The 113251-nt window shown below is 33.3% G+C and carries 123 protein-coding genes, 8 tRNA genes, 2 rRNA genes, 10 pseudogenes and 1 other annotated feature (2 of these 144 only partly in view); of the genes and pseudogenes, 123 read left to right on the top strand and 20 right to left on the bottom strand.

Annotation, left to right across the window (positions count from 1 at the left end; translation table 11 throughout):
• The 11 genes from D9842_RS09005 to D9842_RS08955 form a co-directional block, all read left to right on the top strand.
• Nucleotides 1–257: ribosomal RNA gene (locus D9842_RS09005) — 23S ribosomal RNA — on the top strand (it extends 2695 nt beyond the left edge of the window).
• A 207-nt stretch (nucleotides 258–464) separates the two neighbouring features.
• Nucleotides 465–580: ribosomal RNA gene (rrf, locus tag D9842_RS09000) — 5S ribosomal RNA — on the top strand.
• A 32-nt stretch (nucleotides 581–612) separates the two neighbouring features.
• Nucleotides 613–687, top strand: a tRNA-Glu gene (locus tag D9842_RS08995).
• Between the two features lie 63 nt (nucleotides 688–750).
• Nucleotides 751–826: transfer RNA gene (locus tag D9842_RS08990), tRNA-Val, on the top strand.
• A gap of 99 nt (nucleotides 827–925) precedes the next feature.
• A tRNA-Ser gene (locus tag D9842_RS08985) sits at nucleotides 926–1018 on the top strand.
• Nucleotides 1019–1038: 20 nt separating this feature from the next.
• Nucleotides 1039–1115 (top strand) — tRNA-Met (locus D9842_RS08980).
• Between the two features lie 143 nt (nucleotides 1116–1258).
• A tRNA-Asp gene (locus D9842_RS08975) sits at nucleotides 1259–1335 on the top strand.
• Nucleotides 1336–1360: 25 nt separating this feature from the next.
• Nucleotides 1361–1434: transfer RNA gene (locus D9842_RS08970), tRNA-Gly, on the top strand.
• Nucleotides 1435–1440: 6 nt separating this feature from the next.
• A tRNA-Ile gene (locus tag D9842_RS08965) sits at nucleotides 1441–1517 on the top strand.
• Nucleotides 1518–1536: 19 nt separating this feature from the next.
• Nucleotides 1537–1611 (top strand) — tRNA-Asn (locus D9842_RS08960).
• Nucleotides 1612–1910: 299 nt separating this feature from the next.
• The gene (locus D9842_RS08955) at nucleotides 1911–2471 is read left to right on the top strand and encodes a DUF4256 domain-containing protein (protein WP_121662233.1); all 561 of its coding nucleotides are present in this window, start codon (nucleotides 1911–1913) and stop codon (nucleotides 2469–2471) included.
• A gap of 185 nt (nucleotides 2472–2656) precedes the next feature.
• Here the strand turns inward: D9842_RS08955 and D9842_RS08950 are convergent.
• A pseudogene (locus D9842_RS08950) lies at nucleotides 2657–3798 on the bottom strand (IS110 family transposase).
• Between the two features lie 428 nt (nucleotides 3799–4226).
• On the opposite strand from D9842_RS08950, the gene D9842_RS08945 reads away from it, so the two are divergent.
• Nucleotides 4227–7964: an alpha-L-arabinofuranosidase C-terminal domain-containing protein gene (locus D9842_RS08945; RefSeq protein WP_121662232.1), complete on the top strand. Its 3738-nt coding sequence runs from the start codon at nucleotides 4227–4229 to the stop codon at nucleotides 7962–7964.
• Between the two features lie 86 nt (nucleotides 7965–8050).
• Here D9842_RS08945 and D9842_RS08940 read toward each other — a convergent pair whose 3' ends face one another.
• Nucleotides 8051–9595 (bottom strand): DHA2 family efflux MFS transporter permease subunit, encoded by a 1545-nt coding sequence (locus tag D9842_RS08940; protein WP_121662231.1) that lies wholly within the window; start codon nucleotides 9593–9595, stop codon nucleotides 8051–8053.
• Nucleotides 9596–9772: 177 nt separating this feature from the next.
• On the opposite strand from D9842_RS08940, the gene D9842_RS08935 reads away from it, so the two are divergent.
• The 5 genes from D9842_RS08935 (at nucleotide 9773) to D9842_RS08915 (ending at nucleotide 15884) form a co-directional block, all read left to right on the top strand.
• Entirely contained in the window at nucleotides 9773–10645 is an 873-nt protein-coding gene (locus D9842_RS08935) for a TetR/AcrR family transcriptional regulator (RefSeq protein ID WP_121662230.1), read from the top strand.
• A 184-nt stretch (nucleotides 10646–10829) separates the two neighbouring features.
• Complete coding sequence (locus D9842_RS08930) at nucleotides 10830–11141, top strand: ArsR/SmtB family transcription factor (RefSeq protein WP_257536059.1); 312 nt, start codon at nucleotides 10830–10832, stop codon at nucleotides 11139–11141.
• Nucleotides 11142–11153: 12 nt separating this feature from the next.
• Nucleotides 11154–13655 carry a heavy metal translocating P-type ATPase gene (locus D9842_RS08925; RefSeq protein ID WP_121662229.1) on the top strand — a complete coding sequence of 834 codons (2502 nt, stop codon included), beginning with the start codon at nucleotides 11154–11156 and terminating at the stop codon, nucleotides 13653–13655.
• A 216-nt stretch (nucleotides 13656–13871) separates the two neighbouring features.
• Nucleotides 13872–15155: an IS110 family RNA-guided transposase gene (locus D9842_RS08920; RefSeq protein ID WP_121662104.1), complete on the top strand. Its 1284-nt coding sequence runs from the start codon at nucleotides 13872–13874 to the stop codon at nucleotides 15153–15155.
• 402 nt (nucleotides 15156–15557) lie between these two features.
• The gene (locus D9842_RS08915; RefSeq protein WP_121662228.1) at nucleotides 15558–15884 is read left to right on the top strand and encodes a YnfA family protein; all 327 of its coding nucleotides are present in this window, start codon (nucleotides 15558–15560) and stop codon (nucleotides 15882–15884) included.
• A 134-nt stretch (nucleotides 15885–16018) separates the two neighbouring features.
• On the opposite strand, the gene D9842_RS08910 is transcribed toward D9842_RS08915, so the two are convergent.
• Entirely contained in the window at nucleotides 16019–16741 is a 723-nt protein-coding gene (locus D9842_RS08910; protein ID WP_121662227.1) for a ZIP family metal transporter, read from the bottom strand.
• Nucleotides 16742–17101: 360 nt separating this feature from the next.
• Here D9842_RS08910 and D9842_RS08905 point away from each other — a divergent pair, with 360 nt between their 5' ends.
• The 4 genes from D9842_RS08905 (at nucleotide 17102) to D9842_RS08890 (ending at nucleotide 19499) form a co-directional block, all read left to right on the top strand.
• The gene (locus D9842_RS08905) at nucleotides 17102–17698 is read left to right on the top strand and encodes a hypothetical protein (protein WP_445159125.1); all 597 of its coding nucleotides are present in this window, start codon (nucleotides 17102–17104) and stop codon (nucleotides 17696–17698) included.
• Between the two features lie 23 nt (nucleotides 17699–17721).
• The gene (locus D9842_RS08900; RefSeq protein WP_121662226.1) at nucleotides 17722–17979 is read left to right on the top strand and encodes a spore coat protein; all 258 of its coding nucleotides are present in this window, start codon (nucleotides 17722–17724) and stop codon (nucleotides 17977–17979) included.
• A 164-nt stretch (nucleotides 17980–18143) separates the two neighbouring features.
• Entirely contained in the window at nucleotides 18144–18593 is a 450-nt protein-coding gene (locus D9842_RS08895) for a MarR family winged helix-turn-helix transcriptional regulator (protein ID WP_121662225.1), read from the top strand.
• A 15-nt stretch (nucleotides 18594–18608) separates the two neighbouring features.
• Entirely contained in the window at nucleotides 18609–19499 is an 891-nt protein-coding gene (locus D9842_RS08890; RefSeq protein WP_121662224.1) for a GNAT family N-acetyltransferase, read from the top strand.
• An 84-nt stretch (nucleotides 19500–19583) separates the two neighbouring features.
• Here the strand turns inward: D9842_RS08890 and D9842_RS08885 are convergent.
• Nucleotides 19584–20374 (bottom strand): annotated as a pseudogene (locus tag D9842_RS08885) (SDR family oxidoreductase).
• A gap of 273 nt (nucleotides 20375–20647) precedes the next feature.
• Here D9842_RS08885 and D9842_RS08880 point away from each other — a divergent pair.
• The 10 genes from D9842_RS08880 to D9842_RS26310 all read left to right on the top strand — a co-directional run bounded on the left by D9842_RS08880 (nucleotide 20648) and on the right by D9842_RS26310 (nucleotide 27480).
• Nucleotides 20648–21340, top strand: coding sequence for a response regulator transcription factor (locus tag D9842_RS08880; RefSeq protein WP_121662223.1), 693 nt, complete (start codon nucleotides 20648–20650; stop codon nucleotides 21338–21340).
• A 136-nt stretch (nucleotides 21341–21476) separates the two neighbouring features.
• Entirely contained in the window at nucleotides 21477–22400 is a 924-nt protein-coding gene (locus tag D9842_RS08875; protein ID WP_121662222.1) for an ABC transporter ATP-binding protein, read from the top strand.
• Entirely contained in the window at nucleotides 22393–23142 is a 750-nt protein-coding gene (locus tag D9842_RS08870; RefSeq protein WP_121662221.1) for an ABC transporter permease, read from the top strand. The genes D9842_RS08875 and D9842_RS08870 overlap by 8 nt, the downstream gene beginning before the upstream one ends.
• Nucleotides 23143–23165: 23 nt before the next feature.
• Nucleotides 23166–24065, top strand: coding sequence for a sensor histidine kinase (locus tag D9842_RS08865; RefSeq protein ID WP_121662220.1), 900 nt, complete (start codon nucleotides 23166–23168; stop codon nucleotides 24063–24065).
• A 109-nt stretch (nucleotides 24066–24174) separates the two neighbouring features.
• Nucleotides 24175–24882 (top strand): DNA alkylation repair protein, encoded by a 708-nt coding sequence (locus D9842_RS08860; RefSeq protein ID WP_121662219.1) that lies wholly within the window; start codon nucleotides 24175–24177, stop codon nucleotides 24880–24882.
• Nucleotides 24883–25166: 284 nt separating this feature from the next.
• Complete coding sequence (locus tag D9842_RS08855) at nucleotides 25167–25649, top strand: DUF2975 domain-containing protein (protein WP_121662218.1); 483 nt, start codon at nucleotides 25167–25169, stop codon at nucleotides 25647–25649.
• 10 nt (nucleotides 25650–25659) lie between these two features.
• Nucleotides 25660–25878, top strand: a complete 219-nt coding sequence (locus tag D9842_RS08850; RefSeq protein ID WP_121662217.1) for a helix-turn-helix domain-containing protein — start codon at nucleotides 25660–25662, stop codon at nucleotides 25876–25878.
• Nucleotides 25879–25910: 32 nt separating this feature from the next.
• Nucleotides 25911–26714 carry a DUF817 domain-containing protein gene (locus tag D9842_RS08845; protein ID WP_121662216.1) on the top strand — a complete coding sequence of 268 codons (804 nt, stop codon included), beginning with the start codon at nucleotides 25911–25913 and terminating at the stop codon, nucleotides 26712–26714.
• A 149-nt stretch (nucleotides 26715–26863) separates the two neighbouring features.
• Nucleotides 26864–27355: a hypothetical protein gene (locus tag D9842_RS08840; RefSeq protein ID WP_121662215.1), complete on the top strand. Its 492-nt coding sequence runs from the start codon at nucleotides 26864–26866 to the stop codon at nucleotides 27353–27355.
• The gene (locus D9842_RS26310; RefSeq protein WP_257536022.1) at nucleotides 27352–27480 is read left to right on the top strand and encodes a hypothetical protein; all 129 of its coding nucleotides are present in this window, start codon (nucleotides 27352–27354) and stop codon (nucleotides 27478–27480) included. The genes D9842_RS08840 and D9842_RS26310 overlap by 4 nt, the downstream gene beginning before the upstream one ends.
• 70 nt (nucleotides 27481–27550) lie before the next feature.
• Here the strand turns inward: D9842_RS26310 and D9842_RS08835 are convergent, their stop codons facing one another.
• The gene (locus D9842_RS08835) at nucleotides 27551–28549 is read right to left on the bottom strand and encodes a hypothetical protein (protein ID WP_180320422.1); all 999 of its coding nucleotides are present in this window, start codon (nucleotides 28547–28549) and stop codon (nucleotides 27551–27553) included.
• Nucleotides 28550–28842: 293 nt separating this feature from the next.
• On the opposite strand from D9842_RS08835, the gene D9842_RS08830 reads away from it, so the two are divergent.
• Nucleotides 28843–29241 (top strand): VOC family protein, encoded by a 399-nt coding sequence (locus D9842_RS08830; protein ID WP_121664999.1) that lies wholly within the window; start codon nucleotides 28843–28845, stop codon nucleotides 29239–29241.
• A gap of 74 nt (nucleotides 29242–29315) precedes the next feature.
• On the opposite strand, the gene D9842_RS08825 is transcribed toward D9842_RS08830, so the two are convergent.
• From D9842_RS08825 to D9842_RS08815, 3 genes are all read right to left on the bottom strand, one after another.
• On the bottom strand, nucleotides 29316–30248 hold the full coding sequence (locus D9842_RS08825) for an alpha/beta fold hydrolase (protein ID WP_121662214.1): 933 nt from the start codon (nucleotides 30246–30248) through the stop codon (nucleotides 29316–29318).
• 355 nt (nucleotides 30249–30603) lie between these two features.
• Nucleotides 30604–32400, bottom strand: a complete 1797-nt coding sequence (locus D9842_RS08820) for a BlaR1 family beta-lactam sensor/signal transducer (RefSeq protein ID WP_121662213.1) — start codon at nucleotides 32398–32400, stop codon at nucleotides 30604–30606.
• A gap of 1 nt (nucleotide 32401) precedes the next feature.
• Nucleotides 32402–32788 carry a BlaI/MecI/CopY family transcriptional regulator gene (locus tag D9842_RS08815; protein ID WP_121662212.1) on the bottom strand — a complete coding sequence of 129 codons (387 nt, stop codon included), beginning with the start codon at nucleotides 32786–32788 and terminating at the stop codon, nucleotides 32402–32404.
• 152 nt (nucleotides 32789–32940) lie between these two features.
• Here D9842_RS08815 and D9842_RS08810 point away from each other — a divergent pair, with 152 nt between their 5' ends.
• Both D9842_RS08810 and D9842_RS08805 read left to right on the top strand, forming a co-directional pair.
• A complete protein-coding gene (locus D9842_RS08810; RefSeq protein ID WP_121662211.1) occupies nucleotides 32941–34995 on the top strand; it encodes a peptidoglycan D,D-transpeptidase FtsI family protein in 2055 nt (684 codons plus the stop codon).
• 193 nt (nucleotides 34996–35188) lie between these two features.
• On the top strand, nucleotides 35189–37195 hold the full coding sequence (locus D9842_RS08805; RefSeq protein WP_121662210.1) for a penicillin-binding transpeptidase domain-containing protein: 2007 nt from the start codon (nucleotides 35189–35191) through the stop codon (nucleotides 37193–37195).
• Nucleotides 37196–37313: 118 nt separating this feature from the next.
• On the opposite strand, the gene D9842_RS08800 is transcribed toward D9842_RS08805, so the two are convergent.
• On the bottom strand, nucleotides 37314–38318 hold the full coding sequence (locus D9842_RS08800; RefSeq protein ID WP_121662209.1) for an AraC family transcriptional regulator: 1005 nt from the start codon (nucleotides 38316–38318) through the stop codon (nucleotides 37314–37316).
• A gap of 213 nt (nucleotides 38319–38531) precedes the next feature.
• On the opposite strand from D9842_RS08800, the gene D9842_RS08795 reads away from it, so the two are divergent.
• The 28 genes and pseudogenes from D9842_RS08795 to D9842_RS08670 all read left to right on the top strand — a co-directional run bounded on the left by D9842_RS08795 (nucleotide 38532) and on the right by D9842_RS08670 (nucleotide 56034).
• Complete coding sequence (locus D9842_RS08795; RefSeq protein ID WP_121662208.1) at nucleotides 38532–39812, top strand: glycoside hydrolase family 1 protein; 1281 nt, start codon at nucleotides 38532–38534, stop codon at nucleotides 39810–39812.
• 296 nt (nucleotides 39813–40108) lie between these two features.
• Entirely contained in the window at nucleotides 40109–40393 is a 285-nt protein-coding gene (locus D9842_RS08790; RefSeq protein ID WP_121662207.1) for a DNA-binding protein, read from the top strand.
• Nucleotides 40394–40822: 429 nt separating this feature from the next.
• Nucleotides 40823–41641: a MerR family transcriptional regulator gene (locus D9842_RS08785; RefSeq protein ID WP_121662206.1), complete on the top strand. Its 819-nt coding sequence runs from the start codon at nucleotides 40823–40825 to the stop codon at nucleotides 41639–41641.
• A gap of 63 nt (nucleotides 41642–41704) precedes the next feature.
• The gene (locus D9842_RS08780) at nucleotides 41705–42388 is read left to right on the top strand and encodes a DUF554 domain-containing protein (protein WP_121662205.1); all 684 of its coding nucleotides are present in this window, start codon (nucleotides 41705–41707) and stop codon (nucleotides 42386–42388) included.
• Between the two features lie 272 nt (nucleotides 42389–42660).
• Nucleotides 42661–43038 carry a hypothetical protein gene (locus D9842_RS08775; protein ID WP_121662204.1) on the top strand — a complete coding sequence of 126 codons (378 nt, stop codon included), beginning with the start codon at nucleotides 42661–42663 and terminating at the stop codon, nucleotides 43036–43038.
• Nucleotides 43039–43199: 161 nt separating this feature from the next.
• Nucleotides 43200–43499, top strand: coding sequence for a hypothetical protein (locus D9842_RS08770; protein WP_257536021.1), 300 nt, complete (start codon nucleotides 43200–43202; stop codon nucleotides 43497–43499).
• A gap of 249 nt (nucleotides 43500–43748) precedes the next feature.
• The gene (locus tag D9842_RS08765; protein ID WP_121662203.1) at nucleotides 43749–44267 is read left to right on the top strand and encodes an RNA polymerase sigma factor; all 519 of its coding nucleotides are present in this window, start codon (nucleotides 43749–43751) and stop codon (nucleotides 44265–44267) included.
• Nucleotides 44251–45306, top strand: coding sequence for a hypothetical protein (locus D9842_RS08760; protein WP_121662202.1), 1056 nt, complete (start codon nucleotides 44251–44253; stop codon nucleotides 45304–45306). Before D9842_RS08765 ends, D9842_RS08760 begins: the two co-directional genes overlap by 17 nt.
• Nucleotides 45307–45609: 303 nt before the next feature.
• Nucleotides 45610–46248 (top strand): VanZ family protein, encoded by a 639-nt coding sequence (locus tag D9842_RS08755; RefSeq protein ID WP_121662201.1) that lies wholly within the window; start codon nucleotides 45610–45612, stop codon nucleotides 46246–46248.
• Between the two features lie 198 nt (nucleotides 46249–46446).
• Nucleotides 46447–46878, top strand: a complete 432-nt coding sequence (locus tag D9842_RS08750) for a GNAT family N-acetyltransferase (protein WP_121662200.1) — start codon at nucleotides 46447–46449, stop codon at nucleotides 46876–46878.
• Between the two features lie 171 nt (nucleotides 46879–47049).
• Complete coding sequence (locus tag D9842_RS08745; RefSeq protein WP_121662199.1) at nucleotides 47050–47283, top strand: hypothetical protein; 234 nt, start codon at nucleotides 47050–47052, stop codon at nucleotides 47281–47283.
• Between the two features lie 8 nt (nucleotides 47284–47291).
• Entirely contained in the window at nucleotides 47292–47489 is a 198-nt protein-coding gene (locus D9842_RS08740) for a hypothetical protein (RefSeq protein ID WP_121662198.1), read from the top strand.
• A gap of 323 nt (nucleotides 47490–47812) precedes the next feature.
• On the top strand, nucleotides 47813–48796 hold the full coding sequence (locus D9842_RS08735; protein ID WP_121662197.1) for a ketoacyl-ACP synthase III: 984 nt from the start codon (nucleotides 47813–47815) through the stop codon (nucleotides 48794–48796).
• Between the two features lie 23 nt (nucleotides 48797–48819).
• Nucleotides 48820–49401 (top strand): lysophospholipid acyltransferase family protein, encoded by a 582-nt coding sequence (locus tag D9842_RS08730; RefSeq protein ID WP_121662196.1) that lies wholly within the window; start codon nucleotides 48820–48822, stop codon nucleotides 49399–49401.
• 52 nt (nucleotides 49402–49453) lie between these two features.
• Nucleotides 49454–49924: a pantetheine-phosphate adenylyltransferase gene (gene coaD / locus D9842_RS08725; protein WP_121662195.1), complete on the top strand. Its 471-nt coding sequence runs from the start codon at nucleotides 49454–49456 to the stop codon at nucleotides 49922–49924.
• A 166-nt stretch (nucleotides 49925–50090) separates the two neighbouring features.
• Nucleotides 50091–50663 (top strand): glycerol-3-phosphate 1-O-acyltransferase PlsY, encoded by a 573-nt coding sequence (plsY, locus tag D9842_RS08720; RefSeq protein WP_121662194.1) that lies wholly within the window; start codon nucleotides 50091–50093, stop codon nucleotides 50661–50663.
• A gap of 191 nt (nucleotides 50664–50854) precedes the next feature.
• Nucleotides 50855–51013: a hypothetical protein gene (locus tag D9842_RS25810; RefSeq protein ID WP_162987371.1), complete on the top strand. Its 159-nt coding sequence runs from the start codon at nucleotides 50855–50857 to the stop codon at nucleotides 51011–51013.
• Nucleotides 51014–51129: 116 nt separating this feature from the next.
• Nucleotides 51130–51390 (top strand): hypothetical protein, encoded by a 261-nt coding sequence (locus D9842_RS08715; protein WP_121662193.1) that lies wholly within the window; start codon nucleotides 51130–51132, stop codon nucleotides 51388–51390.
• 208 nt (nucleotides 51391–51598) lie between these two features.
• Nucleotides 51599–51742 (top strand): hypothetical protein, encoded by a 144-nt coding sequence (locus tag D9842_RS25805; protein WP_162987370.1) that lies wholly within the window; start codon nucleotides 51599–51601, stop codon nucleotides 51740–51742.
• Between the two features lie 218 nt (nucleotides 51743–51960).
• The gene (locus D9842_RS08710; RefSeq protein ID WP_121662192.1) at nucleotides 51961–52659 is read left to right on the top strand and encodes a Crp/Fnr family transcriptional regulator; all 699 of its coding nucleotides are present in this window, start codon (nucleotides 51961–51963) and stop codon (nucleotides 52657–52659) included.
• A gap of 12 nt (nucleotides 52660–52671) precedes the next feature.
• Nucleotides 52672–53100 carry a DMT family transporter gene (locus D9842_RS08705; RefSeq protein WP_121662191.1) on the top strand — a complete coding sequence of 143 codons (429 nt, stop codon included), beginning with the start codon at nucleotides 52672–52674 and terminating at the stop codon, nucleotides 53098–53100.
• Between the two features lie 66 nt (nucleotides 53101–53166).
• The gene (locus D9842_RS08700; protein WP_121662190.1) at nucleotides 53167–53472 is read left to right on the top strand and encodes an NIPSNAP family protein; all 306 of its coding nucleotides are present in this window, start codon (nucleotides 53167–53169) and stop codon (nucleotides 53470–53472) included.
• Between the two features lie 192 nt (nucleotides 53473–53664).
• A pseudogene (locus tag D9842_RS08695) lies at nucleotides 53665–53859 on the top strand (DUF6366 family protein).
• A gap of 208 nt (nucleotides 53860–54067) precedes the next feature.
• The gene (locus tag D9842_RS08685) at nucleotides 54068–54532 is read left to right on the top strand and encodes a hypothetical protein (protein WP_162987369.1); all 465 of its coding nucleotides are present in this window, start codon (nucleotides 54068–54070) and stop codon (nucleotides 54530–54532) included.
• A 310-nt stretch (nucleotides 54533–54842) separates the two neighbouring features.
• Nucleotides 54843–55172 (top strand): annotated as a pseudogene (locus D9842_RS08680) (YaiI/YqxD family protein); the annotation flags it as partial.
• A complete protein-coding gene (locus D9842_RS26670) occupies nucleotides 55138–55290 on the top strand; it encodes a DUF188 domain-containing protein (RefSeq protein ID WP_373995100.1) in 153 nt (50 codons plus the stop codon). The pseudogene D9842_RS08680 and the gene D9842_RS26670, both read left to right, overlap by 35 nt.
• A 42-nt stretch (nucleotides 55291–55332) precedes the next feature.
• Nucleotides 55333–55524, top strand: a complete 192-nt coding sequence (locus D9842_RS08675; protein WP_121662187.1) for a hypothetical protein — start codon at nucleotides 55333–55335, stop codon at nucleotides 55522–55524.
• Between the two features lie 231 nt (nucleotides 55525–55755).
• On the top strand, nucleotides 55756–56034 hold the full coding sequence (locus tag D9842_RS08670) for a hypothetical protein (RefSeq protein ID WP_121662186.1): 279 nt from the start codon (nucleotides 55756–55758) through the stop codon (nucleotides 56032–56034).
• A 237-nt stretch (nucleotides 56035–56271) separates the two neighbouring features.
• On the opposite strand, the gene D9842_RS08665 is transcribed toward D9842_RS08670, so the two are convergent.
• Complete coding sequence (locus D9842_RS08665; RefSeq protein WP_121662185.1) at nucleotides 56272–56688, bottom strand: hypothetical protein; 417 nt, start codon at nucleotides 56686–56688, stop codon at nucleotides 56272–56274.
• 337 nt (nucleotides 56689–57025) lie between these two features.
• Here D9842_RS08665 and D9842_RS08660 point away from each other — a divergent pair, with 337 nt between their 5' ends.
• The gene (locus tag D9842_RS08660; RefSeq protein WP_121662184.1) at nucleotides 57026–57694 is read left to right on the top strand and encodes a Pr6Pr family membrane protein; all 669 of its coding nucleotides are present in this window, start codon (nucleotides 57026–57028) and stop codon (nucleotides 57692–57694) included.
• Nucleotides 57695–58255: 561 nt separating this feature from the next.
• On the opposite strand, the gene D9842_RS08655 is transcribed toward D9842_RS08660, so the two are convergent.
• Together D9842_RS08655 and D9842_RS08650 are read right to left on the bottom strand one after the other, a co-directional pair.
• The gene (locus tag D9842_RS08655) at nucleotides 58256–58888 is read right to left on the bottom strand and encodes a type 1 glutamine amidotransferase family protein (RefSeq protein ID WP_121662183.1); all 633 of its coding nucleotides are present in this window, start codon (nucleotides 58886–58888) and stop codon (nucleotides 58256–58258) included.
• Between the two features lie 74 nt (nucleotides 58889–58962).
• Nucleotides 58963–59925: a helix-turn-helix transcriptional regulator gene (locus D9842_RS08650; protein ID WP_121662182.1), complete on the bottom strand. Its 963-nt coding sequence runs from the start codon at nucleotides 59923–59925 to the stop codon at nucleotides 58963–58965.
• Between the two features lie 296 nt (nucleotides 59926–60221).
• Between D9842_RS08650 and D9842_RS08645 the strand changes: the two genes are divergently transcribed.
• The 11 genes from D9842_RS08645 to D9842_RS08590 all read left to right on the top strand — a co-directional run bounded on the left by D9842_RS08645 (nucleotide 60222) and on the right by D9842_RS08590 (nucleotide 68552).
• Nucleotides 60222–60515 carry a hypothetical protein gene (locus D9842_RS08645; RefSeq protein WP_121662181.1) on the top strand — a complete coding sequence of 98 codons (294 nt, stop codon included), beginning with the start codon at nucleotides 60222–60224 and terminating at the stop codon, nucleotides 60513–60515.
• A 106-nt stretch (nucleotides 60516–60621) separates the two neighbouring features.
• Nucleotides 60622–61050, top strand: coding sequence for a hypothetical protein (locus D9842_RS08640; protein ID WP_257536019.1), 429 nt, complete (start codon nucleotides 60622–60624; stop codon nucleotides 61048–61050).
• Between the two features lie 415 nt (nucleotides 61051–61465).
• The gene (locus D9842_RS08630) at nucleotides 61466–61858 is read left to right on the top strand and encodes a tautomerase family protein (RefSeq protein WP_121662179.1); all 393 of its coding nucleotides are present in this window, start codon (nucleotides 61466–61468) and stop codon (nucleotides 61856–61858) included.
• A 250-nt stretch (nucleotides 61859–62108) separates the two neighbouring features.
• On the top strand, nucleotides 62109–62288 hold the full coding sequence (locus tag D9842_RS08625) for a DUF3934 family protein (protein WP_121662178.1): 180 nt from the start codon (nucleotides 62109–62111) through the stop codon (nucleotides 62286–62288).
• 245 nt (nucleotides 62289–62533) lie between these two features.
• Nucleotides 62534–62778: a binding site (T-box leader), on the top strand.
• 131 nt (nucleotides 62779–62909) lie between these two features.
• Entirely contained in the window at nucleotides 62910–64163 is a 1254-nt protein-coding gene (locus D9842_RS08620; protein ID WP_373995122.1) for an MFS transporter, read from the top strand.
• A gap of 199 nt (nucleotides 64164–64362) precedes the next feature.
• A complete protein-coding gene (locus D9842_RS08615; protein ID WP_121662176.1) occupies nucleotides 64363–64785 on the top strand; it encodes a hypothetical protein in 423 nt (140 codons plus the stop codon).
• A 170-nt stretch (nucleotides 64786–64955) separates the two neighbouring features.
• Nucleotides 64956–65510, top strand: coding sequence for a GNAT family N-acetyltransferase (locus tag D9842_RS08610; RefSeq protein WP_121662175.1), 555 nt, complete (start codon nucleotides 64956–64958; stop codon nucleotides 65508–65510).
• Nucleotides 65511–65599: 89 nt separating this feature from the next.
• A complete protein-coding gene (locus D9842_RS08605; RefSeq protein WP_121662174.1) occupies nucleotides 65600–66097 on the top strand; it encodes a hypothetical protein in 498 nt (165 codons plus the stop codon).
• A gap of 242 nt (nucleotides 66098–66339) precedes the next feature.
• Nucleotides 66340–67122, top strand: coding sequence for a class I SAM-dependent methyltransferase (locus D9842_RS08600; RefSeq protein WP_121662173.1), 783 nt, complete (start codon nucleotides 66340–66342; stop codon nucleotides 67120–67122).
• Nucleotides 67123–67272: 150 nt separating this feature from the next.
• A complete protein-coding gene (locus D9842_RS08595; protein ID WP_121662172.1) occupies nucleotides 67273–67833 on the top strand; it encodes a hypothetical protein in 561 nt (186 codons plus the stop codon).
• 413 nt (nucleotides 67834–68246) lie between these two features.
• A complete protein-coding gene (locus D9842_RS08590; protein WP_121662171.1) occupies nucleotides 68247–68552 on the top strand; it encodes a putative quinol monooxygenase in 306 nt (101 codons plus the stop codon).
• A 417-nt stretch (nucleotides 68553–68969) separates the two neighbouring features.
• On the opposite strand, the pseudogene D9842_RS08585 reads toward D9842_RS08590, so the two are convergent.
• The 3 genes and pseudogenes from D9842_RS08585 to D9842_RS08575 form a co-directional block, all read right to left on the bottom strand.
• Nucleotides 68970–69104, bottom strand: a pseudogene (locus D9842_RS08585) (EVE domain-containing protein); the annotation flags it as partial.
• A 5-nt stretch (nucleotides 69105–69109) separates the two neighbouring features.
• Nucleotides 69110–69505 (bottom strand): rhodanese-like domain-containing protein, encoded by a 396-nt coding sequence (locus tag D9842_RS08580; protein WP_121664997.1) that lies wholly within the window; start codon nucleotides 69503–69505, stop codon nucleotides 69110–69112.
• A 19-nt stretch (nucleotides 69506–69524) separates the two neighbouring features.
• Nucleotides 69525–69944: a MarR family winged helix-turn-helix transcriptional regulator gene (locus D9842_RS08575; protein ID WP_121662170.1), complete on the bottom strand. Its 420-nt coding sequence runs from the start codon at nucleotides 69942–69944 to the stop codon at nucleotides 69525–69527.
• A 367-nt stretch (nucleotides 69945–70311) separates the two neighbouring features.
• On the opposite strand from D9842_RS08575, the gene D9842_RS08570 reads away from it, so the two are divergent.
• The 18 genes and pseudogenes from D9842_RS08570 to D9842_RS08480 all read left to right on the top strand — a co-directional run bounded on the left by D9842_RS08570 (nucleotide 70312) and on the right by D9842_RS08480 (nucleotide 90217).
• The gene (locus tag D9842_RS08570) at nucleotides 70312–71595 is read left to right on the top strand and encodes an IS110 family RNA-guided transposase (RefSeq protein WP_121662104.1); all 1284 of its coding nucleotides are present in this window, start codon (nucleotides 70312–70314) and stop codon (nucleotides 71593–71595) included.
• A gap of 613 nt (nucleotides 71596–72208) precedes the next feature.
• Nucleotides 72209–73117, top strand: coding sequence for a DUF2268 domain-containing putative Zn-dependent protease (locus D9842_RS08565; protein WP_121662169.1), 909 nt, complete (start codon nucleotides 72209–72211; stop codon nucleotides 73115–73117).
• 702 nt (nucleotides 73118–73819) lie between these two features.
• The gene (locus D9842_RS08555) at nucleotides 73820–74554 is read left to right on the top strand and encodes an urease accessory protein UreH domain-containing protein (RefSeq protein ID WP_121662167.1); all 735 of its coding nucleotides are present in this window, start codon (nucleotides 73820–73822) and stop codon (nucleotides 74552–74554) included.
• A gap of 26 nt (nucleotides 74555–74580) precedes the next feature.
• Nucleotides 74581–75468: a cytochrome c oxidase assembly protein gene (locus D9842_RS08550; protein ID WP_121662166.1), complete on the top strand. Its 888-nt coding sequence runs from the start codon at nucleotides 74581–74583 to the stop codon at nucleotides 75466–75468.
• A 4-nt stretch (nucleotides 75469–75472) separates the two neighbouring features.
• Nucleotides 75473–76183 carry a response regulator transcription factor gene (locus D9842_RS08545; RefSeq protein ID WP_306821515.1) on the top strand — a complete coding sequence of 237 codons (711 nt, stop codon included), beginning with the start codon at nucleotides 75473–75475 and terminating at the stop codon, nucleotides 76181–76183.
• The gene (locus tag D9842_RS08540) at nucleotides 76180–77583 is read left to right on the top strand and encodes a sensor histidine kinase (protein ID WP_121662164.1); all 1404 of its coding nucleotides are present in this window, start codon (nucleotides 76180–76182) and stop codon (nucleotides 77581–77583) included. The genes D9842_RS08545 and D9842_RS08540 overlap by 4 nt, the downstream gene beginning before the upstream one ends.
• On the top strand, nucleotides 77580–77777 hold the full coding sequence (locus D9842_RS08535) for a hypothetical protein (protein WP_121662163.1): 198 nt from the start codon (nucleotides 77580–77582) through the stop codon (nucleotides 77775–77777). The genes D9842_RS08540 and D9842_RS08535 overlap by 4 nt, the downstream gene beginning before the upstream one ends.
• A gap of 3 nt (nucleotides 77778–77780) precedes the next feature.
• The gene (locus D9842_RS08530; RefSeq protein ID WP_121662162.1) at nucleotides 77781–79040 is read left to right on the top strand and encodes a F510_1955 family glycosylhydrolase; all 1260 of its coding nucleotides are present in this window, start codon (nucleotides 77781–77783) and stop codon (nucleotides 79038–79040) included.
• Between the two features lie 119 nt (nucleotides 79041–79159).
• The gene (locus D9842_RS08525) at nucleotides 79160–79717 is read left to right on the top strand and encodes a hypothetical protein (RefSeq protein ID WP_121662161.1); all 558 of its coding nucleotides are present in this window, start codon (nucleotides 79160–79162) and stop codon (nucleotides 79715–79717) included.
• Nucleotides 79718–79931: 214 nt separating this feature from the next.
• Nucleotides 79932–80165 carry a hypothetical protein gene (locus D9842_RS08520; protein ID WP_232273378.1) on the top strand — a complete coding sequence of 78 codons (234 nt, stop codon included), beginning with the start codon at nucleotides 79932–79934 and terminating at the stop codon, nucleotides 80163–80165.
• A gap of 45 nt (nucleotides 80166–80210) precedes the next feature.
• Nucleotides 80211–80468, top strand: a complete 258-nt coding sequence (locus D9842_RS08515; protein WP_121662159.1) for a DUF2933 domain-containing protein — start codon at nucleotides 80211–80213, stop codon at nucleotides 80466–80468.
• A 143-nt stretch (nucleotides 80469–80611) separates the two neighbouring features.
• Nucleotides 80612–82513 (top strand): copper resistance CopC/CopD family protein, encoded by a 1902-nt coding sequence (locus D9842_RS08510; RefSeq protein WP_121662158.1) that lies wholly within the window; start codon nucleotides 80612–80614, stop codon nucleotides 82511–82513.
• 1179 nt (nucleotides 82514–83692) lie between these two features.
• Nucleotides 83693–84397 carry a hypothetical protein gene (locus D9842_RS08505; protein WP_121662157.1) on the top strand — a complete coding sequence of 235 codons (705 nt, stop codon included), beginning with the start codon at nucleotides 83693–83695 and terminating at the stop codon, nucleotides 84395–84397.
• Between the two features lie 149 nt (nucleotides 84398–84546).
• Nucleotides 84547–84729 (top strand): annotated as a pseudogene (locus D9842_RS26540) (class I SAM-dependent methyltransferase); the annotation flags it as partial.
• Between the two features lie 316 nt (nucleotides 84730–85045).
• Complete coding sequence (locus D9842_RS08495) at nucleotides 85046–85759, top strand: alpha/beta fold hydrolase (RefSeq protein WP_121662156.1); 714 nt, start codon at nucleotides 85046–85048, stop codon at nucleotides 85757–85759.
• A gap of 206 nt (nucleotides 85760–85965) precedes the next feature.
• Entirely contained in the window at nucleotides 85966–86655 is a 690-nt protein-coding gene (locus tag D9842_RS08490; protein WP_121662155.1) for a helix-turn-helix domain-containing protein, read from the top strand.
• A 94-nt stretch (nucleotides 86656–86749) separates the two neighbouring features.
• Complete coding sequence (locus tag D9842_RS08485; protein ID WP_121662154.1) at nucleotides 86750–87643, top strand: EamA family transporter; 894 nt, start codon at nucleotides 86750–86752, stop codon at nucleotides 87641–87643.
• A gap of 465 nt (nucleotides 87644–88108) precedes the next feature.
• Entirely contained in the window at nucleotides 88109–90217 is a 2109-nt protein-coding gene (locus D9842_RS08480) for a penicillin-binding protein (RefSeq protein WP_162987368.1), read from the top strand.
• A gap of 803 nt (nucleotides 90218–91020) precedes the next feature.
• On the opposite strand, the gene D9842_RS08470 is transcribed toward D9842_RS08480, so the two are convergent.
• The 3 genes from D9842_RS08470 to D9842_RS08460 all read right to left on the bottom strand — a co-directional run bounded on the left by D9842_RS08470 (nucleotide 91021) and on the right by D9842_RS08460 (nucleotide 92860).
• Complete coding sequence (locus D9842_RS08470; RefSeq protein WP_121662151.1) at nucleotides 91021–91584, bottom strand: CBO0543 family protein; 564 nt, start codon at nucleotides 91582–91584, stop codon at nucleotides 91021–91023.
• A gap of 498 nt (nucleotides 91585–92082) precedes the next feature.
• The gene (locus D9842_RS08465) at nucleotides 92083–92526 is read right to left on the bottom strand and encodes an Hsp20/alpha crystallin family protein (protein ID WP_121662150.1); all 444 of its coding nucleotides are present in this window, start codon (nucleotides 92524–92526) and stop codon (nucleotides 92083–92085) included.
• A gap of 112 nt (nucleotides 92527–92638) precedes the next feature.
• Nucleotides 92639–92860 (bottom strand): spore germination protein, encoded by a 222-nt coding sequence (locus D9842_RS08460; RefSeq protein WP_121662149.1) that lies wholly within the window; start codon nucleotides 92858–92860, stop codon nucleotides 92639–92641.
• 1161 nt (nucleotides 92861–94021) lie between these two features.
• Here D9842_RS08460 and D9842_RS26305 point away from each other — a divergent pair.
• From D9842_RS26305 to D9842_RS08450, 3 genes and pseudogenes are all read left to right on the top strand, one after another.
• Nucleotides 94022–94465, top strand: a pseudogene (locus D9842_RS26305) (peptidoglycan recognition protein family protein); the annotation flags it as partial.
• Entirely contained in the window at nucleotides 94454–95008 is a 555-nt protein-coding gene (locus tag D9842_RS26300; RefSeq protein ID WP_257536058.1) for a peptidoglycan-binding domain-containing protein, read from the top strand. The pseudogene D9842_RS26305 and the gene D9842_RS26300, both read left to right, overlap by 12 nt.
• Nucleotides 95009–95071: 63 nt before the next feature.
• Nucleotides 95072–95251 (top strand): hypothetical protein, encoded by a 180-nt coding sequence (locus D9842_RS08450; protein ID WP_121662148.1) that lies wholly within the window; start codon nucleotides 95072–95074, stop codon nucleotides 95249–95251.
• A gap of 263 nt (nucleotides 95252–95514) precedes the next feature.
• Here D9842_RS08450 and D9842_RS08445 read toward each other — a convergent pair whose 3' ends face one another.
• On the bottom strand, nucleotides 95515–95955 hold the full coding sequence (locus D9842_RS08445) for a cell wall hydrolase (RefSeq protein ID WP_121662147.1): 441 nt from the start codon (nucleotides 95953–95955) through the stop codon (nucleotides 95515–95517).
• 561 nt (nucleotides 95956–96516) lie between these two features.
• On the opposite strand from D9842_RS08445, the gene D9842_RS26295 reads away from it, so the two are divergent.
• The 15 genes and pseudogenes from D9842_RS26295 (at nucleotide 96517) to D9842_RS08375 (ending at nucleotide 104231) form a co-directional block, all read left to right on the top strand.
• Complete coding sequence (locus tag D9842_RS26295) at nucleotides 96517–96765, top strand: YIEGIA domain-containing protein (protein WP_257536018.1); 249 nt, start codon at nucleotides 96517–96519, stop codon at nucleotides 96763–96765.
• Between the two features lie 37 nt (nucleotides 96766–96802).
• Entirely contained in the window at nucleotides 96803–97435 is a 633-nt protein-coding gene (locus D9842_RS08435; RefSeq protein ID WP_373995099.1) for a YIEGIA domain-containing protein, read from the top strand.
• Nucleotides 97436–97437: 2 nt separating this feature from the next.
• Nucleotides 97438–97644: a capping complex subunit for YIEGIA gene (locus D9842_RS08430; protein ID WP_121662145.1), complete on the top strand. Its 207-nt coding sequence runs from the start codon at nucleotides 97438–97440 to the stop codon at nucleotides 97642–97644.
• 140 nt (nucleotides 97645–97784) lie between these two features.
• The gene (locus D9842_RS08425) at nucleotides 97785–97991 is read left to right on the top strand and encodes a DUF1657 domain-containing protein (protein WP_121662144.1); all 207 of its coding nucleotides are present in this window, start codon (nucleotides 97785–97787) and stop codon (nucleotides 97989–97991) included.
• Nucleotides 97992–98033: 42 nt separating this feature from the next.
• Nucleotides 98034–98768, top strand: a complete 735-nt coding sequence (locus tag D9842_RS08420) for a YetF domain-containing protein (protein WP_121662143.1) — start codon at nucleotides 98034–98036, stop codon at nucleotides 98766–98768.
• A 64-nt stretch (nucleotides 98769–98832) separates the two neighbouring features.
• The gene (locus D9842_RS08415; protein ID WP_121662142.1) at nucleotides 98833–98946 is read left to right on the top strand and encodes a YjcZ family sporulation protein; all 114 of its coding nucleotides are present in this window, start codon (nucleotides 98833–98835) and stop codon (nucleotides 98944–98946) included.
• A gap of 275 nt (nucleotides 98947–99221) precedes the next feature.
• Nucleotides 99222–99557: a PASTA domain-containing protein gene (locus D9842_RS08410; protein ID WP_121662141.1), complete on the top strand. Its 336-nt coding sequence runs from the start codon at nucleotides 99222–99224 to the stop codon at nucleotides 99555–99557.
• Nucleotides 99558–99803: 246 nt separating this feature from the next.
• Complete coding sequence (locus tag D9842_RS26535; protein ID WP_306821514.1) at nucleotides 99804–100031, top strand: RidA family protein; 228 nt, start codon at nucleotides 99804–99806, stop codon at nucleotides 100029–100031.
• Between the two features lie 17 nt (nucleotides 100032–100048).
• Nucleotides 100049–100267: a RidA family protein gene (locus D9842_RS26530; protein ID WP_306821513.1), complete on the top strand. Its 219-nt coding sequence runs from the start codon at nucleotides 100049–100051 to the stop codon at nucleotides 100265–100267.
• 34 nt (nucleotides 100268–100301) lie between these two features.
• A pseudogene (locus D9842_RS26660) lies at nucleotides 100302–100442 on the top strand (DUF3221 domain-containing protein); the annotation flags it as partial.
• Nucleotides 100443–100764: 322 nt separating this feature from the next.
• Complete coding sequence (locus tag D9842_RS08395; RefSeq protein WP_121662139.1) at nucleotides 100765–101358, top strand: kinase; 594 nt, start codon at nucleotides 100765–100767, stop codon at nucleotides 101356–101358.
• Between the two features lie 228 nt (nucleotides 101359–101586).
• Nucleotides 101587–102405 carry a sugar nucleotide-binding protein gene (locus D9842_RS08390; RefSeq protein WP_121662138.1) on the top strand — a complete coding sequence of 273 codons (819 nt, stop codon included), beginning with the start codon at nucleotides 101587–101589 and terminating at the stop codon, nucleotides 102403–102405.
• Between the two features lie 16 nt (nucleotides 102406–102421).
• Nucleotides 102422–102511: pseudogene (locus D9842_RS26655) on the top strand (class I SAM-dependent methyltransferase); the annotation flags it as partial.
• A gap of 74 nt (nucleotides 102512–102585) precedes the next feature.
• On the top strand, nucleotides 102586–103065 hold the full coding sequence (locus D9842_RS08380) for a GNAT family N-acetyltransferase (protein WP_121662137.1): 480 nt from the start codon (nucleotides 102586–102588) through the stop codon (nucleotides 103063–103065).
• Between the two features lie 689 nt (nucleotides 103066–103754).
• Nucleotides 103755–104231, top strand: a complete 477-nt coding sequence (locus D9842_RS08375) for a hypothetical protein (RefSeq protein WP_121662136.1) — start codon at nucleotides 103755–103757, stop codon at nucleotides 104229–104231.
• A gap of 490 nt (nucleotides 104232–104721) precedes the next feature.
• On the opposite strand, the gene D9842_RS25795 is transcribed toward D9842_RS08375, so the two are convergent.
• Complete coding sequence (locus tag D9842_RS25795) at nucleotides 104722–104874, bottom strand: hypothetical protein (RefSeq protein ID WP_162987367.1); 153 nt, start codon at nucleotides 104872–104874, stop codon at nucleotides 104722–104724.
• A gap of 309 nt (nucleotides 104875–105183) precedes the next feature.
• On the opposite strand from D9842_RS25795, the gene D9842_RS08370 reads away from it, so the two are divergent.
• The 13 genes and pseudogenes from D9842_RS08370 to D9842_RS08305 all read left to right on the top strand — a co-directional run.
• Complete coding sequence (locus D9842_RS08370; protein WP_121662135.1) at nucleotides 105184–105675, top strand: GyrI-like domain-containing protein; 492 nt, start codon at nucleotides 105184–105186, stop codon at nucleotides 105673–105675.
• Between the two features lie 173 nt (nucleotides 105676–105848).
• Nucleotides 105849–106280 (top strand): GNAT family N-acetyltransferase, encoded by a 432-nt coding sequence (locus D9842_RS08365; RefSeq protein WP_121664995.1) that lies wholly within the window; start codon nucleotides 105849–105851, stop codon nucleotides 106278–106280.
• Between the two features lie 217 nt (nucleotides 106281–106497).
• Nucleotides 106498–106986, top strand: a complete 489-nt coding sequence (locus D9842_RS08360; RefSeq protein WP_121662134.1) for a DUF3888 domain-containing protein — start codon at nucleotides 106498–106500, stop codon at nucleotides 106984–106986.
• Between the two features lie 204 nt (nucleotides 106987–107190).
• Entirely contained in the window at nucleotides 107191–107490 is a 300-nt protein-coding gene (locus D9842_RS08355) for a DUF4306 domain-containing protein (protein WP_162987366.1), read from the top strand.
• A 749-nt stretch (nucleotides 107491–108239) separates the two neighbouring features.
• Nucleotides 108240–108377, top strand: coding sequence for a hypothetical protein (locus D9842_RS25790; RefSeq protein ID WP_162987365.1), 138 nt, complete (start codon nucleotides 108240–108242; stop codon nucleotides 108375–108377).
• A gap of 72 nt (nucleotides 108378–108449) precedes the next feature.
• Complete coding sequence (locus D9842_RS08345) at nucleotides 108450–109025, top strand: histidine phosphatase family protein (protein ID WP_121662131.1); 576 nt, start codon at nucleotides 108450–108452, stop codon at nucleotides 109023–109025.
• A gap of 155 nt (nucleotides 109026–109180) precedes the next feature.
• Nucleotides 109181–109642, top strand: coding sequence for an NUDIX hydrolase (locus D9842_RS08340; protein WP_257536016.1), 462 nt, complete (start codon nucleotides 109181–109183; stop codon nucleotides 109640–109642).
• A 141-nt stretch (nucleotides 109643–109783) separates the two neighbouring features.
• Nucleotides 109784–110254: a GNAT family N-acetyltransferase gene (locus D9842_RS08335; protein WP_121662130.1), complete on the top strand. Its 471-nt coding sequence runs from the start codon at nucleotides 109784–109786 to the stop codon at nucleotides 110252–110254.
• Nucleotides 110255–111108: 854 nt separating this feature from the next.
• The gene (locus D9842_RS08325; RefSeq protein ID WP_121662128.1) at nucleotides 111109–111399 is read left to right on the top strand and encodes a hypothetical protein; all 291 of its coding nucleotides are present in this window, start codon (nucleotides 111109–111111) and stop codon (nucleotides 111397–111399) included.
• 186 nt (nucleotides 111400–111585) lie between these two features.
• Nucleotides 111586–111833, top strand: a pseudogene (locus tag D9842_RS08320) (hypothetical protein); the annotation flags it as partial.
• Between the two features lie 101 nt (nucleotides 111834–111934).
• Nucleotides 111935–112399: a CBO0543 family protein gene (locus tag D9842_RS08315; protein ID WP_121662127.1), complete on the top strand. Its 465-nt coding sequence runs from the start codon at nucleotides 111935–111937 to the stop codon at nucleotides 112397–112399.
• Between the two features lie 44 nt (nucleotides 112400–112443).
• Nucleotides 112444–112980, top strand: coding sequence for an SMI1/KNR4 family protein (locus D9842_RS08310; RefSeq protein ID WP_121662126.1), 537 nt, complete (start codon nucleotides 112444–112446; stop codon nucleotides 112978–112980).
• A 97-nt stretch (nucleotides 112981–113077) separates the two neighbouring features.
• Nucleotides 113078–113251: the 5' portion of a hypothetical protein gene (locus D9842_RS08305; RefSeq protein ID WP_121662125.1), read on the top strand. Its footprint extends 42 nt past the window's final position; only the first 174 of its 216 coding nucleotides appear in the window; it begins with the start codon at nucleotides 113078–113080; the stop codon falls past the right edge of the window.

Here is a 113251-nt window from a genome sequence, read left to right as displayed (position 1 = left end):
GAGCTGTCCTTAGTACGAGAGGACCGGGATGGACGCACCGCTGGTGTACCAGTTGTCTTGCCAAAGGCATAGCTGGGTAGCTATGTGCGGAAGGGATAAGTGCTGAAAGCATCTAAGCATGAAGCCCCCCTCAAGATGAGATTTCCCATAGCATTAGCTAGTAAGATCCCTGAAAGATGATCAGGTTGATAGGTCAGAGGTGGAAGCGCGGTGACGTGTGGAGCTGACTGATACTAATCGATCGAGGACTTAACCTATCAGAAAAGCGGAAGAAGCTTAGCTTTTATCCATAGGGAATTGGAGCGATCGAGATGAAGTCTTTCTTTGACTTCTTTGAGAGAGTGAAATTACCGTAGGATTTGGCTTCTGGAGCTGGACAAAGTAAGAGCATAAACTCAGTAGAGTGAAATTGAATTGTGTATCGTTATCTAGTTTTGAAGGAACATCCTTCAAACTACATAATGTCTGGTAATGATGGCGAAGAGGTCACACCCGTTCTCATGCCGAACACGGAAGTTAAGCTCTTCAGCGCCAATGGTAGTTGGGGGATTCCCCCTGTGAGAGTAGGACGTTGCCAGGCAAACTTTTATAGGTTTGTTATTATTAAAATATGGCCCATTGGTCAAGCGGTTAAGACACCGCCCTTTCACGGCGGTAACACGGGTTCGAATCCCGTATGGGTCACCATAGTTCTTTCGCGCTAGCGAAAATAACTTACCTTAATGAAAGTCAAAAATTTCGTGTTATTTCGGAGGATTAGCTCAGCTGGGAGAGCACCTGCCTTACAAGCAGGGGGTCGGCGGTTCGATCCCGTCATCCTCCACCATTTTTTTACACTAGTGAAAAGAGCATACCATATAGCTAATTACATCATTTGGTAGTGCAATTTTCTTATCAGATGTGTGTTAATATTTTTAATTATTACGGAGGAATACCCAAGTCCGGCTGAAGGGATCGGTCTTGAAAACCGACAGGGGTGTCAAAGCCCGCGGGGGTTCGAATCCCCCTTCCTCCTCCATATTTAAAAGATAATATTGTCGCGGGGTGGAGCAGTCTGGTAGCTCGTCGGGCTCATAACCCGAAGGTCGCAGGTTCAAATCCTGTCCCCGCAACCAATTTCAGTTGACGATGCTGCGCAGAGTAATCTTCTAAGCAAGTCAATATAGTAGTGCTGTTAAGTGCAATCAAACTTTAAATGTAATGTTCTTAAAAATATATTATGTTAAGGTAAGTTATTTTCACTACTTGAAAAAACTCCGGTCCGGTAGTTCAGTTGGTTAGAATGCCTGCCTGTCACGCAGGAGGTCGCGGGTTCGAGTCCCGTCCGGACCGCCATTTAGATAAAACATTAATATAATTTGCGGGTGTAGTTTAGTGGTAAAACCTCAGCCTTCCAAGCTGATGATGAGGGTTCGATTCCCTTCACCCGCTCCAAAACTAGGGCCTATAGCTCAGCTGGTTAGAGCGCACGCCTGATAAGCGTGAGGTCGATGGTTCGAGTCCATTTAGGCCCACCATAAGTTCGTTTATACTTGTTCCGCAGTAGCTCAGTGGTAGAGCTATCGGCTGTTAACCGATCGGTCGTAGGTTCGAGTCCTACCTGCGGAGCCATTCTTATTGCATAAGGAATTATTCAAGAGGCTAAAGAGTTACATCTATCAATAGTATAGGCAGAAGTCGAGCGGATAGTTTAAGTCACTTCTTTCTATTAAATATTACATAATTTTAAAAAACTTACCGAAGAACTAATCCGTATAGGGTTAGTTCTTTTTTGATTTTGAGTAATCGATTTACTAAATAAAATAGTTTAATGTAAACTGAAGTTACTTGATTATTTTGAAAGAATATCGATTTGAGCAACAGAGAAATTTTATCAATCAATTTAAAATAATAAAATAAGGTGGAGTTCCATGACGAAAAAAGAGTTGTCATTAGAGCAAGGTGAAGAGTTACTCAAAGTATTAAAAGTGCGTTTTGTGAAAAATATGAACCGCCATAAAGGTTTTGAATGGGGTGAAATACAAGCAAGATTGGCTGGAAATCCTGAAAAACTGTGGTCACTCAATGAAATGGAAAAAACTGAAGGTGAACCTGATGTTGTTGGTTTTGATGAAGAGAAGAAAGAATATATTTTTATGGATTGTTCAGTAGAAAGCCCTAAAGGTCGTAGAAGTGTTTGTTATGACCAAGAAGCACTAGAGTCAAGAAAGAAACATAAACCTGAAAATAGTGCCATTAATATGGCGACTTATATGGGGATTGAACTTTTAACTGAAGAGCAATATCGAGAGTTGCAGAAGCTTGGAAATTTTGATATGAAAACTTCAAGTTGGGTGCAAACGCCTACTGATATTAGAGAACTCGGTGGGGCACTTTTTTGTGATTTTCGCTTCGGACACGTCTTTGTGTATCATAATGGAGCGGACTCTTACTATGCTGTTAGAGGATTTCGTGGATCACTTAGGATATAATCTATTGGGTATATGGAAGAGGGAAAGATCAGTAGAAATACTGGTCTTTTTCTGTGAAAATAAATTAAAGGTTTAAACTTGATCGCATTTGATTAAGCTATAGATAATTAAATTTGGCAATAGGAAAGCAGAGCTACCGTACTTTACGGTTTCTCGTTTAACTTTTCTATTTTTTGTCTATAATGCTAATTTGAAGTTAACTCGTGGTAGGGTTCTTTGTTCTGAAGCATATGATAGACAATCGTAAGCATTCGGTGTCCTATGGCAACGAGTGCTTTTTTCTTTCCTCTTCTCGCAGCCAACGACCAATATTTGATTCCCAACCTTTTATTACGACTCCTTGAAACAGCCCATGCAGCTTCGCACAATGCAGATTTAATATGTGGATTTCCTCTAACTGTTCGTGTACTTTTTCTTTTTCCTGCACTTTCATGATTTCCAGGTGATAATCCTGCCCATGAAGCGAGATGTTTAGAAGTTGGAAACTGTCCCATATCTACACCAATTTCTGCAAGGATGACTGCAGCTGTATCTTTTTTAATACCCGGCATTGTGATTAAAAGTTGAACTTCTTCCTGATAGTCTAGTAAGATTTCATCGATCCTTTTCTCAATATCGGATATTAACGTTTCTAGATAAGTAATATGCATCCAGGATTGTTGGATTAGAAAAAGTTGATGATCATTTAATGTACCGAATAAAGAATCAGTAATCAATTGTTTTTTATGAGCCATTCTTCCATGTATCTTTTTCTCAACTTCTTCCTGATCAATAAAACCTTCAGATATTAATTGTTCCAAGAGTTTCCTTCCTGAAACACCAAAAACATCTGAAATAACAGTACTTAATTTTATGTTTGAAGTCTCTAACACTTTTTGAATTCGGTTCTTCTCAGATGTCATATGCCCAATCCATTTCTTTCTAAGTCGAGTCAAATCTCGTAAATTTCGAAAGTCTTCTGGAGGGACAAAGCTTTTCTCTATTAGTCCATGTCTTAATAATTTAGCTATCCATTCTGCGTCCGAAACATCTGTCTTCCTACCGGGAACGTTTTTAATCCTTTGTGCATTAGCCAAAGTAATATCAAAAAAATCTTCTAAGATGTTGTAAACTGGTTTCCAATAAACTCCCGTACTCTCCATCGCAATGTGAGAGTGACTTCTTTTTCTTCTAACCATTTAAGCAGACGAAATAAATCCTTCGTTAATGTTGGGAAAGTTTCAATTACTCTTTCCAATTCAGCTTCTGAATCACCTAGTAATACACAAGCCACAATGGTTTCTGAGTGAACATCCAAACCAGCACAACGTTTGTGTAAAGTTTCCACCTTATTCACCTTCATAAAATTATTCCACAGACAGTGGAATGAATTTGAAATTAAACATTTTTCTGTTCGTAGTCATCCTAGACATAGGGAGCTAACAATGGGTTGTACACCAAATTCATTCCAACAGTTTTTTGTACAGGGTCGAACCACCAATAAAGACCACGTTATATACTCACTGTTTGCGGTATCAACATTATGGGATGAGAACTCTATTTTCATTCCTGGGTTGAGAGCGAAAGATCATGAATGTTTTTTAAAAAAATTCTAAAAATATATTGGGATTTAATTAAATACCTATTATAATAAAGTTGTAAGTACAAGATTTGTTTTATTCAGAAGAATCTTGTAAGTACATGTTATAGTAGTTTTCTCTATTATTATATTAAAAAGTCATACATTAGATTTAACTTCAGCAAAGGAGAGTATCCATGACAGAAATTAAAAATAGACTCATTGCTCATTATCGTTTTAATGATGCAGAAAATATCGGAAAAGATCTCTCAGGTCTTGGGAATGATGCAGTACTAGAAGGAACATCAAAACCAATAATAGAATCCGTAGGTGGGAGATTAGCAATAACGCTTGCAGGAGGAGAAAATGGCTCTTCTTATATGAAACTTCCGGCAGGTTTTCTAAGGGATATAAATGATGCTACAGGAATTACAGTTTCTACCTGGGTTTACTTAAAAAAAGGAACAAATGTATGGGAGAGGCTTTTCGATTTTGGTAAAAATGCATCTGGACCATACCTTTTCTTATCACGAAATTTACGCGGTGTTTGTTTTTCAGACGGAGATCTCGTGGCTGATGCCGGGAGAACTTACGCTTCTGGAGAATGGATACATGTGGCAATGTCGGTGAAAGGAACAGAAGGCGGGACATTGAGCAGCGCTGGACCTGTTATATACGTAAACGGTGAAGTAGCTGCGGATGGAACGATCAGTCAAACTTCGAGTGGTACATATAAAAAATTACGGAACTGGTTCGAAACGTTCTCAGATCCAACAGGCTACGGCAATAATTTTATTGGACGTTCACAGCATGAAGTGGACCCAGATTTTAATGGTTCTTTAACAGATTTTCGCGTTTATAAAGCCGGTTTAACGCAAGATGAAGTCATTGAAGTTATGTGTGAATCTCTTACTGATGGTGAAATCGTTCAACTTGCAAAAGACAAATATTTATCTTTTCCTATCACAGTTGTTACAAAGGACGTTTCTTTACCATCATCACTTATGGGTGGGAAAGTTTCTGTATCTTGGAACTCAAGTAATCAAGCTGTCTTATCAAATGAAGGTGTAGTAGGGGACGTTACCATTCCAAAAGGTGTGACATTAACAGCCATTTTAAACAAAGGAGATGACACGACTGAAAAAGATTTTTCTGTATCAGTACTTCCTAAATGGGTTCCTTCACACCATCTAACCATTGACGGAAGCCAAGATGTGATAGATATTAGCAAAACATTATATGGATTGTTTTATGAAGATATCAACAATGCAGCTGATGGTGGTATTTATGCCGAGCTTATTCAAAATCGCTCATTCGAGTCATTTGTATTTGATACCTATTCACATGCTTCTGGTGAGTGTGGCTGCTCTTCAGGTAGAAACCATGAACCATTGCATGCTTGGTTTGGTGATATTGAAAACGTAATCGTTAACAATAGGGGAGGTTTAAACGAGTTCTTTGGGATTACCGACCAAGATGTGAACTCTCATTATATAACCGTACCGAATGGTAGCACGATAACTAACAGAGGATTTACTGATTCTAACAATCATTGTGCTATGTTTATTAGAAAAGAGAATTTATACGATTTTACGATCTGGGCTAAATCTGAACATGGAGGATCCATTACACTTCAGCTACAAAATCAGGATGGTGATGAGATTAGTGATAGTATAACAGTCCGAATAGAAAGCGGTAACAATTGGAAGAAATACGGTGTTGAATCCAAAATTTCATTAACTGGTAGCAAAACAGTACTAGGTCAGCTTGCTTTAACTTTTCATGGTGAGATTTCCATCGATATGGTTTCCTTAATGCCTAGAGATGTGTGGGGAGCTGGTGAGGAAGAACGATCAACTACAGCTCATACAAATTATAAGGGAAATCCAAATTATCGATTAAGAAAAGATTTAGTGAATGCTCTAGTAGACTTACATCCTACATTTCTACGTTTTCCTGGTGGCTGTATATCTGAAGGCTCTTATATTTGGGATAATGTATATGAATGGAAAGATTCTGTAGGCGATATTGAGTTACGGAAAGAGAACTTTAATGTATGGGGTTATATGATGACGATGGGGTTAGGATATATGGAATATTTCCAATTAGCTGAAGACCTTAATGCAACTCCATTACCTGTTATGGCTTGTGGTGTACTTTGTCAGGCACGTTCAGATTATGTCCATCCTGCTGGTGGAGAGCTTAGAGATACGTTTGTTAAAAGTTTTACAGATTTAATTGATTTTGCAATCAATACTGATTTTGAACAGAACGAATGGGCAGCTTTACGTAAAAGTATGGGTCATGCAGCACCGTTTGATCTTCATTATTTAGGTGTTGGAAATGAGAACTGGGGTACGGAGTTTTTTGCGAACTTTGAAAACTTTAAAGCGGCTATTGATGAATATATGGACAAGCATTATCCTGGCTATGAATTGCATATTATCTCAACAGTCGGGGCACAAGCAGATGATGATGCTTATCAAGACGGTTGGAAGTTTCTAAGTGGAAATTTATCCGGATCTGCAACCGTGAATTTCACAGACGGTAAGACGGTAACAGAAGAAAAAGTTACTTGGTATGAAAAACAACCGAACTATATGGACACAATAGCTGACGAACATTATTACCGTTCTAATGAGTACCTGTTAAACAATGCAGATCGATACAATTATTATTACAGAGCTTATCAGCCGGACGGAAATCTTGATGAAAGAGAGACCTCGAAGGTATTTGTTGGCGAATTTGCTTCAACAGATAAAAATACATTAGCAGGAGCGATTGCTGAAGCAGCGATAATGACTGGGTTTGAAAAGAATTCAGATGTGGTAAGATTGGCTGCCTATGCACCGTTATTTAACAAAGTGTTAACAGACGGAACATATCGCTGGACACCAGATTTGATTTGGTTTGACGATGAAAGTGTTTGGTACACGCCGAACTATTATGTTCAGCATCTTTTTGCCAGATATCTTGGTGATAAATTGCTTGGTACTTCGTTTTCGTCTTACCAAAATGGACGTCTAACAGAGCTCACTCCACGTAGAGGTATTGAAATTGCGGCAGGTAATGCTGAAGTCCATGTGAAGAGTGTAAGAGTGATAGATAATAAGAGTGAAAAAATACTTCTCGATCAGGACTTCACAAAAGACTTGAATGCTGCATGGGAAATCATTCCTGGTTCAGTTGGTTACAAAATTGACCGAGAAAAAGGGTTGGTTTTACAGGCTCAAAATGGTGGATTAAACGGGTTATATATCATAAACGAAAGTTGGACCAACTATAGAGTTGAAGTGAATGCAACAAAAGCTGGTGGTTCCGACGGTTTTTATGTAGGGGTAGGTCTTACAGATATTTCTCCTGAGAAAAAGAATGTTCTAGAATATGCTATAGGTTATAACGGAAATGCTACTGGTGTGAAAGTTTATAAAGAAGGCGTTCAAGGGTATATGCTAGGTGACTATTCATCAAGTACAGCAGCTGGTAATTTGCGATCAAGCTGCTATGAAGAGCTGACAGATCATACTCCATACACTATTACCGTTCAATATGGAGGTGAAACAGGGGACCGACTTATCTGCTCATACACAGATGGCACGTTTACAAGTAAGGTGCTAGATTATAAGTTAGAGGCTTATAACAGTGATATTTTCAATTCGGTTACAAAAGATGACCAACATGTTTATGTTAAATTAGTAAATGCCGATCCATTTGAAAAAACAACGAAGATTTCATTGAAGGACATCCATGTAGCGGCTGATGGAAAAATGGTAACAGTGACAGGAGATGAATCTCTTGTTCACACACCAAATGTTAACAAAAAGAACGCTGAGAAGGTTGTGCCATTTGAATCAACCATTAAAGTTGATAACCACTCTACCGTTGTTACGTTAGCAGCAAATTCAGTTAATATCATTATATTAGATAAACTATAAACTGTATCAGAGGATATGATGTTCCACCTAAGAGCATCTATCCTCTTTTTTGTTCAAAAAAAGAGAGGAACAATCCTCTCTTCTAATCAATTGTTATCTGCCAACTTCGGCATAGCCTTCATCGCTTCTTTGCTTTCAATAATATCATCTGCTTGCTTCGCTCTTTTAATGAAGAATGCTAAGAAAAGGGCAAGTGCAGCAATAAATACGGAAATATAGAAAGCAAAGTTAATACCGTCTAATGTTGATTGCATCATAATTTGTTGTTTCATTTGGGCAATTTGCTCAGCTGTTGGCTGTGTCGTCATGCTACTAGCATTTTTGGTTGCTTCTTCAGCTAGCTCTTGACCTCTTGTTTCAGCACGATTTGACATGGCTGTAACAAGGAGTGCTGTCCCAATTGCACCTGAGACTTGTTGAAGTGTATTGTTCATCGCAGTTCCATGTGGGTAATACTTTGCAGGTAATTGATTTAAACCATTAGTTGATACTGGCATCATAACCATAGACATACCGAACATACGAACTGTGTAAAGAATGACTAAATTTGTGTATGTTGTTTCTAGTGTTAACTGACTAAAGAAGTAGCTTGTTATGACAGTAATAGTTAAGCCGATAATGGCTAAAACACGACCGCCATATTTATCAAAAAGTCTTCCGTTAATAGGTGACATCACTGCCATCATAATGGCACCTGGCAATAACATTAATCCAGCATCAAATGGTGTGATACCACGTAAGTTTTGTGTATAAATTGGCAATAAAAGCATCCCAGAAAACATGGCCATTGTTACAACCATTGAAATGGATACAGACAGTGCATACATTGGGTATTTGAATATTTTAAAGTTCAACATCGGCTTTTCTTGTCTAATTTGTCTTAAGATAAACCATGCTAAGCCAATCACTCCAGCTGCGATTGTTCCATAAACATATGGACTGTCCCAGCCTTTGTTTCCTGCAGAGCTAAATCCGTAAAGTAATCCCCCAAACCCTACGCTTGAGAGGACCACAGAAAAATAATCCAACGTAATATTTACTGTTTGCTTTTTGTCTTTAATTAAAAATATACCTAATAAAAACACGATTACTGCAATTGGAGTAACAAAGTGGAATAACATTCTCCAATTATAATGTTCTACAAGCCAGCCTGATAATGTTGGTCCAATTGCTGGAGCTCCCATTAAGATCAGTCCGAATACTCCCATTGCTGCTCCTCGTTTTTCAACAGGGAAGCTTACTAACATGACATTCATTAATAGTGGCATTAAAATGGCCGAGCCTGATGCTTGCGTCATTCTCCCTATTAATAAGATTGAAAATTCATGAGCAACCCCAGCTAAAATTGTTCCAGTTAAAAATAATCCTAGCGCTGCAATAAAGAGCTTTCGCACGGAATATTTTTGAATTAAAAAAGCTGTTGTTGGAATTAAAATTCCATTTACTAGCATATAACCAGTTGTTAGCCATTGAACAGTTGAAGCCTCAACCTTTAAATCGTTCATAATCGATGGCAGGGCAATATTCAATAGTGTATTATTTAAAAACGCTATGAATGCAGCAACCATTAATACAGCTAATAGGCCATATGGTGGTCGTTGTTCTTGTTGTTTATTTACTGTTTGTTCCATACTTTCCTCTCCTATACAATCAGTATAAATAGTTGAACCGTTTGTTCACATAGACTATATCTTATTACATCTAATCTATTTTTGTCTACAAAAATGTTTTTATGAGTTTGTGTAAACGCAATAATTAAGATAGGATAAAAAAGATGTAATTATTTTTGTTTTCTAAAAGGTGATAAAATGAATGAACGAAAAATACGGGTGATTAAAAAAGCGCATCAATTATTTATTGAAAAAGGATTTCAAGCAACATCCATACAAGATATTTTAGATTTCAGCAATATTTCTAAAGGAACATTCTATAATTATTTTTCTTCCAAAAACGAATTGTTAATTGCGATTTTTTCATCTATTTATAAAAAAATTGAAGAAGAGAGAAGCTCCTTATTAATTGGAAAAGACCCAGCAGATCTTGAAATCTTTATCGATCAAGTAAAGCTTCATATGGAAATAAACCGAAAAAATAATCTCTTCAAACTCCTTGAGGAAGTTACGTTCATTAAGGATGAGGAATTAAACCAAGCAATTAAAAAGGGACAATGGCTAACGATAAGATGGACGTACAAGAGGTTTATCGAGTTATATGGGAAAGAAAAACAACCTTATCTATTGGATTGTGCAATTATGTTTTTGGGGATACTTCAACAAAACATGAGGTATTATTCATTAGCCTATGAATCAAACCGTGATTATGATTTTGTTGTAAGGTACAGTGTTAAGAGAATGAAATCAATAGTAGATGAAGTATATGAAAAGAAAGAGCAACTATTTAAGCCTGAACTAGTTGAAAGGCTAATAGGAGATAAAAATAACAGTAAATATTCACAGGAATTACTAATCCAAACTATTTCAGACTTAAAGAAAATAATCCAAGTGGAAGAAAACCATAATAAATACACCGAGCTTCTCGAATTCATACAAGAGGAATTAACAGAAGCAAAACATCCAAGACAACACTTACTATCAATCTCTCTGGACACCATACAAGCAAATAAACAAATCGCAGAAACAGAAGAATTCCAAAAACTACAAAATTTAATAAGTGGGACATAGGGACAGGTTAACTGTCCCATTTTTATTGTAAAAAGAGGTTTAACAACATTTAACTTTCTATATCCGATAAAATTCACTAATTCACTATATATTTTGACACACATATTAGAAATTGCTAATATATTGTTAATCAAACATATTAGAAATTTTTAATATGATGGGGGTGTCAAAATTGTCGAAAGAAATGAATCTTGATACAAAAGTGAAGTTTTTACAGGGTTTTGCCCATAAAATCAGAATTCAAATTCTTGAGTGCATTAAAGATGAGGAAAAAACGGTATCACAAATCGTAACGGATTTAGAAGGTAATCAATCAAATATTTCTCAGCATTTGGCGTGTTTAAGAGGCTGTGGGTTAATTGTTGGAAGACAAGAAGGAAAGTATATTTTTTATAGTATAAGCAACCAGCAAGTAAGAGATTTATTAAAAATGTTCGATAACGTTCTAGAAACCGTACAAAATGACGTTGCTTGTTGTGAAAACCATATTGTTTAGGGCGTGAGAGAAATGTCAGACAAATGTTGTAGTTCCAAAGAGAAAGATAGATTAGAAGATATAGAATCTACAAGTTGTTGCAGTGGAGATTCCAAGGTGGAGGAAACAACAAGCTGCTGTAGTAGTAACACAAAAGTCGTAGAAAACACCACTAGTTGTTGCAGCAGTAATAAGGAAGGAAGTACAAATCAAAACACTATTATAAAAGGGGAAAAAGCTGAATACCGTATTTACGGTATGGATTGCCCATCATGTGGTTTAACGATTGAAAAAGGTTTAAGAGGCTTAAAAGACATTCAAGAGGCAAAGGTCAATTACAATACAGCAAAGCTGACAGTCGTTGGAATGAATCACTCTGCATTTGACAAAATTGAAAGTGAAGTGAAAAAGCTAGGATTCACAGTCGAACCGTTAAAGCAGAACAAAAATCTTCGAATATATAACGTCGAGGGCATGGACTGTGGAAGCTGTGCTAAAAGTATTGAAAAACATCTTAACACAATTGCTAGTGTGAAAGATGTGAGTGTTAACTTTTCGACGGGAAAAATGAAGGTTGAGCACGAAAACAGTGTAGATGATATTATTTCTGAGGTTTCTAAAATTGGCTTTAAGGCATCCCTTAATTCTAATGATCGTCAATCTAATCAAACACCTCAAAAGAAAGAAGGATATGGGTACATTACCCTTTCTGGGATATTAATCTTACTCGGTTTTATTGGATCTTTCACGGGTATTTCAGGTCTAATGACTACAATCTTATATGCTGCAGCGATGTTTATAAGTGGCTATAAACCTGTTAAAAGTGCGTTTTATTCGATTAAAAGTCGTTCTTTAGACATGAACGTGTTAATGTCTGCTGCAGCAATTGGAGCGGCACTTATTGGTGAGTGGCTAGAAGGAGCAACTGTTGTTTGGTTGTTTGCTTTAGGAACCACTCTACAAAATATGTCGATTGAGAAAACAAGAAATTCGATTCGTAACTTGATGGATTTGGCACCTTCTGAAGCTTGGATTAAAGTAGGATCAGAGTTAAAGAAAAAGCCAGTAGAAGAAATATCGGTTGGAGATATTCTTGTTATAAAACCTGGTGAGAAAATTCCGTTGGATGGAAAAATAATCAAAGGTGAGTCCAGTATCAATCAGGCGCCTATTACGGGCGAATCAATTGTAGTTGATAAAGAAACTGGAGACACCGTTTATGCAGGTACGATAAATGAAAATGGATCACTTGAAGTAAGTGTAACCAAGTTAGTAGAAGACACAACGATCGCGAAAATTATTCATTTGGTAGAGGAAGCACAAGAGCAAAAAGCTCCTACACAAGCGTTTGTGGATAAATTTGCAAATATTTATACACCAATTGTCTTTCTATTAGCATTAGTTATTATGGTGATTCCTCCTTTATTTGGTTATGGAACCTACGGCGAATGGTTTTACAAAGGCCTTGAGCTATTAGTTGTAGCTTGTCCTTGTGCACTGGTCATTTCAACGCCTGTTGCGATTGTTTCAGCCATTGGTAATGCGGCTAAAAACGGGATTCTTATTAAGGGCGGAACATTTTTAGAAAGAGCAGGTAGCATTACAGCGATCGCCTTTGATAAAACAGGAACATTGACTGAAGGAAAGCCAAAAGTTTCAAACATTAAATCGTTTACTACCTCAGAAGAAGAATTATTATCTATTGCGTTAACATTAGAAAACTATTCAACACATCCTATTGCAAAAACAATTGTTGAATACACAACTAACAAAGGAATTCAACCTAAAGAAGCAGAAGCGTTTAAAAGCATCGTCGGCAAAGGTGTTCAAGCAACTATTAACAATGAGATATTCTACGCGGGTAATGCTAGGCTTTTTGAGGAACTAAATATTCCATTAAATACAGTTGTTTCTGAAGTGAGGGATATTCAAAGCAAAGGAAAAACAGTAGTGATCATTGGTACACAGCACGAAATTCTAGGAGTTATTTCGGTTGCTGATACAATTCGAACTACCACTGTGAATGCATTAAATGGATTAAAGCAAGTAGGAGTTAAAGAAGTTGTCATGCTTACCGGTGATCATGAAGGGACAGCGAAAATGATTTCTAAAGAAGCTAGTGTTAGCCGTTATTTTGCCGAGCTATTACCTGAAGACAAAGTAAATGCAATTAAGCAGTTACAAAAAGAAGGTCATATGGTAGCCATGGTAGGAGATGGCATTAATGATGCACCAGCACTTGCAACTGCAGATTTAGGAATTGCTATGGGCGGAGCAGGCACAGATACTGCGATGGAAACAGCAGATATAGTGTTAATGGCAGATAATCTTGAAAAGCTTCCACACACAATTCATTTAAGTAGAAAAGCATTGACCATTATTAAACAAAATATTTGGTTTTCTATTATAATAAAAATCGTTGCTTTAGTCTTAATCTTTCCAGGTTATCTAACACTTTGGTTAGCCGTATTAAGTGATACTGGAGCCGCAATTATCGTTATTTTAAATGCTTTACGTCTCTTAAAGGTCAAATAATGGTAAACTTACAAAAAGCACATTTCTTGTGGAATGTGCTTTTTACTTATTCAATTAAATGTCTTGGTTTATACGTTAAAGAATTAAGTAAGGAGCCATTCCTGTAATGAAGAAATTTGAGGATTGAAACAAAAAGAGCCCTCTTGGTATAGTACGAGGTGTCCGCAGCTGATCAGCACTAAGGACCCTTAATTAAGTAACCAAGGAGGACTCAAAATGAATTATACACAAAATCACAAAATCTCTCAAATTACACCTTCAACTCTTATTGTTGGCATTGATATTGCCAAAGACAAACACGTTGCACGTGCTCAAGATGACCGAGGCATCGAGTTCGGGAAACGCTTGATCTTTGAAAATCGAATGCATGGCTTTCAAAAACTAGTGAATTGGGCAGAAGCTCTTCGGAAGGAAAATGCAAAGGATCACGTCATTCTTGGCGTAGAACCTACTGGTCATTACTGGTTTAGTCTAGCTTATTTTTTAGTAGCTAAAGGATACGATTTCGTCGTCGTAAACCCTATGCACGTTAAGAAAAGTAAAGAGCTTGACGACAATTCCCCTACTAAAAATGATACTAAGGATGCCCGTGTCATTGCACAGTTGATTAAGGATGGCCGATACTCTGTACCAAACCTCTTAGATGGTGTTTATGCCGAATTAAGAGAAGGCGTCAAATTACGAGATCAGCTTACTAAACAACTGATGACAACAGAAGGACGCATCCAAAACCATATTCAACGCTATTTTCCTGAATTCTTTGATGTGTTTGGAGACTGGGAAGGAAAAGCAGCCTTTTGTACGTTGCGATTGTTTCCGTTTCCTTCTCAAATTAAAGAACTATCACCGGAAGAGGTGTTGATGAAGTGGAAGCCATATGTTCAACGAGGAGTGGGAATTAAGCGAGCAACGAAGCTAGTAGAAGCTGCTCGAAAGAGTATTGGGATACAAATTGGTATTCAGTTTGCCAAGCGAGAATTAGATTATCTACTTGACCAGTATAAGTTATATAAACAACAGGTAGAACAATTAGATACGGAGCTTGAAGCTCTAGTGGAAACACTTCCGGGAGCTAAACAAATGATGGAGATATCAGGATTGGGGTCTACCACAATCGCTTTATTCTTCTCAGAAGTAGGTGACATTACAAAGTACAGTCACCCCCAACAGCTAGTTAATTTAGCTGGGCTCTCATTACGAGAACACAGCTCAGGTAAATTTAAAGGTCAAACTCGGATAACCAAGAGAGGGCGAAGCCGTCTACGACGAGCCTTATATTTGGCTATTCGTCCACTAGTCGCCCATAATCCAACGTTTAAGGCCTTGCATCAATACTATACAACACGGTCTGAAAAGCCGTTAAAAAAGCAACAGTCACTCATTGCCTTGTGTTGTAAGCTACTACGTGTGTTGTTTGTCATTGGACAAAAACAATGTGAGTTTGATGGATCTAAACTAGTAAGTGGATTACCTAAAAAACATTTATTACAGGCTGCTTAAAGCTTTTAGAAAAACACTATAAGTACACATTATTTCTCTACAAACACCAATAGTGCAGAGTTGGAGCATATTTTTTCCATTCGGGCAATTGACCCAGCTAAGGAGCATTTCCAACCTCCACCTCATGGATACGCAGGACGAAGGAAAGTATGGATTACAATCCTGAGAGATATGGGAGGGTTAGCGACCGTGATTTATGTGGAGATTTCTTAGCACGGTTATACACTTATTTTCCAAACTAATCCAGTTTGGATTGATAGGATGGCCCCCACCCTGTAAATCATTTGTATAAATTCAAATAATATCCTGTAATCTTGGTGCGTCAGCTATTTGGTAATATGAAATATTGAGAATGAATGAGTATTTCTAAGAAAAATTAACTTTATTGAGGGAGTGTTAAAAATGATTAGTGCACTATTGCTATTTTTTCTAGCAGGAATTGCTGAAATTGGTGGAGGGTATTTGATCTGGTTGTGGTTAAGAGAAGGAAAGCCTTTTTACTGGGGAGTAGGTGGAGGGATAGCTCTGGCTTTATACGGTGTTATTGCAACTTTTCAATCCTTCCCATCATTTGGAAGAGTGTATGCAGCGTATGGAGGTGTGTTTGTGATTCTGTCTGTCCTATGGGGATGGGGAATTGATAAAAAAACACCTGATGTCTATGATTGGGTTGGTGCGGGTATATGTTTAATTGGAGTTTCCGTAATGTTACTTGCACCGCGTCATTAATATTGATGTATTCAGATAGTCTCCCTCAAAAGTAGGTGACTCTTTAACATAAATTCAAATAAGAGCAATCCTTGTACTAAGGATGCTCTATCCTTTTGCTTGAATTTAATTTGTATAGTAATACCTATTTGAACCTACCTAAAAAATTCCGTCAAACAAATCATCATAATAAATCCAAAAATAAAGGTAATAGTTGACGCTCTTTCATTACCATCTCCATGACTTTCTGGAATTAGTTCCTTGTAAACTACAAATAACATGGAACCTGCTGCAAATGCTAATCCATAAGGCACAACTGGTTGAAAAAATTCACCGAATAAATATCCGAACATTCCCGCAAATAATTCTATTAATCCGGTCATAGCAGAAAACAAAATAGCCTTCATGCGATTTATTCCCTGTGTAACCAAGAATAAAGCCACTAAAAAACCTTCTGGAATGTTTTGTAATCCTATTGCAAAGGCAACTAAAGATCCTACCTCAAGATTATGACTTACATTAGATATTCCAACAGATAATCCTTCAGGAAAATTATGAATCGACATAGCGATCATAAATAGTAACACTTGAGCTTGTCCTACGGGATGTTTAGAGTGATCTAGATCAGTGTGAGGAAGTACACTTTCTATTAAAGTAAGAACAAAGGTACCTATTAAGATACCAATAACTAAAGTCGTAATATCTGAGAGCTTTATAGCAGATGGAATTAATCCATATGATGAAGCCGCAACCATAATCCCAGCCGTAAAAGCTAATGTTACATCTTTTCCTTTGTGCGAAATGTTTTTAATAAACAAAACTGGGAGAGCTCCAATGCTTGTACAAATGGAAGAAACAACGATAGGCAAAAGGGACATAGATCATCCTCCGATATGGTAATTGCTATATATTATGACTGCAATTAGACGGAAATGTTATTTATTGTAAATTTTATTGCGATTAGGTTTCGGTTCTCAGTTTTTTTGAAAATAAGGGTACCCGTTCGGTAAAAAATTTAATGAAGACGTGGGAAAATTTAATCATTTTTAGACCTATTGTATTTTAAATTGGTAGTAGAAAAACTTAGAAATCCAGTCAATTACATTGGATGCATTTTAAATATGAATTGGTGCCTATGTGTCATGAAAGTATTCTTTCTAGGTATTCACACAATTTTCCAAGTACAAGTTTATAGACGAATGTCCAATGAATAGGATGAAATTGACAAAAATCTAGGAGTGATTTTTTTGTATCCAACTCATGAACAGCTATATTGGCAGGGGATCTATGAACAGGATGATTGTTCGTGTAATGGGGTCTATCAAGCAAGTGATTTTTCTTATAATACTTATGATCCAAGACAATTTATGCCAGGTTTTCCTAGTTCACCGCCTCCTTTCACATCCCCGGGTCAGGGAACACCAGGAGGAGCGCCAATGTCACCCCCAGGTCTAGGAACACCAGGAGGAGCGCCAATGTCACCCCCAGGTCTAGGAACACCAGGAGGAGCGCCAATGTCATCCCCAGGTTTAGGAACACCAGGAGCACCAACATCACAACCAGGTCAAGGAACACAAGCAGGACCACCATCATCACCACCGCCATCTTTTGTACCTCAACAAACACAGCAAGCACAAGCATTTGCGGTGGACCCAGGTAGTATTAGAAGATGTTTGTTTAGATTTACTTATGTGTGGCTAAGCGGTAATCAACAATTTTGGTTTTATCCAATCTTTATCGGTCAACAATCGATTTCCGGGTACCGCTGGACCGGATTTAGATGGGTATTTTTCGGTATAAGCTTAAGGCAAATTCAATCGTTTACCTGCGTATAAGGACGTAAATGAAAGGGAGGATTATGAATATGATGACAAATTACTATTATGATAATGATCAGTTATATCGATCAGATGAAAGATTTGGTTTTGGTAGACCCGGATTTGGTTTCGGTCGCCCGTTTGGATATGGGTACGGAAGACCTGGTTTCGGTTTTGGAAGACCGTTTGGATTCGGTTTTGGATTTCCGTTTTTGACTGGTTTAGCAGCGGGAGCCTTGTTAGCACCACGACCGTTATTTTATCCATACCCACCATATCCTTTTGTGCCATATTATTGATAATGATGCTTGTAAAAGAGCTTTGTCTGAAAGTAGGCAGAGCTCTTATGTTTTATTGACGTAAGTAGGTGGAAGTCCTCATGATACATACATATTGACAAAGAAATATTTCGCGTATATAAATAGTTTATATACATAAAGTGTTGTGGAGGTATCTCATTGCAATGGAACGTGAAATGTATGTGAGAGAAGCATTTGAATTTCTCTCTAAGGTGAATTCAAAAATGGTCATGGAATTTAACTCATTATTTAATCATGAAATTACACAAAAACAGCTTTTAATTCTACAAATAGTTCGAGATGCTGAAAACATAACAGTTAATGAAATCAGCCAACAAACGGGATTATCATTAAGTTCAGTTAGTCAACTTATTGGAAGACTAGAAAAAGAAAACTATTTAAAGAGGGAAGTAAATATCAACAATAGAAGAGAGGTCTTTGTATCTCTTGATAGCGAAGCGGGTCTTTTATTTGAAAACTATAATAGAGTAGACAGCTATCTTATTGAGAAATATTATTCGGAATTTTCCCTAGAGGAAGTAAAGCAATTTAGGAATCTTGTAAAAAAACTTTACAATGTTATGGAGCAAAAAGGGGAAGAAAATAGAGAATGATGGGGGAAATTGTAAATGGGAGCTTTAGAATTTGTTTGTGATTACAAGGAAAAAGATGACTTGAGACACAGCTTCAATGAATTAGCAAACAGCATTTTCGGTATTACTTTTGAAAGCTGGTATGAAAATGGGTTTTGGACGGAAAAGTATATTCCATTTTCATATACAGATGGAAATAAGGTGGTTGCTAATGTTTCAGTTAATCTAATGAATATGCTAATAAATGGAGAAACTAAGCGGGGCATTCAGATAGGGACGGTTATGACTCATCCTGATTATCGCAATAAAGGACTTTCGAAAAGATTAATGAACAAGGTATTGGAAAAATATGAAGACTCATATGATATCATGTATTTATTTGCAAATCATTCAGTATTGGACTTTTATCCGAAATTTGGGTTTAAAAGAATAGAGGAAACACAATTTATTTCTAACATCGTTAATTCACATCATACTGAAATAGAAAGTACTGACTTTAAAAAGTTAGATGGTAAGAATATAAATGACCTACAATTTATCTATCAATTTGCTAAAAATCGATTACCTATTTCAAATGATTTTGCAGTCATGAACACAGAGGAGCTGCTATTATTCTACTGCCAAAATGCTTTCCCAAATGATATTTATTATTTAGAAGAAGAACAGGTAATTGTTATTTTCAAAATAACCGAAGAAGAAAATGAACTCCATATTTATGATGTGATTAGCCAAAAGGAAGTTGACCTATTAAAGATCGTAAAATATATCTCGTTGGAATCTATAAAGAAAATTTACTACCATTTCACTGTTGATGGTTTACATACAGAAAAGAAGACATTTAACGGAAGTGAAGTCTTATTTATTCGTTGCGAAAAAGAAATGAATCTCCCCAAAGAACTAAAGCACCCTTTAACTTCACAAGCATAAGTGGGACAAAGGGACAGGTTTTCTGTCCCAGTCAAATAGAATCACTAGAAAAAAGGGTAGTGGGACAGTGAACCTGTCCCCGTGTTATTTTAATAAAGATTCAGCTCCATCAATAAAAATCTCCGTTCCTGTAATATGTGATGATAGGTCGGAGGCCAAAAATGTTACTAAGTTAGCAACTTGTTCCGAATTCCCTGGACCATGTTCAAGTGGTTGATCTCCTTCAGGATAAATAATAGGAATTTCCACTTCTTTTACATCAGGGGAGTGGTGAATCGATTTTTGGATGTTTGTTTCAATCGCACCTGGACAAATCGCGTTTACTCGAATTTTATAAGATGCAAGCTCTAATGCAGCCATTTTCATAAAAGCAAGTTGTCCTGCTTTTGACGTACTATAAGCGGTAAACCCAGCTTGAGAGAAAACACGACTTCCACTTACAGAGCTTGTAATAATGATGCTACCACCATTTTTTTCATATAAGGAATCGCATGTTTCACGGTAAGAAAAGTACCTTTTAGATTAGTGTTGATCGTGCGGTCCCAGTCATCCTCATTCATCGTCTCAATTGGAGCGAGTTCTCCAGCTATACCTGCATTGGCAAATAAAATATCCATATGACCCCAATGATCGTGCGCCGCCATCATTCCTTCTTTTATATCTTCTGGTGAGTTAATATCACATTTTTTCGCTAGGGCCTTGCCACCAGCTTCCTCAATTTCTTTCTTTACCTTACTTACATGTTCTTCATTCACATCTAATAAGCATACACTTGCACCTTCACTTACTAAACGAAACGCAGCCGCACGCCCCAAACCGGAACCTGCGCCAGTGATAACAGCTACTTTATTCTTAAGGTTATGATTGCTTAACATACCTCTTTCCCTTCTTATTTTTACTAGTATCTTTTACAGAATTTTTAATGAGTAAACCTAACGTTTCTACTTCTGGGTATATTAGGAGGTTTCCTATATGTGCCGAATGGGACAATGAACCTGTCCCTATGTCTCATTCCAATTATGAAAAAATAATAAAATTTAAGAGCGTTTGATATTTTTTTATGTTATTTTCATAATGACAAGAACAGGGTTGACCACTTTCTAATTTGAGTGGTTAGCCATTTTAACAAAATGGTGAGGATGAACGAGATGAATGGTTCAGTAAATATTTTAGTGATTGAAGATGATGAAGATATAAATCGATTACTTTGTAATATTATAAGCAAAAGCGGTTATACTCCTAAGCCGGCTTACTCAGGAACGGAGGCAATGATTTATTTCGAGAGTCAAAAATTTGATATGGTCTTGATTGATTTAATGCTCCCTGGTTTGTCTGGTGAAGAAATTCTTAAGAAAGTAACAAACGAGAGTCATGTACCAGCCATTATTATTTCGGCAAAGTTAGAAACACAAACAAAAATTGATGCCCTTAGAGCAGGTGCGGACGACTATATAACAAAACCCTTTGATATTGAAGAGGTTTCTGCCAGAATTGACTCTTGCTTACGAAGATATCGCAGATTATCAGATTTGCCAATAACGAAAGAAATTCACTATAAAGATCTTGTTATGGATACAGATGCAAAAAAAGTCTATGTGAATAAGATAGAGTTAAAATTAACAGCACTTGAATATGAAATTTTGTTTTTATTAGTTTCCTCCCCAAAGAAAGTGTTCACGAAAGCCAACTTGTTTGAAAGTGTTTGGAATGAGGAATATTATGGAGATGAAAATACAGTTAATGTTCATATGAGTAATATAAGAAGTAAACTTTCTAAAGCAAATCCGAATGAAGAATATATCGAAACGATTTGGGGAATGGGCTATAGACTTAAAACTTAAGTTTTTCTTAAGATTTATCTTAAGCTTTTCTTATGTTTTCCTTCTTATAGTAAAGCTATGTTCAGTTTAAAAGAAAGTTCTAGATAGAATACCCTTGAATTCTTTTGAACAGGATGAAGGAAGGAGGAATAAGTTTATGAATGATTATGTTCTAAAAACCAATTCTTTATCTAAAAAATACCATAAAAAAATGGCACTTAATCATGTCAATGTATCTATTAAAAAGGGGTATATTTATGGATTTATCGGGCAAAATGGGGCTGGAAAATCAACACTCATTCGTCTTGTATGTGGACTAGCCTATCCAACAACAGGAAGTATTGAGTTATTCGGAAAAACCAATGAACAAGAGTTGATTGAAGCAAGAAAACGAATCGGGACAATTATTGAGGGACCTGCTTTATATCCGAATATGACAGCTGCAGAAAATTTAGAAGCGCATAGGCTCCTTAAAGGAATACCTGGAAAGGAATGTATCAATAAAACACTCACCCTAGTAGGTTTACAAGACACCGGGAAAAAGAAAGCGAAGAATTTTTCATTAGGGATGAAACAGCGACTTGGTCTTGCAATTGCACTACTTGGAGATCCTGAATTTTTAATTCTTGATGAGCCTATTAATGGACTAGATCCAATGGGTGTTGTCGAAATGAGGGAATTATTAAAAAAGCTTAACCAAGAATATGGCATTACGATCTTAATTTCAAGTCATATACTAAGCGAACTTCATTTATTAGCTTCTCATTATGGAATCATTCATAATGGGGAACTAATAGAGCAATTATCAGCTGAAGAACTAAATGAAAAATGTCAGCAATATTTGCATATTAAGGTTGATAATCCAGATAAAGCAGCAACCGTTATTGAAAGACATTTTGGAACAAAGAATTTTGAGGTAATGTCAGACGGAACAATTAAGCTATTTGCCTTTGTTGACACCCCAGGGGAAGTATCTAAAGCTCTCACAAACGAAGATTTGGTTATTGAACAATTTATGCCAATGGGTGAGGATTTAGAAACCTACTTTACTCATCGGATCGGAGGTGCACAACATGGGTAATCTGATCAAATCAGAGGGCTATAAATTAAGAAAAGATCGCGCATTTCAGTTACTAACATGGATGTTAATTGCTATTTCTTTTTTGTTTCCTCTATTAGAGTTTGATAGAGAAGGTTCAGCTCCGCCAATTGTTAATGACTATTATCGAAATGAAATTCTTGGTGTTCACACGAATATTGTTAAGCTTATTCCAAGTATATTAGCAGGTTTCTTTATTACAAGCGAATACTCAATGGGAACAATGAAAAGCATCGCTTCTTCCGGTAATAGCAGGCTGAGAATTTATTTTGCTAAGTTAGCGATGTTTTCAGTTGGAGCAATCGTGATTTCATTAATATTACCGATGATCATGACAGGTGCTAGTGCTATATATTTTGGTTTTGATGACATGCCTGAATGGACATATTATCTTCAAACGATTGGATTAATTATTCTTTATTCAGCAGCATTTGCTTCAATCATGGCAGTCTTTTCGATTCTGTTTACCGACAGTGGTAAAACAATAGGGTTCCTACTTTTGTTTTTTATGTTTGTAGATTGGCCACTTCAGGTGTTAGCAGCTAAAGCTCCATTTTTTGAACCAATGATTAGTCATTCTGTATTTAAGTTAGTGTATGATATTGTTGTCATCGATCAGTTGAAGGGTACTGAGGTTCTAATTATTGTCGTGATTCCAATTTTGACATTTGTAGCTTTCGGACTTATAGGTAGCTTTATTTATCAAAAAAAGGAAATTAAGTAATAAAAGAAAGGTGGGTGAGATGTATGCTGTATGTAATGATTTTCTTTATTATTAGTTTCGTGTATGTTCTCACCCGTCTAGTTTTACTAAAAAAGGAAATCAAAAGTTCAACGAGACAACTTAATGAACTAAACAAAGATAAAACAGCAACGAAAGTAACGATTAGCTATTTTGATAGAGATTTTGAGAAGCTCGCAAAGGAAATAAATAACCAAATCGATTTAACTAAGAAAGCTAATGCAGAAAAACGCATATCTGAAAATGAGTTCAAACAGGCCATTTCTTATATATCACATGATATTCGGACACCAATGACTTCGATATTAGGTTATATTCAATTATTAGAAGCAGATAACATAACTCCAGAGACTAGAAAAGAATATACAAGTACCATAAAAAATAGTGCTGGAAGATTAAAGGTTTTACTAGAGGATTTTTTCGAGCTTTCGATTATAGAACAAGTAGATTACCCAGTAAAGATTGAAAAAATGAAATTAAATCATGTGATAGTAGAGGTATTAGTAGGATTTTATGAAGAATTTCATAAAAAAGGTCTTGAGCCAACCATAGAGATCCCCAATGATGATATGATTATTATCACAGATTCTTCTGCTGTTAAACGTGTGATTGAAAATTTAATTGTAAACGCAATTAAACATTCGAATGGACAAATAACTATAAGGCTTGAAAAGGCTGATTCATCCGTTAAACTAACGATTAGTAACTCAGTAAGCCATTTAAATGAACTAAATGTACAACATATGTTTGACCGATTTTACAAAGCAGACCAAACAAGAACCGGTAAAGGTACAGGGCTTGGTTTACCGATTGCAAAAAGTTTAATGGAAAAAATGAATGGTACTCTAACAGCTGAATTAAAGGAAAATCAATTGTTTATGCAATGTGTTTGGTACATAACATAATAATTAGCTGAGCTGCCTAATACGAACAGGATATCAAAATAATTGTAAAGAATGTAAAGTGAAAAGGTAGAAAAAAATTGCAGTATAATGTGAGAGGGAGTGTAAAGCAGTGGATTTAGAAACAGTTATGCAGGAGCTAGAAGCGCTCGGAACGGAACGAACTAAAAAAACTTACATAGGCAATGGGGCGAAAGAGCCTCTTTTTGGTGTGCCTACAGGTAAAATGAAACCGCTCGCAAAGAAAATCAAGAAAAATCAGCCTTTAGCTGAGCAGTTATATGCTACAGGGAATTATGATGCTATGTATTTTGCTGGTGTTATTGCAGATCCAAAGGCAATGACTGCGGATGATTTTGAACGATGGATAAAAGACGCCTATTTTTATATGCTATCTGATTATGTGGTTGCCGTTACACTAGCTGAAACGGATCTTGCCCAAGAAGTTGCTGATAAATGGATTGCAAGCGGGGAAGAACTTAGAATGTCAGCAGGCTGGAGCTGTTACTGCTGGCTCTTAGGAAATCGTCCTGACTCTGAATTTAGCCAAGATAAGATCACAAATATGCTTCATCAAGTGGAAAAAACAATCCATGATTCTCCTGCTCGTACGAAGTCTTCCATGAATAATTTTATTTACACTGTCGGGACTTCTTATTTGCCGCTACATGAAAAAGCAGTTGAAACCGCAAAGTCTGTTGGATCAGTTGAAATAAAGCGCGACAATAAAAAAAGCAGTGTTGTGAATGCATTTGATACTATTCAAAAGGAAATTGATAAAGGAAGAATAGGATTTAAACGAAAATATGTAAGATGTTAGTATACCATACTATGGTTGCTAAAAATCATCAAAAACTGGTCACTTTTGTTGTGGACCAGTTTTTTTATGGGACAAAGGGACAGGTTCCTTGTCCCATAATCACACAATTGATGAAAAAAATGTAACTCCCGTAACAGGAACGAGAACGCCTATTTTTTGGGACAACGAACCTGTCCCCATGCCCTTCCCCATGCCCTTCCCCATGCCCTTTAATAAATTTTTATTGTAAATCGATAAATATTATGTTAAATTCAATATGAAAACAATTATGTGAGGTGTGTTTTATGAAACTAATGTCAACACTTTTTCTAAAAATAGCAGTTATTTTATTGGGATTACCGGTACTTGCTATATGCATTTTTTTGGTGCCTGAGTTAGGGGATGTTTCGGCAGAACTACTGCCTGATATTGCTTTTATTAAATATCTCGTTTCCACCATTTTTTACGCATCTGCATTACCTTATTTCTTTGCGTTGTTTCAGGCTTTTAAACTTTTACAATATATTGATAAAAATGAAGCTTTTTCTGATTTGTCTGTAAAAGCCCTAAGAAAAATCAAATATTGTGCCATTACGATCAGTGGGTTGCATGTGCTAGTGTTACCGCTTTTCTATCTATTTGCGGAATTCGATGATGCCCCAGGTGTTATCTTTGTTGGATTAATTGTTCCATTTGCTTCGATGGTAATTGCAGTCTTTGCTGCTGTTCTTCAAAAACTGTTAAAAGAAGCGATTGATATAAAATCAGAAAATGACTTAACGGTTTGAGGTGATAAATATGGCAATTATTATCAATGTTGATGTGATGTTGGCTAAAAGGAAAATGAGCGTAACAGAGCTATCGGAGCGAGTTGGTATTACAATGGCGAACCTATCGATCTTGAAAAATGGAAAGGCAAAAGCCATTCGCTTATCAACTTTAGATGCAATTTGTAAGGCGTTAGATTGTCAGCCCGGCGACATTCTAGAATACCGAAATGATGAAGAGAACGATTAAATAGAGAATTTTAAAAATTGGAGGCAGCGAGTATGAGAGCACTAAAACAGCTTGTTCGTTTTGGTTGGGAGCAGGCATTATCTTGCTTGTTTCCTATTGTTATTTTTGCCTCTTTGGCTATTACACAACAAGTTATTCCACTCCCTTTTATTCCACGTTATGATTGGCTGCTTATTATTTGTCTTTTAATGCAGTGGTGGATGGTACGTTCTGGACTGGAAACAAAGGATGAGCTAAAGGTAATCACAGTATTCCACTTTATTGGACTTGCACTTGAACTATTCAAAGTACATATGGGTTCATGGTCTTATCCTGAGGAAGGGTATTCGAAAATCTTTGGAGTTCCTTTGTATAGTGGATTCATGTACGCAAGTGTAGCGAGTTATCTTTGTCAGGCATGGAGAAGACTTAATGTTGAACTCGTAAAGTGGCCACCGCTTGCGGCAGTTGTACCACTTGCAGCTGCGATTTACTTGAATTTTTTCACTCACCACTTTTGGCTGGACGTTCGTTGGTGGTTATCTGGACTTGTAATCATTGTCTTTTGGCAATCATGGGTTTTTTATGAAATAAATGGGACTCGTTATCGCATGCCAATCGCACTTTCTTTTGTTCTTATCGGATTTTTTATATGGATAGCAGAAAACATCGCAACCTTCTTTGGAGCCTGGAAATATCCAAACCAAACTGAAGCTTGGAGTCTCGTACACCTAGGGAAGGTGAGTTCATGGCTTTTATTAGTGATTGTTAGTTTTCTTATCGTAGCAACGTTAAAGCAGGTGAAGGAGAAGAGTTTGACTAAGGATGATTCCCGTCAATCTTTTAGCTTTAATTAATAAGAATTGTTCAATATGACATATCCCCTAAACAAGGATATGTCTTTTTTACAAGTTACTACTTTTGTACTGTTTATACTAAGTTACATGATCAAAATGTTATTTGGATATGCTAAATAATATTGAAAAATGTAAGGTTGGTGATAGGCATGACTTCAAAGAAACACAAACTATTCAATTTATCGATCATTGTCATCCCATGGTTATCTGTACTATTTATAGGTAAGCAAAGTTTGAAGAGATATTCTTTTTCGAGTGCATTAATAGGTATGTATGAGATTGTTAGTCATATCAATGGACGTAGAAAAAAGTACTGGACCTTTTATGATAAGCCAAAAAAATTTGTAAGAGATGAGCTTCCTTTTGATGTTGGTCCATACATACCAGCTTCAATGTGGATCCTTAAGTATACATATGGAAACTTTAAAAAGTTTGTTTTAGTAAATGCTATTTTTAACGGATTATTCGCTTATCTCTTTATTCCATTTCTTCACAAAATAAAAATCTTCCGCTTGAATCGATTAAGCTATCCTAAGTTCTTTCTATATATTCACTACAAAGCGTATTTGTTATATGGAGTACAATATTTAATAGAAAAAGTAAGAGTAAGAGGAGCAGAAGGAGGAGGTGAAAAAGTATGAAAACAAAAGAAAAGTTCCAAGAGGGAGCAAAAGTAACAGCAGATAATCAAATCTTTGGCACTCCTAACAGCAATGCTAAAAATGGCACTGGTGACTCACCAAATGACAATGTTCGTAAAAAATAAAGGGACACCGGGACAGGTTCATTGTCCCGGTGCTTAACCTGGGACAATGAACCTGTCCCCTCGTCCCACCTTATGCAAATCGATAGTAAATTAACAAGAAAGTTGATAAAACAAAAATGAAATTTAAAAAAACAAAAATCATTTGATCCCATCTTGTTTTATGAATTTTAATTGGAGGTTGATAGAAGGATACGCCTTCAATAATAAAGATAACAAGAATCACGTGAATCATTGCATGTCCAATTACTTCGGTAACTCCAAATAGCATGGTTGTGAGAACAAAAACAATTGTCACAACCAAACCTAATAAACGATTTAAAATCCCAATGACTAACAAATATCCTATTAAAAATTCGATAAATGCTGCCAACACTGTGAATGAAACAGGATCAAAGTCAAATGTAGGCACTCCATGGTGATGAATAATATCCAAAGTCATTGTAGGATAAACCCATTTTTCTACCGCCACCCAGCATAGGCTTAAACCAGTTCCTAAATATAAAAAAGGAAATCCCCAGTTTTCAAATTTTGTATGTCCAATTAAAAGTACCCCAATAATTGCAATATAAAATCCATAATCTAGCATATGAAACCAACCTGTATTGATCCAAATATAAGAAAATAAAACAAACATCATTGTCGCTCCAAGCTTTGTCGCGTAATGAGAAGGAATCACTAAAGCTCCAATCGTCATCCACATGAAGATCATTTGCCATGTATGTTCGATATGAAATTCTGGTGCAAACATCGTCCCACTAATTACTTGGATCGTTAAACATAGGGCCGTACCGTATTTTAAAATATACCTTGAGTATCTTCGCCAATCAGATAACATTGTGTCTAATTTCTTAGCAAAAGGAATGACTAGCAATTTATCCATTATTTGTGGTAGTAATGCTAAAATAACTGCACTAAGTAATGCAACACCTATGAATAAAGGTGATAAGATCTGTTCGATTGAAATTTTCTCAGGCTCTAACTTCGTAAACCACTTCACATGTGCTCCTACAAAGCTAGGTGTTAAAAATATCATGATGAAAAATAAAATGGATAGAAATGACTTTTTCATTTGTAAATCTCCTCTGATGTAAAAAATATAAATCATTAGAATGATAAACTGATTATAGCTTGTAGGCCCAGAATGAAGATGTGACAAAAGTCACTCGAACTGGGACAGGGGGACAGGTACTTTGTCCCTGTTCAGGTAAATGGTACCAGTACTCAGAAGAGAGTGTAACGTCTTATATCTAATAAAAAATGTTTACAACTAAAGTAGTAGGAGAATTTCAGGCAAATGATTGTAATGATATTTATTCATTAGCTTTATTATTAGGATATAAGAATTTAAAAGGAGAGAGTAAAATGAAAAAATTCGTCCAATTTCGAATAGCAAGACCAACGGATAAATTCGAGGAAGTGATCACCTTTTATGAAGTAGGTTTAGGTTTAAAAAGAGTAGGCTCATTTGAAAATCATGATGGGTATGATGGAGTAATGTTTGGATTACCTGATGTAGACTATCATTTAGAGTTTACTAGGCATATGGAAGGTAGTCCATGTCCCGCGCCTACAAAGGATAATCTGCTAGTATTTTACCAAACTGAAGAAGATGAAATACAAGTTGTGAAAAATCGATTATCTTCACTTGGATACGATGAAGTTGAACCAGAAAATCCTTATTGGAGGGATAAAGGAGTTACCATTGAAGATCCAGATGGATGGAGAATTGTTTTAATGAATTCAGAGGGGATAAGAGGGTAGAGGGACAGGTACACTGTCCCGTTTCTCTAAGACAACGATTCTGTCCTCACGTACTAAAGTAAGTAGTAAAAATATTATTCTCCTAAAACAGCATTCATAAAATCTATGATTCCATCCTCAACTTCATCCCTAATATCCCTGTAATTATGGATTTCATGTCTATAGCCAGAATAAACCTTCGTTTGGACTCTATGACCAGTTTCTCCCAACCAATTAGATACGGCATAAACACCCTCACCATAGAGGCCAACCGGATCTTGATCTCCGGCAATATTGTAAACGGGAATGGAGACGGGGACTTTTTTTGCCCACTGTGTCCCAACAATAGTTTCCATCATCATACCGAAATAATACAATGAACGGATATTTGGCGGTGATGTAAAGTTATTGAATGGGTCATTCGCGTGGTCGTCAACCACGTCAGGATCACCGGCAATCCAATCATTTGGTGTAGAAGGATTTTCAATTCGCTCTGTCATCCAACCTAAAAATTCTCCTAACAAATCAGGGTTAATTTCTTCACCTTTTCCTTCATCTATAAGCTTCTTCAACAGGGGGACCATTTCAGCTGCTTTTGGAAAAACACCAGAAGTTCCACATAAAAGAAGTCCGGCCATTCCTTCTCCATAAGTAGCGGCATAACCTCTAGCAATCATAGACCCCATACTATGTCCAAACATGAAAAAAGGTAAATCAGGATACTTCTCCTGGACAATAGTACGAAGTGTATGTTCGTCTTCTGCCATTGTCATATACCCTTTATCTCCCCAATCACTCCAGTTACCTGAATCAAAGGCTGTTTTTCCGTGAGCCACATGATCATCTGCTGCTACGATGAATCCAGCTTCATTTAATTTCAAAATCATGTGCAAGTATCGTCGCGAATGCTCACCAAAACCATGGACAAGCTGAACAATTCCTCTTGGCTTGCGAATAGGGGTGTAAATCCATGCCTTAATATGATCTTTTCCGTTAAACGATTGGAAACTTAGTTCTTCAAATGCCATAATGAGCCTCCTAGTTTTTTGTATAATAGTAGATTTTTCTACGAAAACAAAACAGAAAACACACTACATAATTGCTCTGTCAATATCTAGTGTGTCTCCGTTGTATCATCACTGTTATTAAGCTTTATATAAGTATAATCGGGTAATGACAACGCTGTCAATTGATGAGGGTACTTGTAATAACCATTTATTACTAGTACCCTCGATAAATTGCAAGTAAGTTCGAATGTTTAAAGCTTTCAATCATAAATAAGAAATACACTAATATATCTTCTAAAAAAACTACTTTATAAATAAAAAACCCCAGATTTTAATCTGAGGATAAGCTCTAGGTTCTATTTGTAAAAAGTCAGATTTATTTTTGAATAAAAGATCTATAGATTCCTTCCTTCTCCAAAATAGAAAGGGCGATCTTCGCTGCATCGCTTCCTCCTGCGTCTTTTTCACCTTTTATATGGACGGCAAAGAAAAATGTATTATCTGCTGACTCTACATATCCTATAAACCAACCATTCACATTTTCTCCGTTCAAATCTGCAGTTCCCGTTTTCCCTGATAATCGAAGTTCATTTGAATCTTCTAGAAGTAAAGAGTCTTTGACAGTTTGTATGTTAGAGTGGTCAAAGGAGAATTCATTAAAATATAATTTTTTCAACATATCAATTTGTTCAACAGGGGAGATTTTCAAAGAACCGTCCATCCAATAATTAGATATGTCACTTGATATATGTTTGCTTCCATAGCCAACTTGTTCGTAGTATGTTTGCAATTTCTTTTTACCAAGCTGTTGATCTAGTTGTTGAAAATACCATGTAGTCGAATTTTTCATAGCTGAAAATAAATCTTGATCTTGATTCCATTTTTCATATTTGTGTAGTGTACCGTCCCAGGTCATTTTAGAATGTTCTTTTGTAATAATCTCGTTTTCTAATGCAAACAATGCACTAAATATTTTATAAGTTGAATTGGGGGCATACCTAGTAGTACTTTCATCTTCATCATAGATCATGTACTGATCGATCTTTGTATCGTAAAGTACTGCACTTCCTGTAAGATTATGGAAAATAGTCTCATAATCCTTGTATACGACATTTTGTTCTGAAAAAGAATGTTTATCATTGTTAAAGGCTAATACAGAAATAGAGGGAATACTGCTTAAAATGATAACAAGAACAGAAATAAGAATTAGTGAACTCTTGATTTTCTGATGTTTTGATTCTATTTGAAAATTTACAATTGTCACAATCCGCTTTTTTACTTGTGTATACGAGCTACTAATTTCAGAAGCAGCAATTAATGGTAATGATTGTTTTGCTTGAGAAGCAAATTTTAAAATAACCTCTCCGTATTTAAGTTGAGATTCCTCATCTAGCTTTTTTAAAACAGTATAATCACAAGTAATCTCCATCTCTGTTTTCATTTCCTTTAAAAAATACCAAACGAGAGGATTAAACCAATAAACGATTCTGGACAGACCCAGGGAATAATTAATTAGGATATCTTTACGTTTACAATGAACCAATTCATGAAGCAAAACACATCTCATATCGTCATAACTAAGGATTGGATGATCTTTAGGTAATACAATGACTGGTTTCAAAAGACCAAAGGTAATAGGGGACTTTACCAAAGACGAATATCCTAATACGACTTTTTTGTGAAAGCCTATTTCTTCTTTACATGTTGTAAGAAGGGTTGATAACTCACCGTGGTCAACTAATTTTAGACTTTTTTTGAGCTTATAGATTCTAAGATTACTAATAAGTGTAGCCAGAAGCATAATAATCATTCCTGCCAGCCACACACAAAATAAGATAGAGTCTAGAATTCGGTAAGGAGATTGTTCAATTGATGTAGAAAAATCCTGTTGCCAATTTCCACTCTGAAAAATGGTTTCTGTCATGTTAGCTGCAGATTGGGTGTTTGTTAATATTGAAGAACTAGCTCCAAAGTTTATTAAATCGTTAATCCCTAGATAATGAGTGGGGATAAAAGGAGCAACTAATACCAAAAGAGAAATCATACTTATATGATATTGTGTATTTACCGTTATTTGCTTCTTTAATCCCTTTTTTATAGCGATAATCAAGCAAAAAATGACAGATAATATGATGTTACTTATTAAAAAGAGAGTGAAGAAAGAATTGTCCATATTAATGTTTCCTTTTGTTTTTACGATCTTCTAATATTTGATACAATTCATTAATTTCATGCTCAGACAACTTATCTTTTTCTAAAAAATTTAATACCATTGAATTTAAAGTACCATTATAAAAGCGATTTAAAAAACTATGACTTTCAACTTCTATATAATCACTTTCCTCGACATTTGCTGTATAAACGAAAATACGACCTTCTTTATGGTTTATGAGTGCACCTTTTTTTATTAATCTTAACAACATTGTTTGGATTGTCTTAGGGCTCCAATCACTAGTTTTCGATAATTTTTCGATAACTTCATTCGTATTAATGGCAGGGTGTTTCCATATTATTTTCATTACTTCTAATTCAGCTTCAGAAATTTGCGGAATTTTTTTCATATAAACCACCTTTAAACTTACAGTTGTAATATTTTATATTATATTCTGCCTGTACGACGAAGTCAATGAAGCAAAATAAAGGATTGACACTAAATATTACATGTGTAATATTTAGCTTATTCATTCAAATTTAAAAGAAAGGAGATCATGTTTTGACAGTTAAAATTGAACAACGTAGGATACAAAAAAATAGACTTATAAGGGTTAACATACTCTTTTTTATCGTATTTTTATTTTTTGTGGCTCTAATTATAAGACTTGGTTATGTTCAAATTGTTTATGGTGAGGAATATAAAAAAGAAGTAAATAGAACAGTAGATATGGTCGTCAATACTCCGGTTCCTCGAGGGAAAATCTATGACAGGAATGAAAAGGTGATTGTAGATAATATAGCTGTAAAAGCAATTACGTATACAAGGATGAAGGGAACAACTTTACAAGAAATGGTTGAAACAGCTAAGGTTCTTTCACAAATGATTGATATTGATGTAGAGAATAGTAAAGAAAGAGATTTAAAGGATTATTGGATTGTTACTAGACCCGATCAGGCAAAAAAAAAGATTAAAAAAGAAGAATTACTAGATGAAAAGTTATCTGATAAAGATCGGTATAATCGACAAATTGAACGAATTAACTCTCATGATTTAAAAGGAATTTCGAAGGAAGAGCTTAAAGTTGCGGCGATATTTACAAACATGAATCGTGGCTATGCTCTAACTCCACAAGTGATTAAAAGATATGTGACGGAAGAAGAGTTTGCTATCATAGGCGAGCATTTAACCGATTTGCCAAATGTTGATCTTTCAACTGATTGGGACCGCCTTTATCCATACGAACATATTTTTCGTTCAGTTTTAGGCAATGTGACTTCATCATCAGAAGGATTACCGAGCTCTAACTTAGAATACTATTTATCTAGAGAATATAATAGAAATGATCGTGTTGGAAAAAGTCAGCTCGAATTATTTTATGAAGAAATTCTACAAGGTCAAAAAACAAAGATAAAGCATATAACAGATCAAAATGGAAAACTTTTAGAAACAGAGAAAATCTCAGAAGGACAGCGAGGGAAAGATCTCGTCCTAGCTATTGATTTTGAGCTACAAAAGGTAGTAGAACAAGTGATTCAAGATGAACTTATCAGAGCAAAGGGAAGAAACAGATTTTTAGATCGTGCATTTGTCGTCATGATGAACCCTAACACAGGGGAAGTACTATCTATGGCTGGTAAACAACTTGTTCGCGAAAACGGGAAAAATATGTTTCGGGATTATGCATTGGGAACAATTAATTCTCAGTTTGAAATGGGTTCAGTAGTAAAAGGTGCAACCATATTAGCCGGTTTAGAATCAGGTGCTATTAAACCTGATACAATTTTTAGTGATGAAAAATTAAATTTAATAGGGACACCATTGAAAGGATCACATTCAACATCATTAGGTACAAATGGAATTGAAGGAGCATTAAAAAAGTCATCAAACGTATATATGTTTAAAACGGTCATTGGAATGATGGGAAAGGAATACCAATCAGGGATGTCACTACCTAAAAAACCTGAGGCACTACAAAAGTTTAGAAAGTATTTTAGTCAGTTCGGTTTAGGTGTGAAAACCGGAATTGATCTCCCAAATGAATCAGATGGGTTAATAGGGAAAGAAGCGTATAGAAAACCTGGTTTATTCCTTGACCTTTCAATCGGCCAGTATGATAACTATACAACGATGCAATTAGCACAGTATATTTCAACTATTGCAAATGGAGGCTACAGATTGAAGCCTCAATTAGTGAAAACCATTCATACTCCTTCAACATATAATGAGATAGGACCAGTGTTTCAAGCTTTTCAACCAGAAGTGTTAGATAAAGTCACAATGGAAGATAAATATTTACATCAAGTACAAGAAGGATTTAGACAAGTTTACCAAAGCCCAGGTGGAACTGCTTATAAATATTTTGGAGGAGATCATAGATACAAGGAATTTCAAGCAGCAGGAAAAACAGGTACAGCACAATCTTTTTATCAAGATCCAAGCTCGAAAAAAACATACGGAACTTATAATTTAACACTAATCGGTTATGCTCCTTTTCACAATCCGGAAGTTGCATTCTCAATTGCTATTCCATTTTTAGATAGTGATTCTGATCCGATTAATAAATACATTGGACAAAAAATTTTAAAAGCATATTTTGATTTAAAGGTAGATTAAGTATTAAAGCGAATACTATTAGTAAAAGAAAAAAGTAGATGATCTACTCTTAAAACTTACATTTGTAATAATTAATGAAAGGAGTGGTGAGAATAATTATTGTCTAATTTACTAAATCTTACATAAATCATGCATTAAAAACTTACGAATGTAATAGTAATAATCGTATTGCTATTTTTTAGGAGGACATGTAATGAACAAGAATAATCTACTAATTCAGTTGTTTATGATAATAACTGTTTGTTTATTGATTATATCTGGATGTTCCAACAGCGATAAACAACAAGAAACGTTTGATCAGTTTTCAAATCTATTATCAAATCAAAAATATGATCAGTTATACGGTTTATTATCAACCGAATCGAAAAGAACAATAACAAAGGAAGAATTTGTTGAAAAATATACGAATATATACTCAGGTATCGAAGCTGAAGATATAAGCGTGAGTAGAATAGAGAAAGAGCATGAGGAAAACGTCATTCCGTTTTCTATTAACATGAACACGGTTGCGGGAGAGGTGAGTTCATCGTCTTATCAGTTACCTTTAGTAAAAGAAGAAAAGGAATGGAAGATTACATGGAATGAAAGCTTGATTTTTCCCACAATGAAACCAGGAGATAAGGTTAAGGTACGTACGATTAAAGCCTCAAGAGGCAGTATTCTTGATCGGAATGGACACCCAATTGCGAAAGATGGAGAAATCAAAACAGTTGGCATCAATCCAGAGGTTTTTGATAAAAGCAATCGAGAAGGGAAAATAAAGGAGCTTGCAACAATTTTAGACATAAATGAAGAAAGAATCGTTAAAAAATTAGAGCAAAATAAAAATCCAAAATATTTTGTTCCAATAGTAGATATGATGCCAGATAATGAAATTTTGAATACATTACAAGATAGAGGTGCTGATGGTATTTTTATAAACAATAAAACGTCAAGGACCTATATCAATCACAAAGCTTTCGGACGTCTACTTGGATACGTTGGAAGTATTACCGCCGAGGAACTGGAAAAGAACAAAGAAAAAGGATATAGTACAACTTCGCTTATTGGAAAAGCTGGTCTTGAGCAAGTATACGAAGATACATTAAGAGGATTTGATGGAGTAGAGATTTATATAGTAAGAGATCAAGAAAAGGTAGAAACAATTGCAAGTAAAGAACCACAGCATGGGGAGAATATTACATTAACAATCGACTCGAATTTACAAAGTATCATCTATGATGAAATGAATGAAGAGAAAGGGTCAGCAGCAGCTGTTCATCCAAAAACCGGAGAAGTCCTTGCTTTAGTCAGCTCGCCTTCGTATAACTCAAATCGTTATACAACATATGTAACAAATGAAGAACAACAAAGTCGAGAAGAAAGTGATTTCGCTGATGAAGTGAATCGATTTAGTAAACTCTATTCACCAGGATCTGTTTTTAAATTAGTGACTGCTACGGCGGGACTCGAGAGGGGAACAATTGATCCGGAGAAGCAAATTTCGATCAACGGCCGTTCCTGGCAAAAAGATTCTTCCTGGGGGAACTATAGTATAACAAGAGTAAATACTCAATCCTCTGTGAACTTAAAAGATGCAGTAAAATATTCAGATAATATTTATTTTGCTATGAGTGCTCTAGATTTAGGGAGCGATACATTGATTTCAGGTGCTAAAAAATTTGGTATTGGAGAGCCATTAGAAATGGGTTATCCATTGGGAGATAGTCAAGTTTCAAATAGTGAAAGCATTAAAAGCGACATCCTTCTAGCTGATTCGGGATACGGACAGGGAGAAGTATTGGTTACAACATTAAATATGGCCCTTGCTTATAGTGCATTATCCAACGATGGAAATATTATGGCACCATCATTACTTCAAGAAGAAAATCAAAACATAAAAATTTGGAAAGAATCAGCTATAGCTTCTGCCCATCTCTCTACTTTGCAGCGTGCCTTTACGGCTGTTATCAATGAAGAGGGGGGAACAGCTAATGATGCAAAAATATCAGGAATTACTTTAGCTGGAAAAACAGGAACCGCCGAAATTAAAGCATCTCAAGTTGATGAAAATGGAACGGAAAACGGCTGGTTTATTGCAACAGATTTAGAAACTGCTAAAATCTCTCTTGCAGTAGTCCTTGAGGATGTAAAAGAGAGAGGTGGCAGTCATGCAACCTTACCTATTATTAAAAATACATTATCAGATTATTTAAAATAAAGTGATACAATAAATGAATCAAAAAAATTCCCTACACTATATAAGTGGGGAATTTTTATATTATATATACAATCACAAAATGAACAATGCATAGACTTACAAACAAAAGCTGGGACAATTAACCTGACCCTTTGTCCCAGCTGTGTTGTTTTCGGTAGTCACTTGGAGTCATGTCGAAAATTTGTTTAAATTTTTTGTAGAAAAAAGTTACGCTTGAGTAGCCTACTTCATCAGCGATTTCAGGGATTGGTAAATTGGAGTTTACGAGCATCAAGCCTGCTTTGCTTATTTTTTGAAGCTGCAGGAGGTCTTTGAATGATTTTCCAGTTCCTTTTTTTAATAAGTTAGATAAATAGTTTGGATGGAAATTAAAATGCTTTGCCATTGAAGTTAATGTGCAATCTTGATAATTCTCCTCAATATACTGCAAAAAGTCAATCAAAGTATAATTATTTGAATTCGGTATGTGAGTATGACGTTGACTAATTTCATCCTCGCGAATCAGTTCTGAGAACAAAATCACTAGATACGAGTTAATAATTTCATCAGAATAAATCCTTTTATGAAAGTATTCCCACACAATATTATTGACTACTTCAATAATTTTTTCTTTTTTTCCACTGTTAAATAATAAATAGCGGTTTGACTCTCGACTTTCCATTAATAAATCAACAAGAAATATAGAGATAATACTGCTCGAGGAAAGTCTACTTAAAAAACTAGGAGATAAATAGTCTTTTTTTAATGTAATGCTTAAAACGATATCATCTTTACTAGTAGCTTCCACAGTATGAGGTGTATTTTTGTCAATCATAACAAGAGTTCCTTCTGTTAGAGGAATAATTTTATTATTAATCACAGTATTGCATTTGCCTTTGAAAACATAGGTAAGTTCGATGAATTCATGAACATGAACAGGGATCTCAGAAGAAAAAGGTTGTTGCGTAATAACAATGCTATCCTCAATAAATGTATTTTTCATCGCATCGATTGTGTAATTATATAGATAAACCTCTTTACCATCTATTAAAATGGTCTTTGCAGGTATGAGTTCTTCAATTTCTTCTCTTCTTTTAGTAAATTGCCTATCCATTAAAAATTCAGTTAATTCCATTTCTATCATTGTCTCCCCTCGACAATTATCCAAGCCTTAGCTTAAGACATTTTTATCACTACTTATTACCTAAGTCAAGAAAGGATTTGAAGCTTAAAATAACTTTCTCACAAAAGTTATTATGAATCTTTGAAATGAGCAATGAATATCTTTTTTTCTAACATTAAGAGTTGTGTAATAAATTGATAAGATAGGAATCAAATAGAGAATGAGGTGAAATTTATGGAGCATCGTTTTCCACATAATTTTATATGGGGATCAGCAACGGCAGCATATCAAGTAGAGGGAAATAACGTTAATAGTGATTTTTGGGCGGAAGAGCATGCAGAGGGCTCTCCTTATAAAGATAAATCAGGCGATACGATTGATCATTACAGATTATATAAAAAGGATATTGAATTAATGGCTAGTTTAGGATTGAAAGCTTATCGTTTTTCAATTGAGTGGGCGCGAATTGAGCCAGCAAGAGGGCAATATTCACAGTCTGCAATCGAACATTATCGAAATGTTTTAGAAACTTGCCATGCACATGGATTAACTCCAATTGTAGCTCTTCATCATTTTTCTTCACCGCAATGGTTAATGAGATTAGGAGGATGGAATAGCCCTTTAGTTCCTGAGCTTTTTTCTAACTACTGTGAAGTGGTGATGAAAGAAATAGGACATTTAATTCCTTATGTGTTAACGATGAATGAAGTGAATTTACCCGTCATGCTAAAGGAGATTTTCTCAAAAATAGGATTTGTTCCTCCTGTTGGAATTGATAGAGATTCATGGGTTGCACCAAAGTGGAGACAGTCTGCTGCAACGTTATGCGGTGCAGATCCTAGTCAATATTTTACGTTTCACATGATTTCAGATGAAGAATCGATCAATCTCATGAAAGAAGCACATAAACAATCTCGGGCCGTTATTAAAAAAGTTCAGCCAAATGTTAAAGTTGGATTCTCGATGGCACTCCCTTTTATTGATTCAACTCCAGGTGGAGAATTAATAGCAGAAGAGAAGTGGGGGAATTATTTCCGCCAATTTTTAGACATGATGAATGAAGACGATTTTTTCGGTCTACAAAATTATACTCGTGAAATCTATGGACCAAACGGACAAATACAACCAGATGAAAACACTGAAACAACGCAAATGGGATATGAATACCATCCTGAAGCTTTAGGGAAAGTTGTGGAAGAAGTAGCAAAATCTATTAATATTCCAATCATGATCACAGAAAATGGAGTTGCTACTGCTGATGATAAAAAGCGTGAAGAATTTTTAGAAAGAGCACTAAATAGCTTGCATGGCTGTCTGGAGAAAGGCATTGACGTGATCGGTTATCTCCATTGGTCAACCTTTGACAATTTCGAGTGGCAATCAGGCTATGGCATGCAATTTGGATTAATTGAAGTCAATCGTCACACACAAGAAAGACTCCCAAAGAATAGTGCGTATTATCTAGGAGAAATCGCAAAAGAAAATAAATTGGTCACGAATGTGAAAGTCCGATAAATTTAGGGGCTTTTTAATAAATTGAAAAATATTTAAAGGTATAATGGTGCTCTTTTAGAGTCATTATACCTTTTTTCATGTTCAGCAATCAGGCCAGATTGACGAACAATACCTGTCTACTCAATTGGGTATTTATGTTAAAATGTAAGTGATTTGTGAAAATATGTACTTAAAGTAACGGTGCAGATTTCTTCACACGGTCCCTATATATTTTCTATTTCGTAAAAATATATAGGGTCCGTATGAGGAAGGAACAGATATGCTCTTTCACAATTAGCAAATAAGGAGGAGTTCGGATGATTTGGTTAGGATTAGGAATTGTCATAGCAGGTTATTTAATTGGGGATGGATTAAAAAATTTTAAAAATCCAAACTCAAAAAATATTTTAGAATCTTTAGATGAAAATGATGATCACGAACTAATCAATGAGAGTGATGTTCATCATTTTGTCGGTATTTCCAAGGAAGATGCAAAACATTTGATTGCCGAACACCCAAGTATTCCGCATATTCTAATTAACAATAAGGTGTACTATCAAAAAGCCAAATTACGTGAATGGTTAATGAAAATAGGAAGTTGACTAGTTTTAGAGATACTCTTGTTTATTTCACGAAAGGGTGCTTTTCTTAAATACATACGATTTCAGGTGATAATATGCTAGGTTTATTTTGTAGTAGTTTTTGTCATTGCAAGATTAGTTAGTTTTATAGGTAGTTTCAAATGGATGCCAACAGTAAGAACTACTCCAAAGATGGATGCGATAGTGGCATTTTTTTGGCTTTATTAATAGTAACCCTAATATAAACACTCTTCAAGTAACAAAAGCGCCTTTGTTTAATATAAATATACGGCGTCTTTTTGTTGTGGTATAGACCTATACTGCGAAGCTAGGAATTTTTATTTTAAGGGAATTTTTGAAATGCACTTTTAGTATAGAAACACGACAGTTTAACATCACGCAATCGTGTATGATTGTGTTAATAAAAAGCTATTGAAAAGGAAGATAAAATTGCAGAATAGATTTTCAATTGGGGAAATGGCTAAACTCCATAATACCACGATAAAAGCACTTCGATATTATGATGAAATTGATTTATTGAAACCTATACATACGGATGGAAATAACGGTTATAGATATTATTCAACAGAACAATTTGAACACTTAAACACCATTCACTATTTAAAGGAATTGGGCTTTTCTTTAAAGGAAATCAAGGGACATCTGGATTACAGGGATATCGATAGTTTTTTATCTCTATTAGAGGAGCAGAAACGTTTAACAGAAGATAAAATTAAAGAACTAAAAGGGGTTAAACAAAGGTTTCAAAATCGAATCAATGACATTAAACTGGCACGAGAATCAAAGGAACTAGGAATTCCATTTATAAAGATGAAGGAAGAGAGAAGAATAGTAAGGTTAATGGAAAAAATAAGTTCAGAACCAGAGCTTGAAGTTTCCTTGCGACGATTAGAGAGTCAATCAAATAAGAGCTCTTCTATATTCATTGGGGGAGTGGGTCTTACTGTAAGTATTAATAATCTTGTAAACAACAAGTTTAATGAGTATAACTCGATATTTATTTTAGCCGAAGAAGATGATATTCAGGGTCCTTTAGTGGCAACACTTTCGGAAGGGAAATATGTCTGCATTTATTATAACGGTAATCATAATGATTCCCCAGAACATTATAGATCCTTACTAAATTTCATTCGAGATAACGGTTTTGAAGTGAGTGGTGATTCGATTGAAAGGACAATAATTGACCATTATATATCTCGTAGAAAAGAAGATTATCTGACAGAAATACAAGTACCGATAAAGTGTTGACCCTCCCCTTACTGGAGGGTCTATATTTTTAGATAGGATTAATAGTTAAAAGGAGAAATGATTATGTTTGGAACAATATTCAATACAATGATGATACTAGTCGGTAGCATTGTGGGTAGTATTTTCAAAAAAGGGATAAAAGATGAATATCATAACATTTTAATGCAGGCTATGGGGTTAGTGGCGTTAGGTTTGGGTATTAATGCATTAGTACAACATTTACCTTCCAGCAAATATCCTGTACTATTTATTGTCAGTTTAGCTGTAGGAGGGTTACTTGGTCAAAGGTTGGATTTAGAATCAAAATTTAATACCTTTGTTAATAAGTACTCAAAGGGTAATTTAGCTGAAGGGTTGGCGACTGCGATTCTTTTATTTTGTGTTGGAACTCTATCTATTTTAGGTCCTGTAGAGGCAGCGTTAAATGGAGACTATACTTATTTGCTTGCTAATGGGATGTTAGATGGAATTACTTCAATTGTTTTAGCATCCACATTTGGCATTGGTATTGCTGTTTCAGCAATTGTTTTATTTTTTTGGCAAGGTTCTATTTATCTAATTTCTAATTTAATGGGAAATTATATAAATCAAGATCTTTTAAACGAAGTGTCGATTATAGGAGGGATATTGATAATAGCATCAGGTTTAAGCATTTTAGGGATAAAGAAATGTAATACCTTAAATCTTCTACCATCAATCATGATTCCTCCTGTAGTATTTTGGGTGATGCATTTATTCCAATTATAATGTTTTAAAAAATTCGCACTTAGTTAGAAAGGTGAAAAAAGTCATCATTAATGCGTAGTACAAATAAAATGTGTAGGTGAAAGACAAGTGATCGATATGGTCAATCAATATAGAAGTGAACTAAATAGCATCTTCAAAAAAATAAATGATATACTTTCCTTACAAGTATTTTCCACCTCAGATATTCAGGCAAACATGGAAGACGCACAAATGAATAGAGAAAAAAACAATAGAAGCGATACGAAGCTAATGGGAATCATGATGAGTTTAATTTGGCTGAGTTCTCTGGTTATCATGATTTACTTCGTGCCAGATACGGATTTGAACCAGTAACTGGATTAGAGCTGAGACTAGATGAGCGATTAAATTATACATTGTTAACGTATATTAGGTTTGGTTCTAGACCTGCCGTGGAAGATAGAGAAAACTATGAAACTGTTGAACTCACAAAAATTCCTCTTACAAAAGAAGAATTTGAAGCAATTCAAGAGGAACCCGTAGAATTTGTAGAGGTAATTGATGACGCAAAAGGAGAAAACTCTGGTGACTATTATGTATACGGAAATAGTTTAATTATCAGAGTATATGGGAATGTTTTTGAGAAAGTAAATAAGATACCACGGATACACAAGGTGTTGCAAAAGGATTAGATACCTTTTTTGAAGGAACCCCTTTAGCAATACTAGAAACTGTAGTAAGTCCGAAGAATATCATTAAAAAGTTAATAAACAACATTATAAAAAAACAAGTAAGTAAAGGTGCTTCTAAGCTTATTGTAAAACCCATTTCAAATATGAATGAGTTTTTTGATATGGAATTTGGAAAATCAGTAAGTAACTCCTTATCTAAATCTAAAGTAAAGTACGATGGACAATCAATTTATAAGGTAGAAAAGAAAACTGATAACCAATATCTAAAAAAGGGTTATGGAGTTTATCTTGACGCATTACACAAAGACCATTTAGAAGTAATAGATAAGACAGGGAATGTGAAGTATGTCTTGAATTTAGATGATTTTCTTTATAAGGCTTTTATTAGGACATCTTCAGCAATAAAAGCGCCTTTCTGGAACAAGGAAGGTGCTTATTTAAGTTCAAGGTCAGATTATTGAATATTCAAAAAACAGGAAAGTGTTAAGATTAAGAAGATATTATTACCTTTACTTTAATCTTAGGTGTAGATATTTACAATTAAATGTATTTCCAGTATTTCCACTTACATGTTTTTGATATTAGGCATAGGGCATTGATCCAACCTAGGATTGCTGTTTTTTTATTTCTTTAATTTTATTGTTTAAAACGTGACTAATGATTTTTTATTTGCGTCTAAGTGATAGATACAGAATAAAGGGGGATCAGTTTTGGAACAAGTAGAATTAACTGAATGGTTCAATAAATATGGTGAATCGATTCTAACTTACATACTTTTAATGGTACGAGACTATCAACAAGCTGAAGATTTGACACAGGAAACTTTTATAAAAGCTTATAAACATCAAAAGCAATATGAAAAGAAATCATCTGTTAAAACATGGTTGTTTTCAATTGCACATAATGTGACAATGGACTATTTTCGGAAGAAGCATCCGTTACAACATTATTTAGGCTTAACATTGGAAGAGAAAGATGGCGAACCAACACCTGAGCAAATCGTAGCAATGAATTTTCAAACAGAACAATTATATAGGGCCATACAACAATTAAAACCGTCTTATAGACAAGTCATCATTTTGCGGAAGTTAAAAGAATTTTCAACAGCAGAAACAGCCCTCGTCTTAAATTGGTCAGAAAGTAAAGTGAAAATGAATTTAAAAAGAGCTTTAGTTAAACTGAAAAACGAATTGATTAAAGGGGGATTTTCTCATGCAATTCTTAGATAAACAATTTAAGGACTTAGAAGAAGAACTAAAGTTAACTGACAAAGCCAAAGAACAACTTAAAAGTAAGATAATGTATAATTCACATAAAACTAAAAAACGAAATAAAAAATATTACGGATGGGTAACTGCAGTGACCTGTATATTATTAATCATCACTTCCCCTTTGTATTCATCAAAAATGGCAAGCATGGCAAGCAAAATTTTACCTATTTCTATTTTGCCTAATTATTCAAATGGTCAGGAAAATCCAGATTTAACATCACAACTCTTTGAATTAGTCGAAAAGGAGGGTTACATTGTTAATTCAGTTGGGATTACGCCATCACCATATACAATCGAAATTTCCCTCTTCTTGAAGGATTCTACATTGAAACAAGCAGCAGAAGATCTAGAACCCAAGGTGAAAAGTTATTTATATGAAAATGGGTATGACAAATATGAATTAAAGGTTTCAGAAGCAGCTGAAGCAGAAGCACTACAAGAAGGTCAAGGAGATGAATCAAGTATTGTTTATGAAAAGGTAAGGGAAATTGTGAAGGAGGTATTCATATTATATGGCTATGTCAAAGAAGCAGATTATGAGTTAGCAGGTCTTAAAACTTCGAAGGCTTCTAACATTGTCACAATTGATATGCCAGACCATATCCAAGAGTCGACTGAAATTGTTACAGAAATAGAAAAAAAGATAGAATCAAAAAATTTAGATATAGAGGATATTGAAGTGAATACTTTTAACTTTTCACATCGTCAACAAGATGATCGTTGGGCATATATAGCATCAGATATATATGATGCAATGGCAGGAAAATCCACTTATCAACTGACAGGATTATCTTATAAGGTTAAGGATGGACATACTTATGTTTCTATTAAGACCGATTTGGAAAAACAGCCTTCTAAAGAAATAATTCAAGAAATTAAATTGGCCACACAAGAATATTTAGCTTTACCAGAAACGAAAGAGAAAATTGTTAATGACAATTATTCAATTCAATTTTTACTAAAGAATAAGAAGTCATTTGTTAAAATAACAAGCTAAAAAATATGCCAAACACTTCTTTGGGGAGGTGTTTGGCATTAGAGTTTTTATTTGGAAATTAAGGTGCTATGGAAGGGGGTGCTTCATTTTGAAGTACCTTATTAATATAGCTATTGGTGATTTCGATATTGAAGTTAGAACAAATGCTTAATATAGAAAAATTGATTGAATAACATATGGAATTTATCTATTATAAATATAAAATTACAAAATTAAAAAATAAGGAATTTACTTGTTGGGGTGAAAATTATAAAGAAATATATATTATTAATAATTCCATTATTATTTTTTGGAGATAGTTTATTGTTTTATTTCAGTGATATAAATTTATACTTACCGATCATTTTACAAGTTGCAGTTAATATGATTGTTGCCGTTGTAGTTTTGATGTTGCTTTTAAAACCAACCAAATTAAAAAATATATTTGATTGGTTTGTTGGATTGTGTTTCTCATTATATTTTTGCGTTTTGTACCATAATACTGTAGGTAATTTATTCTTTATTGAAGATATAAAATATTCATTAGAAAATATAGGTTATATATTTTATTCTGTAAATTTAATTCCTATCAAAGGAATAATCGATGTATTACGGTACAATCCATCATCTCTTTTTCAAATTATTGGTAATATTATAATGCTTGCACCATTTGCATTTGTTATGCTTTATTTCAAGTGGACAAGTAGTTATAAAAAGGTGATTTATTATTCCTTTCTTTGTACAACTGGAATTGAATTTATACAATTTATACAGAATACATTATTATTGATACTAAATTTAGGAATTGGGAGAAGTGCTGATATTGATGATGTTATCTTAAATACTTTAGGTGGATTCATAGGTATTATATGTTATGTCTTTTGGAGAAAACTTGAAGAATTCCTTAATTATAGGAAAAAAATTCACCTTGATATATGTAGAAATAAATACTCTACATATTAATGATCTTCAACAAACAATGCGCTTATCTTGAACACAAGATAAGCGCTTTTTTCATGTTAGGACCAGATTGTGGAACAACAACTTTAAGATTGTGAATAAATTCACTTAAACTATCGGAAATGTTTAGTGAGAAAAGAAGGTATTAAACATTTATTTCCAGAATTATTATATAAAACGATACAATAGGAGAAATGTCCAATGACACTTCATATTAGTAAAGAATTAAATAACAAGGATAAACAACATATTGACGATGAACTTTACAGGTTTAATTTAAAGCACTTTCCAAAAGATTTGGGAGGTAGATATGAAGAAATCTGTTTATTTCTTAAGGATGATAACGGCACTGTTCGTGGTGGCATCCTTAGTGAGTTATGTTGGAATTGGTTGGAGATTCATACCTTTATGTTAGATGAGGACATAAGAAAATCAGGGTATGGAACTAAATTATTATCAGAGCTTGAAAAAATCGCTTTGGAAAAAGAATGTGATTTCATAAAAGTAGATACTTTGAGTTTTCAAGCATTAGATTTCTATAAAAAGAATGGTTATCAAGTGTTCGGAAGTATAGATAATGTGGGTAGAGAATTTAAGCATTATTACTTAAAAAAGGATTTAAAGAATATTTAATAATGCCTTGGAAAATAAGTTTCTTTTTTTCACTTAAAGTTGCCTAAGTTGAATACCAGGGGTTGCTGCGGCAATCCTTTTCTTATTCGACTAAAGGGGCAGGTTAGCACAAGAAGACATTTATACTTTACACATAATAAAAAACATTTTATATCGGGAGGAATGGAAATTTTGAGGAATACATTCAAATCAAGTATTTTATCTTTATTATTTGGAGTATTATTCTTAGCTGGTTGTATCGAGAATGAACTTAACTTACAAGATGGGGATAAACATATTACCGAAGAAATGGATAAGGTCATTTCCGATTACATTATCCAAAAAAACTCAAGCTCGTTTTCTGATACAGAAAAGCAATTTGAAGTCCACAAAGTATATGGCACGAACGAGTCGGATGGGGTATAAGCGTCTATATGTGGTCTTTTTATGCTGGTTTTAATAAATCTACTGGAATAGAAGAACAATCTGGTCATTCATTACCTGCCGTAATTCAATTAAGTAAAAAAGAAGAAAATTATTCTGTTATTGAATACATTGAACCACAAGACGGTAGTTTATATCAGTCCTCTCTAGAAAAAATGTTTCCTAAAAAAATACTTAAAATTGGCTAAACAAGAAAGTGGGAATATAGGGGGGTTACAAAAAGAGATGGATAAAAAAGTAAAACAATGGTTAGAGAAACAGGAGTAATTGTGAGTTAATTTGATATTCTGGTAAGTAACGGGTGCGTTAATTCAATAACAATCTTCAACAATCAAAGCGCGTTTGAATAAAAAGTACTTTTAAATGATGAAAATATGGAATAATAAGGAAAGTTAAGTTATAATTTCTTATATGAAAAACAATCATTCCAGTTTCGGTTTGATTGTATTATTTTTAATTAAAAATTAGTACCTGATACTAGTTGTAGATAATAAAAAAGGTGGTAACCGATATGCTTAAATCAAAAGCGCGTATAACAGCAATAGGCTCTTATGTACCAGAGAAGAAACTAACGAATGATGAACTCGAAAAACTAGTTGAAACATCTGATGAATGGATTATCCAGCGTACTGGTATTAAAGAAAGAAGAATTGCAGGAGAGAAAGAATATACAAGTGATATGAGTTTTAAAGCAATCCAAAACTTAATTGAACGCTATCCAATATCTATTGAGGATGTCGACCTGATTATTTCTTGTACATTGACACCAGATTTCAAGACACCTAGTGTGGCTTCAATGATCCAGGCAAAATTAGGTTTAAAGAATTGTGGAGCAATTGATTTAAATGCTGCTTGTGCAGGGTTTACATATGGATTGCATGTTGCAAATGGTTTAATCACATCTGATTTACATAAAAAAATACTAGTGGTAGGTGCAGAAACCCTGTCTAAAATAACAGATTATAAAGATCGAACGACCTGTATTTTATTTGGTGATGGAGCTGGAGCAGTTCTTGTAGAATATGATGCAGATCACCCAAGTTTCATTTCTGCACATTTGGGATCGGAAGGAGAAGGCGGTAAACATTTATTCTGTTCAAACTTATCAAATCATATGTTTGAACAAGAAATAACGAGTACGAGTAAAATTGTACAAAATGGTCGTGAAGTTTATAAATGGGCTGTAACAACTGTACCCAAAGGAGTAGAAAATGTTTTGAGCAAGGCTGCTATCCCTTTAAATGAGGTAGATTGGTTTGTTCCTCATAGTGCTAATTTAAGAATGATTGAATCTATCTGTGAAAGAAGTGGTTTACCACTAGAAAAAACGTTATATAGTTTAGTTGACTATGGAAATACCTCTTCCGCAACAATTCCCCTATCTCTAGACAAAGCAGTTTTAGAGAACAGATTAAAAATGGGAGATCTGGTATTACTATATGGTTTTGGTGGGGGACTAGCACACGCAGGGTTATTAATTAAATGGACTATATAGGTTTATAAGTTTTAGGAGGCAAAATGTATAAGTTAATTAGTACAATCCTATATGTATTAACAAGAATGCTAAAATTACTAAAAGTAAAGGGAAAAGAAAATTTACCAAGTCACACTGGATTTGTTGTTACATGTTCACATAAAGGGTGGGTGGATGTAATCATGCTTGCCCTAGCTCTTTATCCAATTCCAGTTCATTTTATGGCTAAGAAAGAACTGTTTGAATCAAAAATAATTGGTCAATTGTTACGATCAATTCATGCTTTCCCAGTTAACAGGGAAAATCCAGGTCCTAGTACTTTAAAAATTCCATTGAAGTTATTAAAGGAAGAAAAATGTGTTGGTATTTTTCCAAGTGGCACAAGAACTAATGAAATGCCATTAAAAAGAGGAGCAGTAACAATTGCTTTAAAGGGTAATGCACTTTTAGTTCCAGCGGCATATAATGGGCCAACTACCTTTAAGGATTTACTACGAGGTGGGAAATCAACGATAATGATAGGTTCACCAATAAAATTGAAAAATGATGGTAGGAATCGTGATGAAGTAATAGAAAAGTATTTAAAAAGACTAGATAGTGAAATTAAGCTTTTAGAGAATAGTTAGAACTCTTAGCTTTATCAGAGAATAATATTCAATTATATATTAGGTGAGTTATATGAAAGCAATATATCCAGGAAGTTTTGATCCAGTGACAAATGAGCAAATCGAAATAGTAAATAGAGCAAGTGATTTCTTTGATGAAATTTTAATCGCTGTTATGGTGAATTCTAAAAAGAAATATTTATTTTCATTGGAAGAATGTAGTTGGTTATTAAAGATGTCATTTAAAGGTAATCCAAAAGTTAAAGTTGTTACGTTTGAAGGTTTGCTTGTTGATTATATGAAAGAACATGAATATAAAGCGATCATCAAGGGGTTAAGAACTGTTACTGATTATGGGTACGAAGCTCAGATGGCCTTAACTAATAAAAACCTTTACAGAGAAGCAGAAACTTTCTTCATACACTCTGAAGAAAAGTATTCCTTTCTCAGTTCTAGTATGGTGAAAGAAGTTTATTTCAACGGTGGTAGGTTATCTACTTTTATACCAGAACACGTTGAAGATGCACTCTTGAAGAAAGTATGACTAGATATTAGAAAAAGAGTATCTAACATAATCTTTCTTTTATTTATACTAACAATCTTCTGCAATAGAAAGAGTGATGCTTCAATAACGAAGAGTTTAAGATAAAAATATACAAAAAATAGAGGTACTTAAAAATGATAAACTAAGTGAGGAGACGATACCTACTTTGAACATTTTTACCTTAATTTTAAGTTATTTAATAGGCTCGATTTCATTTGCCTTATTAGTAGGTAAGATGTTTTTTAAGAAAGATATTCGTAATTATGGTAGTGGGAATCTTGGTGCTACTAATGCTTATAGAGTTTTAGGTATAAAAACTGGGGTAGTTGTTGCAATTGCTGATATATTAAAAGGTACACTTGCTTGTTTTCTTCCACTAATACTTAATTCTACGGTTAACCCTATTTTATGTGGTTTGTTAGCAATATTAGGACACATATTTTCCGTCTTTGCTAGTTTTAAGGGTGGAAAAGCCGTTGCGACAGCAACTGGAGTTTTTTTATATTTAACGCCTATAGGTGTTTGTATTGGTTTTATTGTGTTTGTGTTAACTTTGTTATTTTCTAAGTATGTATCACTAAGTTCAATGGTGGCCTCCATAGCATTATTTATTTACAGTCTTATATTTGAAGATAAAGTTATCATAGCACTTTCTCTACTAATAAGCGTGTCAATAATCATCCTTCATCGACAAAATCTAAAGAGAATACTTAATGGGACAGAGAACAAAATTTTCTGAAATTAGATGTTTTTTAATAGGTTAGACGAGTGTGTTAGTTAATTACACTCTTCAGCAGCGCAATTATAGAAGATTGCACTCATTTCATGTTTAGGCCATATAATGGAAGATCTCTTTTGGTCAAATTGAATAATATTAAAATATTTAATATTAAGTTAACGGGCAGTTAACTTAAACAAGGGGGAGAAACTATGAAGAATAAAGGCTTCATTCCTTCAATAATCTTTGGGAGTATTATTTTGGTTTGTATTTTAACTTTAGCTTTGTTTGTATTTTGGGGAGAAGATATAATAGAAATATTCAAAGAAGGATTTACAGATGATGAGTCAGTATCAGTTGAAAGTAATTAATTATTCAATTATAGGACACTGTTCTTGAATAAGGATAGTCGTTTTTTTTATTATAAAGATGAACTTTTCCTTTTTAGGTTGAACTTGTATAAAAGTGGTTTTAAGAGGAGGAAATGATGAAACAGGCATTAGGAATATTTATAAGTTTTTCAGCTATTTTTACATACCTATTTATAGATACTCTTTATTATTTTCGTCCTATTGAAGAGAAAATAACAAATGATATTACGGGAGTTTCAACAGTTACATATAACTATCCTTCGATGTATTGGCTAATTTGTATCATTTTAATAATTACTTTTATTCTTGGAATGTACCTTATTTTAGCAAAGAAAAAGCAACCTGAAGAAGGTCCACTCTGCTCTACTTCAAAATAACCAAATGAATATATACTATATAACAACACTAGAGCTAATAGTGAATTTTGTGATCTTAAGCAATAGAAAGCGCAATTCTTGATGAAACAAGAATTGCGCTTTGTATTTAATTCTGGAAATTTTAAAGTTGATGCGACCGAAATGAATTTATATTAGTCATATAAAGTTATGGATTTAAATAATATGAATAAAACTGTGAGGTGTTTATATGGGTAGCGGATTAATAGTCTTAGGTATTTTAATATTGCTTATAAGCTTTTTTACACCTGTTGGGGTTGGAACTGCTTTACTAGTTTCGATTATCCTTATTGCTTTGGGAATAATCGTTAATAAAAAAGCAAGCAGTAGGTAGTCGGTTACCCCATACTAAACCTAATTGGAATTTTTCTATAGATATAATCTTCCACAAAAAAAGGGCTATTCCAAAATATAAGGCGTCCTTTTTGAATTGAACCATTTAGTTTAATAAATTAAGTAAAAAAAAAGGACATATGTCCTTTTTTTCTTGAAGAAAATGCTTTTTAATTAGAATAAAGAAACCCGTAGTTAATTATTTTCAGGAGGTTTTAAATGAATGAAATGTTTAATCAAGACCTATTAAGATTTCACTTACAAGAACATAAACTAGACATTCTGTTTAATCAAGAAATACTGCAAGATATGCAAATGTATCAATTGAATAAAGGAGAGATTCTTTGTTCGAACGGGGATAAGTTGGATCAAATGTATTTCTTGGTCAAAGGTAAATTAAAAGTATTTACAACACTGCCAAATGGGAGATCACTGTTATTAAGGTTTAACAATCCCTTGGCGATTATAGGTGATATCGAATTTACAACTCAATACGAGGTTAAGGTTAATGTGGAATCTGTATATGAAAGTTTATTAATAGGAATTAATTTTCATATATTATATAAGACATTTTATAATAATCCAGAATTTCTACAATTCATTCTTCAAAAAATCAGTCATAAATTATATTCATTTTCTAATTTTACGAGTTTAAATCTTCTTTATCCAGTTGAAAACAGACTTGCCAGTTATCTTTTATCCGTTATGAGCGAAGAAAACAACTACATATTTTCTGAGGATATGAGAACGCCAAAATTAACCGAAGTGGCTGATTTACTTGGTACCAGTTACAGGCATTTAAACAGAGTCGTAAAAAAACTTTGTTTAGAGTCTATTATCGAAAGAAAAAAAGAGGGTCTTTATATAAAAGATATACAAAAATTAAAGGAACTAGCGATTGGCAACATATATGAATAGGGGGGGAATTTTATGCAAGGAGTTCTTTTTTCTTTTCTTGCAGGGATTTTAATAAGCTTACAATCTATTTTTAATACGAGACTGAGTGAAAAACTCGGTTTGTGGCAGACCAGTACCATTGTACATGGTTTAGGGTTTATTGTGTCTCTTCTATTATTCATGGTTATAAGGGATGGCAGTATTTATAAATTGAACGATGTCAATAAATTATATCTGTTAGGAGGTGTATTTGGGGCGATTATCGTTTACAGCGTCATGAAAGGGATTACGGTGATTGGGCCAACCTATGCCGTTTCTATATTGTTGATATCTCAATTAATCATGGCATTAATTATCGATACCTTTGGTTTGTTTGGAACTGAAAAGCTAGCATTTACTGCTAACAAATCAATTGGATTAGGAATTATGATTATTGGAATTTTAGTTTTCAAACTTAAATAATCTGATTTTCATTATTGAGTGTATCACATCGTAATGGAGAAAAAATAAATTATGTGGAGGATTGAAATGGTTACATGTTATTTGAAATATGTTATTGACCCTTATAAAGTAAAGGATTTTGAAGAATATGGTAAGATGTGGATTCGACTGGTTAATAAATTAGGGGGTACACATCATGGTTATTTTCTTCCGCATGAGGGTGCTAATAACATTGCTTATGCATTATTCACTTTCTCAAGCTTAGCTGCATATGAAGAGTACCGAGCAAAAATGTCGTTAGATGCAGAATGTCAAGAAGCATATAAATTTACAGAAGACACTAAATGTATTTTAAGTTATGAGAGAAGCTTTATGCGTCCTGTATTCGAATGAATATACGTTAGTTAAAGTTAAAATACAGAGTAAGCTATTTATTTAGAGAACGGGTGGCAATAGTTAAATGAGCACAGTCCGGCTTCAAGGACCTTTAAAAATATTATTGATCTTCAACAATAATAGCGCTGTTCTTGAATAAGATTGCAACTAATTGTGTTGTTTTTGTAATTATAATAGGGAAGAGACAATATGAGTGAAGAAAGAGAAAATCCTGAGACAAGAAGAGAGAGAATGCGTCAAGAAGAATTAAAAAGAAATCCTGCTGGAAGTGTTCACGGTGGAGGATTGTCTGATTTAGTTGGTGGTTTAAGCTGAAAAGGAACTGGTATTCTTATTCTAGTATTAATAATAGGATTTATAATTTATACCTTATTCCTTCTCTAACAGAGATTCATCTTCAAAAAACAGAAGCGGTATAATTGAACAAGGATGGGCTGTTTTAGCAGTCCATCTTTCTTTGTCTTTAATCCTGAGACAGAGTAGCTTTAGAAGGTTAAGAAAGCCCACCTTTATTGTATTAAAATGATTGAAAAGGAAATATGAAACTTTTTTAGTTATAATTCCGTAATCTCTAATAAGAGGGGGAATAATCTTGAAAAAAATAATGTTGGTGTTCATGGCATTTTCATTGTTTCTTATCGCAAGTTGCAGCAATGAACAAAATTTAGTTGAATTCGAGCAAAGTGAATTATTGAAAGAACTAAATGACCAAGGAATTAAGCCTAAACTACCTACTAAATTCCCAATGAAAATCAAGGTATATGAACTTCAAATGCCTCCTCATGAATCACAAATATATCCAATTGAGTTTATAGGAGAGAGTGGTGAGGCCTTTAATTTAAGAATTCACCTTGGGGATGTAACATATAGTGGAGACTTTGAAGAAACGGTAAAGATTAACGAACTTGAAGGTTCTTTTACTGACGATGAAATTACTGGATTAGATTTGGTATGGAATGATGGGAAGTATCATTACTTTTTAAACTATCAAACAATAGGTCTAGATACTAAAGTAACGAAAGAAACGATGATAAGTATAGCTGAATCTTTCAAGTGAATAAAAATGTAACCCTATAGAAGTGCTTCTTTAATGGGAGCTTCAACAAACAATATTGTTATTGGTAGATGAGGTCTTTTGTTGTATAAAAAGTGTGACTTTCTAATCAAGAATTTAGTTCTAAGGTATCTTTTGATGTCAATTGAATGACCATTTGCCAACACAATTCTATTAAGTATAATATGAGGATAGAAAAATACAGCAAAAGGAAGAACTCTTTATTATTTTTAAACAAAAGTCACCAGTCCCTTTTATAGTTGAAAAAGATTAAGTTAAATAGTAAGTCGAACTTCTTGACAGGAGGAAGAAAATGAAAATTTATGTGGATGCAGATGCTTGTCCGGTGAAAGATATTATTATTTCTGAAGCAAGGAATTTAGAAATCCGGGTTATCCTCGTTACAAGCTTTTCTCATTTTTCTAATGCAGAACAGCCAACAGGAGTGGAAACCATTTATGTTGATTCTGGAGCAGATGCTGCAGATTATCGGATTGTGAAGTTGGTAGAAAAAGGAGATATTATTGTGACGCAAGATTATGGTCTTGCGTCGCTAGGTTTAGCAAAAGGAATTATCGTCCTCCACCATACAGGATTCAGTTATACAAATGAAAATATTGACCAATTATTGCAAATTGCAAACACGTTATTTAAGTGCAATGGCTCGAAAAAGTGGACAGCGAACAAAGGGACCAAAGCCTTTTACAGCAGAAGACCGGGAGCAATTTAGGGATCTTTTTAAACAGGTTATTTCTAGTTAAAATTTAGGCTAAACTCAGAGATTCAGAAAGGAGCTAAATATTTTGAAGTACATAAAATCGCAAATGCAACAACTAATTAAGGAAAATAAAGAACTGCATACCCGCTTTAAAGAACTAAAGGTAGAAATGGGTCTTGAAAAAAACAATGCCCTTAAGGCCTTGTACCATTCAGAAGTTGCCGATGGAGGAAAGTACCAGGTAGCTTACCAAGCACTTGATCAGCCCAAAAAGTAAATTCTTTTCCTTTGTTCATTCTTACTAAAATTTTATTATAATTGTTTGTTTTATTGATATTATTCTTCAGCAATAAATGCGCTTTTCTGGAACTAAGGAAAGGTGCTTTTTTAAGTTTAAGGCCATATCCTTGGATAAGGAAGGGATCATTAGAAAGTGAATTTTTTCGAGACTAGGGGAATGAAAGTATGGGTTATCGTGGTAATATGGAATTGTAGAGGTGAAGTTTAAATGAAGATAATGCTTCAATCAATTATTTGCTCAATAATATTACATTTTATTTATTTTGTAGGTATTATGTCGGTTGGTTATATAAAAACCAAATACTATAAACCGGATATTGCAGGTGCGTGGGATAAAGTAGAAACGCTTCAAAATGAAGTAGCATTTGGTTATGTTATATCCTCCCCTTATTTTTATTTGTTATCATTTGTGGGAGGATCTATGATTTGCGGAATGTTAATATTTTCTTTTAATAAAATATTCAATTTAACAAAGCGCTGTTCTTGAATAAGGATAGCTGTTTTTTTATTTATAAGGAAAGGTCGCTTAACAACATATTAATAATTTGCCATAAGTGAATAAGGTAAAATAGTATATTCTTGAAGGGGGAGTCTAATTGAAAAAGATGGATTAATCTGACGTTTAATCATAATCTTAGACGTAACTGATATCTTATCAAAATAAAAAAACAAGAGAAAAAAGTATCCATTAAACGAAGTTTTACTATCTTGCCGAATGTAATTTTTATTTATCTGTTTTTGGAGTCAATATAATATTCTCTTCTAACTGATCACTCCACTCAATTGAAAATGTAATTTTATCATTTTCTGTAATTATTATTTCTCTAGGTGGTTCCTTTTTAATTATACTACCATCAGTTAGGGATTCTTCACCACCTGTACTGAACCTATTACCATTAAGAAGCCACCTCACTCTTTCTGGAGCTTCTCCTTCAGCAAGATAGGCTATCTCTGTAGTGAGAGAATATGTTTCATCACCTGTTTCAACCAATTTTGCTGATATACTCCAATTTTCAGAGTTTCCTTCAAAATAATGCTCTTCACTAATGTAATCGCCTTTGTAAATAGTGCTGGCAACAATATAAATTGCAACAGCTATAATAATAGAAATTATCACTAAAACCAAAGATGATTGTTTCATAAAATCTCCTTAATTATATTATATATATCTATAATAATTAATGAGAATTATATGTCCAATATTATTTAACTATGTTCTTTATTTGTAAAAACTTATAGATCATTTACTTATCATACTTTTGTTGGGTCATTTTTTGGGCAAACAACACTCTAGAGTGAATTTATTATTATCTTCCGTTACAAACACCTGCAAACCTTTATAAATTTATGGAAAGAGTTTTGAAGATGCGCTTCCTTTAAAGATAAATTTTGAAATTTGGTTGGATCGCTTAATTATGGCTCAAGGAAGAATTTGGTATTGCCCTATTTATCAATTTTAATAAAAGGAGTAGGTCAATTTGTTGAATGTAGATGAAATAATGCTCAAATTAAAGTTAGTATTTCATAGCTTAATCTCATTCATAGGCTTCATTAGCGTTGTATTGCATATCGTTTATTCTCCTGATTCTTTGATTTCTACGACAAAACTCACTATTCATACTAATCTTATCGTTTCCATAACATTCTTACTCAGCAGTTTAGCTATTTTATCAAAAAAAAACGAAATACCCTTTCTCGATTTTTTAAAGAACTGTTCAATCATTTATATGTTCGTTGTTATTTTTACCTATCACTTCCTTCTCGCTAGTGGTGGGGAATATGTTGGAATTCGGATTATCACTAACTTTACTCTTCATTACTTAATTCCGATACTCGTCTTTATTAATTGGATAGTTTTTGAAATTAAGAAAAAATACAGCTTGAAATTCATCTTTTATTGGATGTTTTATCCTTTACTTTATACTGCCGTTTCATTGTTGAGAGGCTTGTTTGATGGGTTTTATCCTTACTTCTTTTTAAATCCTAATGGAGAAATTCCAGTAGGCGTTGGCAGTTATTCTAATGTCGCATTATTCATTACCGCTTTTTTATTTGTTTATCTAATTCTGGGTTTTTTATTGATCTCTTTAAATAGGATAATTCTATACTTCAATAATAAAAGCAATATATATTCTAAACAAATGTAAGTAAAACAAATGTGCTTTGAATCAACATCGAACATATTTACAGATATCATTACTTCAGGCAATCCTTCTTTTGCTATGGTATAAATAAGAAACAATTCTTCCATTAATTTTAAAATATAATTCTAAATAATGGTGTAAAACATTTTAATTTTCGTAATAAACATTTAATCCTCTTATTCAACAAAAGCGCGATTATGATAGAAGCTAAAAATCTAATAATTAGTGATCTTCAAAAGTAGAGGTGCATTTCATGCTGAGATGTGCCTTTTAAATATTGAAAGCAAAGATATTAAGTATCACAGAATTTAAGAGGAAATGAAAAATAACTGATTCAGATTCCATTAATGTAGGTAATTATAATGGTAAGAGCTACAACTTTTACAAAGCGACATCCTAGAACAAGGATAAGCGCTCATTTTTCACTTTAGGGGGTAGCGTCAGGAAAAAGCGCAAATTAAAAAGCCCAACTTCTCTGCAAAACAAAATAGAGAAAGTGAGCTTTTCAGTTACTTCATTATTTTTATTTGAACTAATATAAAACTGCTAAGTTGATTTTTTAGCTCATTTATTTATTGAATTCATTAACTGGAAGAAGTATTCAGGTTTATGAGTCTTATTTAGGTTATACCATGAATGTAATGTATCTGGTGCAAATACATCTAATTTTTTCAGTACTTCCATCGCAAATTCCAGAGGAGCTATTCCTGATGCAGTAACTAAATTCGTGTCAGTTACCGCAGATCCCACCTCATAAAACTTTTCTCCTTTATAGTTAGGACATACCATTTTAGTGTATTCTAAATTATTACTTGTATGCTTTCTAGTATCTAAGTATCCCATATTCGCAAGGGCTTCAGTTGCACCACAAATTGCAGCAACAATAGTGCCAAGCTTTAAGGCTTCGCCGATTATTTCCAATATAGGTTGATGAACTTCTTCATTCCAAGTAGTCCCTCCTGGTAAAATTAAAAGATCCTTACTCTTAAGAGTACATTCATCAAGGGAAATATCTGGTTTTATGCTCAGTCCTCCCATAGTAGTAATCATTTCTTTATTAGCTCCTACTGTAACTACTTTTAAAGGTGCTAGATCTTTTTTGAAATATCTTCCTGAGTTTAGTTCAGCAATTAAATATCCATATTCCCAGTCCGACATTGTATTAAATACATATAGAAAAACTTTCTTTGTTTGCATTCAATAACACTCCAATCACAATTGATATAGCTATTATAATAAAACTTCCCTGACAGTTAACGTCAGGGAAGTTATCATACTTGATGAAATTTTATTAATTCCGACAGAATTTCAATAAGTCTTTTCTTAAGACTTATTGGCTCAATAACTTTAATAGATTTATTGTACGGTAAAAGTAAATAAGGTACATATGTATGTATCATATCTTTTTCAAGAAGAAAAACTGCTTGATTTGAAGTCCGTTCTTGTAAATAATGTCCTAAAAACCAATGTTGGGAAACATCATTAAGTGTACTTTCATTTCCATTAATAACTAAAGAAGTAATCCCTTCCTTATCTTCTATAGTTGGAAGGAGGTTTTTCATAAAAAAGTCACGTGCTGAAAAATTTTCTGGCTGGTTAAACTTATTTTCAGTCAGCATTAGACTTTCAATTCGATCTACTCTAAAACTACGGATATCATTCCTAAGACGACAAAATCCAATCACATACCACTTATTATTCCAATAGATAATTCTGTACGGATCGACCAATCTATCATTTAATTGCTTTTCGCCACTTTTATGGTAAAGAATTTTTACTGAGTACCCGTCAGCTACGGCCTGCTCCAACTCCTTCAAAAGAGGTTCCATAGAGAGTGAACTTAATCGACTTATTACTTCAAGACTAGTTAAATGTTGGTTTATCTTTGATTTTTGCTCTTGATTTGAGTATTTACTTAGTTTTGAAATGGCCCTATTTAGTGCTTCACCTCCGTAATATCCGGCTTCTTCTGCAAAAACAGCAGCGTGAAATAGTGAAGTTTGCTCCTCAAAATCAAAAAAAAGAGGAGCCTCAATAAAATTGTTTAATAAAGTGTATCCACCGTTATGTCCTGGTTCTGAAATTATAGGTACGCCACTTGTTGAAATTGTATCAATATAACGATATACAGTCCTTATATTAATTTCTAACCTTTCTGAAATTTGTTGTGCAGTAATTTTTTCACCTGAACGAAGCATCCACAGAATTGCTAACATATTGTCAATTTTAGGCATATAATTCCACCTCTATATGAAATTTATTTTCTATTTAGCCAACTAATAAAAATCAAAATTAATTTTGTCTATTATCTCATTATTTCATAGGTTAAAAGATATATTTTGACATTGATCTTAAGCAAACGAAGCACTATTCTTGAATAAGGATGTGGGTTCTTTATCGTGTTAAAGAACAAGTTGTTGAATATTATAAATGGATATTTATGTTAAAATGATTATGAGCTTATGAAGAAATAGAATTAAACAAATGGGCAGATATAGAGGAAGTTAAAATCAATTTAAGTAGGGGTATAATGAAACTATTTAGTAGATGGTCAATAATTTTTATCTTTTTAAGTTTATTATCTTTTGGCTTAAACTTGCTATTAGATGGTTATTTTGAACCAATTGCACTTATAGGGGGTATCTTTTTATTAATAGGAGTTATCCTTAGCTTTATTGCTATTACGAAAAAGGAAAATGGGAAAATAAAGTTCATATCACTCGCCTCATTTTTTATAATTTTATTATTAATAACTTGGTTTGAACCATTTCAAGTTGTTCGTATAATGACTTGGCTTATAAATATCTCTCAACTGTTAGCTTAATTTTAATATGAATAACTCAAAATAGAAAGCGCCATTCCTCAGGTAAGGATTTGCGCTCTTTACCATTTTTTAAGGGCGATATTATTGACAAACAATGATGTAATTCATGTTAAAATTAGGAAGCAATTATGAAATTGCTGTTTTTTTGATTAAAGTAAGTAATATCATTATAGTTTCAGGGGGAATAATGATGAGCTTATATCTCTATAACTATTCTAAAGTGCTTAAAAAAAACTTTATGTTAGTCATTGTGGCCTCATTTTTGTTACCGTTAACATTTTTTATATGGGCTGGCGTTCCTTTTTTTATAATTGGGAGTACAGTGGCAGAATTCACCTCTAACTTGATGATTATCCATCTTTGTATCGCACTTTCAGGAGGTTTTTTGTTTTCTCTGTTTTTTGTGCCAATCAATTTACAAGTTGCAAAAAATATAGCTGAGATTAAACAATGTAGTGTGTTAGATTCTTTTATAAGCATAGAAGTAATTTGGTTATTAGTAAGTTCTCTAATATTTGAATTAATTTTAGTATAGTTGTTAGATTATAGAGTGAAGCGGGACATTTATAATAAATACAATAAGTGGATATTAGATTACGACAAATAGATAAATTGTCAATGGAAAGGTGCTATACAAAGTCTACTAGGACATGAAAAAGTGAAACAACCAGGGTTTATGCTCAGTTAAGTGGAAAGTTAAGGCATCAGCTCAATAATCAAATACTTTCAAAAAGATATTTAACGAAAAAGAGCACAGTAATTTGTGCTTTTTTTCATTAAGGCCAAATTGTTTAATAATATGGGTAGATAATTACTAAAAAAATAGGAAGAGTTTTGAAAAAATATATTAAGAGGCAGAATACTGAAGAAGGATTTCTTATTTCTTTATAGAATATTTTTATAATGTTAGCCGAGTTTAGTTGAGTTGAGAAGAGAAAGGTGAGATGAGAATGGGACAAATTAAAATTTATGGGGTTAAGGACAGGTTAAATCCAATTAAGGAAACATTATCGAATGTTATTCATTCGTGTATGGTGGAAGTACTTGAATTTCCTTCAGATAAGAAATTTCATCGATTTTTCCCTATGGACATTGAAGATTTTTATTTTGCAAGCGGGAGAACTGAAGCATATACCGTAATTGAGGTTAGTATGTTTGAAGGTCGATCGGTAGTAGTAGCTAAGAAACAATTACTAAAGCTACTATTCGAACGTATAAATAGTGAATTGAGTATATCTCCTAAAGATGTTGAGATCACAATTTTTGAAACACCAAAACATAACTGGGGAATAAGGGGATTACCTGGAGATGAGTTAGCCCTGAATTATAAAGTTAATGTATAAGTAAAAGGCGGTCAGTTCTTGACCGCTTTTTAGCTTATTCAAGTAAACGGTTCATTTTTCAAGTACGGTATTAAACTAACCAGGTTAGAAAAAAATAGAGTTTACATCGACTTTTAGAATTTTTATTGTTTAAAACAATATCTGACTATTATATGCTTATATTTCATTATGTTTGGGTTTTATACCAAAGTAAAATGGATAAGATTAACCAATAGGTACCTTAACGTACAAGAATAATGGAGTTGATTCTATGAGTAAAGCTAAGGGTAAAGGCGGAACAGGCAGAGGAACAGGTAAGAAAGGTTGGAATCGTTGGCAAGCTAGTGCAAATAAGACAAAAAGTGCCAAACCCTACAAAAGTAAAGGTGTTAAAAATCGCGATGGTACAAAGACAACTAGCAATAATACTGGTGATACCTCCGAAAAATAGTGACTGTTGCTAAATAACTATCATTTCTAAATGAACTAATGGATGAAATAGTTGAGATTCCAGCTACCAATTAAAGAATTATTATTCAACTAATGGAGTGCATTCCTTCAACAAGGAGGCAATCAAATCGCGAATGTGTAACATTCGTGTCTTTTTTATGTGAAAGACCATATTGTGGAAGAAGCTCATGTCACCAATTTTATATTTACATATTATGTTAATGTCATGGTAATATAGTTTTAATAACAAATGCGATGAAGAGAAGAGTAGATAAGATTCATTCTTTCTAAAGAGCTCCGTTTGGTGGAATGGAGTAAGGGGGGTTATTGAATCAAGCCTCTGAGTATCATATTGGAACCTTTTAGGGGATAGTGTGACGGGAGCTCCCGTTATAGAGCTAAGGTAATAGTTTTTTGTACCTGATAAGATTAATATGGTGACATATTAATAAACTGAGGTGGCACCACGATTATTAAATCTCGTCCCCAAGACATTGATCTTGGGGGTGGGATTTTTTTGTATTGTTCCTGGGTTATTTATATACGGAAAAGGTAAATATTTGTATTTTGTAGATAGGATTCTTTAGTTTTTGTGTTAGAAAGGAGAGTGGTAGGAATGGTTTTGAAGGGGAAAATTGCGTCTTGGAAATATCCCTCAATCCTATTGCTTGGAATTGGGGTCTCGAATTTGGGTGAATGGATTTATTTCATTTCTCTTAATTTAATCGTTTTGGATATGACTGGTTCACCTCTTGCGGTATCAGGACTTTATATCATTAAACCACTGGCTACTTTATTTACGAATTTTTGGGCTGGTAGTATTATTGATCGATTAAACAAACGAAAACTAATGGTTTTTCTTGATATATTTCGAGCTGTATTTATAGCTTTATTACCTTTTATGTCATCCATTTCACAAATTTATTTAGTAGTATTTATTATAAGCATGGCGAGTTCTATGTTTAGTCCAACTTCAATGACATATATTACAAAGTTAATTCCTCAAGAACAAAGAAAACAATTTAATTCCCTTCATAGTCTAGTTACTTCTGGAGCATTTTTAATAGGGCCAGCAGTTGCAGGGTTATTGTTCTTTATTGGAACTCCAATTTTTGCAATCTATACAAATGCAATTCCGTTATTTATTTCAGGTATGATTACATTACTAATGCCTGATATAGAAAAACAAACAGTTATATCTTCAACTAATAATAAGCTATCGATGGAAATAATTAAAAGGGATTGGTATGCTGTAGTTGAATTTAGTCGCGGATCTAGTTACATTATGATGATTTACTTTTTGTTTAGTTGTGTAATGGTCATTATGGCAAGTGCTATAGATTCTCTTGAAGCAGCTTTTGCCAAAGAGGTATTATTTTTGTCAGACAGTGAGTATGGTTTTTTAGTAACCATTGCTGGGGCAGGTATTTTAGTTGGAGCATTAATTAACTCTTTAGCAGTTAAAAAACTAAGAACCTCATTTTTAATTGGTTTAGGTTCAGTACTAGTGTCAACTGGATATATGATTTATGCTTCTTCAAGTTCATTTATTATTGCAGCACTGGGGTTTTTTATCCTAGCTTTTTTCATCGCTTATGCTAATACAGGCTTTCTAACATTTTATCAGAACAATATACCAGTTGATGTTATGGGGCGTATTGGAAGTGCTTATAGCTTAATCCAAGCGATTTTAATTATAACTGCAACTAGCATTATGGGAGTTGTAGCTCAAATTACTTCAATTCAGGCAGTTGTGTTTTTTGGTGCTTCAGTAATGTTGGTATTATCCATAACGTTGTGTCTATTTAGCTTATTACCTTCAAAAAAACATTTTTTTGAAGCTGATGCTGAATCTAATAGAAGTATTAGTCTTTAAGCAGAAAATACAATAACCATTGTAATAATCTTCAGCAAGAGTAGCGCCTTTCTAGAATAAAGAAAGGTGCTTATTTTGTTTAAAGCCATTTTTGGCATAAGAATTGAGAAGACTTTTAAATAGAAGCAGTACCCTAAAAAAATAATAATATGTAAAAACAGCCTGTGTGTTAAAATGGAAAAAATAGGGTGGTGGGATGATGAGAAGGTTATTAGTAGCTCTTTTATGTATAGTTTTTTTATCTGGGTGTAGTGAAGATCTATCCTTCTCTGAAGTAAGTAAGGATGTTGTTAATAAAGACATCAAAACGTTTATTAGCAATGTTAAAAATGAAAACGGAATATATCTTTACTTTGATAAACAAAATACTATTTATGTCTATTTGAATGCTTCAAATGTAAAACAAGGGGAGAAGGCTGTTCCTTTTAACGGTTTTGATGTCGAAGGAAACGGTGATACTTTACATATTCTTTATAACAGAGATAAAACAGATGACTATTCAAACCAGTCTTTGAAGTATGAACTCTTATATAAGGTGAATGCAGATAAAAAGTACGATAATATTAAGTCTTTTAGTAATGGTGAGGAGGTTCCTTTTGATCTAGTTACAGGGAATCAATAATTACTTTGCTAAAATAACACATGCTTTGTTTATATAATGATCTTCTACAAACAAATCGCGTTGACTGACAAGCAGCCACCTTTTTGACCAGGTACAGGTCAGGTTAATGCAATATGAAAAATTATGATAAGTTTATTACATAGATAGAACAAAGGGAGAGTTTTTTAATTATGATAGAAATTATAGGAAATAAAGTTGTTTTAAAAGGGGCAACAAATAAGGATATTGAAGAACTATATTTTTGGAAATTTGAAGAAAAGGAACAAGAGGCTAAAAAGTGGAACGGACCTTATATTCCAGAAGATAAAATGACTAAAGATGAGTACCAAAAAGATTGGGAAAAGGAAATCTTTCCAGACATACCTGCTTCACTTGTTATAATATGCGAAGGAAAACCTATTGGTTATGTTGGGGCTTATTGGGTAGATAAAAACACAAACTGGCTTGAAACAGGGATTGTTATTTATGACAGCAATTTTTGGAACGGAGGCTTTGGTACAGAAGCCTATGAACTTTGGATTGATTACCTTTTCACATCTACTGATATACATAGATTAGGTATGTCTACTTGGTCAGGAAACACAAGGATGGTAAAGGTTGCAGATAAATTAGGAATGAAAGAAGAAGCGAGAATAAGAGATGCAAGAATGGTTAATGGTGAATATTTTGATGCAATTAAGATGGGAATTTTAAGAAAAGAATGGGAAGAGATAAAAGGCATTTAATTTTCACTTTATCTTCAACAATAGTTGAAAAGGAAGAAATCCATTATCATTAAGAAGTGGAAGTAAACTTCTAAAAGAAGGTGATTGATTTGAAGAAGAGTTTTCTAGTTATAGTCATTCTTGCAGCCAGTTTAGCTGCAGCTGGATGTGATGTCCTTCAAAAAGATGCTTATGATTATATGAGCGAAGTGCGATCTACTGAATTACAAGATGAATCGACTAATGGGGTAAGTTTAAGAGATAATTCTGAAAGTGTAGAGAAGAACCTAGGGAAACCCAAGAGAATTGAAAAAAGTGATTCAGTCACTCATTTAACATATGGAAATGATGGTCTTTCTATTACATTAGATGATGATATAGTCGTCGAATACCAGATCAATAGTAAGGTGTATCAAACGGTTAAAGGGATCAAAGTAGGTAGTACCAAAGAGGAAGTCATCCAGCAGTACGGATCGAACTATTATACGAATAAAGAAGATAAAAGCTATAAGAGGATCGGTTACTTTGATAAAGAATCGAATCGACATATTGAATTTTTCTTAAAGAACAATCAAGTTATATATATAACAGTAGTCGATATTTCTTAAGTTCTCGACTTGAGATAGTCTTTGATGAAGAAACAGAAGAGGACGAATATATGTAGATGTCCTTCAACTGCGGTATTACTATGGTGAGGCTACGGGAACTAGTATAAGGACAGATCGTGTAACATCAATTAAAAGATGTGAAGAAATATCTTAAACTACAGGATCAATTATAAATTATAAGACGAAATAAGGGTGATGCTATAATTTAGAAAGACTTTGCTCTTAAACAAGGGGGAAATATGATGGATACAACACAACATAATAGCAACGCATGGGATAAGAAGGTTGAAGAAGGTTCTAGATACACTCAAGCAGTAAGTAGTGAAGTAATTGAAAAAAGTAAATCAGGTGAATGGGCAATCACTGTCACAACTGAAAAAACAGTTCCAAGAGATTGGTTTCCAAAATACATAAAAGGGTTAAAGATACTATGCTTAGCATCAGGCGGTGGTCAACAAGCACCTGTTCTGGCTGCTGCTGGAGCAGATGTAACAGTTACTGATATATCTAAAAAGCAGTTAGAGCAAGATGAAAAGGTAGCTAAACGTAGTGGATTAACTATAAAAACTGTTCAAGGTAACATGTCAGATCTCAGTGATTTTGAGGATGAATATTTTGATATTGTAGTTAATCCTGTTTCCAACTTGTTTGTAAAAGATGTATATCCTGTATGGAATGAGATTTCAAGAGTGTTAAAGAATAAAGGGATTTTAATTGCTGGTTTTACTAATCCTTTATTATGGATTTTTGATGACAACCTAGAAAGAAAAGGGATACTTGATGTTAAACACTCCATTCCTTCATCTACTTTGGACTATTTGCCTGAGAATGACGTTCAAGATTACATCAATTCAAGTCAAACAATTGAATACGCACACACTTTGGAAGATCAAATTCAAGGTCAAATTGATGCAGGATTTGTTATAACTGGATTCTTTGAGGATGATTTTGGCGGAACAAGGATATTAGACAAACATATAAAAACTTTTATTGCAACTAGAGCTACAAAGATAAAGATTGACTAAACTTTGTTAGACTAAAGGATACGTTTATTCAATTCCATCCTCAACAATCAAAGCGTTTTTCTGGAACAAGTAATAGTGGCAGCCAAACTGAATTGAAAATGGATTTAGAAAAAAAGATGGTGTAGACGAAAATTATTTAGGTGGTGAAAAATGAATAATATTAAAACCTATTTAGTCATACCAAGAAACATTATTGACCAAAAACTAGGGAGAAATTTTGAGGAATATTTAGTGGGATTTCCAGAAGTGTGCTATATATCTTTTAATCAAGAATCTGAAGTGAAAAAGTTGATAGAAGAGGATCTAATTGATTCAAAGCATCTAGAAATTTGTATTAATATCGAATTCAATAATAATATACTGTTAGACCATAACTTTAAGGGATTAAACTTATGGGAGGATATAATTGATGCTGTAATTGAGTATCAAGAGAGAGAGATTAGCGAAGTATTATTAGGAATTGACCCTAATATTCTAAGATTAACAAAACAAGATGAAATAGGAAACTTAAAGTGGGAAATCTTTAATGAATATGATCCTGCCGATATATACTACTCAGGAATAGTTAACAGTAATGAATACTTGTTTCATTTAATTGTTGCAGCTAAAGAATTTTATAATAATCTAAAGAAATACAGTATTTTTACAGAAATAGAATATAATGAGTCAATATCTGAAATTGTAAAGATTGAAGAAAACTTACAAATATAAATCCAACTAATTTTTTGTAAATTATATTAAAAATATCGAAATTAAACAGGCACGTTATATAAATTAAGAATGTTCGTTTTTCTTTTTTTTAAAACTAACAACGATTGTTAAAATAACATCGGGCAGTTAGTGAAGTACTAGAACTATTATTTTGAAATTCCACTTACTCTGGAGTAATAAAACTTCAACAATATAAAAGCACCTTTCTTGAATTAAGGAAAGGTGCTTACTTCTGTTAAAATGTCAGATTGGGGAAAATCACTTAGAAATGGAAAGATGTTTGTGAAGGCTTTACTTAAACTACCTGGCAGGAAAGTAAAAGAACCTTTATGGTTTATTTAATGGAAATAACAGGATAACAGAGGCGGGATGTAGAACCAATTAACAGGTCACAAAACTAGGGAGGACTATAAATGAGTAAATTCAGTTTGTTTGGTAAGTTTGAGGTACAAGAAGGCGAACGAGACACAATGGTAGGTATTTTATTGGAAGCAGCAGAATCAATGAAAAATCTTGAAGAATGCGAGATATATCTTGTGAATATTTCGGAAGGTGAACCTAATTCTGTTTATGTTTATGAGGTGTGGAGTAATGAAAAAGCCCATCAGGCATCTCTAACTCTTGAAGCTACAAAAACTTTAATAAAGCGTGCCAAACCAATTATTACTGGTATGGACAGAATAAGTACCCTAAGAACAATGGGTGGGAAGGGTATTTAAACAACTACTTATACTAATAACTTTTATAAACTAAGCAAAACAAGCTTTTAATTAATCAATTAAAGCATTTTCCATAAAAATATTGATTATTTTCTACCAGTGTTCCACTACAATGGGCTTACATGAGTTAAGCGCTTATTCTTCAACCTCAAGATAAGCGCTTTGTATAAATCATTTGTTTATTGAACACATAGTAGTTTCCTAACCCCTAACCTTTCTTTTTAAACATTTCCTAGTAAAACCCATAATACAAGTTAATATTAGAAAAGGTATAACGATGGGAAACAAATAACCGACTAAGTCAACAACTTTTTCTCCACTCATATGATTTAATATATGATATAAGGATGCCTTAGGTCTAATAACGCCGTTAATTATTTACTAGGTATCTTTGAGTATAATTTTAGGCGAGTATTAAATAATCCAATCACCAGTACTCAACTTTTTCAAAGGTGCTTGTTTGCCATGACAAAGTTGAGTAAACCGACCTTGCACTGCATTTATTACATGGTCACGTGAAGCAACCCCAATCCAATACCTGTTATTCTGCATAAGAGTCAGCACCCGCAACTATCAGAAGAAAGATTAGCATTTTTAGAAGAATCTGAGACAGGGAAATTCATTTCTTTCCAAGCCGCGATACCTCCAGTCAACTCTTTTACTTTATAGCCATGTTCTAATAGAAAAGATGCTACTTTGGCTGCTGTGTTACACCAGACATCCCAACAATATACAATAATTTCTTTATCTTTCGGAATTTCATGTAAATGATCCGACAACTCCTGTTGGGGAATGATATTAGCATCCTTAATTGTTAGGCTTCTTACATGTTCAGGTCCATTTCTTACATCAATTAAAAAGTATTTTTCTGGGTCGACCTGTGACAATCTCAAATAATCCATGGGGCTAATAGTTGCTTCTAAGCGTGCATTAAAATAATCAAGTGCGTTCATAAATAAGATACCTCCAGTTTTAAAGTGAACTCCAAATTTTAACAAGAAGCTCCTTCAGCAATTGTCTTTCTTGATCGCTTAAAGGGGCTAGTACATCTAATTCCGTATTGATTAGAAAGTCCCAGCGTGAATCTAATACTTCATTCCCATTAGGTGTAATCAAAAGACTATAGGACCTTCTATCGTTAGGATTCCTTGTCCTTTCTACATACCCCAAAGTTTCTAAGTGATCGATATGACTTACCATTGTTGTCCGATCAATTTGTAGGTTTTCAGAAATATCCTTTTGTGATGAATAAGGATTCGCATTAATAAATAAAAGTACCCCATATTGTCTAGCGTTAATTGCATATGGTACAAGTCCTTCAGCAAAGTTAGTTTCCATTTGCTGAAGAACTTTTCCAAGCAAAAAACCATAAGATTGATTCCATTTCTCCAAATGTAATATTTACCTCCTTATATAATATGTATAACTGATAATCAGTATAACTGATTAATTGTTGAACTTCAAGTACTTATGTTTGTATAAATTTGTTATATAAAAATCTACATCAAAAAGGTGTAGCTCATATACTAGTTATTTATTCTAATACTTACATTTGAAAATAGAAAAAGATAAAAATATATTAAGAGCTACTGAGCATGATCTAATGATAAAATAGCTAATCTTACTAATAGTAAGGAGCCATTCCTGTAATGAAGAAATTTGAGGATTGAAACAAAAAGAGCCCTCTTGGTATAGTACGAGGTGTCCGCAGCTGATCAGCACTAAGGACCCTTAATTAAGTAACCAAGGAGGACTCAAAATGAATTATACACAAAATCACAAAATCTCTCAAATTACACCTTCAACTCTTATTGTTGGCATTGATATTGCCAAAGACAAACACGTTGCACGTGCTCAAGATGACCGAGGCATCGAGTTCGGGAAACGCTTGATCTTTGAAAATCGAATGCATGGCTTTCAAAAACTAGTGAATTGGGCAGAAGCTCTTCGGAAGGAAAATGCAAAGGATCACGTCATTCTTGGCGTAGAACCTACTGGTCATTACTGGTTTAGTCTAGCTTATTTTTTAGTAGCTAAAGGATACGATTTCGTCGTCGTAAACCCTATGCACGTTAAGAAAAGTAAAGAGCTTGACGACAATTCCCCTACTAAAAATGATACTAAGGATGCCCGTGTCATTGCACAGTTGATTAAGGATGGCCGATACTCTGTACCAAACCTCTTAGATGGTGTTTATGCCGAATTAAGAGAAGGCGTCAAATTACGAGATCAGCTTACTAAACAACTGATGACAACAGAAGGACGCATCCAAAACCATATTCAACGCTATTTTCCTGAATTCTTTGATGTGTTTGGAGACTGGGAAGGAAAAGCAGCCTTTTGTACGTTGCGATTGTTTCCGTTTCCTTCTCAAATTAAAGAACTATCACCGGAAGAGGTGTTGATGAAGTGGAAGCCATATGTTCAACGAGGAGTGGGAATTAAGCGAGCAACGAAGCTAGTAGAAGCTGCTCGAAAGAGTATTGGGATACAAATTGGTATTCAGTTTGCCAAGCGAGAATTAGATTATCTACTTGACCAGTATAAGTTATATAAACAACAGGTAGAACAATTAGATACGGAGCTTGAAGCTCTAGTGGAAACACTTCCGGGAGCTAAACAAATGATGGAGATATCAGGATTGGGGTCTACCACAATCGCTTTATTCTTCTCAGAAGTAGGTGACATTACAAAGTACAGTCACCCCCAACAGCTAGTTAATTTAGCTGGGCTCTCATTACGAGAACACAGCTCAGGTAAATTTAAAGGTCAAACTCGGATAACCAAGAGAGGGCGAAGCCGTCTACGACGAGCCTTATATTTGGCTATTCGTCCACTAGTCGCCCATAATCCAACGTTTAAGGCCTTGCATCAATACTATACAACACGGTCTGAAAAGCCGTTAAAAAAGCAACAGTCACTCATTGCCTTGTGTTGTAAGCTACTACGTGTGTTGTTTGTCATTGGACAAAAACAATGTGAGTTTGATGGATCTAAACTAGTAAGTGGATTACCTAAAAAACATTTATTACAGGCTGCTTAAAGCTTTTAGAAAAACACTATAAGTACACATTATTTCTCTACAAACACCAATAGTGCAGAGTTGGAGCATATTTTTTCCATTCGGGCAATTGACCCAGCTAAGGAGCATTTCCAACCTCCACCTCATGGATACGCAGGACGAAGGAAAGTATGGATTACAATCCTGAGAGATATGGGAGGGTTAGCGACCGTGATTTATGTGGAGATTTCTTAGCACGGTTATACACTTATTTTCCAAACTAATCCAGTTTGGATTGATAGGATGGCCCCCACCCTGTAAATCATTTGTATAAATTCAAATAATATCCTGTAATCTTGGTGCGTCAGCTATTTGGTAATATGAAATATTGAGAATGAATGAGTATTTCTAAGAAAAATTAACTTTATTGAGGGAGGTTCCTTTTGATCTAGTTACAAGGAATCATTAATTACTTTGTTAAATTAACACGTGATTTGTCTATATGATATCTTCCACAAACGAAGTGCCTTTCTTGAATGAATAGAAGACGCTTTTTCAGTTAAAAGGCCATAATGTTTTTTGAAACACATACAAGATTCATTTGACATTAACGTAGAGTAATACTTTAGCCTTGTAATATGGAGGTGTATGTTGAATGTACAATACATATAAATTTATTAATACATTCGAACAATATGAGGAATTACTTTCAATATCAGATATAGAAGAAAGAAGAGATTATTTTCGTTATAATATGATGTCGCCGTTTAAGGACATGTGGAATTTAATAAATGTTCCTATTAAAGCAAAACAAGAAAATGGTTATGACGTATTAATGGCTACGAAAATGTTAGGTTATGCAGATATTTCTAACGATAAACAAATTCAACTGGGTCTTTCCCTTTTAAAAGAAAATAACGCCTATGTGGTAGCAGAAAATACTATCAAAACGTGTATAGAAAAAGCTAATAAGGCAGGTTTGAAAGTGAACGCCGATGAAATAAAATTTGGTATGTATGTCGCAAATCCAGATAAGTTAAAACTTCAACAAGGATATACGGGATTTGGTGGTATTCCTGGATTTATTACTGTGAATATTTATCCAAATGATTATAATTTATCTAAAATACCTGCTGTTATTGCTCATGAGTTTCATCACAATATTCGTTTTTCTTATTTTGATTGGGATCATGGAAATGTAACAGTAGGAGATTATATTGTCATAGAAGGATTAGCAGATTCGTTCGCAAAAGAGCTGTATGGTACAGAACAGCTGGGACCTTGGGTGACTAGTATTGAAAGGGATGATTTAGAGTATTCAATCTATGTTATTGGAGAGGCTCTAAACATAAAAGGATTTTCTGAAGTAAGTAGTTACATGTTTGGTGATGAGATTGCCAAACATGAAGGATATAAACCAGTAGGTCTATCTTTTGGAGCTGGTTATGCAGTAGGTTATGAGGTTGTTCAATCTTTTATGAAAAAGAATAATAAAACGATATATGAAACAACGTTAATTTCTAGTAATGAGATTATTAATGGATCTGAATTATTTTCTTTATGAACATCATATCCATTCTTTCTGTTTTAGAGTATTTCAGTGACATAAAGTTTCCCTTGTAACCAATTATTTTTCGTCGGTGGAAACCAAATGGTATTTCATCAAATATAATTTGATCAATAAGGTCTGCTATTCGGTAGACCTTATTTTTAATAAATAAAAATAATCTCCATATTTTCTTCAAATATTTGTTTTAAAATTAATAATCTCGAAAAAACGTTTTAGATAAATTTAGAAAATGGATATGAATCACAGTACCTTTTCACGGCACTTTAATTCCAATGCAAATTCAATATAACTGAAGAGACAAAGAGGTGCCATAAATATTGAGGGAATTAGTTCAAGTGGAGGTCCAAGAATTACAGGACGATTACAAGCGAAATAAATAGAATAGCTATTTATCATACACAGACTAATAAGAATGAGTTGATTTCTTATTTTAATAAGTTTTGCTCTAGTTGCCATGATTATAATCCCTGGGCAAGTCGCTTTTTTCTTTTCACGGAAAAAGAAAAATTACGTCTCATTTAAAACGTCATCACATAGGTCACGAGCAATGCCTTTTTATGTTTAGATAGTGTATTCGTTTTTTGAGTCAACATATGCTCTGGATAACCAGGCAGATATTATTTTTTATCTCCATATTTCCTTCATTCACTTGCTATAGAATTAACAACCAATTAAACAAAGTAGAGGTGCGCGTTGATGTATGAATTTTTCAATCAAATAAGTAATGTTATGACTCACCCCTTTTTAAACCTCGCAAGGAGCTTTGAAAGCATTCCAATCCTATTCGCTTTTTTACTTGGGATTGTTGGTGCAATGGCGCCATGTCAGTTTACAGGAAACATCGGGGCAATTACTCTTTATGGGAATAAATCACTCCAAAAAGAATTAGCATGGGTCGATGTTCTCTTTTTTACTTTAGGGAAAATTGTCGTGTTTACTGGTTTGGGGATTCTGGTTTGGTTTTTGGGAAGGGGATTTGAGTCTCAACTAACATTATATTTTCCGTGGTTTAGAAAAGTTATTGGTCCAATGTTTATAATAGTCGGTATGTTTATGCTTGGTATTATTAAGGTGAAAGGGACATTAACGCTATTGGAATTGCCAAAGAGGTTTTTTCAAAAGGGAAAAATGGGTTCCTTTTTAATGGGAATTAGCTTTTCACTTGGTTTCTGTCCAACCATGTTTGTTTTATTTTTTGTTACATTAATGCCAATAGTATTTTCTACATCATATGGGGTTGTTTTGCCTAGTCTATTTGCAATTGGTACATCTTTGCCATTATTCCTAGCTATGTTCTTAATTTGGTATTACGGAGCTAGTGGTGCAGTGATCAGGAAGGGAAGAAAGGTTGGGTTATATATTCAGAGAGCTTCTGGTGTGATCTTGGTCGTATTAGGAATACTAGATACTGTTACCTACTGGACAATATAGGGTTATGGTATAGAAGAGGGAAAGAAATGAAGCAAATTAATGTATTAATTGGAGTACTATTATTTTCTATATTAAATCCCATTAAAAGTGTTTTAGCTCATAATGGCATCGACGAACAAAACAGTACGAAAACTATTTTTGATCAGTGGAACATCATATTATTTGGGGCTTTAGTTATTTTTTTAGTAGCTTATATCTATTTATTTAAAAAAGAACAAGACTTTCTTAAAAAGTTTAGCTTTTTCTTTTCAGCTGTACTCATTTTTTATCTAGCAATGGGCAGTCCATTACACTTATTAGGAGATCATTATTTGTTTAGTGCTCACATGCTAGAGCAATCTCTAGTTTATATAGCATTACCGCCTTTACTTTTGTTAGGTTTACCTAAACATTTTGTTGAGCCAATTTTCGCTTTTGGATTGAGGTACAAAATAATAAGATTTTTAAAGTATCCCTTGATTCCCTTATTATTGTTTAATGTATTGTTTTCTTTTTATCATATTCCTTTCATATTTAATCTAGTCGTTTCAAATAATATTCTGCATAACTTAACACATGCTATTTTGACTGTTACTGCTTTCTTTATGTGGATTCCACTTATACCCATGGTTAGGGAATTAGATAAATTAACAGAGGTTCAGAAAGTTGGGTATATCTTTGGAGCGGGCGTTCTACTAACTCCAGCTTGTGCTCTTATTATTTTTTCAGAACAAACATTTTATCCTGTATATTCAGAAGCACCACAACTTTTTTCAATTCTTCCTCCATTAGAAGATCAAAGAACTGGTGGAATTATTATGAAAATGGTGCAGGAAATCGTATATGGAACAATGATTGGCTATATTTTCTTTAAATGGGCAAAGAAAGAAAGGTCAAAAGATATTATTCCAATTAAAACAGATATAGGGATGTGAAATAGTGGAGAATAGGGAAAAAGTCTTAGTGATCGATGATGAGTGGAATATGAGGAATTTACTCAAAATTCATCTGTCTCCCCAATTTGAAGTGAAAGAAGCTACTGGTGGAGAAGAAGCTTTTCGTTTTCTTAAAACGGATAAATTTGACTTAGTAATATTAGATTTAATGATGCCGGAAATGGATGGATGGGAGGTTTGTAAGAAAATAAGAGATACTAGTCAAGTTCCCGTCCTTATGTTGACAGCCCGTGGAGATATAAAGGATAAGGTTCAAGGGTTTAACGTTGGAGCAGATGATTACCTTGTTAAGCCTTTTAATTCAGAAGAGTTAATAGTAAGATCTAAAGCTCTTATTAGACGCTCAATGATGTCTTCCGATTCTCACGTAAATCCTGAAGGATTCATTGAAATTTCTGATTTGAAAATAGATCAACAAGGAAGACAAGTTTATATAAAAAATCATGTTTTAGATTTAACACCAAAAGAATTCGACCTTATTCAGCTTCTGGTTTTAAACCCTAACACAGTCTTTACACGAGATATGCTTATGGATCATATTTGGGGTATTCATGATGTATTAGATATTCGAACAGTTGATTCACATGTGAAAAATGTAAGGGAAAAGTTTCGGAAAAGCGATCTTTCGTTTAATCCAATTAAAACAGTTTGGGGAAAGGGCTATAAGTTTCAAGCTCCGGATGAGGGACAATGAAGTGGCACAGCATTGTTGTCAAATTAGGTGCAAGTATCTTACTTCTTGTATTAGCCATTTTGCTTCCACTCGGTTTCATTATGAATCAGATATTTTCTGGTTTTTATTTTAGCAAAGTACAAGAGCAAATTGATGACCTTTCTAGTCGATATGCCGAATCTATAAATACATTAGATCGTCAACATCTTAACATGTTTGAACAATTGGCAACTTTAACTGGCCAAGAGATTATCATTGTGAATAAAGAAGGAGTAGTAGTAGCAAATTCAGGAATTCCAAGTTTGCCAAAAGGGGAAAAAATTAATTCAAAGGAGTTTGACTTACTTTCTATAAATAAGGCTACTCAAAAAGAGTATTATGATGAAATAAACAATAGACGTTATTTAAGTGTTGGAAAGCCAATTTATACTGATCGTGTGATCATCGGTGGGATCTATGTGTTAGCTTCAATCGAGGACATGTATCAGTCGGTAGATATGATAGAAAAATCAGTAACTTTAGCAGGAATAGGAGCTATTTTCTTAGCGTTGGGATTTATTTTTATCTTATCACGAAAATTATCAAATCCACTCTTAGAAATGGAGAAAGCAACTCGAAAAATCGCAAAAGGTGATTTAAATACGAGAGTTTCAAAAGGAACAAAAGATGAAGTTGGTTCACTTGCAGCTGCTATAAATGATTTAGCATTAGAATTACAGCGTTACCGCTCAAATAGAAGGGAATTTTTTGCAAACATATCACATGAGTTGCGAACCCCAATTACTTATTTAGAGGGGTATGCAAATGCATTGGAAAATAATCTATATCAATCTGATGAAGAAAAGGAGCAATACCTTCAAATTATCCAACAAGAAGCTAGTAGATTGTCAAAATTAGTTGCTGATTTATTCGAGTTATCTAAAATGGAGGAAGGAAAGATTGATTTACATTTTGAATCAGTAGATTTGGTCGAAGTGGTAGAAAATGCACTTATAAAGACGACAATAAAAGCTAAAGAAAAAGGATTACAAATAGATTTTAACAGATTGACTAATATTCCGAGTATCTATGCTGATGGTTTAAGAATGGAACAAATTGTTTTAAATTTGATTGAAAATTCTATCCGTTATACTGAAAAAGGTACGATAAGTGTAAAGCTTTCTAAAGAATTAAATAGCATAATTTTGGCTGTTGAAGATACAGGAATTGGTATTCCAGAAGACGATGTTCCATTTTTATTTGAGAGATTTTATCGTGTTGAGAAATCTCGATCAAGAGATTTCGGAGGGACAGGTCTAGGTTTAGCCATCGTTAAGCAACTTGTTGAACTTCAAGGTGGGGCTATAACAGTGAAAAGTAAAGTGAGAAAAGGGACATGTTTTGAGCTGACATTCCCAATTAATAGGGGAGATGTTCAGTGAGAAGGATTGAAGTTGTTTTATCTATTGGTCTAATTGCAGCTGGACTCATCTGTTTAACGATGTCTGGTTCCTTAATGTTTGAGCAGGGAATAGCTGTTTATTTTAAAACCTTTGTACAAATTTGTTTATGGATGGGAGTCCCTATCATTTTGGTTGGTGTATTTTACTTATTTTATATAAAAAAGAGGAGATAAAATATGAAGTTAAAGTCATTATTTACAATGTTAATTCTTTTTATATTATCAATTCCGGTCGATGTATTTGCTCATGGGACTGAGGAGGAACATAAACAAGAGGTTATGACTAATACCTTTTTGACCTATGGAATCTTTATATCAACAGTCTTATTAATTGTAGGGGTAATTGTATTATTGACAGTTAAGAGTCGTTTAAAGACAGTAAATGTAAAAAAACAAGAAGGAAGAATAAAAAGAGATAAGTTAAACAGATGGTTGAAGGTCAGCCAGTGGGTTTCTTTAGTATCCTTATTAGTCTTAATTGCTACAGCTTCGTTTAAGATAGTAAATGATGGAGGAAAAGATGGTCAGGTAGAGTTTATGCATATCCATGGTTTAGGTATCACTGATAATGGGGATGAAGTTTATGTACCTGCTCATGATGGCTTAAAAGTCTTTAAAGACGGCATGTGGAGTAACGCAGAGGGGGAAAAACATGACTATATGGGATTCTCTATGGTAGATGACGGTTTTTATAGTAGTGGACATCCAGGTGAAGGTTCTAATTTAAAAAATCCATTTGGTGTGATTAAAACAACTGATATGGGTAAAAGTCTAGAGATGCTAGACTTATATGGGGAAATTGATTTTCATGGAATGGCTGTTGGCTATAAATCACACGCAATTTATGTTATAAATCCACAAGCAAATTCAAGAATGGATGATACTGGACTATATTACTCCACAGATGATACGAGAACCTGGACGAAGAGTGAAATGGAAGGTCTCGATGGGAAGATATCATCTTTAGCCGTACACCCAACTGATGATGCAATTGTTGCTTTGGGTACAAATGAGGGGATATTTATTTCAAAAGACTATGGACAAACGTTTGAGGGAATTTCTGATTCTCCAACAACAGCAGTATCATTTTCATTAGAAGGAGAGTTGTTTGCTGGAATTGTTTCTAGCACCTTTACCATTTCAAAGTTTGATATTGAAACAAATGGACAAACAAAACTTTCTATCCCATCGTTAACAGGCGAAAATGCAATAGGTTATATTGGAGTGAATCCACAGAATGAACAACAAATTCTCTTTACAACTTTTGAAAAGGATATCTATATTACTCAAAATGGCGGTGAAAGTTGGGAGAAAATTGCTGAGAAAGGGATAGGCTCTACGATGAATATTCAAACATCTCAATCCCAAACAGAAAGTCAACATTCTCATGGGAGCATACTGAACATGGAAGTAACAGCAAAGATGAAGATCCATTAGATGTTTCTTGGGAATTTGATAATGAACCTACTGTTGGCAGTAAGCAAACGTTACAAATTAATATTAAAGACTCATCAGGAGAACCGGTTGATAAATTTGATATTGAACACGAAAAGTTAATGCATTTAATTATTGTTAGTGAAGATTTATCTATTTTCCAACATCTTCATCCACAATTTAATGGGAATGGAATGTTTAAGGTGAGTACCAATTTTCCAAAAGGTGGACGTTACAAACTAATAGCTGATGTTGTTCCAAGCGGACAAGAAACGTCCACTGTCACAAAATGGATTGATATTGATGGAAAGAGTAAAAAAGAAGCAGTAATAGTTGATGAAACATTAACAAAAGTTATTGATGGCAGAAGGATATCATTGTCTTTCGGTGGACAAATCCAGTCAAATAAAGACATGACGATGACCTTCACACTACAGGATGATAAAACGGGAGAGTCTATAAACGATTTAAAGCCATACTTAGGTGCAATCGGGCATGTTGTGATCGTGAGTGAAGATGGTGAACAATATGTTCACAGTCATCCTATGAATAAAGAAACAAGTGGACCAGTAGCTAAATTTATGACGGTATTCTCTGAACGCGGTATATATAAGGTTTGGGGACAGTTTAATCATAAGGGCGAAATTGTGACGGTTCCATTTGTAGTTGAAGTGCCTTAGAAAAGGAGGGGATCATTAATATGTAATTGTTTTTGCGATTAGGGTTTATTTTACATATTATATGAAACCCTTTAAAACTAAAGCAAATAATGCTCTTACTATTTTAAAATTTTTATTATCGAAGGAATAAAGGGGCAGAAGCTGTTTTCTCCATACTTTCTTCAAACTTATTAAATATAATTTCATAGAATAAACAAAAAGGGAGGTAATATTGATGAAAAAGAAGATTGTATTTGTTTCATCTTTTGCATTAGCTATATTTCTTGTAGCTGGGCAGTTTACTTATGCAGAAAAACCGGACAGCATGATGAATATGATGAACGGCAATGGAATGACGAAGATGATGGAAGCAATGAATTCTCCTGAAGGGCAAAAAATGATGAAGGCATGTGGAGAATTTATGGAATCTAGTGATAGTGATAGTGAAGTAAAAGAAACATCACATTAAAAATTAAGGTCCTTTTACCTAATTTATAAAAAGGGGATAAAAATAATGGAATGGTTACTGTACTTATTATGTCCTTTAATGATGTTATTCTGCATGAAGGGGATCTTTACAGGCGGTAAAAAAGATTGTCATTCTAAACAAGAAAACATAAAAAATGAACAAATGAAGTCTTTACAATTACAGGTGCATAATTTGCAAGAACAAAATTTGAAACTTATTAATGAGATTCAATTGTCTAAACATAAGAACAGTGTGGTTTCTATTTCTCAGGATACTGAAAATGAGAATAGATTCACATCGTAAGGGCAACCTGTCTGGTTGTCTTTTTTCTTATTTCGACAGTTTCAAGTATAGTTAAAGTTGGATTGATTTTGGAGAAGGATCCAGAGTTTAGTACCAGTTATCATATGGAAGGTTTTAAATATAGAGAATAAGGGGAGAAGGTATTGTCGCTTTTTCGGAAATTTATTATTTGGTCGATGGTCATCGGTATCATTCATGTTTTTTTACCAGTATTAACAGGGTTTGCTCACTCTAACATGGAAAAAACATACCCAACTGGAGGAGAGAAGCTTACCAAAAGTCCCTCAACAATAGAAGTCTGGTTTCAGGACCCAGTTGTTATACATTCTGATTCTATACAGCTACTAGATGCTTCTGGAAACCAAATAGAATTAGGAAATCTAGAGATTGATCCTAAAGATAAAACACATATCGTAAGTAATTTAACTGAGGATCTTCAAGAAGGGTATTATGTTTCAAAAATAAATGTGATTGCATTAGACGGTTATGTTATTCAGGAAGAATTTAAATTTCAAATAGTTGAATCAGAAACTAGGCAACAAAAAGAAGATTTAGAAATTGTTAAGTACTCACCAAAAGATGGAGAAATTGTAGAAGGTTCACCATATCAGATCGATTTGTGGTTTAATCAACCAACAGAAGTAACAGCTATAGGTGTGTTTGATGATCAACAGCAAACGATTAACACTGAAACACCTGTTGTAGATCCTAATGATCCCAACCATGTAATTGTTAAGTTAGAAGGAGGGTTATCAAAAGGAACATACCAAGTGACATGGTATGCGCATCCTAAGAATCTTGATAATAAGCTCCAATTGGAAACAATTGATGTTTTTTATTTTGCTGTTGATGAGTTTACCCCTATTCAACAGCAAGAGAAGGGTGTGTCAACCAAATCATTTTGGTTTGAAAGTATGGGTTTAAAACAAATCGGATATTGGTTTGTATTTATCGGAGTATCTATTTTATTTGGTAGTGCCTTCTTTAACTCAATGATTCTAAGAGAATGTATTAATTCCAAAAAGTGGCGTTATTATTCATTTATATTACTACTCTTAGTTTTAATAGGTATTTTTATTATTTTTGTTCTTCAAAAAGGAGAATTAGAAAACCTCTCATTATCACAACTATTATCTCTAAAGTATGTTTGGATTCCAGTATTACAAATTTTCTTATTAGTTCTAGGTTTTGTATTTAGTAAGGTTAGACTACTTCTTTATGGTTTTGCACTATTCCTATTACCTTTTTTCACTGGTCATGCTGCATATCCTCGATATGGTGGGTATTTATCAATGCTTGTTTACGGGTTACACCTAGTAGCTGCATCCATTTGGATTGGTGGGTTATTTTCCATACTAACTTTACCTCGTAAATCTGAGTTTAAGGAGAAATTAAAGGAAATTTTACCTTCGTTTTCTAAGTGGGCATTAATGAGCCTAATCATCATTGTTTGCACTGGTCTATACATGACTAATCAATATGTACCTTCTTTTTCTACTGAGAGCTTTGTCCAAAGTGAATGGGGAAAGGCTGTTGTGGTGAAGATAATTGCTACTATATTTATTTTAATTATTGGTTTCTTTCAAAGAAGAACGATTAAAAGGTTTATAACAAAAGGAATTAATACAATCATTACACGAGCTAAAATAGAATTAGTTTATGCTGTATTTATTGTTCTATTTGCTTCTTTACTACTAGTTTCTTCACCTGGAGCTGCTGAACAAGGTGTGTATCCAACATCAATGGAAAAAGAAGGGGTTAAATTAGACATAGATTTCACACCTCTTTATCCAGGATTAAATGTATTAACGATGGACTTTGAAGAAAAGGTCAAAAATGTTGAAGTAACCCTTTCAATGCCACCAAACTATAAAGTTAACTACAATGCCTTTAAAGTGGATGATAGAACCTTTAAAATAACAGGAAATCTTCTTCATGCTGCTGGCACAATGGAAATGGAGGTAAAGGCTAAGAAAGAGGATGGAGAAGAAATAGAATATATTTTTAGAATCGTCATACCTGGGGAAATGAGATTTAATGAATAAGGTAGAAGTTATTTGCAGTGCTTTTCATCATTAACTGGAGTTTTTAAGAAGCACATTTCTAGAGAAATGTGCTTTACCAATTATAACTTGTTAGTTATGAAACTCCAAAAGGTAAGCCAGTAGCTGATACATTCAAGGATAAATTTTTAGTTTTTCAACAATATGGGTGTTAATTCAATAACCATCCTCAACAATAAAAACGCAAATGTGTAATTAATAACAGGTTCTGTTTTGAAGTACAAAATACAAATTAACATTGCTTTTCGTATAGTAATTCGCGCTATGATTAAAAAGCATTTTGACAAGTAAATCAGCAAAGAACAATGCTTGGAATATGCTCCAAGCATTTTTATACAAAGATAAGTACCCGTTTAAGCAAATTTCCAACTCTTCAAGAATCGCAAGGAAATAAGCTACTAAAATAAGCGAAGAAATTCCCCTTATTGAGGAAATAACATGAAAAATAGATTAAATAGACGGAAAGATTCCGCCTATTTAATCGAAAAAGACGAAAATGGACCATTTTACATTGCTTAACCGGAAAAATTCCGCTTATATCTCCAAACTGATTTCCATTCTTCATTCTAGCCGGAAAAACTCCTCTTATTTATATACTATTGGTTACTCAATTAAGGATAATCTGCTTTATTTATCCTCCTCTCAGACCATTAGCCACCCCCCTGGTAGTTAAAATCATTTTTAGCACACCATTTGGAATAGCAATGAGCATGAGAATTGTTATGCTGAAAAATCTTATGTCACCATATTAAAAGTGGTTCGGATTTCTGGGCCTATTTACCTTCCATTTAATTAAACCCCTTAAATATCAATAAAAATAAGCAGTCTTATTCAGTAGCGAATAGGACTGCTTATTAGTTTGCTAATTTAGTTTTTGTATTCGGAAACCGAACCCGTTATGTAAATAACATTTGCGTTTTTATTTATGTAAATAGCCATAATGTTGAGTGTTGTTTGAATGGGTTTTAATTTAATAATATAAATATTAACTTAAAAAAGGGATATTTTGATGGGATTCCCATTAAAGATTTATTTAAAATCATTTTTGAAACCATTAAACTAACAGGTAAACGAGAAATTCATTCATAATCTATTATTTTAGAGATGTTATTATTTAAATTCTTTACTATAATGAGGTTGAATTATCCAAAGGGAGACATTATGACACTTGTTAAAACGGCCAATTTGATAATTGGAATTATCTTACTTATACTCTCGATTCCAACAAGTAGTAAAGTGTTGATGGAAAAGGTTTATGACTGGGAAATGAAAAGTAGGTATGAAATTTCTGAGCTAAATGAGATGTACAAGGGTGCGAAAACTACTTATGAGTTCGCCGATTCACAAATTAACGTTTTTCACGAATCAAAAAGTGATGAATTGGTAACCAATGAGTGGGGAGATGTGATCAAAAAGGCTGATGTATATCTCTTAATAAATGGTGAAATAACGGAAACTTTAGTATACTATCCAGTCAAAATAGAGGAACGTGGCTTAAACCAATATACCCATTATATTTCTTATTGGCTAGTAGAGGAAAAAGATACTAACAAGAGATTTTTTGTAATAATACTTCAGAAAAATCCCTCTCCATACAACGTAGCAACTTTCTCTATAGAAAGATTAGAATATATATCTTATACAATTTCAGAAACAGGAACGATAACGAGAGATACTTTTAATTATGAAAACAAGAATAAATTGCAAACTAAACTTATTCCACCTATGTACTTTGGTGGAGCAGGCTTCTACTCAGATATATGGAATACGTATTATCCTTTTTTATATCTAATTATAACTTTTCTGGGTTTTATGTTAATTCTAGTAGGAATTCCCTTTAAGTCGAATGCAAGGACAAAACAATAAGAAATAAACCAAATAGATAATTGATTGTGTTACTAATAATGCTTTTATGCATTAATTAAGATTCTTCAGCAATCAAAGCGCAATTCATGAAAATGAATTGCGCTAATTTGCATTTAAAAAAGGATATATATATAAAGCTAATATTCTATATTTATTCTAAAAGGTTTTTTAAAACAGATAAAGGATATAAAATTGTTCTTGGTGCGGATGAATATAATAATAATCCTGGATAGATACATACTCAAGAGGACCAATTGAATTTATTAGACCATTCCACGTGGGAAGAAAGTTTCAACGAAAATTCTTTATCAGCTATTCTTGATGAACATGTTTAGAAGCATCTTACCTATATAAAGGAGTTGATGCAGTACAACTTTGCTATAGTTTTATGTTGGGTTAATCGGTATTGTATTTGCACTTTTAACAAATTCATCAGGTGGCTTTATTAGTGATTCATTAAACATTTCAGTACAAGGTGAAACATGAATTAAGATCAAAAAAGAAGAAAAAAAGTTTCAACCATCATTTGTCCTTATTGCATCAATTGTCTATTTATTAGGAGCTATAGTTGCTACACTTATTGTATATAAAGAATACTTTTGGGTCAGTAATTTTAGACTTCAATAATAAAAGAGAGGTAGAAAAAAAATGTTTATACAAATAAATGATTTTAAATTATTTGCTAAATTGGTTGGTGAAAATACTGGAAAGCCCACAATAGTGATGGATGCTGGATATGGTGACTATTCAAAGACGTGGGATTCAGTTATTTCTGATCTATCATTGCTTACAGATGTTTTAATTTATGATAGAGCAGGACTAGGGAAAAGTGAATCAAGTTCTAAACCAAGAACGAGCATTGAAATGATTAAAGAATTAAGAGAAGTAGTTAAAGGAACTAAGATCAAACTCCCTTTTATCTTAGTTGGTCATTCATTTGGTGGAGTTAACGCAAGAATGTATGCAACTGAATATCCCAAAGATGTCTGTGGACTTATATTGGTTGATTCTACACCTGAGGATTATAGAGAAAGATTTCTTCCAACGATGTCAAACGAGTTCCAAGAGGCATATAACAAACAATTTGTTCATGAAGGTAATTACGATGAATTTATGGAAAGCTTAAAACAGTTAAAGACATCAAAAAGAAAAATAAATGTGCCATTAATCGTTCTATCAGCTGGTAAAAAAGCTCATTATTCAACAAAGTCACAAGAATTATGGAATGAGATGCAGAGAGATATTCTTGAAATATCTACAAATGGGGAGCTGGTGATTGCTGAAAATTCTGCACATTATATACAAAATGATGAGCCAGAGTTTCTAGTTAACGCAGTAAAAAGATTACTAAGCAGATTTTAAGGGAAATATATTTTTTATTTCATTATAAGAACTTGCTATAAAGTTAATCCTTCGCAATCAAAAGTAAATACGCTAGCTAAAACAAAGTTGCTGAAGAAGGCTTTTAAAAATGAACCTTACTACTTCCTTTTCAACATCTTTATAACATCTTTTAATTGGATTATAATATAATTTAATTTGAGAATTCATTTAGGTGGGAATTAAAAATGAACGTATTATGTGAGAAAAGATCCTATACTAGAGAGTTTACAACTCATCATCATGAGTTTGGACAATTTCTTTTTCCATTAAGAGGCTCCTTAGATATCCAAACGAAGTGGCAAGAAGTCAACCTTAAATCCGATTATTGTTTTTATATTCCTCCCAAGTTAGAACATAACTACCGTTCTGAGGACAGGAATGAATTCTTAATCTTAGATATTCCAACACACTATTTGCCAGAGAATACAAGTGACATGTATATACGGTTGGATCAACAATGGAATGCTATTCGTTATTTACTACTCGAAGAGGTAAAGAGTCCAGAGAACCTATCTTCCCTAATAAATTTAACTAGATATGTAACTAACAAACTCCAAACCTCCAAGCCACCTTCTATTGAATACATTCACAATCATTATAAGGAGCAAATTAAATTAGAGACATTAGCAAAAATAGAACATTTTCATCCAGTGTATTATTCAGCATGGTTTAAGAAACAAACTGGAAAAAGCCCAAAAGCATATATTTCTGAACTTCGTTTGAAAGAGGCGAAACATTTATTAATTTCAACAAAATGGTCCATGTCAGAGATTAGTGAGGAATTACGTTTTGAGAATTCTTCATCGTTTACTAGGTGGTTTGTGAAGCGGGAGGGAATATCTCCACAAAAATATAGAATTCTTAACAATGGATAAAAAGGATATTAAACTTGGTAAAGAAAATTTCTAAGGAATTTTCTATTATTAGTTTAATATTCTTTTTATCTTTTTTTATGGAGGTGAGCTAAAAATGAAAGGAACAATGCCGACTTTTTTAGTATTACTCGCTGCAATACTTTGGGGAACTACAGGTACAACGCAGGCACTTGCGCCAGAAACAGCTCATCCGATTGCGATTGGGGCTACTCGTTTAGCAGTAGGAGGTTTCTTTTTATTATTAATGGCTCTTATAGTAGGGAAATTCAGCCTGAAAGGTTGGTCTATCAAGACAACGCTAATAGCATCTTTATGTATGGCTTTGTATCAGCCGTTATTTTTCTCGGCAGTTTCAATTACTGGAGTGGCTATTGGGACAGTAGTTGCAATTGGGAGTGCACCTATCTTCTCAGGTCTCACAGAATGGATTTATTTAAAGATTCGTCCATCTAAAGTTTGGTGGTATTCTACTTTCCTATCAATATTAGGTTGCCTATTGCTCTTTGTTAATACAGAATCCGTTTTTGTAGACCCTGTTGGAATAGTAATGGCTCTTGGGGCTGGGTTATCCTTTGCTAGTTACGCTCTTATTAGTAGGTCATTGGTTGAAAAACATTCTTCATTATCAGTTGTAGCAGTTGTTTTTACTATAAGTGCAATTTTATTATCTCCGTTTTTATTTACTTTTGATATGTCTTGGATTATGAGTTTTCAAGGTGTAGGTGTAAGTCTTCAACTAGGAATTTTGGCAACTGGGATAGCCTATTTTCTTTTTGCTAAAGGACTTACCAAGGTTAATTCATCAACTGCAGTTACACTTTCGTTAGCAGAACCATTAACCGCAGCATTATTAGGAGTATTTCTATTGGGCGAAAGCTTAACGATAACTTCTTGGATCGGAATGATCCTCTTAATACTAGGAATCGGAATATTATTTTTGTCGCCCAAAAAATCGATTAGCATAAAAGAACCAAAAATGGTTCATTAGCTAGTCGCAAATTAATGAAAAAAATCAAGTGAAGAAACAAAGTCATTAATGCGCAGTACAACGATACTATGCAATAGAATATTGATCTTCAACAATAAAAGTGCTGTTGTTACAAGTCAAATTTTTCAATGAGCATATGACCTACCAAAAGGTGCTTATCCTAAAAGAAAGGAAAAGCACTTTTTTATTTTCGAGGCAATTGAATCAATTTCATAATGTATCATTTGTTACCAAAAAACGTATGAATTTCACATATATTAATGTTTTTATCCGTGTGTTGATTATTAACATGTTCAAAGTGAAGAAAAATGTTCGTTTTTTGATTAAAGAGTCATAATTATGAAATTAACTCAATTAAAAAATGATTTTTAATATCCATTTAACTCTAAGGTTTCTGTAAAAAAATTTACATGTTAAAATATTCCTAAACTCACTATTCGCTAGACAATGAAAATGAGGTATATGATGAATTTTAAAAAGTCGGTAAATATGAATCGGGGATCTGTATTTCTATCATTAATTTTTTTCGTTTTGTTTTTAGTAGTCTTATTTCGCTTCCTGTTTATTATGGTAACGGGAACAGTAGATGGTGTTAATCTTGTAGAAAATAAGGAAACTAGAATAACAAAAGAAGGTATTTTAGAAGGGAAAAAAGGAGAAATACTTACGAACGATGGTGAAAAAATTGCAGTCGATTCACAAGTATACACAGTGATAGGTGTACTTAGCAAAGAAAATCCAAACCATATAAAAGATATTCCAGATACTGCAGCAAAGTTGGCTAAAGTATTAAAAACTGACTCTAAAGCTATTGAAAAATCATTAAGTGATAGTAAAGCATATCAAGTTGAGTTAGGAAAAATAGGCAGAAATATAACATTTACTCAAATGCAAGAAATTAGCAATCTCGATCTTCCAGGAATCATCTTTGCTCCAGATATTAGAAGAACTTACCCATTAGGTGATTTTGCATCACACATTGTAGGAATCACTGATTTCGATGGTAAAGGTATATCAGGCATCGAAAAGGAATATTCAGAAGAGTTATTAGGGACAGATGGATACATAAAAAAGAAGATTGATGGGTTTATAGGATTTGGCTATGATTTGCCTCAGGAAGAATCAAAATCAAAGCCTCCTCAAAATGGAAACAATATATATACAACATTGGATATGAACATTCAGACGATCCTAGAAGACTCGATGAATCAAGTTGTTAAAGAATACAATCCTGAAAAAATCATTGGGATTGTGATGGATCCTAAAACTGGTGAGATAGTAGCTCTAAGTAATAGACCCTCAATTTATCCCAATGAACAAAATGAAGTTAATTATTTGAACTATGCCCTGTCATCTTCCTTTGAACCTGGCTCTACAATGAAGATATTTACACTAGCAGCTGCTATTAATGAAGGGGTTTATAATGGTCAAGAGAAGTATAAATCAGGAGCAATAGAAGTTACTGGAGAATTGATTCATGATCACAATAAAACGGGCTGGGGAATGATTACATATGATAAGGGTGTTGAGCTTTCGTCAAATGTTGCATTTACTATCCTAGCAAAAGACAAATTAGGCTTTGATCGATTCTATCGTTACTTACAGGAGTTTGGATTTGATAAAAAAACTGGAATAGATATGGGCAATGAAGGATTAGGTAAATTCGTTTATAATCGTCCAATTGAAAAAGCTACCACAGCGTTTGGTCAAGGATCTACTTTTACTCCAATTCAATTAGTTACCGCAGCTTCTTCTATCGCAAACGATGGTAAGATGATGAAGCCTTACGTCATAAAGAAAATTTTGGATGAAAAAGGAAAAATCCTTGAAGAAAACAAACCAAAAGTATTGAATAAACCAGTAAGTGCTGAAACAGCTAAGAAGACAAGAGAATTACTAACCTCTGTTGTAACTGATGGTACAGGAACCTACTTTCAGCTAAATGATTTTCAGGTTGCTGGTAAAACAGGAACTGCACAAATTTCTGATGGAGAAGGGGGTTATCAAGTTGGGAGAAATAATTATATGTTTTCATTTTTAGGAATGGCTCCTGCTGAAGACCCTAGGTTGATTATGTATGTTGCAGTTGAAAAACCAAATTTGAAGGCAGATCAAGTAGGTGCAAATGCTGTTTCCGACATATTCAATACTGTAATGGATTATGGTCTTAAAAAGCTAAACGCAACTTCTGATGTAGTCAATAACAAAAGTAACAGTGAAGAAGTAACTCCAACAATCATGGAATCCTATAAAGAAAAGTCAGTTAAAAATTCAGTTAGCATCCTGAAAGGCAAAGGGTTAGAACCTATAATACTTGGTCAAGGAGAAAAGGTAGTAGAGACAGAACCAATTGAAGGAACAGAGTTGTTAAAGGGTTCAAAAGTATTAATAAAGACAGAAGGTAAAAAGGTAATGCCTGATATAACTGGATGGAGCCTTTCTGATGTTATGAAGCTAAGTAGCTTAACTGGGTTAGAGATTCAACATGAAGGAAATGGATTTGTAACTTCACAAAGTATAGGTGAAGGTAAAGAGATTAAAGAAGGAAATAAACTTTCTATAAAATTAAAATAAAGAGGGAGTATGAAACTTGGTGTGGAATGAATAAATATCCAAGTAATTTATTAACCAAAGAGGCAATTAAAAGTTTTAAAAGGAATATAGTAAAGTGTAATATGATTTCTCACAATTTATATGTGGCGGAAAATATGTTTATCATCTATGAATACCATAGGAGTTTGGATGATTTCGACAAATTACTAGATGAAGTAATTAGGGGTTACGAGGGATGAATACTTCTTTAGAAATAAATCACCTATTTATAAAATTGTTATTCAAAGCACAATAATAGATAATCTGCTCATTTCTTGATTGGGCCAAATAAAATGGAAGGTCTCTCTTACTCAAATTATTTTCGTCCTATTGAAGAGAAAATAACAAATGATATTACGTGGGTTTCAACAGTTACATATAACTGTCATTCGATGTATTGGCTAATTTTGTATCAATTTTATTAATTACTTTTATTCTAGAAATATACATTATTTTAGCAAAGGAAAGCAACCTGAATAGGGTTCACTCTTCGATAATTCAAAATAACCAAATGAATATTTATTACAAAACAACACTATAGCTATTAGTGAATTTTGGATCTTAAGCAATCAAAGCGCCTTTGTTTAATAATTACAAGGCGCATTTGTTGTGATATTGACCTAAAATGCTACATAAAAACTATTACTCATCGATCGAGTAATAGCCCTGAAGGAGAAAAAAGTCTGTGATAAGTCACTTTTCCAAGGTTACTCATCACCATGAACATGAAGATGATATTACAATAACATCATATTCAACATGTCTTTTTTTGAATAGGCAGAGGATTAGTTTTCAGACATATGGGAATTAAATAACTTACTCTTTGCTACTTGGTTAGTTAATAAAAATAATAATATGTAAATGGGAAATGAATAATAATTCTTCCAGTGTAAAGGTTCATATAGCTTGAAAAATATGGCTAGTGGCTCACCAATAAATGAAGAAAAAGCAGAATATATGGTGCCTTTGTATATAGGGTTCAGATTTAGCTTTATTTCAATAAGTAGCATCATTGTAATTGGTAAAAGAGTAAGATCCCATGGGAAATAACCAGGGATGAAGGGAAAGATATTGTATGGATAAATCCACAATCCTAATTGAACACCTAGTGAATCAAGCAATAGGGAGACAGTAGCCATAAATAGACCTGCTCGAAAAAGGTCGCCAGTATAATTCTTATTATGTACCTTCCACCAAATTAACCAAGGAAATATTCCTAATAAAAGCCCGAGCCACCATATGGGAGTTAGGTAAATAAGTTCAAACCATATATCAACTAGTAGAGAGTGTGCTTGTTCATAATTTGAAAAAACTTGAGTCATTTGTTTAACAATTTCACTAGTGTTCATATGAATTCTCACTTTTTTGTTTTTACTTTTATATTTCTTATTACGTTGATTTTTAATTCATCATTTGAAAAAAAGTTATGTCTACTTCACTTAAAAAGAAATTGGAATTAAAGAATTACAACAGTTTAATTTATTTATTTAAAACGTTTATGTATAAAAATTGGGTTTAACATAAAGGGTTAAGCAATCTGTCAATCCAATTAATTGGTGGGACAGATTGCCAACAAAGCTAAACTGTCTATTTTTTATAAAAGGTTTTTTAATTACTAACAAACCTCCTGGAAACCTGGGAGCTACTATTAAAGAGGGTTTATATCAACAATTATGAAAAAATACATACAGATTTAATAAAAAGGAATGTACTAGAAGGTGAATTAAAGAATTGGAAAATTAAATAAGGTATCTTTTTGCAGTTTGGCAATGTTTTAACATCTATAAAAAATAATAAAAACAGTGTCATTCCATATCAAATTTCACTGTTTTTATTTTGAAAAATATCTATTCATCAATCTCAATAAACTTCGGTTTCCTTTTAGGAGTAGTGATTTGTATTATTCCATCCTTATAGGTAGCTTTTGTATCGGCTTCAGAAATAGTAAACGGTAGTGTGATTAGACGTTCTATTTTTTGAAAAGATTGCTGCTTTTTGTATGGGTGATTTTGCATATCATTTTCTTTCACTACTTTAGAATCTTCAACGGCTATTCGTAGCTGATCCTCGATTATTTCTAATTGGATTTGATCACGATTATAACCTGGTAATTTTGCCTCGATCACAACTTCGGTTTCCGTTTCATACATGTCTAATTCAAATGCTTTATAGTTAAAAATAGAGTTAAAATGTTGTAAAGATTCATCAATAAATGAATCCATATATTTCATTAAGTAATAAAATGATGATTCAGTTAACTGATTCTTCAGATCTTCTTTATTTGAACTCAATTGTTTTATCCCCTTTCTCTTCGTGTTCCACTAATAAAGTGTCAAAAGGGTAAATAATAGTTTCTCTTTAATAAACTCATGCTCAGGGTACATTCATGAGAGGTATATATTTTTAGTTATTAGCTATTACGGGTTGATCAACTACATCAGGATCTATTCCATAAGTTAAACTTGCTCCAACACAAACAAATTGTAGATCACCAACTCCACCACCACCAGCTCCAGAAATGGCTTTATCAACGCTTTTGGGAGCAATGTAAAATGCATCTCCAAAGTTTACAGTTCCTCCACTTACACTGTTTAATTTTACAGGGCCAACAACGCAACAAGGCATTTATATCCATCCTTTTTTCAAATATTTAAATTTCTATTTATGATATATGATATTATGCATTGTTATTATTGTGATAAGTTTAGATGACCTTTTATTATTATATATACTTCATACGAACCGTTAAGAGTGTTTGCAGGGACTTATTATTTTGAGAGAGGGACCATTAATTCAGATTAAGGAAATGTACTAACTATCTTTATATAATTTAGTAAGATAATTGGAGGTTTGAAATGAGTGAAGTAGTTGGTCCTTAAGAGAAGTACTCCCAAAATCCTACCTATTTCTTTCCCACTAATTAAATCGAGATTGAAGTGAACGTGATGAAACAGTGCTGGAGCTAACTAGAAAAGAATTAGTGTAAAAAGGTTAAGCAACAACTCGGATGATTCACCGAGTTAAGTCCCTTACAGTATTTATGTGTTTTTTTATTAGTCTTTTTAATTTTGAATATACTATTATAGGTTAAAGGGAGAGGGAAGTGTTTTGGTCATTACATTATTTTTTGCACATACTAGTTTATAGTACGACAACCATCGAAGGCTTAAGAATTTAATTAATTTTTGAAACTCCCAACGGTTGTATTAATATTGTTCCTATTGAAATAACAAAGATAAGCATCGGTTGTCTCCAAAGCAAGTTCCTTATCAGTTAACAAAGAATTTGCTTTTTCAGGTTGGGTTGCTACCCAGTAATTCTTTTATATCTAGCGGACTTGATTCGTTTTTAAGAAAATTAGTTTTAAAGTCTATATATTTAGCAAGTTTTTTTGCTGTTTTTAGTTTGTCATCATTTGTTGTTCCTCTTTTAACAGTATAAGCTATTGCGGGGAAACCGACGTTATCAACAATAACTCGATTGTGACGATCTTACATTTTTTCACGTGGTGTTGGGAGAGAGGAGTAATCAGATTCTGTTTTTGTAACCCTTTGTGTGTTACACTTCACCATGTACAATTTGAACCATTCCAAGACGGATAATTAGATTAAAATGTTTCGACTTGAATCAAAAAGTCTTTAAATATTATGTGAAATCTTAATAGGTAACTGCAAATTTCGAAAATCCACTCATATATATAAATGATGTCAATATGAGGGAGAGATACGTTTGGAATATGATATTACAAGAGATTATATTAGCTATGGTAATTCGCGCTCTGGTGAAATGATAAGTGATGTTAAGTTTATAGTGAGTCATGACACTGGAAATCCTGGTGCAAGTGCTTATGCAAATCGAAATTATTTTGACAGAGTCCAACCTTCTGCATCTGCTCATACGTTTATCGATGATAAGTATATCCTGGAAATCATTCCTACAAACGAAAAGGCATGGCATGTCCGATATGAAGTAGAGAAAGATGATGAAATATATGGTGATGATGCAAATGATGCTGCAATTGGAGTTGAACTAACATATGGAGGGGACATAGACTTTTGGGAAGCTTACAGAAGATATGTGTGGTACCATGCTTACCTAGTTGATAAATACAACCTAAATCCGAGAACAGATATCATCGCTCACAGTTCATTAGATCCCACAAGAAGAACAGACCCACAAAATGCTCTTAATAGGTACGGAATATCATGGGATGAATTTATTAATGATGTTGTACAGGCGACTGAAAAGTATTTTAAAGGTAAGGATATTCCTGACCCTGTTATCAAGGGGGAATCTATCGAACTACCATTAAACATAGGCGATGAGGGTCCTTTTGTAAGAGATATACAAAAAGATCTAATTAAAGCTGGAATTGGCTTGCCAATTTACGGCGCTGATGGCATATATGGATCAGAAACAAAACGCGCAGTTATGAGGTTTCAGAAAAAATATGATTTGCTTGTCGATGGACTTGTTGGACCAAATACATTAAATAAGTTAAAAGAAGTAACTTCATCAAGTCGGAGTATAAATGAATTTCCTTTACCTAATGGAATTTTATCACGGGGAGATGAAGGTCCTAAGGTGAAGCAATTACAAAGGGCTTTAAAAGAAATAAATTTTGATCCAAAATATATTGATGGAATATATGGACCTCTAACTGAAGATGCAGTAAGAAGATTTCAATCAATGTATGCTGCCTTAGTAAACGATGGTATTTATGGTCCAAACACGAAGCAGTATATAGAAATGGAACTGGAGGAAAATGGTTAAAATTAATTTCTACTATTGCCAAGAAGAGGTATCTCTTGTTGGAGTTTTTCCCGTAACGAGTATGTGAATAATGATGGGATTGAACTTGAAGAATTTAATAAACCTAATGAAGTAGAACAAGGATACGGTTTCTTTGGACCTTTTTATCGTCCTTTCGCAAGACCTTATCCTGTAAGACCTTTTGTCCGTTATCCATTTGGAGGATTCACAGCTTTAACACTATTACCATTCTTCTTTTGGTAAGAACCAAACACAAATTCTTAGAGTTAGCATTGGAGACTAATGATTTTAAATTATAAAATTCCCTGAAAAAAGTATTTTCTATAATATGAGATAAACTAAAATTATATTAGCATATGTTTAAATAGCAAAAAATAACAATGTATCAGCAGCAAAAAGCTTGAGCCATATCTACACTCAAGCTTTTTGATTTGAAGAGTAATAGCTCTCATTAAATGCCACTTTTGTGGAATAACTGCTAAGAGCCTGTAAACAAGATTACTATTTTAATACCTATAAGCACTTTCGCATGTATTAGCCTGCGGCTCATAGTAACAATGTTGTTTATATTGTCCCGCAAATGGTTGATTATACCATGTAGGTGGACACGAACCATACGGGTTGAAATACCAAAGAGCATACTTAGAAGGATGTTGTCTCCAATACTTAACTACTTCACGTGCCAATTTTCTTTCTACATCTCTTGCTGGTTTATAAAATAAACTCCCTTTTTGTACAGCCTCAAAAGAGTAATTACCGCCTTGAACCTGAAAAATCACATCTCGTATGGTTCTTGCAGCCTTAAAATCTAAACAATCAGCTACTGCTCTATTTACAATGACATTCCCAACCATGAGCATTCCTAGTCGCCCCTCGCCGACGGCTTCTGCATGTATCATCCTTGCTATTAAATCAATGTCCTTGTTGGTATGTTTTACCCTTGTCACTTATCATCACCTCTACCAATAATTGTATTAAAAAAAGCCTACAAAAATGTCATGATATTACATAGTAGGAATTAATAAAGTCCTATCAGTATTTGAAACCTCGTAGGTTAGTATAAGTAACGCAGTAAAAAGATTACTAAGCAGATTTTAAGGGAAATATATTTTTTATTTCTATTGTAAGAACTTGCTATAAAGTTAATCTTTAGCAATCAAAAGCGCTTATTTCAGTTTTAGGGTCAGATTGTGCAGTAACTCTTTTATTACGTAGTAAACTAGATACCGCGGAGCGAGCAGTTCTCAAACTAGTATGGACTAAACTATACTTTTGATCTTTTACTTTAAAAATTAACCCTTTTTTATTTCCCTCTCTAGAGTGGAGGTGATGATGCATATGAATTACCTCCTAATCATGTAATGAATGATTAATCATTTGTTGTAAAATTTCAAAGACATGTTCATCTGCAATACTGTAATTTCGTCGGAGAAGTATTTATTTATTATTTGCATGAGAACAAAATAAATGTCTAATGATAAGAGAAAAAATGCCAATGAAGTGATTTTATGAAGGACGGTGCCATATCCACAGAACATATTGTACTTATTTTAACAGCCATAGTAATTGGTACACTTGCTCGACTGTTAACAATTAAACAAGACTTTAGGCAGTATCCTAGTTATCCAAACGGATATTTAATTCATCTTGTAACAGGTTTCGTAGCAGCTGCATTAGGTGCAGTGGCAATTCCAGCTTTAATGACAAAGAACTTTGTGGCTTGTAACGTTCTTAACCTTAGCTATTCAGCAGTTTAGGGAAGTTAGAAAGTCTGAAAGGGAAAGTTTTAAGGACTTGGAGAACACGGAGTATGCATATCGTGGAGATGCTTATATTGATGGAATTGCAAAAACATTTGAATCAAGGAATTACTTTTCTTTGATCGTTTCTTTTATAACAGGTTTAACTATCCAATTAGTTCAACAATTTAACGAGATAATTTGGATTAATGTAATTTCAGGAACATTGGTAGGACTAGTTGTACTTTATGTTTTAAAACGCTTTTCTAAAGGTAAAACAATTGGTGATATTGCCCAAGTAAAAGAAGGGAAAGTAGAGGTAAAAGGCTCAGAATTATTTGTTGATGGAATATACGTTTCCAATCTCTTAGGATCTGAAAATGCATCAAATTTGTTTCAAGAAGAAGGTTTAGCGGTAGTAATATACCCTAATGAAGAGCATTTCCGCATTTCATTAGATAATTATGGACAAAGACAAGCAGCTTTATTTGAAGCCACACGAACTTTAGGTGTTAAACGATATCATTTTACTCGTAAAGAATATGCAGAAGGTAGGATAGTAATTACTCTTGTTCCAATCATTAAAGATATTGATAGATTGATTGAAGCAGTAAAGAAAACACCATTATTAGAAAGTACAAAGAAAAGCCATGCTGTGATGGATACCAATCTCGTGGGGAGGGAATAACTATGGGACGTGAAGCATCTGAAAGACCTAACTATGAACTATTAGCACTAATTACATTAAATAAAGAAAGAGTCTTAGGAGGTAAACAAACATCGTTGTTAGCTGAAAATGAAGAAGAACAAAAAGAAATGACAGTGGATATTGCAAAAGCTATGATAGCGGATGTGGTGAAGATGAAGAATGGAGATTATTTAGTAATTAGAGTTTAAAGGACTTTTCATATTTTTCTCCATACTGTGTAGCAAAGGTTTTAATTTTAAGGTGACTTTATGTACTTACCATAAGAATTTTTAGGATACTAATGTGCAAAATAAAACAAGTATTTATGAGTTTGCAGGAGGTGAAAGAAATGACAGTAGGAACAAAAATGCTTGAAACAATAGCTAGTTGTGAAAGTACAATTGCTAATCTTCATTCTTTTTCATTAGAAACTCAAGATCAAAATGCAAAAACAATGTTTCAAAACCTTGCAAATCAACAACAACAAATTATTGATAATCTAAAGGCTCGCTATGAGTATATTCAATCTCAAGAGCCACAATATAAACAACAATAAACTCCTTTCTTAAGGAGTTTTTTCATCAATGGGGTGATTTACTTGGATATATTACTTACGTATGTTGTTAAACCAATTGCCATTTTTATAGGAGCTTATATATTAATACGTTTTGGTGGTAAAAAAGCTGTATCAGAAATGAATAGCTTTGATTTATTATTTATCATAGTTTTAGGAACGATTGTTAGTGAGCCTTTAGTAACGAAGCAAACAGTTGAAGCTTTAACCTATGGGTTAGTGTTTCTTATTTCATACATCTTATTTTCTTATGCAACACTCAATAATAAACTTAGATGGTTTTTAATAGCGAAGCCTACTGTATTAGTTAGAAATGGTGACATTGATGAAAAAGGATTAAAAAAAGCAAGAATTACGACTAGTGAATTAATTAGCACCTTAAGACAACAAGGATATACAAAAACTGCGGATGTAGAACTTGCAGTATTGGAAGATATGGGGAAAGTCAGTGTCATCCCAAAATCTTATGCTAGACCATTACAACCAAGTGATTTAAATTTGCATCCATCACCTACATTTATCCCAATTCCGATTATTATGAATGGGCAAATTATATATCATAACTTAAAGTTCTTAGATAAGGATGAAGAATGGCTTAATATGCAACTAATGGCTAATCAAAAGAATATCCAAAATATTTCGGATATTACACTCGCAACATACACACAACAAGGTACCTTATCAGTAGATACAGATAATCCTAACGAAAATTCAAATACAAATAATCCATATCTTTATAAGCCAGGAATGGATAATTAATTTTCATAAGGGAAAATGTCCAATTCATTTAACATCACCTTTAAATAGGATATAAGTATTGATAATGAGTGGAGTAGGTTATGCAGGTGCAGGCTTTGCTTTAATCGTTGTTCTTTTCATTCTGCTAATCATCGTTGGTGCTGGTGGATATGGTTACGGTGGCGGATTTAGATATTAAATAAAAAAAATGAAAAACAGGTAGTGAAATGCACTACTTGATTTTCATTTTGGGTCTTGAGTTCGTTATAAAGATTATATTACACAATACTTCCTCTAGTTGAATTAGAATCTAAAACAACTAAATCATAAATATTTGTAACCGGAAGATTGTAAACACATAGTTCACATAATCCTCTTCCTCTTAGTAGCAATAATTATGGTCTTAACAAGCTAAACGCTACTTCTGATGTAGACAATAACAAAAGTAACAGTGAAGAAGTAACCCCAACAATCATGGAATCCTATAAAGAAAAATCAGTTAAAAATTCAGTTAGCATCCTAAAAGACAAAGGGTTAGAACCTATAATACTTGGTCAAGGAGAAAAGGTAGTAGAGACAGAACCAATTAAAGGAACAGAGTTGTTAAAGGGGTCAAAAGTATTAATAAAGACAGAAGGTAAAATGGTAATGCCTGATATAACTGGATGGAGCCTTTCTGATGTTATGAAACTAAGTAGCTTAACTGGGCTAGAAATCCAACATGAAGGGAATGGATTTGTAAGTTCACAAAGTATAGGTGAAGGTAAAGAGATTAAAGAAGGAAGCAAACTTTCTATAAAATTAAAATAAAGAGGTAGTATTCATTTATGGCAGTTATTGTCCTTTAACCTAAGTGATATTCTACAATAAAAGCACGCATGAGTAACAGTATTTGCGGTTTTTACGTAAAGCCAAAATTATAGAAGTTCAGTAGTAGACTTGTTAGTTAGAAAATACGATGCGAAAAATTCAAACAATATATTCCTTTCGTGTGAATAAATGTTAATATTAACTTCATAATTTGGATATTTATACCAATAATATGGAGGGATTTTAATGACAGAAAATACTGCTGCAAAAAAACTAGAGATCTTGGGTATAAATTTGCCTGATGCAAGTGACCCTCAAGCTAAGTATTCTAACTATGTTATAGTAAATGGATTAATGTTTGTATCTGGAAAAGGTCCTTCAGGTAATCCGAAAGGAAAGTTAGGTAAGGATTTCTCAACTGTAGAAGGATATGAATATGCACGTGAAACTGGATTGAGATCCTTGCTGTATTAAAACAGGCTTTAGGTTCTTTGGATAAAGTTAAAAGAGTAGTAAAAATTCAGGGATTTGTAAATTCAATGCCAGAGTTCGAAGAGCATCATAAAGTTTTAAATGGTTGCTCTGAATTAATGTTACAAGTATTCGGAGATAAAGGTAATCATGCCCGTTCAGTATTAGGTGCAGTTTCTGTTAGAGACAATCTTCCGATTATAATTGATTCTATTTTTGAAATAGAGGAAGAGAGATAGGTGACACTATCTTAGCAAAAGAAACGGAAAAGCTGTTAGATTTTATTTTAAAGATACTTCTAAGAAATTTGAAGTTGGTCAATTAGTAAGGGTGTGGAGGGACAAAGATAGTCCTATCTTAGATTCTGATCCTCTCCAAATGTCTGCCTCTAAAGTGGAGGTAATGGAAGAATAGATTGTAAAAATGAAGGGCCTTCTTTGAACTAACGAAGAACTCCATAGCGGTCTTCAGTAAAAGGCAAATTATGAATAAGAAGCTAAGTTAGTATGAATTAATAAAACACACATTTCCCAAAATGTGTGTGTTTAGTTTATTAGAAGTATTCTATCTATTCAGCAAACAAAGCACCTTTCTTGAACAAGGAAAGTGCTTCTTTTACTTTAAGGATAAACTGGTGAAGAACAATTAAAATAAAATTTAGAATGCAAAGAGTTACACTTTAACGAATGGAACAGATTAATTTAATTTTGTATATTAAAGTAGGGTGGGATTGGGCTTGGAAGATAAAATAACAACATTATTGAAAAACATTCCAAAAGTTGAAAAAGGTCAAAAGGTTGTAATCGGTATAGATGGATTAAGTCGCTCAGGTAAAACTACAATAGTAAGAAGCATCGAACAGCATATTCAAGAAAAAGATATTTTGTCTTGTGTTTTACATATAGACGATTACATTGTAGAGAGAGAAAAACGTTATAGCACTGGTAATGAAGAGTGGTATGAGTATTACAATTTACAATGGGATGTAGAATGGCTAAAAGAGAATTTATTCAAAAGACTTAAAGAATCTAATGAATTAAAATTATTAGCATATGACTCTATTTCAGATTCACAAAAATTAAATTCGATCAAGATACCAGATACATGTCTAATAATAATTGAAGGAGTATTTTTACAAAGAAAAGAGTGGAGAAATTACTTCGATTTTATGATTTATCTGAATTGTGTACGAGAAGAGAGATTCAAACGTGAAAGTGTTGATACACAAAAAAACATTGAGAAGTTTGAAAAAAGATACTGGAAAGCAGAAGATTATTATATGAAAACAGTTTCGCCAATAGAACAAGCCGATTTAGTTATAAAGAATTAAAATAGAGAATGAATAGGCTTACACTAAAACTAAAGGCTAAGTGGCTTTATTGTTGAACTAGAGAAGTAATGATAGATAGAAATTTTGATACGCAATACATCTATACTATTCAACAGTAATTGATATTCAATAAACAAAGCGCCTATCTTATTACAAACTAAGTTGATATGTTAAAATTAGGAAAATGAATTTTGAGAAAAGCATAGCTCTATATTCAAAGGGGATACAATGAAAATACTTATTTTAGGTGGAAAAGGCTTTTTAGGTTCAAGTATAATGGCTCAAGCACTTTTAAAAAATATAACTGTGTACGGAACCTCGCGTACAATATCTAATAGTATCAATATCATCAAAACAGATGTTTCCAATAAAACCTCATTGTTGTCCTTACTAAATAAATCCGTTCCTGATGTGATTATATGGGCTCTTATGAGTGATAAAAATGAAATTGAATTAGTTAATAATGGACTTTTAAATTTATTATCGTTAATAAAAAAAGAAACCAAGCTGATCTTTATGTCCACAGATGCAATATTTACTGATGGCACTGGAAATTATGTAGAAACAGATAAGACTGGATTACTCCCAAGCGAAGCTCCTTTAGCTAATTATGTTAATGGAAAAAATATCGGAGAAAACTTAATAAAGAATACTCACAAAAATCATATGATAATTCGAATAGGACCTATATATGGTAATTCTTTAAATATTGAAAAGAGAACTGTCCGTATAATTCAGAAAATAAAAAGGAAGGAAAGTGTAAAGGCCCAGACCAATCTGTATCGTTGCTTTGTGCACGTTGAAGATTTATCAACAGCAATCCTTGAGTTAATAGCTATAGATTTTCTTGGGACTATACATTTAGGACCATCTAAAAAGGTAAGTTACCACACCTTTTATAAGCAACGCCTAAAACAGCTGGGAATAAAAGCCTCTATCAGTGCTTGCAAAATTGATAGTGAAGAAAATCCATATATTTCGCTGGATACCTCTCTAAATACCCAAAAGGCTAATTTAATATTAAAAACAAGTTTTCGGGAAATTTAGTTTTTGGAGGTCCCTAGGAGTAATTTTTTGTTCGAAAAGATATGACTCGCGAAATCAAGGGGATGTCCTTATTTTTGCATTTCTAATACTAGATGCGATTAATTAATGAATAAAATTGGATTCTTCAAGGCCGCTTTTTTTCTAATAGAATCAAAGTTATTTTAATAGAGGTGGATTGGTATGAATATAGAAGCAATTGAGGAATTATCGGGTAATAAAATAATAGATTTCTTTAAGTTGCATTGGGGAAGTCCAGAAATGGTTGTATCCAGTAGGATTTACGATTGTAGCTCTTTAGATGGATTTGCTGTCATAGATAAAGAAGATAAAATTATTGGGTTAATTACTTACATAATAAGAAATAACGAGTGCGAAATTATTTCATTAGATAGTATTGAAGAGGGGCGAGGTATAGGTTCATTATTACTTCAAGAAGTGGAAAACCTTGCTAATAAGAAAAATTGTAATCTTGTTAAACTTATAACAACAAATGATAATTTATTAGCACTAAAGTTTTATCAAAAACGAGGTTTTATCTTGTCACAGATTTTTATTGATGCTGTTAAGAAAGCAAGAAAGTTAAAACCAGAGATACCCTTAATTGGTAATGATGGTATACCAATCAGAGATGAAATTGAGCTAATAAAGGTATTAAAATAATGAGGGTTTAGTTCTATTATAATCACCTTCAGCAATAGAAGCTCTTTTCTGGAAAAAGGAAAGATACTTCTTTCGGTTAGTCCAGATTGGAAAGATCAATCAGAATGAAATTGAGACTGTGAAGAGTTACCCTTTAAAGGGAAATTGAAGTTTATTGAGTTTGGCATAGGAAACACTTGGTTGGTAAGATTTAAACTTCATTTAAACTCTATGAGCTATTATAAAACTCAGAATTTTTGTTTTTATAGCTGATCTCGTTGAAGAGAAAGGCTTGAGTCCAAGCAAGAATGAATATAAACACGGATTTGGGATATTATAGGTGAATGGAGGAGATACGATGAAGTCTATATTCTTACTAACTTCTATGATTATTTTCACTATAACACACTATCTCTTTACACGATATTCTCTTAATTGGCAAAAGTAAACATCTTTCGTCAGTGGAGTTATATTGACTTTGTTAGGTGTCATATATCCCACAGTCCAAACTCAAAACATAGTGAATAAATTTCCTAAGTAATTCTATCCCTGCCTTTTAAATAGTTATTGGTACGCTTTAATAAATTCCACTAATCAAGTAGTCAATTAATAAGTAAATATGATTTATGAATTTTTCAGATTTTACATGCTGTCATTTATGAGCATAGGGACACTATAATGGAACAATTCCTTAAGGAGTGTATTTGCATATGGCTTCAAAGAGGCACAAAATATTAAATTTATTTTTAATACTTCTACCCTGGTTTTCTGTTGTATTTATAGGTAAGAGTAGTGTCAAACGTTATTCTTTAGCGGCCGTTTTTATAGCTATTTTTGAAATTATAAATCATTTGTATGGACGTAAGAGGAAGTGGTGGGAATTTTATGACAAGCCAAAATCATTTATAAGGGATGAACTTCCTTTTGATATAGGTCCCTATTTTCCTATGTCTTTGTGGTTCCTTAAATTTTCATATGGTAACTTCAAAAAATTTGTATTGATTAATGCGATAGCGAATGGATTATTTGCTTTTCTCTTTATTCCTTTCTTAAAGAAAATTAAAATTGTTCATCTAAAAAGGTTAAACTATTTCCAATTCTTTACATATATACATTACAAAGCATATTTATTGTATGGAATACAGCAGTTGATTGAAAGAAGTAAAAGGAATATCGGTACGACCTGAACTAACATAACATGGTAGTTGCTGCAAAGTGCAAGGGTATTTTGCATTAGCGGTGATATTCAACAAATAAAGAGCCTTTCTGGGAATAAGGAAGGTGCTTATTTCAGTTAAGGACAGATTTTTACAATGACTCTTAGACCTAAATAGCGACATAAGAAAATATTTCATGATTAATAACTAGCACCTTATCCAGTCGTTACAAAATTGGTGTTTGGTTGTTGCTGTCCTTCTATAAAACTTTTTTGATGCATATAAAAGAAATAAAGTACATTACTTTACAGATCAAATATCGAACACATTCTTTAAGAACTTTTATCGAATCTATAAGAATGTGGAAGCAAACACGTTCAATTTTAATTAACATAAATTATTAAACAGAGGATATTCAAATAGTGGTTGTTAACTAAGACTTAATGAGATAAACCGAGGGTCTCCCCCTTTGTGTAATACCTTGTTGTTAGATTGAATAGAAAATGGAATACACTAGTATCTAGTGTTTTCTATTGTTGATTTCTTCAACTATTAAGTTCAAAAGATTTTCTAAGCTTTTTGATTCTTTACTAAAAAGATAGGAATTTAAACTTGTTTGAATTGCATTCAATTCATAGTCAGAGAATCCTTTTATTATGTCTTTTATATCCATGTTCTCACCCCCTCTCATGGGGGAGACTATAAAATATTACTATATAAGGATGAATTTGGTAATTGATAATTAATTAAAATATCAAACTGCATTTTACATTAGTTTTAGTGCTAAAAAATTTTGAATTAATGATCTTCTGCAATAAATGCGCCTTTCTGGAACAAGGAAAGATGCTTTTTTCTGTTAATGGCCATTTTCTTGAAGAAGAAGGAGTTAATAAGAACCAAGCAGAATGTAATATGAACTTGTTTTGTGAATATTCCTAGGAAAATTAACTTTAAAACTTAAATTATGAAGGAGGGATAAAAGGTGCAAAACTTCAATTATGAAATTGTTGAGATACCTGCGTATCGAGGAATCGGATTAAAGTGGGGTGGCTCGTACACGGAAATTAATACTTTGAAAAAACTTATTAATAGTATGAGTAGTAGAGTAGGAGAGTTAGATCATGTTGTCAATCCAGAGACTCAATTAGGTCTATCCTATCATCTTAGGCCTGATGGATTTGTTCATTATTCTGTTTATGAAGTTACTCAAGAACAACAACTTCCCGATGGTATGGTAGAAATAAATGTACCCAAGATGACTTACTTATTGACGCATCACAAAAAGGGACAAGACATCGGTCAAACTTATAACAAAATCCTTCAATGGCTTAAGGAAAGTAATTATACCCCTTATGTAGAGCCGGGTGTGAAATATTACGATGATTTACCGATAAAACACGAAAGGTACCCGAATGATCGTGTTTTTAATAATCCTCATTTTGATATCTTAATTCCTATTTTTAAGAAGGAATAAATTCGATTTTCCTTTTTACGAAATTAATGATCTTCAGCAATAAAAGCGCCTTTCTGGAACATAGAAAGATGCTAATTCAGTTTAGGGCGAGATTCTGGAGTTTTAAATATTTGTTAATAAGTTTAATGTTTAATGGATACTTAGATACTATTCTTATTAGGATGGATGATAATATGAAAATTAGATTAAGTAAAGAAATAGAATTTGATAAAATGGTAGATATATGGTATGAAGGTTCATTAATAGCTCATGATTTTATTGATAAAGATTATTGGAATTCTCAGCGACATCAGATGAAAGAAATATACTTTCCGATGTCTGAAAATTATGTTATATGCAATGCAAAAGAAATCGTGGGTTTCATCTCAATGGTAGATAACTATTTGGCAGCATTGTTTATTGATATTGAAAATCAAGGTAATGGATATGGAAAAGAATTATTGAACTTTATAAAAAAACAAAGGAAGAATATACAATTGAAAGTTTACAAGAAAAATGATGTTGCAGTTAATTTTTATTTGAGAAATGGTTTTGTGAATAAAGAGGAACGACTGGATGAACAGACTTCCGAAGTTGAGTTTTTAATGGAATGGAGAGAGGTTTAAATTATGATTTTGAAGTCCTAATTTTTCATTTGAAATGATAATATCATTAATATCTAGCCTTTATAAAGGAGCATATTTGTTTTTAATCTTCTGCAATAAAAGCGCTTATCATGAACAAGGATAAGTGTTTTTCTTATGTGTAAGTCGATACTTATCCACTCTTTTATTAATGTATAATTTGTATTTCTTTACAGATTATAGTTAGAGGAGGTGGAAAATGAAACCAATTATTCATTCGCTTTTTCTATTACCAATGACTCTTTTAATTTCATTACAAATTGCATGTGCGGAAGATTTTCATCGTAAAGGTTATAGCGAGGACTTATATAATGCTACTCATGATGTTACACAAGAACAATATCTTAAAAACTTTATGATTGAGCTTTTTATGCCCCATATTGTAAAAGAGACTCAAAAATATTATAAAGATCCTTCCGCAACTGGTTTAACGTACGACTGGGATAATAAATATAATGTCGTTGAAATCCATTACGAAGTAGAGCAGGAAATTAATAATCAACATTTTCCCTATACCGTTACATTTACAGCTAATGTTTACAACGGAGATATGAACAACCAAAAGTTTTTTGGTACAGATACTTTAACGTTTGGTGTTAACCCAGCTTTAATTGTCAATAAAGAAATAAAAGATCATTTAGCAATCAAATTAATCGACTATAAACACAAAAAACCTAATAATGAGTAGATCATTTATTACATGATCTACTCATTTCAACGGGAATTTGGTGGAAAGAAATAAGTAAAAAGGATAGTTTTCTTTTGCAGCAAAATTTAGTTAGCCAACATTTTCGTATTATTGATGATCAGCAATATAGATGGTTCAGTACATTTGATATACAAAAGGCTTTGATGCGTTAAAATGAATTATAGGGTGAGGAGTGAATTAAAATTGAAAAGAATTATTACCTTCATACTTTTATTACCTATATTTGCATATAGTTTCTTCGCAACTTCTTGGACGGGTTCATATATAATGCTCGAAGAAAATTGGAAAAAACACATCATCTTTACTCCTATGAATGCTACAGATCCAAAACAAATTTATGAAATTGATAAATTTTTCTATGCTTTTAAATACCAACCGATAATAACCATTGCCTGTATTATATCTTTCTTAATATTATTGAGTATTATTGTTACTTGGATTATTAAAAAGTTTAATAATAACGAAAAAAGTATCGTAAATTAAATAAGAACAGGATATTGGGAAAGTTGTTCAATTAGAATTGTAATTTAATTGAACCGTTGTTCTGCAAACAAAGCACAAATATATGATATTACGGGAGTTTCAACAGTTACATATAACTGTCCTTCGATGTATTGGTTAATTTATATCATATTAGTAATTACTTTTATTCTTGGAATATACCTTATTTTAGTAAGGAAACGCAACATGAAGAAGGTCCACTTCGATTCTTCAAAATAACCAAATGATATACTACATAACAACACTAGAGCTAATAGTGAATTTTGTGATCTTAAGTAATCAAGCGCCAATGTGTATTAACCTTTGCGTTCTTTTATAACAAAGAAAGAAGTAATTCATTTATAAAGAGAATCTTATATATTCCATGTGTTAGTATTTATGTAAGACAAGACTATTTATCACAGGGGTTTTTTGATGCAAAAATATTTTATGATTTTTTCGTATTTTCTGTTCTTAATTCCATTTATATTTATTACGACTTTCTTTTTCGACTTTATTATTATTGAAAAGATACAAGGCTTACCGATATTTTCCCCTCTAGTTTTTTGTTCCACCGGTCTGTTTTTAGCTGTTAAAGCGTACCAAATCCAAAAGAACACTTTAGCAATTGGAGCTATAATAGTAAACTTACTTTTATTATTATTTCCTATTGTCTATATAATCGGAGGTACTGTTATATTTGGTGTTTAAAATTTTGAAAATATAATAAAAAATGGAAAGGTGATATAGTGTTGAAGTTTAGAAATTATGACTCTATTTTATCAAAAGAAGATGCTGTTAATTTGAAGGTTTCTTTTGGCTCTATTTCGTACTCTTTCTTTATTGGTGTGATAAAAGAGGATGATATTTGGAAAGTGTATATGCCATAAAAAGTTATTAAACTATAGGGTGCCTTTCTGTAACAAGGATATGTATTCATATGGTATAAAGGATGATAATAAGTGCAGATTATTTTTATTAGACATGGACAAGGTGAACACACTTTAAATATTCCACAAAGCTTACATATATATGATCCTGCATTAACTAATATGGGCATGATGCAGGCTATAGGTTTAGCAGAAGAAATGCCACTTAATGAAGATGATATATTGATAGTAAGTCCCTTACGAAGAACTCTACAGACTGCGGAAATATGGAGTCATAAAATATTATGTAGAAAGATTACAACACCAATAGTTTCACCTAGAATATTCCCTCAAATACCAAAGGCAAAAACATTACCATGTGATAAATTATTAGAAAAAAGAAAGATACTAAGTGAATTTCCTGATTTTTATCTACATGAGGGATTACCAAACAAGATATGGACAGATGGGATAAACGTATTGCCAGAAAAGGAGTTTAGGGAGATCGCTAAGAATTTCATCGATTGGTGTAAAGAACAGAATGGAAAAAGAATTTTTGTTGTCTCACATGATGGTACAATAACATCTTTTAGAGAATTTATAACAGGTAAAAAGCTATCACGAGCTGACTTTCCTAATGAAACAAGTTCTATTTGTTTAGAAATATAAATAGATAATCATCAATAAACGAAGCACTTTCTTTAGTAAAGATTGGCGCTATTTTTATGGAATTGACTTTATTCTTCATAATTCCATACTATGGAAATATCATGTGATGAACAGCTTATTGATGAGAAATATAAAAAGAAGGGAGGAGGTGACTATTGGGTATTCTTACATTTGGGAAAAAAGAGAAAGATAGAGAATATATATTAAGAGCTGCAGTGTATTGTGTAATCTTCAATGATGAAAATGATAAAGTAGCTATTATCGAAACAGATGATGGAAAGTATTTTCTTCCAGGTGGTGGAATAGAAGAAGGTGAGTCTCACGAAGAATGTTTAATAAGAGAAGCTTTAGAAGAGATGGGAGTTGAGATTGAAATAGGTGATTTTATAGGATGTGCTAATCGATATTTTTATTCTACAATCGAACTTAAGCATTATCTCAGTGAAGGTCATTTCTATATATGTAAGATTGGAAAGAAAGTAAGTGAATCAATTGAGGAAGGCCATTTATTAAAATGGATTGAACCTTCTCAAGCTATAACAAATTTATTTCACGAACACCAAAGTTGGGCAGTTAATGAAGCACTAAAGCATTTCTGGCCTACTCTAGATCGATAACCAATCTTACGCAATAAAAGCTCCTTCCTGTAATGAGAAAAGGTGCTATTTCAGTTTAAGGCCATATTGAATAAGATCTTAAAATTTTGAAGGTAATAGATTTATCTGAAGAACTTTTAATCTTCTATGAGTGGTGATTGTATGGAATTCATACCAATTGACCTAAATGAACACAGAGATTATGTAATTCAATTTAGAAAAGATTCTTTTATTGTTAGCTTTGGATCTGATGATGATTTTGGAAGTGAAGAAGATTATCTGGACTGGTTAAAACAGCAGTCGGAGAAATACCCAGAGGGTTTCGTATTAGCAGTAGAAAATCAGCAGCCTATTGGACAACTTGAACTAACTTTGAAAGAATTTGATGGAAAGCAAATTGGTTATGTTAACTTATATTATCTAATTTCTGGTAAACGAGGAAAGGGATATGGTACTTTGCTTCACAACTATGCACTTACTTTCTTTAAAAATAATGGAGTGAATGAATATCATCTTAGGGTTTCACCAACTAACCACAACGCAATATCATTTTATATCAAAAACGGTATGAAGAAAATAAACACTGAAATGATTGGGAAAGTCTTGAGGTTTTCAGGAAATCTTCCTTGTTAACTATTTCTATATATATACCACATATAGAAGCGCATTTCTGAGATAGGAATGCGTATAAATTAATGGAAGGACTATTTTCGTGTTGATAGCATTTTAGAAACATTCCTCAAGGCGTCTGAGTTCCTTGTTAAGGACGCTAGTAAAATAGCAGATATAGAATGTAACAGGGAGTGTTGGTGATGTTTGAAAAACTAAGGAAGGTTAGTATGAGAACGACCGTAATTATGGGGTGCTGTTTTTACTCTTTGATAATCTTAATTCATATTCTCATAATTATAGGCATTATTCCACTAACATGGGTTAATGGAGGACGGTCTGAATCCCTGGAGAATCAGTTACCATTATCTATACTTAACTCAATTATTGCTATTATTGGAGGTCTTTTTACAATAACTGTTGGTGCAAACATACAATTAAAATTCAATAGATGGATAACCACTATATGTTGGTTCTTCGTCATACTTTGGACTTACGGGTTCATACAACAATTGTTTGGAACACTATTTGAAAAAATGGTTTGTTCATTAATCCTGTTTCTCGGAGTCATTTCCACCTTACGAATGGCTATTGAAAAAAGATAGTGTGGGAATTAGATTGTCAACAAAGCGCTTTTCTGAAACATGGAAATGCGCTTATTTTCAGTTTAGGACAGATCGGGGAAGATCAAATAGAATGAAATTAGATTGTGAAGACTTACACTTAAACTACGGGGCAGCTTTTGTTCAATAAGAAATCACAAAACGAAGAGCATTTACTATAAAATAAGATGTAACGCATTAATGTCGTATAAAAAAATAATTCAAATAAATTGAGATGATACACATTCAGTACACTACAAAATATGGAGGTTAGTAATGTTATTTATGATATTTGGAATTATTGCAATAGTAGCAACTTTTATAAATCTTTATATGTATTTAGTAGGAAAGGATTATAAACTTGCTATGGCGATAGGACTATCATCTACAGCATTAACACTTTGTTCAGAATATCGTCTTGTATCTCGATGGGTCAAAGTTGAAGATTGGTCAGCTGTAGGTGATGTGGTACCTGGTATGGAAAGGGCATTATGGTTTTTGACAATTGTTTCTATCATACTAAATTTAGCACCTATACTTTTAGAAAAAAAGGAAAGAAATAATTAATGATTTTCACATGATTTATATATTGTGCTATTAATGTGTAAGTCATGGATGGCAAACGGATAGCTTTAGTACTAAGTGAGAAGAAGAATTCAATAAGGGATATATAAAGAAGCTTTAAGGAATGATATTAGTTAAATATTGTATTTGTTAAGATGACTACCTATGAACACAATCCCGTTAAGTACTTCGCTTATAGATATTGGAATGGTCCTCGGAACAGCTTTTTCTGTCATTGGAGCAAGCATTGGTTTTAAGTTATTATGGGGTCCTATATACTGGGGATTAATTGGTCCTTTTATTGGACTATACTAGGTTTTGCTATCCGCCTATTTACTTAAAAAGAAAAGAAGAGTCTGTGTGTAGAGACTCAAGTAGAGCTAGTTGAAAATATTTTATGGAATCACTATGCACTCGGAGTGGCTAAGGTTAAGTAATATTTTTAATAAAGGACCCTACAAGTAAAGGGTGCGTTCGTTCAACAATGATCCTCAATACAGAAAATAAGATGCAATGCAACTTTTATGGGGGAACCGTAATGGAACCACAAACGCTTTTTGTTTATACAGCAAGCTTTATTTTTTTGCTCGTGGCGTATAACATTCCTAAAAAAATGAAGCCTTATCAAATTTATGTAACTACAATGTTTGCAATAGTATTTGGTCTTCTTGTTGACACAATACTTGCAGTAAAATATAAGTTTTATGTTCTTGATAAGCCTGGAATACAAATACCACCATTAATTGGTCAAGTTATTTTATATGGTACAACAAGCGTAATATTACTAAACCTTTACCCATTTCATAAGTCGAAAAAAAGGAAATTGGTTTTTATCTTATGTTTTACTTTAATAACTATTGTATTTGAGTTTATATCTTATAAAGTTGGTTTTATTAAATATAATGAGTGGAAGATGTGGTATTCTGCTTTGTGTTACCCTTTCCTAATTTATTTCCTTATATTGCATTATTATTTCTTTAAGTGGTTAGTTGAACGTACATAGCGGTATGAAGGCAATTAAGGAATTTTAAGAAAGGGGGAGGTTTAATGAAAAAAGAATATTATCAGGGTAAAGACTTTTGGTCGGATCAGTATTCTTGGGATTATGAACCTGTCACAGATCGTATGATTGAAGAGGCTGAGAGACAATTACAAGTAAAGCTTCCCTTGTCTTATATAAATCTGTTAAAAGAACAAAACGGTGGTTTTGTTCATTATGATCGTTTTGACCATGATGGAGATAGATTGGTTTGGATGGATCATATGGAAGGGGTTGATTTAGAAGTACCTCATCATGGCAATGGGATTCTTGCATCTAAATACTGGATTAAAGAATGTAATTTGCCTGTATCTCCTTCCACTACTGTGATACTATGGGGGGATTATCATCATTTTATTGCATTGGATTACTATAAAGAAGCTGAAATTCCATCTGTTGTTCAATTTTGGGAAACTTGGGAAGCGGAAGAACCATGGGGAAAGACTCATTTAGCTTCTACATTTGATGAGTTTTTATCAAAACTGTATAGGAAGCCTAAATTTGAACCTAAGAAAATTAAAAATAAAACAAAAACAACAGATTAATCCTAAATATCTTAAGTTTTAATTGAAAAAGACTGCTAATTTTTTTAATACTTGAACAAACGTAGTTACAACTCCACTACTTCAAGGTGAAAAACACATGTCATTCCTAATGGAAACAGACATAGAGCCAGGATTAGAGTTGTTGCAGGAATACCTTAATTCTACACCAGTTGCTTCACGACTTGTATTACTTAGGAACATTCAGCTTAACAGTGTCTTGCGTGACAACCAAGAACTTCTCCAAGTAGTGATTGACGCAATGATCAATTTG

Source organism: Metabacillus litoralis (assembly GCF_003667825.1).
GTDB lineage: Bacteria > Bacillota > Bacilli > Bacillales > Bacillaceae > Metabacillus > Metabacillus litoralis_B.
The sequence above is the reverse complement of the archived record's forward strand: the minus strand, read 5'-3'. Positions and strand labels throughout refer to the sequence as shown.

Bases quoted from the DNA above. Each gene is read 5' to 3' on its own strand.
- D9842_RS08335 (WP_121662130.1), top strand. From the start codon at position 109,784: ATGGAATTCATACCAATTGACCTAAATGAACACAGAGATTATGTAATT.
- D9842_RS08410 (WP_121662141.1), top strand. From the start codon at position 99,222: ATGGAATCCTATAAAGAAAAATCAGTTAAAAATTCAGTTAGCATCCTA.
- D9842_RS08855 (WP_121662218.1), top strand. From the start codon at position 25,167: ATGAAACTAATGTCAACACTTTTTCTAAAAATAGCAGTTATTTTATTG.
- D9842_RS08845 (WP_121662216.1), top strand. From the start codon at position 25,911: ATGAGAGCACTAAAACAGCTTGTTCGTTTTGGTTGGGAGCAGGCATTA.
- D9842_RS08815 (WP_121662212.1), bottom strand. From the start codon at position 32,788: ATGAAAAAAATTCCGCAAATTTCTGAAGCTGAATTAGAAGTAATGAAA.
- D9842_RS08315 (WP_121662127.1), top strand. From the start codon at position 111,935: ATGGAACCACAAACGCTTTTTGTTTATACAGCAAGCTTTATTTTTTTG.
- D9842_RS08325 (WP_121662128.1), top strand. From the start codon at position 111,109: ATGTTATTTATGATATTTGGAATTATTGCAATAGTAGCAACTTTTATA.
- D9842_RS08580 (WP_121664997.1), bottom strand. From the start codon at position 69,505: ATGAACGCACTTGATTATTTTAATGCACGCTTAGAAGCAACTATTAGC.
- D9842_RS08375 (WP_121662136.1), top strand. From the start codon at position 103,755: ATGGCTTCAAAGAGGCACAAAATATTAAATTTATTTTTAATACTTCTA.
- D9842_RS08935 (WP_121662230.1), top strand. From the start codon at position 9,773: ATGAATGAACGAAAAATACGGGTGATTAAAAAAGCGCATCAATTATTT.
- D9842_RS08565 (WP_121662169.1), top strand. From the start codon at position 72,209: ATGTACAATACATATAAATTTATTAATACATTCGAACAATATGAGGAA.
- D9842_RS26670 (WP_373995100.1), top strand. From the start codon at position 55,138: ATGAAAATATTGACCAATTATTGCAAATTGCAAACACGTTATTTAAGT.
- D9842_RS08825 (WP_121662214.1), bottom strand. From the start codon at position 30,248: ATGGCATTTGAAGAACTAAGTTTCCAATCGTTTAACGGAAAAGATCAT.
- D9842_RS08730 (WP_121662196.1), top strand. From the start codon at position 48,820: ATGTATAAGTTAATTAGTACAATCCTATATGTATTAACAAGAATGCTA.
- D9842_RS08735 (WP_121662197.1), top strand. From the start codon at position 47,813: ATGCTTAAATCAAAAGCGCGTATAACAGCAATAGGCTCTTATGTACCA.
- D9842_RS08520 (WP_232273378.1), top strand. From the start codon at position 79,932: ATGAAAAAGAAGATTGTATTTGTTTCATCTTTTGCATTAGCTATATTT.
- D9842_RS08890 (WP_121662224.1), top strand. From the start codon at position 18,609: ATGGGAGCTTTAGAATTTGTTTGTGATTACAAGGAAAAAGATGACTTG.
- D9842_RS08800 (WP_121662209.1), bottom strand. From the start codon at position 38,318: ATGATAGAAATGGAATTAACTGAATTTTTAATGGATAGGCAATTTACT.
- D9842_RS08670 (WP_121662186.1), top strand. From the start codon at position 55,756: ATGAAGATAATGCTTCAATCAATTATTTGCTCAATAATATTACATTTT.
- D9842_RS08840 (WP_121662215.1), top strand. From the start codon at position 26,864: ATGACTTCAAAGAAACACAAACTATTCAATTTATCGATCATTGTCATC.
- D9842_RS08790 (WP_121662207.1), top strand. From the start codon at position 40,109: ATGATTTGGTTAGGATTAGGAATTGTCATAGCAGGTTATTTAATTGGG.
- D9842_RS08865 (WP_121662220.1), top strand. From the start codon at position 23,166: ATGCTGTATGTAATGATTTTCTTTATTATTAGTTTCGTGTATGTTCTC.
- D9842_RS08945 (WP_121662232.1), top strand. From the start codon at position 4,227: ATGACAGAAATTAAAAATAGACTCATTGCTCATTATCGTTTTAATGAT.
- D9842_RS08425 (WP_121662144.1), top strand. From the start codon at position 97,785: ATGACAGTAGGAACAAAAATGCTTGAAACAATAGCTAGTTGTGAAAGT.
- D9842_RS08880 (WP_121662223.1), top strand. From the start codon at position 20,648: ATGAATGGTTCAGTAAATATTTTAGTGATTGAAGATGATGAAGATATA.
- D9842_RS26535 (WP_306821514.1), top strand. From the start codon at position 99,804: ATGACAGAAAATACTGCTGCAAAAAAACTAGAGATCTTGGGTATAAAT.
- D9842_RS08940 (WP_121662231.1), bottom strand. From the start codon at position 9,595: ATGGAACAAACAGTAAATAAACAACAAGAACAACGACCACCATATGGC.
- D9842_RS08470 (WP_121662151.1), bottom strand. From the start codon at position 91,584: ATGAACACTAGTGAAATTGTTAAACAAATGACTCAAGTTTTTTCAAAT.
- D9842_RS08920 (WP_121662104.1), top strand. From the start codon at position 13,872: ATGAATTATACACAAAATCACAAAATCTCTCAAATTACACCTTCAACT.
- D9842_RS08380 (WP_121662137.1), top strand. From the start codon at position 102,586: ATGAATATAGAAGCAATTGAGGAATTATCGGGTAATAAAATAATAGAT.
- D9842_RS08460 (WP_121662149.1), bottom strand. From the start codon at position 92,860: ATGCCTTGTTGCGTTGTTGGCCCTGTAAAATTAAACAGTGTAAGTGGA.
- D9842_RS08900 (WP_121662226.1), top strand. From the start codon at position 17,722: ATGAATATGATGACAAATTACTATTATGATAATGATCAGTTATATCGA.
- D9842_RS08750 (WP_121662200.1), top strand. From the start codon at position 46,447: ATGACACTTCATATTAGTAAAGAATTAAATAACAAGGATAAACAACAT.
- D9842_RS08610 (WP_121662175.1), top strand. From the start codon at position 64,956: ATGATAGAAATTATAGGAAATAAAGTTGTTTTAAAAGGGGCAACAAAT.
- D9842_RS08630 (WP_121662179.1), top strand. From the start codon at position 61,466: ATGGGACAAATTAAAATTTATGGGGTTAAGGACAGGTTAAATCCAATT.
- D9842_RS08870 (WP_121662221.1), top strand. From the start codon at position 22,393: ATGGGTAATCTGATCAAATCAGAGGGCTATAAATTAAGAAAAGATCGC.
- D9842_RS08820 (WP_121662213.1), bottom strand. From the start codon at position 32,400: ATGGACAATTCTTTCTTCACTCTCTTTTTAATAAGTAACATCATATTA.
- D9842_RS08495 (WP_121662156.1), top strand. From the start codon at position 85,046: ATGTTTATACAAATAAATGATTTTAAATTATTTGCTAAATTGGTTGGT.
- D9842_RS08955 (WP_121662233.1), top strand. From the start codon at position 1,911: ATGACGAAAAAAGAGTTGTCATTAGAGCAAGGTGAAGAGTTACTCAAA.
- D9842_RS08645 (WP_121662181.1), top strand. From the start codon at position 60,222: ATGAAACTATTTAGTAGATGGTCAATAATTTTTATCTTTTTAAGTTTA.
- D9842_RS08505 (WP_121662157.1), top strand. From the start codon at position 83,693: ATGACACTTGTTAAAACGGCCAATTTGATAATTGGAATTATCTTACTT.
- D9842_RS08930 (WP_257536059.1), top strand. From the start codon at position 10,830: ATGAATCTTGATACAAAAGTGAAGTTTTTACAGGGTTTTGCCCATAAA.
- D9842_RS08795 (WP_121662208.1), top strand. From the start codon at position 38,532: ATGGAGCATCGTTTTCCACATAATTTTATATGGGGATCAGCAACGGCA.
- D9842_RS08550 (WP_121662166.1), top strand. From the start codon at position 74,581: ATGAAGCAAATTAATGTATTAATTGGAGTACTATTATTTTCTATATTA.
- D9842_RS08415 (WP_121662142.1), top strand. From the start codon at position 98,833: ATGAGTGGAGTAGGTTATGCAGGTGCAGGCTTTGCTTTAATCGTTGTT.
- D9842_RS08640 (WP_257536019.1), top strand. From the start codon at position 60,622: ATGTTAAAATTAGGAAGCAATTATGAAATTGCTGTTTTTTTGATTAAA.
- D9842_RS08570 (WP_121662104.1), top strand. From the start codon at position 70,312: ATGAATTATACACAAAATCACAAAATCTCTCAAATTACACCTTCAACT.
- D9842_RS08770 (WP_257536021.1), top strand. From the start codon at position 43,200: ATGGAATTTGGAAAATCAGTAAGTAACTCCTTATCTAAATCTAAAGTA.
- D9842_RS26310 (WP_257536022.1), top strand. From the start codon at position 27,352: ATGAAAACAAAAGAAAAGTTCCAAGAGGGAGCAAAAGTAACAGCAGAT.
- D9842_RS08615 (WP_121662176.1), top strand. From the start codon at position 64,363: ATGAGAAGGTTATTAGTAGCTCTTTTATGTATAGTTTTTTTATCTGGG.
- D9842_RS08665 (WP_121662185.1), bottom strand. From the start codon at position 56,688: ATGAAACAATCATCTTTGGTTTTAGTGATAATTTCTATTATTATAGCT.
- D9842_RS08895 (WP_121662225.1), top strand. From the start codon at position 18,144: ATGGAACGTGAAATGTATGTGAGAGAAGCATTTGAATTTCTCTCTAAG.
- D9842_RS08625 (WP_121662178.1), top strand. From the start codon at position 62,109: ATGAGTAAAGCTAAGGGTAAAGGCGGAACAGGCAGAGGAACAGGTAAG.
- D9842_RS08360 (WP_121662134.1), top strand. From the start codon at position 106,498: ATGAAACCAATTATTCATTCGCTTTTTCTATTACCAATGACTCTTTTA.
- D9842_RS25810 (WP_162987371.1), top strand. From the start codon at position 50,855: ATGAAGAATAAAGGCTTCATTCCTTCAATAATCTTTGGGAGTATTATT.
- D9842_RS08390 (WP_121662138.1), top strand. From the start codon at position 101,587: ATGAAAATACTTATTTTAGGTGGAAAAGGCTTTTTAGGTTCAAGTATA.
- D9842_RS08530 (WP_121662162.1), top strand. From the start codon at position 77,781: ATGAAGTTAAAGTCATTATTTACAATGTTAATTCTTTTTATATTATCA.
- D9842_RS08760 (WP_121662202.1), top strand. From the start codon at position 44,251: ATGCAATTCTTAGATAAACAATTTAAGGACTTAGAAGAAGAACTAAAG.
- D9842_RS08700 (WP_121662190.1), top strand. From the start codon at position 53,167: ATGGTTACATGTTATTTGAAATATGTTATTGACCCTTATAAAGTAAAG.
- D9842_RS08915 (WP_121662228.1), top strand. From the start codon at position 15,558: ATGATTAGTGCACTATTGCTATTTTTTCTAGCAGGAATTGCTGAAATT.
- D9842_RS08540 (WP_121662164.1), top strand. From the start codon at position 76,180: ATGAAGTGGCACAGCATTGTTGTCAAATTAGGTGCAAGTATCTTACTT.
- D9842_RS08515 (WP_121662159.1), top strand. From the start codon at position 80,211: ATGGAATGGTTACTGTACTTATTATGTCCTTTAATGATGTTATTCTGC.
- D9842_RS08600 (WP_121662173.1), top strand. From the start codon at position 66,340: ATGGATACAACACAACATAATAGCAACGCATGGGATAAGAAGGTTGAA.
- D9842_RS08850 (WP_121662217.1), top strand. From the start codon at position 25,660: ATGGCAATTATTATCAATGTTGATGTGATGTTGGCTAAAAGGAAAATG.
- D9842_RS08650 (WP_121662182.1), bottom strand. From the start codon at position 59,925: ATGCCTAAAATTGACAATATGTTAGCAATTCTGTGGATGCTTCGTTCA.
- D9842_RS08480 (WP_162987368.1), top strand. From the start codon at position 88,109: ATGAATTTTAAAAAGTCGGTAAATATGAATCGGGGATCTGTATTTCTA.
- D9842_RS08655 (WP_121662183.1), bottom strand. From the start codon at position 58,888: ATGCAAACAAAGAAAGTTTTTCTATATGTATTTAATACAATGTCGGAC.
- D9842_RS08595 (WP_121662172.1), top strand. From the start codon at position 67,273: ATGAATAATATTAAAACCTATTTAGTCATACCAAGAAACATTATTGAC.
- D9842_RS08590 (WP_121662171.1), top strand. From the start codon at position 68,247: ATGAGTAAATTCAGTTTGTTTGGTAAGTTTGAGGTACAAGAAGGCGAA.
- D9842_RS08705 (WP_121662191.1), top strand. From the start codon at position 52,672: ATGCAAGGAGTTCTTTTTTCTTTTCTTGCAGGGATTTTAATAAGCTTA.
- D9842_RS08430 (WP_121662145.1), top strand. From the start codon at position 97,438: ATGGGACGTGAAGCATCTGAAAGACCTAACTATGAACTATTAGCACTA.
- D9842_RS08835 (WP_180320422.1), bottom strand. From the start codon at position 28,549: ATGAAAAAGTCATTTCTATCCATTTTATTTTTCATCATGATATTTTTA.
- D9842_RS08805 (WP_121662210.1), top strand. From the start codon at position 35,189: ATGAACAAGAATAATCTACTAATTCAGTTGTTTATGATAATAACTGTT.
- D9842_RS08710 (WP_121662192.1), top strand. From the start codon at position 51,961: ATGAATGAAATGTTTAATCAAGACCTATTAAGATTTCACTTACAAGAA.
- D9842_RS08715 (WP_121662193.1), top strand. From the start codon at position 51,130: ATGAAACAGGCATTAGGAATATTTATAAGTTTTTCAGCTATTTTTACA.
- coaD (WP_121662195.1), top strand. From the start codon at position 49,454: ATGAAAGCAATATATCCAGGAAGTTTTGATCCAGTGACAAATGAGCAA.
- D9842_RS08740 (WP_121662198.1), top strand. From the start codon at position 47,292: ATGTGGTCTTTTTATGCTGGTTTTAATAAATCTACTGGAATAGAAGAA.
- D9842_RS08525 (WP_121662161.1), top strand. From the start codon at position 79,160: ATGCATTTAATTATTGTTAGTGAAGATTTATCTATTTTCCAACATCTT.
- D9842_RS08310 (WP_121662126.1), top strand. From the start codon at position 112,444: ATGAAAAAAGAATATTATCAGGGTAAAGACTTTTGGTCGGATCAGTAT.
- D9842_RS25805 (WP_162987370.1), top strand. From the start codon at position 51,599: ATGGGTAGCGGATTAATAGTCTTAGGTATTTTAATATTGCTTATAAGC.
- D9842_RS08910 (WP_121662227.1), bottom strand. From the start codon at position 16,741: ATGTCCCTTTTGCCTATCGTTGTTTCTTCCATTTGTACAAGCATTGGA.
- D9842_RS25795 (WP_162987367.1), bottom strand. From the start codon at position 104,874: ATGGATATAAAAGACATAATAAAAGGATTCTCTGACTATGAATTGAAT.
- D9842_RS08365 (WP_121664995.1), top strand. From the start codon at position 105,849: ATGAAAATTAGATTAAGTAAAGAAATAGAATTTGATAAAATGGTAGAT.
- D9842_RS08830 (WP_121664999.1), top strand. From the start codon at position 28,843: ATGAAAAAATTCGTCCAATTTCGAATAGCAAGACCAACGGATAAATTC.
- D9842_RS26295 (WP_257536018.1), top strand. From the start codon at position 96,517: ATGAAGGACGGTGCCATATCCACAGAACATATTGTACTTATTTTAACA.
- D9842_RS08555 (WP_121662167.1), top strand. From the start codon at position 73,820: ATGTATGAATTTTTCAATCAAATAAGTAATGTTATGACTCACCCCTTT.
- D9842_RS08490 (WP_121662155.1), top strand. From the start codon at position 85,966: ATGAACGTATTATGTGAGAAAAGATCCTATACTAGAGAGTTTACAACT.
- D9842_RS08780 (WP_121662205.1), top strand. From the start codon at position 41,705: ATGTTTGGAACAATATTCAATACAATGATGATACTAGTCGGTAGCATT.
- D9842_RS08925 (WP_121662229.1), top strand. From the start codon at position 11,154: ATGTCAGACAAATGTTGTAGTTCCAAAGAGAAAGATAGATTAGAAGAT.
- D9842_RS08875 (WP_121662222.1), top strand. From the start codon at position 21,477: ATGAATGATTATGTTCTAAAAACCAATTCTTTATCTAAAAAATACCAT.
- D9842_RS08485 (WP_121662154.1), top strand. From the start codon at position 86,750: ATGAAAGGAACAATGCCGACTTTTTTAGTATTACTCGCTGCAATACTT.